This window comes from Klebsiella sp. MPUS7 (assembly GCF_009905335.1).
Classification (GTDB): domain Bacteria; phylum Pseudomonadota; class Gammaproteobacteria; order Enterobacterales; family Enterobacteriaceae; genus Klebsiella; species Klebsiella grimontii.
Genome location: NZ_CP047604.1, coordinates 3,330,149 through 3,442,623 on the forward strand (window position 1 = coordinate 3,330,149; position 112,475 = coordinate 3,442,623).

The following is a 112,475-nucleotide window of genomic DNA, read 5'->3' on the forward strand; positions in this document are numbered from 1 at the left end:
ATTCGGTAAAACCGGCGAATAAGGTGACCAGCAGCGCGCCTAATCCGACCCCCATGACAAAACGACTGGCGATAAGGAAGGTCATGTTCGGGGAAAATGCCCCGACGACCATAGCAACGATATGAATCGCTTCATACAGAATGAAGGCGTTTTTACGCCCAATTTTATCGCCGATGATGCCGCCGCCGAGCGCGCCAAGAAACATACCCGCCGTAGTAATGGCGGAGAACGTGGCGGTGGTCGAATTATCGGTCCAGCCGAGCACCTTCAACTGCGCGAGAATTAACCCGCCAACGGCATTGCTCCAGCAGACCAGTAACCCGAAAGCGACCATGGCAAACATTGCCGAGTGCCAGCGGCAGTCAGGCAGGCGATCCAGCCTGGCGCCGCAGTGCGGTTTTGCTATCTGTTCCATCGGATAACGTTCCTTTCATAAAGGGGTTATTCATCAAAGTCGTAAGTCATGATGACTTTGATCGCGGTTTTATCGACCATGGCGTCAAACCCTTCGCGCCATTGCGACAGGCCAATGCGGTGCGTGATCATCGGTTTGACTTTGATCGCGCCGCTGGCAAGCAGGCGAATGGCGTTACGCCAGGAAGTGGAGTCATAGGCCATATGCCCGATGATGCTTTTGTTCCACGCGGTGATATCGTTGATGGAGAAGTCCAGCGGTTGGAATCCCATGCCCACGCGCACCACTTCACCGTTGGGACGCAGCATTTCGATGGATTGTTTGAGGGCGATATTGGCGCCAGAACATTCGATAACCAGCCCCAGATTATCTTTGCCGCAAATCGCCTGGCAGCGGGCGACCACATCCTCAGTAGAAGCGTTGACTACCGCCGTTGCGCCGAGCGCTTTGGCAATAGGGAAACGTACCGCGACATCCTCTTCCAGCCCGACCATGACGATATTCACGGCCCCCATAATGCGCGCCATCTGTACGGAAAAGAGCCCAAGTGGACCGGTACCGAAAACCACGACGTCCTGACCGGGAAGAAATTTGGATTGTTGAGCGAGCGACTTATAGGCATTACAGATAGGATCCAGCACCGCCGCGTCTTCGTAATCAACGCCCGGCGGAATCTCCCACAGCGCATGACGATGGATTTTGAGGATCTCTCCCGGCACCAGGCAGTATTTTGAAAATCCGCCGCCCCAGGTATTGTTGTCCAGACCCAAATTCACTTTTTCTGCACAACACAGAAAATCGCCCTGTTCGCAGGCCGGACAAACGCCGCAGACGTGCCCGCTATTATCCGAGACTACCCGCTGGCCGACTTTCCAGTCCTTGACTTTGTCACCCACCCGAACAATGGCACCGGCAAATTCATGGCCGCGTATGGAGTTAAATTGATCGGAACCGCTGTCGACATTGTAGTGTTTCATATCCGCGCCGCAGATGGCGGCGGCTTTGATTTCAATCACCACGTCATCCGGGCCGCACACCGGTTCCGGTACGTCAATCATCTTATAGCCGCCAAAGGCCTTACCAAATCTTGCCAGTGCTTTCATTGCGTCTTCCTTTGTTTAATGGTTTTGCTTCAGTGGAGGCAATACTTAACCACAAAATCTTTGAGGTCAATAACAAATCTTTAAAACACAGATATTGATCTGTATTTCACAACTCAGATCACAAATACGGCAACATTCTTCGAGGGAGGTGATTGAAGTGAAGACATGGCGTGGTCACGCGACCGCTTCGCTAATGCAGCCGTGAACCGCTTCGCATTTTTGCGCGTCGGAAGATGCTAGCCTGCACGAGCTGTTTTTTCGCCACGCCATTTACGTGGCGTGTTTGCTTTTCGAGTCACTTTTAAGTCAAAGAGGATTTGCTATGAAAATTTTGCCTTTGCTGGCAGCTTTACCCCTGCTCTGCGCGAGCGTTGTTTCCGCTAACACGCTGATGTCCGTCGGCTACTTTAACGGCGGCGGCGACGTCACTGCCGGTCCCGGCGGCGATATTGATAAACTGGACGTACGCCAGATCACCCATCTCAACTACTCGTTTGGTCTGGTCTATAACGACGAGAAAGACGAAACCAACGCGGCCCTGAAAGACCCGAGCAAGCTGCATCAGATTTGGCTGTCGCCGAAAGTACAGGCGGATTTGCAGAAAATCCCCAGCTTGCGCCAGCAGAACCCAAGCCTGAAAGTGTTGCTTTCCGTCGGCGGCTGGGGGGCGCGCGGATTCTCCGGCGCAGCGGCGACGAAAGAGACCCGGGCGGTGTTTATCCAGTCGGCGCTGGCGATTATTGAAAAATATGGCCTCGATGGCATCGACCTCGACTGGGAGTATCCGGTCAACGGCGCGTGGGGGCTGGTCGCCAGCCAACCGGCCGATCGCGATAATTTTACCGCCCTGCTGAAAGAGCTGCGCGCGGCGGTAGGGAACAAAAAACTGGTGACCATCGCCGTAGGCGCAAACGCGGAGAGCCCAAAAAGCTGGGTTGACGTCAAAGCGATAGCGCCATCGCTCGACTACATCAACCTGATGACCTATGACCTGGCCTACGGCACCCAGTACTTCAATTCCAACCTGTATGATTCAACCCGCTGGCCGACGGTCGCTGAAGCAGATAAGTACAGCGCGGACTTTGTGGTGAACAACTACCTTGCCGCCGGTCTAAAGCCGAGCCAGATGAACCTGGGGATTGGTTTCTATGGCCGGATACCAAAACGCGCCGTCGAACCGGGTATTGACTGGAGCCAGCCGGACGCGCAGAAAAACCCGGCCACCCGTCCCTACTTTGCGGCTCAACAGATTGAGCTGTTCGAATCTCTGGGCGTCGATCTGACCAAAGACACCTATGTGAAATATAACGATATCGTGGCGAAGTTAATCAACGATCCGCAGAAGCGCTTTACTCAGCATTGGGATGATGAAGCGAAGGTGCCGTGGCTATCGGTGCAGTCCGCCGACGGTCAAGCCCTCTTTGCGCTTTCCTATGAGAACCCGCGCTCGGTGGCCATCAAGGCTGACTATATCAAGAGCAAGGGTCTGGCAGGCGCGATGTTCTGGGAGTACGGCGCGGATGACCAGAACCAGTTGGCGAAACAGCTGGCCGAGTCATTAGGGATCAAACGCTGAACTGCGCGGTGTCAGCGCATGCACAATAGGTTATGATAACTGCATTCCGCTGCGCCAGCTCAGGCGCAGCTTTTCATTTGCAACAGAAGGCATGGGTATTATGGCTTATATCCCGAAAAACTACGCCCGTCTGGAAGTCGGTTACCGCGAAAAAGCGCTGAAGCTCTTCCCCTGGGTCTGCGGACGCTGCTCGCGTGAGTTTGTCTATTCAAACCTGCGTGAGCTGACGGTGCACCATATCGATCACGACCACTCCAATAACCCGGAAGATGGTAGCAACTGGGAGATGCTGTGCCTGTACTGTCACGATCATGAGCACTCAAAATACACCGAAGCCGATCTGTACGGCTCGACGGTGGTCGCCGGCGAAGATGCGCAGAAAAGCGTCGGCGAAGCGAAATATAACCCCTTCGCCGATCTTAAGGCGATGATGAACAAGAAATAACGCTGTGACGCATCAAAGCCCGGCGCACACCTGGCCGGGCTGACGCAGGCCTTTTCAGGCTCAGGATTTAAAGGTCGCGATAGGCTGCGGCGTAATGCCGAAGTCAACTTTCAGCTGCTGTTTACTTTTCATCACCATCTGCCCGTTGGTATCGATGGTCATATGCTGCGCGTCAACGTTGTAGCGCGCCTGCCAAAGCATCACCAGCTGCAGGCAGTTCTCTTTCTGTTCGTCAGTCAACGCCACGCCGTCCGGCCATTTACCCAACTCCACCGCCGTGGCCAGGCGCTGATAAACTTCCGGCGTCATACCGTCAATAATCCGATCGATTTCCATCTTCCGATATCCCCGTTTGGAATAATTTGCTGAATCGTTTTTTCAACCCTTAATTTGCTCACCGTTTTCGTCATTGGTGAAGCTTAACGAGGCCGAATTAACGCAAAAACGTTCTCCGGTGGGCTGAGGGCCATCCGGGAATACGTGCCCAAGGTGAGCATCGCAGTTTCCGCAGCGAATTTCCGTGCGCTGCATACCGTGGGAGTAATCATTAAGGTAGCGAATTGCGTCATCGCTGACGGGCTCATAAAAGCTCGGCCAGCCGCAGCCGGAATCATACTTGGTTTGCGAGTGAAACAGCGCGGCATCGCACACCAGGCAGTGGTAGACGCCATCGCGTTTGTTGTGCAGCAACCGCCCGGTGAACGGCGGCTCAGTACCGTGATTCTGCGTCACGTAAAACTGCATCTCGCTCAAATTTTTTTTGAGCTCGTCCGAAGAGGGTTTATTCGACATTGACTTGCTTCTCGCTGTGAAAGGACAACTTTTCACGTCAATTCTAACAAAATATTAACAATGAAGCGTGCACTTTTGTTCTAAACTTAGGCGACGCCAAAAGGCAGCCACACAATTGTGATGAATATCACATTTTTATCTTCAATGACCTTTAAAATTCCGGGCGCAGCCCCCATATGGAATTGGGCTCAAAGGGAAAGTGGGATAAATCGACCGCGCAAAGGCATGCTCTGGATTGATTTGTCGCAATGATTGACACGATTCCGCTTGACGCTGCGTAAGGTTTTTGTAATTTTACAGGCAACCTTTTATTCACTAACAAATAGCTGGTGGAATATATGACTATCAAAGTAGGTATCAACGGTTTTGGCCGTATCGGTCGCATTGTTTTCCGTGCTGCTCAGGAACGTTCTGACATCGAGATCGTTGCAATCAACGACCTGTTAGACGCTGACTACATGGCTTACATGCTGAAGTATGACTCCACTCACGGCCGTTTCAACGGTACCGTTGAAGTGAAAGACGGTCATCTGATCGTTAACGGTAAAAAAATCCGTGTTACCGCTGAGCGTGACCCGGCTAACCTGAAGTGGGACGAAGTGGGTGTTGACGTTGTTGCTGAAGCAACCGGTATCTTCCTGACCGACGAAACCGCTCGTAAACACATCACCGCTGGCGCGAAAAAAGTCGTACTGACTGGCCCGTCCAAAGACAACACCCCGATGTTTGTTAAAGGCGCTAACTTTGACAAATACGAAGGCCAGGACATCGTTTCCAACGCATCCTGCACCACCAACTGCCTGGCTCCGCTGGCAAAAGTTATCAACGACAACTTCGGCATCATCGAAGGTCTGATGACTACCGTTCACGCAACCACCGCAACTCAGAAAACCGTTGATGGCCCGTCTCACAAAGACTGGCGCGGCGGCCGCGGCGCAGCTCAGAACATCATCCCGTCTTCTACCGGCGCTGCTAAAGCAGTAGGTAAAGTCCTGCCAGAACTGAATGGCAAACTGACCGGTATGGCGTTCCGCGTTCCGACTCCGAACGTATCCGTTGTTGACCTGACCGTTCGTCTGGAAAAAGCTGCTTCTTATGAAGAAATTAAGAAAGCAATCAAAGCTGCTTCTGAAGGCGCAATGAAAGGCGTTCTGGGCTACACCGAAGACGACGTTGTATCCACCGATTTCAACGGTGAAATCTGCACTTCCGTATTCGACGCCAAAGCGGGTATCGCTCTGAACGACAACTTTGTGAAACTGGTTTCCTGGTACGATAACGAAACTGGTTACTCCAACAAGGTTCTGGACCTGATTGCTCACATCTCCAAATAAGTTGAGATGAGACAGTAATCTGTAAGAGCGACTTCGGTCGCTCTTTTTTTTGTCTGAAGATAAAGGATTGCGTAATGATTAATAAAATTTTTGCCCTCCCGGTTATCGAACAACTTACCCCTGTCCTTTCCCGCCGCCAGCTTGATGACCTTGAGCTGATCGTCGTTGACCATCCGCAGGTGAAAGCCTCCGTGGCTTTGCAGGGCGCTCACCTGCTCTCCTGGAAGCCCGCGGGCGAAGAAGAAGTCCTGTGGCTCAGCGGCAATACGCCGTTTAAAAACGGCGTTGCCCTGCGCGGCGGCGTGCCGATTTGCTGGCCGTGGTTCGGCCCTTCTGCGCAGCCGGGTCTGCCCTCCCACGGCTTCGCCCGCAATCTGCCCTGGGCTCTGAAAGGGCACGATGAAGATGACAAAGGCGCGGTGCTGACCTTTGAACTGAAAAGCAGCGAGGCTACCCGCCAGTACTGGCCGCACGAGTTCACCCTGCTGGCGCGTTTCAAGCTGGGCAAAACCTGCGAAATTGAGCTGGAAGCGCACGGCGAATTTGAAACCACTTCCGCCCTGCACACCTATTTCAACGTCGGCGACATTGCGGCTGTAAAGGTCAGCGGTCTGGGGGAGCGTTATATTGATAAAGTGAAAAACGCGGAAGAAGGCGTTTTGAGCAATGGCACAGAGACCTTTCCCGATCGTACCGACCGCGTGTATCTGAATGCCGAAACCTGCAGCGTGATTCACGACGATGCGCTGAACCGCAATATCGACGTTACGCATCATCACAACAGCAACGTGGTGGCCTGGAACCCGGGTCCGGCGCTTTCCGTCAGCATGGGCGACATGCCGGATGATGGCTACAAAACCTTCGTCTGCGTAGAAACCTGCTGCGTGACCGAAACCCAGAAGGCCAGCGAAGAGAAACCTTCGCGCCTGGCGCAAACCCTCCGCGTGGTGAAACGCTAACGCAAAGCAGGATGGCGCGCGGGTTAACATCGTTCTGCCGGGCGGCGGCTGACGCCTTGCCCGGCCTACTCGACTGATTGTACGCGTATTTTGCCGATCGCAGAGTTAGGCTTTGCTTTACACCATATCCAGCGGCGTTTTTCTGGCCGGCGCCGGGTAAGCTTTATCGAGAAGCGCAAGCTCCTCATCGTTCAGCACAATATCCAGCGCCGCGGCATTCTGCGCGACATGCTCAATGCTCGACGCTTTCGGGATCGCCAGTACCTCCCGGCGGCTAATCACCCACGCCAGCAGAATCTGCGCCGCGGCCACGCCCCGCTCCTGCGCAATATTTTTCACAACGGTATGATTTAAAAGTCCATTGCGCAGGCGACCGGCCTGAGCCAGCGGACAATAGGCCATTACCGGCAGCCGCCGCTGCTGGCACCACGGCAGCAGGTCATACTCAATGCCGCGGGAAGCCAGATGATAGAGCACCTGATTGGTCGCGCACCGTTCGCCGCCCTCCACCTGCCAGAGCTGTTGCATATCATCCTCATCGAGATTCGACACGCCCCAGCGGCGAATTTTACCCTGCGCAACCAGCGCTTCCATGCCGGCAACCGTCTCCTGTAGAGAATAATCTCCGCGCCAGTGCAGCAGATAAAGATCCAGATAGTCGGTATTGAGGCGGCGCAGGCTGGCCTCGCAGGCGCGGGCTATTTTGCGTCCACCGGCATTCCATGGATAGACTTTAGACACCAGCACCACCCGATCGCGTTGCCCGCGAATCGCCTCGCCGACGACCTCTTCAGCGCCGCCGTCAGCATACATTTCCGCCGTATCGATAACCGTCAGGCCAAGATCGATGCCCGCGCGCAGTGCAGCCGCCTCCTGCGCGCGCAGCGCCGGGTTTTCACCCATATACCAGGTCCCCTGCCCGATAACGGGAACCGCCGGATGCTCGCCAAAACGAATGGTCCTTTCTACCATCGCTACCTCCTGCAAATGATTGCACCACCATAATGCAAAACAGGGCGAGACGCCCTGTTTTGATGCACAAAATGCCCTGTAATAAAGCACTATCAGAAGGAGTAAGTGACCCCGGTAGAAATCAGGCCGCTCCAGGATTTGTCCACCATCGGGCTATCGGTGATTTCATCGGACAGACGGGTATAGCGCGCAACGCCGTATACGCTCCAGTCGCCGAGGAAACGATAGTTTGCCGACAGCTCGAGGTACGGGTTCCAGCTGCTGTCCGGATCGTAGCTGCGCATGCCGCTGCGATTCGACTCATGTTTCGAAACACCATAGTAGTACTCGTTCTGGTTGTCGCTGTTCCACTCCACGCCAATACCCGGCGTAAGCGTCAGGTTGCCGTTGGTATAGCGATACAGCCAGGCCAGATCCCATACGATACCGTTGCTGTTATCCAGGGTGTCCCCTGACAGCGCGGTGCGCAGGAAACCGTACTGCGTATAATGTTCGTAGGAGAGCCCCGCCATCACCGTGGACTTACGTTTATCCAGGCGACGCATCTGCTGGCTATCGCTGTCGCCAGGCTTAAAGTACATCGGCGACCAGTACGCGGTCACAGAGAGCTTATCGTTGGTATCATTCCACAGGTAGTAACCACCACCCAAGCCGCGAAACCAGAAGTTATCGCTCTCATAATTAATAACGGGCACCGGGTAAACATCAGCATCATATTGCTTGTAGGGATGTTCGACCACACCCACACCCGCCCCTAAAGTGAACTTCCCTTCAGCGTGTACGGCGGATGCTGAACTCGCAATCAACACACCAAGTGCCAGAAGTTTGATTTTAGTCACGATCCATATTCCTGTTGTCAAATAATCAGCGCAGGCAGTTTAACGTTGTATACGTCATGCCTCAAATTCTTTACCAGTCATTACACTGAACTCATCATTTTCTCATCGTCAGATGACCACAAGCTGACACCTGAATGACAGCGCCATGACGCCGCAGGACAAGAGGTGCAAAAAAGAGACCGTTTTCCGGATGAGTTATTGATATGTCATTGAAATTGATTTTCTACGCCATGCAAGTTTTCCAAATGCATCTACGCTTAAATTTAGAAGAAGTAAATGCGGGGCACGTTATCCCGATACTTCGCCAACCTGGCATAAGGGTTGCTGGAGTATCAGAGAGCGCTATGCAGCTTACCTCTTCCGGGGGCTCCCACTATTCATATGAACGGCTCTCAACCTGTGCTAAAAACGAAAGGACGGCATGCCATGAATATATTCGATCACTATCGCCAGCGCTATGAAGCTGCCAAGGACGAAGAGTTCACACTGCAGGAGTTTCTTACCATCTGTCGGCAAGATCGCAGTGCTTATGCTAACGCAGCAGAAAGATTGCTGATGGCCATCGGTGAGCCGGTCATGGTCGATACGGCCCTCGAACCCAGGCTATCCCGTCTCTTTTCAAACCGGGTTGTCGCACGCTATCCGGCCTTTGAAGAGTTTTACGGGATGGAAGATGCCATTGAGCAAATTGTTTCTTACCTGAAGCACGCCGCTCAAGGGCTGGAAGAGAAGAAACAGATTCTGTATCTGCTGGGGCCCGTGGGCGGCGGTAAATCATCGCTTGCCGAACGCCTGAAGTCCTTAATGCAGCGCGTCCCTATCTATGTGCTCAGCGCAAACGGAGAGCGCAGCCCGGTCAACGACCATCCGCTGTGTCTGTTCAACCCGCAGGAGGATGCGCAAATCCTCGAAAAAGAGTACGGCATTCCAAACCGCTATCTGGGGACGATTATGTCGCCGTGGGCGGCCAAGCGTCTGCATGAATTCGGCGGCGACATCACTAAGTTCCGCGTGGTGAAAGTGTGGCCATCAATTCTGGCGCAGATCGCCATCGCCAAAACCGAGCCCGGCGACGAGAACAACCAGGACATCTCCGCGCTGGTCGGTAAAGTGGATATTCGTAAACTGGAGCACTACGCGCAGAATGACCCGGATGCCTACGGCTACTCCGGCGCCCTGTGCCGCGCCAACCAGGGGCTGATGGAATTCGTCGAGATGTTTAAAGCGCCTATCAAGGTGCTGCACCCGCTGCTGACCGCCACGCAGGAAGGCAACTATAACGGTACCGAAGGGATCTCCGCCCTGCCGTTCAACGGGATCATCCTCGCCCACTCCAACGAATCGGAATGGGTGACCTTCCGGAATAACAAAAACAATGAGGCCTTCCTCGACCGCGTGTATATCGTCAAGGTGCCTTATTGCCTGCGTATCTCGGAAGAGATCCGCATCTATGAAAAACTGCTTAATAACAGCGAACTGACCCATGCGCCGTGCGCGCCGGGCACGCTGGAAACGCTGTCGCGCTTCTCGATTCTGTCGCGGCTGAAAGAGCCGGAAAACTCGAGCATTTACTCAAAAATGCGCGTCTATGACGGCGAAAGCCTGAAAGACACCGACCCGAAAGCGAAATCCTATCAGGAGTATCGCGATTATGCCGGCGTTGATGAAGGGATGAACGGCCTGTCTACCCGCTTCGCGTTCAAAATCCTGTCGCGGGTATTTAACTTTGACCATGCCGAAGTCGCCGCCAACCCGGTGCATCTGTTCTACGTCCTCGAGCAGCAGATCGAGCGCGAGCAGTTCCCGCAGGAGCAGTCAGAGCGTTATCTTGAGTTCCTCAAAGGCTATTTGATCCCGAAATACGCCGAGTTTATCGGCAAAGAGATCCAGACCGCCTACCTTGAATCCTACTCTGAGTACGGGCAGAACATTTTTGACCGTTATGTCACCTACGCCGACTTCTGGATTCAGGATCAGGAATACCGCGACCCGGATACCGGCCAGCTGTTTGACCGCGAGTCGCTGAATGCGGAACTGGAGAAAATCGAGAAGCCCGCCGGGATCAGTAACCCGAAAGACTTCCGCAACGAGATAGTCAACTTCGTGCTGCGCGCCAGAGCGCACAACAGCGGGCGTAATCCAAACTGGACCAGCTACGAGAAACTGCGCACGGTTATCGAGAAGAAAATGTTCTCCAATACCGAAGAGCTGTTGCCGGTGATTTCCTTCAACACCAAAACGTCAACCGATGAGCAGAAAAAACACGATGACTTTGTCGACCGCATGATGGAGAAAGGCTATACCCGTAAGCAGGTTCGTCTGCTGTGCGAATGGTATCTGCGGGTACGTAAATCATCCTGATAGACCGGCCCGGCAGCTCACCGCTGTCGGGTTAATAATAACTGCGAAGACCCAATAACATTCAGCGATGGGCTGTTTTCCGCGCCTGAATGGCCGGGGCATAGTTGGCAAATGCAGTACAGGAGGGCATATGACCTGGTTCATAGACCGACGCCTGAACGGGAAAAATAAAAGCGCCGTCAACCGGCAGCGCTTTCTGCGCCGCTATAAAGCGCAGATAAAGCAGTCGATCTCCGAGGCCATCAACAAGCGCTCGGTGACCGATATTCAGAGCGGAGAGTCCGTCTCCATCCCAACGGACGATATTAACGAACCGATGTTTCATCAGGGACGCGGCGGCCTGCGCAATCGCGTACACCCCGGTAACGATCACTTTGTACAAAATGACCGTATCGAACGCCCTCAGGGCGGCGGTGGCGGTGGAGGCAGCGGTCAGGGGCAAGCCAGCGCCGACGGCGAAGGCCAGGACGAGTTTGTCTTTCAGATTTCGAAAGACGAATATCTCGATCTATTGTTCGAGGATCTCGCCCTGCCAAATTTGAAGAAAAACCAGCAGCGCCAGCTGACGGAGTATAAAACCCATCGCGCGGGCTATACCGCTAACGGCGTTCCCGCCAATATCAGCGTCGTTCGCTCGTTGCAAAACTCGCTGGCGCGGCGCACGGCGATGACCGCCGGTAAACGCCGGGAACTGCACGCGCTGGAAGAAGACCTTGATACCATTAGCAAAAGCGAACCGGCACAGCTGCTGGAAGAGGAGCGGCTGCGCAAAGAGATAGCCGAACTGCGGGCGAAAATCGACCGCGTCCCGTTTATTGATACTTTCGATCTACGTTACAAGAACTACGAAAAACGGCCAGAACCGTCAAGCCAGGCAGTCATGTTCTGCCTGATGGACGTCTCGGGCTCCATGGACCAGGCGACCAAGGACATGGCAAAACGCTTTTACATCCTGCTGTATCTGTTCCTCAGCCGGACCTATAAAAACGTCGATGTCGTTTATATCCGCCACCATACGCAGGCTAAAGAGGTCGACGAACACGAATTCTTTTATTCGCAGGAAACCGGCGGCACGATTGTCTCCAGCGCCCTGAAGCTGATGGATGAAGTGGTCAAAGAGCGCTACGACCCGGCGCAGTGGAATATCTACGCCGCGCAGGCCTCGGATGGGGATAACTGGGCGGACGACTCACCGCTGTGTCATGAACTGCTGGCGAAGAAGATCCTGCCCGTGGTGCGCTACTATAGCTATATTGAGATAACCCGTCGGGCGCACCAGACGCTGTGGCGGGAGTATGAACACCTGCAGTCGACCTTCGAAAACTTTGCTATGCAGCATATTCGCGACCCGGAAGATATTTATCCGGTATTTCGCGAACTGTTTCACAAGCAGACCTCAAAAGCGGACGGTTAAACTTTTCCCGACAGCCAGCACAGACGCTGGCTGTTTTTTATCCCGCCTTACCCGGCCCGCCCCCGTTGCAAAGTACCGGGATCAATCTCCGACATAATCAGGTCGGGCAAGCTCTCCAGCTGGTGCACCTTGCCGCACTTAACGATGATCTGCCGCGCCTTGTCGTATCCCGGCGCCCAGAGTCGATTATTCATCCGCACATCTTTGTAGACCGCGATAAGCGGTTTTTTCCACGCCGCCGCCATATGGACCACCGAAGTATCCGGTGAGATAACTAAATCGGCCTGGGCAATAAGCGCCATGCAGTGATGCAGCGTTTTAAACGGATTCACGCAGACCTTTTCCGCCAGGGGAATGCGGATTTCATCGCGGTGATCGAGCAGGATGATGTTGACGTCGGGATAATCCTGACACAGCCTGGCGATAAGCGCAGCCAGCTGCGTCTGCGACATACTACGGTCCTGATGCCCGGCAAAAATATTAATCACCACGTTACGCCCGTTCAGCGCCGCCAGATATTCACGAACCTGATGATTAACATCCTGCGGGATATGCAGGTCATAAGAGTGCAGATATTTCTTATCCAGCTGCAGATAATCAGCGATGATCGAAAATGTCTTGCTGACGTGCCAGTTTTCACAGTCAAAATCAAAAGACCGGGTATAGTGATTGATGGAAGGCCATTTATTAAATCCCAGTACCGACCTGGGTTTTATCTGCCGTAAAAGCAGCATGCGGTGAACCGGAATATCAAACAGCGACGGGTCAATTACAATATCGTACTTATTATTCGCAAGCTCATTAATAACGGAGCGAGGAACGTTATGGGTAAACTTACGCAGATAAGCCGCCGAGTCGACATTCTCAGCTTCATAAATATGGCGAATATGTGGATTATCACGCATGACCTGACTGTTTGATTTCGTTAACAGAAAATCAACGGTCATACCTGCCTTATGGAGGCATTTAACCAGCGCTGAATCTACTACCACGTCGCCGATCGCCCCTTCATTACGCATTAGCAACACCGTTTTAACAGAGGTTAAATCAGCTTCGCGGCGCACGCGACTATCCCAGAACGCTTTAGCGATATAGACTCGAATGACATTGCGTATTTTCTTAAATAAATAATTACGACGCCTGTTTAGCTCCCTTATTTTTTTAAACTTTCGGGGGGATGCCTGCACCGCTGCGTTTTCCATCATCATAACCTCATTACCGCTATCAATAGTACCGCCTGTTACCCTGCTAAGGACTGGTGAAAATAAGAAAAGTTCGCTTGATAATTAACATTATTTCATTTTTAGCGGCGGCAGGATAGCCGCAGCGCGGTTATTGCAGCATATTTTATTGAGAACAAAATGAGTGAAAAATGAATTTAGTCGAATATTTATGATAGCCACATAACTTAGCATCCTTATATTTAATCAGCTATTTATTTTCATTGCCGTTCGGTGATGACGCATGACGATGCTGGACAGACGACCAGTATGCTTATCATCGGTCGTGGCGCCACCGGGCCGCCCATGGTAGAATCATCTTAATCGTGCTGGCGAAATTATCATCATGAAATTACAGAATAAATTACTCCGTTATTTCATTTCTGCGGGGGTAGTTGTCCTGACATCTTCGTTTCTGGTGTATGAATTAGTCGCCAGCCATCGGGATATGTCAGAATACATGCGATATATCATCGAAAAGGGCGAATCCGCCTTCCTGTACGATAAATATCAAAATCAGCTCGTGATCTCCCAGGTCGCGCGAAAGCTGGATACGCATCCGACTGCCGAAAAAGCCCAACAGGCCTGCGCCAGCGTCGAGAACAAGGGTAAAGTCTTCGGCCTGAATATCGCCGGGCATACCTTCCCCGGGCTTCACGGTACGCTCAGTACCACGCAGGCGTCGTGCGGGCCATGGATCAACGCTCTCCCGGCGCTGCAGGCATTTGATGCCGCTATCGCCCAAAGCGATATGAACTCAGCGCTGAATGCGACAACATTCAAATCAGACAAACGTTTCCGCTACTATCTTGATTTAGATAATAAGTATGCCTATTTCTATTCACCAATTGAGATAAAAAGCAATCCAGTCGCCAACTGGGACTTTCTTCACGACAGCAAACTGGGCATCACTCAGAACAGCCTCAACGGTTTACTTCGTGGCCGCACGCTGATTTCCAGCATCTATGCTGACGCGTTAACCGGGCAGAATATTTTGTCATTTTTAACCCCGGTCTATCATCGGGATCGGCTGAAGGGCATCGTGATGGTGGATGTCACTCGCCATGATATTGAGAAACTTCTTTACACCGCCGACCGCCCTTTGGTCTGGCGCTATCTCGACATCACGTTAACGGACTCCGACTCAACATCTGAAATCCGTGTACACCGCAGCAACACGCATTTTTTCAGCTATGCCCACCATAGCCAGAAGGTAGCGGAAAACCTGCATATTGCGCTGTCGCTGGATATGACCTATTTTCTGCTTAGCTCCTGGAAGCTATTCCTGTTTTACCTGATATCTACCGGCGTTTTACTGCATCTGGTACGCATGCACTTTCGTCTGTATATCGACGTTTTCAAAGAGAATATTAGTGATTCTTTAACCGGTCTTTACAACCGTAAAATTCTCTCCTCGCTGCTGGAATCCCGCATGCAAAAGCTTACCGAGCAGGGGGTGAATATCGTGTTTATGGCGCTGGACTGCGACCGGCTTAAATACCTTAATGACACCTGGGGGCACGACGAAGGCGACCGCGCGATTGTGCTGCTCGCGCAATCCATTTCCGCCGCCATCCGTAAAAGCGATTACGGCATCCGTCTGGGCGGCGATGAGTTCTTCCTGATCCTGATCGATTATGAGGAACAAGAGGCGCAAAATATCCCCGAGCGTATTCGCCAGCACCTGAGGGCAATTGACATTAACCGGCGCGTTAATTTCTCATGGGGCGCCTACAGCATGGCGCCGGGGGATAGCCTGGCCGATGTAATGAAAATCGCCGATGCCCGGCTGTACGAAAATAAAAAGCAAAAAAAGTATCCTTACCCGGGGCGAGAAGAAGAATCTTGAGGTTTTATTGTGAAGGAAAAAATCGACATGAACGCGCCTGTAAGAATCAGTATTCATCAGCAGCTGCTAGCGCTGCTTAACCGCTCCCACGCCCGCTATCGGGTCGTTGAACATGAGGCCGTCGGGAAATGTGAAGCCGTGTCGAAGATTCGCGGCACCGCGCTGGGCCAGGGAGCCAAGGCGCTGGTGTGTAAAGTGAAAGGGCATGGCGTTAATCAGCACGTTCTGGCTATCCTCGCCGCCGATCTTCAGGCGGATTTAGCCCGGCTGGCCGAATACATCGGCGGCAGTAAAGCCTCGCTGGCCAGCCCGGCGGAAGTGGACGCCCTGACCGCCTGCGCGTTTGGCGCCATTCCCCCCTTCACTTTCCATCCGGACCTGCGGCTGGTCGCCGATCCGCTGCTGTTTGCGCGTTTCCCGGAAATCGCCTTCAACGCCGGGCAGCTTGATAAGTCCATCATCCTTGATACCGCCGACTATCTGCGCATTGCCCGTCCGGAACTGACCGCGTTTCATCGCCTGGCCTGATTGCCCCCCTGCTACGCTAAGGCCGCGGGTAGCAATCGATCGTGCAGATGCCTCAAATCGCGAGTCTGCGATAAAAAACCTGTTTACTTACGCGATTATGCGTAGAGTAAACGGGTTTTTCTTTTTTTATTTTTTGGCAAGGACCTCTGCACATGCTCGACACCACCCTGTTAATACTGCTGGGCCTGGCGGCGCTCGGCTTTATTAGCCACAACACCACCGTTGCTATTTCAATCCTGGTTTTAATTATCGTCCGCGTCACCCCACTCAACGCTTTCTTTCCATGGATTGAAAAGCAGGGGCTGACCATCGGTATTATTATCCTCACCATCGGCGTGATGGCCCCCATTGCCAGCGGTACGCTGCCGCCCTCAACGCTGCTGCACTCCTTTGTGAACTGGAAGTCGCTGCTGGCGATTGCCGTGGGGGTATTTGTTTCCTGGCTTGGCGGACGCGGCGTGGCGCTGATGGGCTCGCAGCCGCAGCTGGTGGCCGGACTGCTGGTCGGCACCGTCCTCGGCGTCGCCCTCTTCCGCGGCGTTCCGGTTGGCCCGCTGATCGCCGCCGGGATCATTTCGCTGTTTATTGGGAAGTCGTAGCCAGGCTGGCAAGATAGCGGCCCGGCGTTTGCCCGAGGCCCTTTTTAAACATGGTAATAAAGGCGGTGGTAGAGTCATAGCCCAGGCTCTGCGCCGTCTGCTGTACCGTCTGCCCGCGGACCAGCATCTGCAGGGCGAGGATCAGCTGCAGCTGATGTCGCCAGCGGCGAAAGCTTAAGCCCGTCTCACGCACCACCAGCCGCGCCAGATTGCGTTCGCTCATGGCGAATTCCGCCGCCCACTGCGCCAACATTTGCCAGCGGGCCGGGTCGACGGCCATCGTGTCCACCATCTGACGAATTTTTGGATGCCCGGAGACCGGCAGCTGCAGGTGCTCCTGCGGCTGCTGCGGGAGTTCATCGAACAGCACCTGCACCAGGCGGTTCATTGCCGGTTTAGCGAGTTCTGCCCTGCCGCGCTCGGCCATGACGAGGATAAGCTCGCGCACCAGCGGTGAAATTTTTAACGTACAGCAGAAAGCCGGCATCGCCGCCGCGTCGGGTTCAATAAACAAAAAGCAGACCTGCGCCTCCGGCGTCGCCCGATTGCTGTGCGGCACCTGTCCCGGCACCCACACCGCGTACTGCGGCGGCACCATCCACATCGCGTTCTCCACTTCGCAGGTCAGCGCCCCGTGAAGCGCGAGAATAAGCTGCCCTTTGCGGTGCTGATGGCGCGGAATGTACTGCTCGTCCGCGACAACCTGAATACGAAAAGCCGCCGCCGCTTCGTGACCGCTGTCCGGGTCGTAGCCGTCAAGGCCCAGTCCGATCATAAAAATGTCCGATTTTAGCGATAATCTGTCATTTTAGCTTGATTTAAACAGAGGACAAACAGGCTATTGTAACCGCCTCGTATTCTAGTTTGAGATAGCCATGAATTCTGCTTCACCTTCTGCCGATCGCCGTCATCTTGTATTGATTGCCGGTATTCTGCTTATCGCCACCACCTTACGCGTGGCTTTTACCGGCGCCGCGCCGCTGCTTGATGCCATTCGCAGCGAATATGGCCTCACCACCGCGCAAACCGGTCTGTTAACCACTCTGCCGCTGCTGGCCTTTGGCCTGGTCTCGCCGCTGGCGGCGGCTGTCGCCCGCCGCTTCGGCATTGAACGCAGCCTGCTGCTGGCGCTGATCCTGATTTGCCTCGGTATTGCTCTGCGCTCCCTGCCCGTGGTCACGCTGCTGTTTATCGGCACCGCGATTATCGGCTGCGGCATCGCGCTGGGGAACGTTCTGCTACCAGGACTCATTAAGCGTGACTTCCCGCAGCACGTCGCCAAAATGACCGGCGCTTACTCTCTCACCATGGGGGGCGCGGCGGCGCTGGGTTCGGCAATGGTCGTTCCCTTGGCCTTCGCCGGGCTGGGCTGGCGCGGCGCGCTGTTGATGCTGATGGTATTTCCGCTGCTGGCGCTGTTTGTCTGGCTGCCGCAGTCGCGCAGGCAAGCCGCCGCGCCGCTGACCGGGTCCGGCGCCATCCACAACCGCGGGATCTGGCGATCGGCGCTGGCCTGGCAGGTGACGCTGTTTCTCGGGATTAACTCGCTGGTCTACTACGTCATCATCGGCTGGCTGCCCGCCATTCTGCAAAGCATTGGCTACAGCGAAGCGCAGGCGGGCTCCCTGCACGGGCTGCTCCAGCTGGCAACCGCCGCGCCGGGGCTGGCGATACCGTTAATACTTCATCGGCTGAAAGATCAGCGCGGTATCGCAGTTCTGGTCGCCCTGATGTGCGCAGTCAGCGCGCTCGGATTATGGTTTTTACCCGGTCAGGCGGTGCTATGGACGCTTATCTTCGGCTTCGGGTCCGGCGCGACCATGATTCTCGGCTTGACCTTTATCGGTCTGCGGGCCAGCTCAGCGCACCAGGCCGCCGCGCTGTCCGGCATGGCGCAGACGGTGGGCTATCTGCTGGCCGCCTGCGGGCCGCCGGTGATGGGGAAAATTCATGATGCCAACGGCGACTGGCATATCCCGCTGATCGCCGTGGCGTTGATCTCAATTGCGATGGCGGTATTTGGCGCGCTGGCCGGGCGCGATCGGGAGATTAACGGCTAGCGCTAGCGATGCCCGGCGACCGCCGCCGGGCGTTCGCTCACTGACTTGCCGCGCGTAAAAACGCGTGAACCAGCGGCGCAGGTCTGCCTTCCAGCGCGTTGCGCTCGTGCTGGAATAACGTGGCGACAAAGAACGGATGGGTCACCAGTTCTACCGCCCGAATCTCGCCGTCATCATCCCAGCCCGTGACCCGCAGGTCGCCCTGCTCCAGTTCGCGGGCAAAATCGTCGGCAATCCCGTAGCTGCAGTGATAACCCTCTTCAATGCTGTCGCGGCCATAGGCGCGGGAGATAAGCGTATGGGCGCGCAGTTCAATATTGTCCGACTTTTCCACCAGCGAGCAGCTTAACGGCGCAATCACCATCCGCCCTTCGGTATCGGTTTCGGCATGCGCGGCATCCTGCCAGCCCATAACGTTGCGCGCGTATTCAATAATCGCGTGCTGGAAGCCGCCGCAGGTGCCAAGGAACGGAATACCGTTTTCCCGGGCGTGGCGAATGGCGATAAAGGCGCCTTCGGCATTTTTATAGGGGCTGGCGGGAACCACCCAGATAGCATCGTAATCGGCGAGGTCATCAGCGGATTTTATCTCACTGGTGGACAGCCAGTCATAGCGCAGCGGCAGTTCCAGTACGGCAGCGGCATCATCAATCGCCAGCGGAATCGCTTTATGGGCAACGACGTCGGGGTTGTAATCACCGACCAGAGCAATACGCAGGGGGGAGTTCATAGCAGGATCCTTATGTCATAGCGATTATCAGGCAACACAAGGAGCCTCAGGTTAGCGATCTCCACGGCAGAACACAATCCTTATTTTGTCTGCCCTTGAACGCGGGTAATTTACTCTAACTGGCGTTATGGTATTGGGCAAACAAACGGCTATGGATGCACGATGAAGGACAAAATTCTGGTTAGCGCCTGCCTGATGGGCTTTCAGGTTCGCTATAACGGCAGTCACAAAGCCCAACTGGCTAACGCGCTGTCTCGCTGGCAGAGCGAGGGGCGGCTGGTCACCCACTGCCCGGAGCTGGCTGCGGGGTTGCCCATCCCCAGACTACCGGCGGAGATCCTGGACGCACAGGGAGCGGACGTTATGCGAAATCGTGCTCAAATTGTCGAAAGCGACGGCCAGGACGTCACCGCGCACTATCAGCTGGCCGCCTGGCTGGCACTAAAAGCCGCGCAGGAGGAAGGCTGTACCGCGGCGCTGCTCACCGACGGCAGCCCAACCTGCGGCAGTCAGTTTATCTATGATGGTACCTTTAACGGACGGCGCAAACCCGGAGCCGGCGTTGCCGCCGCCCTGCTTCGCGAGAACGGGATTACGGTATTTTCCGAACAGCAACTGCCGCAGCTGCTTGCCTGGATGAAACAAAGGGAGAGTGACGATGATTCAATGTAAACGCGTTTATGACCCGCAGGAAGAGAGCGACGGCTACCGTATACTGGTAGACCGCCTGTGGCCGCGAGGAATAAAAAAAGAGGCGCTCAATTACGCTGAGTGGTGCAAAACCCTGGCGCCATCGACAGATTTACGCAAGGCTTTTCACGGCGAGACGCTCGATTTTGCCCACTTTAGCCAGCGCTATCGCCAGGAGCTTGAGGCCCATCGTGATGAAGGCGAGCGCCTGGCCGCGCTGGCCCACCGGCAGACGCTGACGCTGCTCTACGCGGCGAAAAACACCCGGCATAACCATGCCCAGGTGCTGGCTGACTGGCTGAAAGCGCTATGACTTAGCCGGATGATCGCGGCGCCAGAGCTCCCATTCATCTAACGTTTCACCACCGGGTAGCTTGCACTCGCTGCGCACGCCCTGCGGGCTTTGAATGGGAACCTGTTTCCCGCCCAGCTGCTGACAGTAAACCGAAGCCGGGTTAGCCATCCCTACCGGATGTGCTTGCTGTGTCGGCTGAGTCTGCGCGCATCCGGCAAGCGCCAGTGGCAGCATCAGTATCATCCCCTTCATTTCTGCTCCTTAATTGATGAAAACGGTCTTTGGTCCCGAATCTCCACGGTTTCTCCATTTTAGCTGCATTTTTGCGTCGTAGAGTAGCCCTGTTCTCGAACTGACCAGAGAACAGATCATTCCATAATCAATGAGTTTTTCCCCGTCGCCCCCGACGGGGCTTTTTTTTGGAATTTAATAAATTGAAATAAAAGGATTTATTTCAAAAATGTCCACATATCGACCACATTGACAAGAATAGCCCCCTTTCCAGGGGGCTATTTTTATACTGCAAGACTAAGTTGACTGTTCCCGTAATGAGAAGCCGGGAAAGCATCGCCGGGGATAAATCCTGGCGGCAAAGGATCTGCGCTGGTTGAGCGCTTCGTTACTCTGCGCTCTACGGTGTTAAGTGTCGTGAATGACTCGCTGCATTCAAGATTCTGGCATTGATGATATTGCCGGATGGTGAACTCGCTTAACCGGCGGCTGGTGCGGGTGCGGGCGTTTGCGCCGCAGTAGGGACAAACAAACATGATGATCTCCCATAGGGAGTTGAACTCACGCCTATTATGGCCGCTACTGTTCAGTTTCTGCAATCCAGTCGCTTATTTTCGCCTCAAGCTCCATTTTCGTGGTAAATCCGTTATCACCGATCACATGTTCCGCTCTGGCAATTATCCAATCCTGAGTATCGATTTCAGGCTTAAAGCCCGACACGGTCAGATGCATACCCGGATATAAATCGGCGCGGCCGCGCGCCAGGGTTATCGAAAACTGTGCCGCGCCTTTCTGGAGCTGTATCCATTTTGCCGCAGCTGCGCGCCTGGCCGCCGTTTCGTTCTGATAGGTTTTACGCAAAACATACACGTTACCTTCAGCGCCTTCCATGTAATCCCCCTCCGGCCTGCTGCTTTTCTCCCCAGCCTTTTTTCTGGCAGTATTTGTTTTGCGCTTAGTGACCTTGACCGGTTTTTTCTTACCGAAATTAAGATCCAGCCAGTACGCCCGCACGCCGGTGTAAGCATCGCGATCGGCAATGCGGAACCTGTGGCGATCTCCACTGGCACGGGTTATCTCAGCCGATGGCAGCGCCCTACCAGATGCACTGACGCCGCCCCCAGGCAGGATAAACAGCAGACAGCCATTTTTCACGGTGGCAATGGCCCCCAACATCTCCGCCATGCGCGTTAAAAACGACATGTCACTCTCTTCGGTCTGATCCGCATGGTCGATCTCAATGTCGATCAGGGCCTCGCTAATCATCGGCTTCAGGTCATAGCGCCGGGCTATGGCCGATACCACCCGCTCTACCGTCACATCATGCCAGGACACCTCCCGCCTGACGTTCATCTCTTCGCGAAAATCAGCGCTGTGCGCGGTGATGTCGATAACATCCGGCGGCCCGCTATGCCCCACCTCGTCAACGGTGTAGAGACCTTTGTAGATCAACGCCTCACCCAGCCAGCCGATGGACACCGCCAGCTCCGCACCACGTGGGGGTAAATCTGTTACCCCGTCAGAATCATCTACTGACAGGGTTAGCTGGTCAGCATCAAAACCGTTGTTATCTGTAACAGATAGCGAGGTGATGCGGTCGGCCAGTTCGGTCAGGGCAACCCCACCCAGCGTGATACTAAAATCCGGTGTCTTCACGACCTCACTTAATTTTTCTACATACGCTTCGGCTGCTGTTGTCAGCGTGTCTGCTATCGACATAACTCCCCCCGTTTTTTGCTGATGATTCCATGCCCGCGCGCGGGGCTGAATCCCTTTTTGTTGTCAGCGAACGGGCAGACCGGCAACCAGGCGACGCCAACAGACTTAACGTTGAATATTGCCCTGAACTCAAAGAGCAACATGATGGTGAACTTATGTCTGAAACTCGTTTTCACGGCGTCCGCTCTCGCGAAAATACCGACCTACAGCAAGTAATCAATGACATTGATTCCAGCGTGATCGGTATTGTTGCGGTTGCTGATGACGCCGATCCGGAAACCTTCCCGCTCAATACGCCGGTTCTGCTGACACGGGTGCGTAACGTCCTCGGCAAGGCAGGTAAAACCGGGTCACTTTACAGAGCCCTCAAAGCCATTTCCGATCAGTGCAGCCCGCGCGTTGTGATTGTCCGGGTGAAAGAGGCTTCCGGTAACGGCGCCAGCCAGTCCCAGGCCGTTATTGGCGGAACAGATGGCGACAGCTATACGGGAATGTATGCCCTGCTGACGGCGGAAGCCAAAACCGGCTATCGTCCGCGCATCCTGGCGGTACCGGACTACGACACCGAGGAGGTAACGTCACAGCTTTGCGTGATTGCCCAGAATCTTCGGGCTTTTGTTTATGCCGGTTGTAACGGCTGCGCGACCATGGCGGAGGCTATTGCTTATCGCAAAACCTTCGCTTACCGCGAGCTGATGCTGATCTGGCCTGACTTTATCGCTTACAACCCCCTGACGGATGATAACGAAACGTTTCCCGCCCCGGCTTACGCCTGCGGCCTGCGCGCCGCTATTGATAACAGCCAGGGCTGGCACAAATCACTGTCCAACGTTGTAGTGAATAATGTTCTGGGTATTTCGAAGGATGTTTTCTGGGCGCTACAGGCAGAAGACAGCGACGCCAACGAGCTGAACAACAACGAAATCACGACGCTTATCAAGCGTGACGGTTTCCGCTTCTGGGGTAACCGCACCACGGACACCAAAACCTATACTTTCGAGGTGTTCACCCGTACCGCGCAGATCCTGGCGGATAGCATTGCGGAGGCGCAATTTACCTCTGTTGACAGCCCGCTCACTCCGGCCAACGTGAAAGATGTGGTAAGCGGCATCCGCTCTGCTCTCAGCAAAAAAGTCACTGCCGGCCAGCTTATCGGTGCTGACTGCTGGTTTGATACGCTGGACAACGGCACCACGGATTTGCGCCAGGGAAAACTGATTGTGCGCTATAGCTACAGCCCGGTCCCACCGCTTGAAGATCTGACGCTTTACCAGACCTTTACTGATGATTTTTACGAACCGGCGTTCGCGTCGCTCGGGGGTGAATAATGGCTATTCCTCACAAACTGCGGCTTTTTAGCTGCTTTGTTAACGGCGACAACTATCTGGGAAAAGTGACCTCTTTCACTCGCCCCAAACTGTCACGAAAGGTAGAGGACTATCAGGGCGGTGGCATGCTGGGTGCGGTCGGTGTTGATCTCGGCCTTGAGGCTGGCGCGCTGGATTCCACCATTGTTTTTGGCGGCGTCATTAAGGCTCTGTTTCTCGAATACGGAGCAGAAATTGACGGCACGCGTCTGCGCTTTGCGGGTGAATATTTCACTGATGGCGAAAGCCAGCTTGTCGAGGTGGAGCTGCGCGGGCGATTTACTGAACTCGACGGTGGAGACTCAAAACAGGGGGAAGACACGGAGGAAAGCTACACCTTTAAATCCATCTACTACAAATTCTCCATTGATGATCAGCCCCTTATCGAAATCGATCTGCTGAATTTCATCTACAAAAAGAACGGTCAGAACATGTTCCCGGACCGCATCACCTCCGCCCTTGGCATGGGCAATTGATAACCTTTCATAGGGTGGCAAAGATGCCGCCCGGAGATTTTAAACATGGCTAAAAAAACTAAAAACCTGTTCACGCTGATGCAGCCGGTAGTTCGTAAAGACAGTGAGATCGGTCAGGTGGAAATCACCGGCGCCATCAGTCAGGCCGGATCGTTACGCGGCCTGAATCTTATCCGCGTTGCCAATATGGATGCAGACTCAATTGCCACGCTGTTGACGCGAGTCACCGCGCCTGTGCTGACACAAAAAGAAATCAACGAGATGCACACTCTGGACTTTATCGGCCTGGCAGAGCTTCTGGTCCCTTTCTTGAATCCGCCGGAGCCTGGAGCGTCGAACGTGGCGGAGACGGAGAGCGAGTAATCACCGTTGCGTTTGACCAGATCGACGATCTGGTTGCTGATATTGCCGTTATTTTTAACTGGCCGCCCTCTGAAGTTTTCGGCATGGATCTTGGCGAGGTGATAGCCTGGCGCAAGCGGGCGGCGCTTCGAAGTGGTGCCAGTGATGAAGAATCTTGATATCCGCGTTGCTTTCAGCGCTATCGACAGATTTACCCGCCCCGTTAATGCTGCCCGCCAGAGTGCGGGCGGCCTTTCCGACTCCCTCAGAAAAACACAATCCACCCTGAAAGGGCTCGATAAGAGCAGTGCCACTTTTCAGCGAATGACCGCGGTCGTCGGCAAAACCGATCGTTCCATCTCACGTGCCCGTGCCCGCTTTGATGGCTTGTCAGAAGCGCAACGTAAAAACGGGACGCTGACAGAAAAACAGCAAATACTGATGTCGCGACTGGGTGAGCGGCTTGATCGGTTGACCGCAAAACGCGTGACGGAAGTGGCCCGCCTTCGTGAAAGTGCATCAGCCCTGCGCCAGCATGGCGTCATGCTTTCCGGTAGTAGTGCCACCATCGGTAACGCGATACGCCGCACAGAACAATACAACCAATCCCTTGAACGAGAAAAACGGCAACTTGCTGCGGTCACTCAAGCTCGTAAACGTTACGAGGGGGCACAGCAGATGGCCGGAAAGTTGCGCTCTGGCGGTGCCATAGCATTAGGTACAGCAACCGCTGCCGGGTACGGCGCCGGACGCTTCCTGTCGCCTGCGGTTGGTTTTGATGAGGAAATGTCAAACGTTCAGGCGCTGACGCGGCTCGATAAAAGCGATTCACAGCTAGCCGCCCTGCGTGCTCAGGCAAAAAAACTCGGTGCTGAAACCGCCTTCACCACACGTGACGCCGCCAGCGGCCAGGCCTTTCTGGCAATGGCGGGCTTCACGCCAGATGCTATCCGTGCCGCACTGCCCGGCGTGCTCAATATGGCGCTGGCAGGCAGTATGGAACTGGGTGAAACAGCAGATATCGGCTCAAATATTCTTTCACAGTTCGCCCTCGACGCCGGAGAAATGGACCGAGTCAGCGATGTGCTGACAGGTACATTTACCCGTACCAACACCACGCTAAGCAGCCTGGGCGAGACAATGAAAGTTGTCGGGCCGGTAGCAGCGGGACTTGGGATTAGCCTGGAAGAAGCCGCAGCCATGACCGGCACGCTGGCGCGCGTGGGTATTCGCGGTAGTGAGGCCGGTACGGCAATGCGTCGCTCACTCTCCCGCCTGGCCTCCCCTACTACGGCAGCCAAAAAGGCACTCAAAGAGCTGGGAGTGGAAACTGCCGACGCGAGCGGAAAAATGCGACGTCCGTTCGATATTCTTCTCGATCTACAAAAACGCGTTTCCCGCTTTGGCGAGGTGGATCAGGTTTCATTTTTCAAAGATATCGCCGGAGAAGAGGGTTTTACGAGCCTCCAGTCTTTGGTCAACGGCGCAGGTGATGGCTACCTCCAGTCACTCTATGAACAAATTGCAGAAGCACATAAAAATCAGGAGGCCTTCGCCGTCGCTAACAAGAAGAAAGACAACCTAGGCGGCGATTTGAAGGAGCTTGACAGCGCGTGGGAGGCGTTCCGCATTTCTGTGGCTGAGACAGTAGACGGCCCATTGCGCAGAGTGACACAGGGGCTTAGCCGGGTTATTGGCACTATTCAAAGTTGGGTAGAAGAAAACCCCAGACTTTCACAAACGTTGTTACTCGCCGGTGGTACTGCACTGGCATTAACCGCAGTAATTGGCGGTATGTCATTAGCTGCTGGTCTACTTTTAGGGCCGCTTGCAAAGCTCAGGCTGGGGTTTGCGCTGCTGTCCGGCGGGAGCGGCATCGGAGGTACGGTATCAGCGTTCCGCATGTTGAGTGCTGTGGGCGGCAGTGCACTGGCAAAAATCAGCGGATGGCGTGCCTTACTCGGCGGTCTGGCTGGACGCGCCAGCGTATTAACCAGGTTGATGGTACCCCTGCGCGGTGCGTTACTTGGCGCCTTTAGCGCTCCGGGAACGGCTATCAGCGCCCTGTCAAAAAGCATTGGCGGACTAACGCTGCGGTTAACCGGGATCCCTGCTTTCTTCAGCATTGTGAAAGGCGGTATTGCGGCACTGGGCGGCGGATTATCAATGCTCTTGAGCCCAATCGGTTTAGTGGGTGCTGCGTTTGTAGCTGCGGGAGTACTGATCTGGAAATACTGGGGACCAATTAAAGCCTTCTTTAGCGGTTTTTTTACAGGCGTCATCCAGGGGTTAGCGCCAGTTCATAACGCATTTTCCCGGCTGGCGCCCGTTTTCGGTGCCATTGGGGATGGCGTTAAAAACGTCTGGAACTGGTTTAAAAAAGTATTAACCCCCGTCGAGGAGAGTCGCGAGGCGCTAAACAAATGCGCTAGCGCCGGGCAGACATTTGGAGAGGTCCTAGGGACCGCGCTTAGCGTACTACTTTGGCCGCTTCAGAAGTTAATAGAAGGCGTCGGCTGGTTACTGGAGAAGCTCGATCTCATCCCAGACGGCATTGAAAGAGCCAGGCTGGAAGCGGCCAGGCTCAGGGCCATTCCGGTTATGTGGGAATGGGATGAAAAATCCGGGCGCATGGTTAAAAGGGAGTGGCAATGGTCATCCGAAAAGCCAGCTAGCAAAGGCAGCGCACCGCCGCCCAGCGTGCTCGGGGGTAGCTCTGGAACAGAACGGAGGCTGGGGCAAATCGCGGATAACACTAAAGGTCTTTTAGATGAGGAAAAGCGCAAGCGCGTCGGGCCGGGAGATATCGTATTTAAGAACCTGCCGCCCGCGCTGGCGGTGCGGGGTGAATGGCAGGAGTCGCGGCTTGTCCGCCAGTCCGTCAGCGCCCGCCCGATCATTGCGGCCGGTGAGCCGGTGGTGTTGCAAGCGCCTGCCCTGAAACCAGTGCGCAGGGATGAGGTTAAGCGCGCAGCAGCTGCGGCGCAGGGCGGAGTTTTTTCTGGAGAGATCCACGTCCATTTGCATGACGTGCGGAATGATAACCCGCACGAGCTGGCGCGGCTGGTTGGTGAAGCTGTCCGCGCGGAAATGGATAAACGGCGGCGCGCTGTTCGGGGTTCGTTCCGGGATAACGATTAATGGGGAGTCATAACTATGATGATGGTATTCGGGCTTTTTGTCTTTGAACTCAGGACTCTGCCCTATCAGCAGTTGCAGCTGTCCCGTAACTGGCGGCACGTCAAAAATGATCGTGTTGGCCGTAGCGCAAAATGGCAGTACGTGGGTGCGGGTGAAAATCAGCTTACTCTGGGTGGGCTGCTCTATCCAGAAATTACCGGCGGCAACCTGTCGCTGGGTGCCGTCTCGACGATGGCGTATACCGGGCTGGCCTGGCCTTTAATTGATGGGGTTGGCTCGATTTACGGAATGTATGTCATTACGGGGTTGCAGGAAACGCACCAGGAGTTTGATCGCTATGGTAAGGCGAAAAAAATTGCGTTCACACTCTCACTACAAAGGATTGATGGGGACATCAGGGAGGGGCTGCAAAGCGCCTCTGTCAGCGACCTGATGGCAACACTGAAAGAAGGTGCAGAGACTGCATTAAATACAGCTCAGGAGACGCTCGGCAGTCTGACCTCCTGAGCTACAGCACTTTCATTAATGACGAAACTTCTATTACCTTAAATTTATCCTGAAACATCTACTGCACAGAGCCAAACCTAGTCTGACAAGCGGCTCTGTGCCAATAGCGGAAGTTGTTTGCATAGTGTTATGTTGATAACCAAGAGAAGTTCATAAGGTATGCGGTTCGCGCAATTAGGGCGCTGTCTGACACTGAATAATGATGGAGAAGATGAATGGCAAGTGATTTGATCGCGGTTTCTGCTATTGGCGTAGCTATCCTGTTTGGCGCAATGAGCCCGGGAGTTAGCTTTCTTCTCGTCGCCCGAATGGCCATGTCGAGTTCGAGACGCGCAGCTTTATCTGTTGCTGCAGGCATGGGTTTTGGTGCAGCTGTTTTTGCTGTAATAGCATTAGCAGGTCTTCACACCCTTCTGACGCTGGTCCCATCACTTTACACAGGACTTAAGATTGCAGGCGGTTGCTATCTTTTGTGGCTGGCATTAAAAATGTTTCGTCGTCCTTCAAATCGTTTTAATGATTCTTCCGGTACGGAGGACGTAAGCTTCTCAAAAGCCTTTATGACTGGCGTTTTTACTCAAATCAGCAATCCCCATACTGCGCTGGTATTTGCCAGTATTTTTTCCGCAGTGCTTAGCAAAAATATTCAGCCTGTTATGTATATCATTCTGCCCATAATGGCATTCGTTATTGATGTGATCTGGTATGCAGTCGTTGCATGCTTATTATCGACTGACGGGCCGCGTCAGGCCTACATTAAATACCGTAAGTTTATAGATAAACTAAGCGGAGGTGTTATGGCTCTTTTGGGATTACGCCTGCTGTTGAAGTGAGTTCGACGAGTACGATATACAAAGTGTTCATGTTTTTTTCGCTCACAGCGGACCTGAAGAGCAGGCAGAATGTCCGCCCTGTGCCAGGAGCGGATATTTTCGTCTGTATAGTAGTGAGTTTGTCAGCACTGTAATGGAACCACAAAGATGATTAACCAACAGTAATCTCAATGCCAGTACAACGCCCCCCATTCGTCGGATGGAAGTCAACAGAGCAGGCAGTAACGACCACATAGAGATTTGTCTCTGCGCGTAGTAAGACATTACCGCCGGGAGGGTTATCCGACGCCAACACCTCAAGTCTGCCGTCCGACTGAGGTTCTGAACGCTGGAAGAAATTGACCGGATCAGGAACAACGGGAAGCGCTATGTCGGCCTTCTTTATCTCAAAGAGTAGATTGTCGCGACAATTAGGATGATTAGGCAGGCCAGCCCGCTCGTACAATCCTGGGTTACACGCAGGGAAAAGCATGTCATGTGGGCTGGGTGAGTTATCCTGCACTAAGGTGAGGAACGGTATAGCTTTTTCACTGTAAAATGACTCACCAACGGAGGGAAATAACCGCTCGGTAATATCACGTGTTTGCGATGTGCTGAGCCAATCGTTTTCATTGCTGTCAGTAGCTATAGCCCATAAATCCGCTACTTGCTGACCTTCAGTGTCTATAACACGGAACGTTTGACCTTTTTTGACCCAGAACCCGCGCCCTTGCTGCGGAGGAATAATAATCTTTACTTGCTCACTCACGGCTTAACACCCAACTTAAAATTAATTGTTATATTGTAACAATAAACTTTCTTCATGTTCAATTCTTGTTTATGCAAGCAAATGGCCACGCCTTATTGAGACAGCAAACTATATTCGTTGATATAAGCAAAAGGTCCGCTTCTCGCTCTAAGCTGACTCTCAAATTTGATTATGTGTTACAGATGAAAACTGTCAGGTCAAGCTTGAGCTAATGCATTTGACGATACTCAAGACCGGCAAACACGGTCATTCTTGACCGTGTCTTTTTATGCTATACGTTTCCACAGGCAGAGGGTGACATATTCGTTTGTCACATCGATCGCATCGTTTGCGGTTTCTCGTTCGCCCGCCGCGTCGCTATAGGTTCCTGCTGTCATATTGAGCGGCCCGCTCTTCTGGTTGTCCGTGCCATGTGTCGTGGTCGGATCCCAGGTCTCACCGGGTGATCTGTCACCCGATTTGTGCCAGTGTGGCGGGAGGTTGCTGGCTGCAATATTTACCTTATTGCTGCCACCTGTCGCACCGTGCCCGGAACCAATGCGCACTACCCTGTCGGCAAAGGTATCGCTTAAACTCTCCCACGTCTGCCACGGGAAGCGCTCAGCCGGGCTTTTTTCACCAGGGATAATGATTCCAGGATAAAGAATGGCATCGACGATATCCTTAAACCCCTCACCGTCACAGTTCATCCCCAGATTCTCGCGCGCATTTTCAACGTCGGTTAAATCAGATAGGTTACTCTCTTTTTGCAGTGCGCCGGTAATGCGTGAGTCATCCCCCGCAGCTACCGTTCCCGCCTCGGTGCCCACGTCCCGCGTGGCTGAGTTACCCAGTTCAAGATTATCCCGGGCCTCTTCGGTATCGTTTAAATCATAAAGATTTTTTGCTCGCCGCAGATAGCGTTTATCACCCGTTTCCTGCGTGAGTGTGGCAAGCGCCGGATCGATAATGAGCTGCACACTTGAGCTGTGCGTCAGTGTCAGCACCAGCGTCAAAATGATCTCTTTGATGATTGAATCCGATTGCGCCGGGAGGTATGTCGCCGGATAAGCGCCGTAAGCAATGAGCGTTCCCTTAGCACTGACCAGCCCCGCCTCTCTGAGCGTCTTACCCGGATAATCCCGGCAGTTGATAACAATCTGACCGCTGATAAACCCCTCATAGCTTGAATCAGAATCAAAGGTTTCACGGCCAAACTGACCAAAAAGCGCCGTCACCGCCGCCAGGTCGTCGGGATCGTTTGGTAAAGTCACGCCGCCACCATCACCGATCAGCACGGCGGTAATATCCACGACTTCTCCCGCCTGATATGCAGCTTCAATTTCGGCGGCGCCTGCCGTGGTTAGTGTCAGTCCTGTTGCCATAGTGTTTCCTCTGCTTCAATGCCATACACGCTAGCAAGACGATCATAAAAATCTTCACTGACAGTTTTGCTGTCGGCATCAATATCGCTTTCAACGGGATGAATAACTCCAGCAGCCTGGAGCATTTGCAGGTATTCCAAGAAAAACTCATCGGTCTGGCAAAATCCGATCAGGCTTTTAATTTGATTGAATGTTTTCATAATTTATTCGTTATCCAGTTACCGGGTAAATCTGCGAAATCGTCCAGGCTGGTACAGCTATAGAACGCGTAATAATGCGCAGTGACGTTTGGCACTTTGCCCATAAATACCAGGCCCTTACCCGTGAGGGCAGAGCATCCTCTGAATGTGGCCGTCGTGGTGACAATGGTCGAATAACTGCTGAGGTTGAATATCGTGCTGACGTTGGTTCTCAGCTGCACGCAGCCGTCAAACAGATAGCCGATTGTCGTCGCGGGTACGGTATTCAGCAGACCGGCCCCGACCTCTTCCAGTGCGACGCACTCGGCAAACACATTGGTAAAAGTCGTGGCGTTGATACTGGCGACAAAAAGACCGGCAGGCACTGAACGCAGGTTTTTACATCCTCTGAAGGTCTGGCCGTAGGCCGTCACCAGCGGGTTACCACTGAACAGATTTTCCGGTATTTCCACCACGCCGGTATTCTGGAACGTTGCGCCGAATGCGGTGATAAGCGGGCTCGATGCAAACAGCGACGGCGGAATGTTCACCAGTGCCGCGCAGCCGTAGAACGTAGAACCGGCACTGATCAGCAGGGTGTTATGTTTCAGTAAATCAGCAGGCAATACCGCCAGCGCAGTACAGCCGGAGAAGGTCAGCGTCATGGAAGTCAGGTTGACACAACCCGCAAACAGATCGGACGGCAGCGCGGCCAGCGCGGTGCAGTCCTGGAAGGTGCTACCCATTGCCGTCAGAGAGGTCAGATCGCTGAACAGTTTTTCAGGCAGTACGGCAAGGCCTGAGCACTGGTTAAACAGACCGGTGACATTCGTCACTTTGCTGCATCCTGCAAACATATCCCCGGCCAGCGATACCAGCGCCGTGCAGCCCATAAATGTATAAGTCAGGTTAGTCAGTGAGCCACAGCCACGGAACGCCCCGGCCCCAATGCTTTTCAAAGATGTACATTGGGTGAATGCATAATAGAACGTCGTGACCAGTGATTTACCTGCAAACGCCTCTGCTCTGACGGCTGTCAGAGAAGAACAGGCATAGAAAGCCCGGTCAAAGCTCGTTGCCTTGTTACAGTCAACAAACGACGGTAGCGCCATTAATACTGTGCAACTATTGAAGACGCTGGCAAAGGTAGTTGCACTGACACACCCCTCAAAAATATCATCGCCCACTTCTTCCAGTACACGGCAATAGTAAAAAGCGGAGGAAAATGTTTGCGCAAGCGCACAGCCAGAAAACACAGCTTTTCCCGCTTTTACCAGTGAAGAACAGCCGGAAAAAACGGTTCCAAAATGGTTAACCAGGGGTAAATCCTTAAAGAATTCATCAGGCACAGAAAGCAGTTGCGTGCATCCACTGAATGCCCCGCCGAAATGCGTAGCTTCCAGGCAGTTGCGGAACAGGCGCGGCGGTAGCTGCGTCAGCGCCGTGCAGCTCCTGAAAATCGCTGTAAAGACGCCACCAGGCACATCGCTGAATAAATCTGCTGACAATGTTGTCAGCGCGCGGCATCCATCGAAGGTATAACCGAAGTTATTTCCACTGACACACCCGTCAAAAATGTCCGTCCCGGTATCGATAAGGGACGCACATCCCGAAAACGCACTGGTGAAATGCGTCGCAGCAGCACAGCCCCGGAATGTGTTTTTGCCAGCACTCAGCAGGCGCGTGCAGTTCTCAAACACCGAGGTGAATAGCGTCACCTGAGATAATTCGCTAAACAGCCCATCAGGAACAGCAGCCAGTGCCGTGCAGCCATAAAACGCCGCGGAGAAATCTGTGGCATCAGTAAACCGCGCAAATAACCCCTCTGGTAGTTCAGTCAGCGACGAGCAGCCCCGGAAAATGGAGGTACATTTCTGGATATTTGGCAGATCGTCAAAAGCCCCTGCATGGACCTTGTGAAGGCCAGTTGAGCCACTCGCGAAAGAAACAAGATTGTCCCTGTCTCCCGTCAAAAGAATGATTTCCTGCACAGGGTTCAACGTCACTGAAACGTTACCCGACGTGCGCTGGAAACTGGCGCTTTCAGTGTTTTTAACCGTTATGGTGTATTCCTGGCCCTCCTCCAGTGAGCGCGTGGGGATCACCCATCCCCAGGTTGCACTCGCGTGGTCGAAGGTGTATTCCCGGCTGTCTGTCCCGTCGCCGTAATCAATTGTGAAATCCTCATCCATGCGCACGTAGAACAACGGACGGCTCGCATTGTCGATGCGGGTGATGAACTTCATCACCGCGACCACTTTCACACTGATCACCGCGCTGACGCCGTTAGTCGTCGTGACGGTGACCGAACAGGTGCCCCGCTTCACGCCCGTAACCAGAATAGCGCCGTTGACTATTCTGGCGGTCGCAATTGTTTTATCCGACGTTGTTACCGTAAAGGTTTTATCTTCCGCGTATTCAGGGAGGATGGTCACCGTGACCGTTTCCGCGTCACCAGGGGCCAGATTCAGCTCGTAGCGGGATAAAACCACCTGCAACGGGACAAAGCGCGGCGTGATTTTCTCCGTGGCGTACATGTAACCGGCCGCATATGAGGTTCCCTGAAGTCGGCCAAATACATGAACGGAAAACCAGCTGCGCAGGTTCCTGGCGCGCAGTACCGCAAGTTTCAGATCCTGCTGGTCGAATTCCGTCACCGGCAAATCGTTCTGATACACGTTCAGGCGAAAGGTATATGGATCCCCTTTCGGGTTCTGATTGAACCATTCAACAATATCCGTCCCAAAAGGACTGTCCACCAGGGCATGACGGACGGCGGCGACCGTCCCGCGATGCCGGTGGATGTAGTGGGCGCGCTTGATCGCATCGCGTTTCTTTTGCTCTGACCAGTTAATATTCCAGGTATCAACCTGATATTCCCACGCCAGCCACGGCAGGAGCGCCAGCGGGCAGCTGTCGGGATCTTTAACCCAACGGATAAGATACACAGGTATGCGCGCCAGTGCGGCGGCGCTGGCCCTGTCAATGGCCCGCTCCACGGCGGTAGCGTTGGGCGGCAGAATGCTGGCGGGATAATTAGCGGTCATAGTCCATCACCACAAGATTGATTTTCACAGAGGTGCAATGAGGCGCTTCGCCCATCGTCGCAACGACGTCGGCGGCCGGTGAATGCAAATCGACAGTGACAACGCCGTCCTGATGCAGCGCCCCGTCGATGCCCGACCGTGCAGCGGTGGCGTTGATAAGATGCACAGAGGCGGTGTATTCATTCAGTGCGGCAGTGGCTTTTTCCAGCACCGTGGCAGTGTCCACGCCGTAAGGGACGTAAATGTCAGCAACCACCTGATAATTCACAATCACAGCGGAACGGACATAATCAGCCACATAATCCGTAATCGGGCGCACGTCTTCCGGGTTTACCGCCGCTAGGACTTTATCGAGCAGCGCCTGCGGGGCGGTCCCATCTCCGGTACGTGACAGAACGTAGAGGAAAACGCGGCCCTCCTGATCATGCGTCTCCGGGCCATAGGCGCGCACGTCGAGCACATCCGCATCAGCTCCCAGTGCAAAATAGTGATAGGCATTACGGGCACCTGCCGTGCTCAGGCGCGCCCATGAGAGCAGCGTGCGGGCGCGCAGCTCTTCATCGCTTTCGTATACGGCGTCCGCCTCGTCGGTGGCTTCGGTAATCAGCAGGCGTTCAGTGTCAAAATTTCCCGAGACCTGATCGAGATCCGCCCCCAAGGCGCTGGAAAGCAGCACCGCGCGCACGGCTTCATTGATGCGTTGCAGCAGATGGATCTCGCGATAGGTGAATGCCTGAGCCAGCGCGGCCATCGGTTCAGATTCCAGTAACAACGCAGCAGACACAGAAGCCTGGAGTTCCACAGGCATGGCCGCTACGATAAGCGCCCGGATATCAGTCAGCACCGTTTCAAAATCGGGCACCTCGACGATATCAGGCTGCGGGATCTGAGATAAATCGACGGACGTTTGCACACTAGCTCCTTAACCTGATTGTGTTGCTGGTTTCTGTCATGGTTTCCGTGATGGTGCCGCTCAGCTCGGCGGTCACTGCGCCTGTTTCTGAAAACACCACGTTGACGGTAGTCAGGCTGATCCGCGGCTCCCACTGCGCCAGCGCGATAGCGGCGGCGCCCATCAGCTGCATGCGGGTGACGGCGTTCTGCGGCGCATCGAGCAAATCAGGGATCGCGCTGCCAAAGTCCCGGCGCATCACACGCGAGCCGGTTGGCGTGGTGAGGATTTTTGTCACGGACTGCCAGAGCTGATCGTGATCGGTCAATGCGCCGGTGCCTTCCGGGTTCATCCCGGTATAACTGGCTGTCATTGCGGGCCTCCCGTGGTACTCCCGCCAGACTGCACGCCACCGTGTTTATGTTCGTGCACGGTGATCCCGTTTGACTGCAACACGCCGCCGGAGTGGATCACATCACCGGCCATCGTACCGCCGTGGGTCAGTTCGAAAGTGCGCGCTTTAAGTTTTTCTGTGCATTCCACCTCGGGTGCGTCCAACGTGACGCGGGTTTCTGCCTGGATATGCGCGGTTTTAATGCCGGTCACGGACAGCGCTCCGGCATCGTCGGCAGCGTCGTAATGCAGGCGCGCGCCATCCGGTGCGGTGATGCTGATTTCCAGCAGGCTGCTGCCCGTTGGCGGGTTATCTGCGCTGTATGCTGAACCAATCACAAACGCGTTTTCAGGGTTGCCGCCCGGGCAACCGATCCAGACCTGCTCCCCTATGGAGGGTGGCAGCCAGATGCTGAACGCCCCGGCGCGGGTCACGTTCCAGCGGATCCAAGTGGTCAGCAGCCTGCCGGAGCGAACGCGCACCGCTTGCTTGTCGGCGCTGATTTGCTCCACGACGCCCTGGCGCAGAATGTTTTCCAGCAGGCGCATCAGCTCGGCATTCATGACGCACCGCCCAGACTGCTGATAACGGCGTTTTCCGTCGCGATAAGGTCTCCCGGGGTCATGCCCAGCAGTTCACGCGCCGGGTACTGTGCGTAGGCGCCCGGGCCAACTTCATCCTGGAGGCCGTACTGGTGAATACGGGCAATGCGCGCGGCGATACCATCAAACCCCACGGAGACGCCCCCCGCGTCCGGTCTGACCTTCATAAAACGCAGGGTGCGCAGGCGGATAAACATCGGCGCTTTTTTTGTCTCCGTCTGCGTCGCGGATTGCGTTTTGATTTCCAGATAGCGTTCGATATCGGCCCGGTAAAATGTGCGGATATCCCGGCGCTTCTCGTCAAAGCCCATGATTGTCCGGCCGTATTTCCCGCGCCCGCCGCGCCAGTTTTTCAGCGCCCGCACCTCGTTATTCCAGACGAACTTGATCCCCTGCTGGGTGCGGTAAACCTTGCGGCGGCGCACGGCATAGCCGCTGCCGTCCGGGTTTTTCTGTGACGCGATGCGGCGCTGCTGACTGCGGCGCACTGCCAGGCCAATTTTGCGCGCGGTACGGGTGCGCCCCGCCGGGCTGACGCCGTCGAGAATGTCCTGAAAGACCTGATCCAGCTCGCTGAACATGCGATCGCTCACGCTCCGGCCTCCTGAAGCATGCCTTCAAATACCAGCCCCCAGCCAGAGGCGTGAGGGACCAGCACGCGCGGGCGCGGCTCCGGCAAATGCTCGGCATACGGCACGCCGTTTTCATCCAGCTGCACCATTACCCGCTGACGCACCGGCAGCTCAAACATCAGATCGGCGGTGTCGTCGTTGTTAATCAGCGTGGTGAATTTAATCTGCTGGTTTTTATCGGGATTCAGCAGCAGATCGGGCTGATTAAACCAGAGCCAGGCCATCAGCGGCAGCGTGAAGTCGTCAATACTCCCGGCGTAGTTCATGACGAACAGAACCAGAGAATAGCGGTACATGAATGACGGCGTTTCACCGGTGGTTTCAATGCCACCCTCTTCAACAAACACCGTCCAGGCCTCCGGGTTCGCCCGGCACCAGGTGTTTGCTTTCTCAATGGCGGCGCGGAGTGTGTTTATCTTCAGCATTTATGGCTCCTTTCGGGTGTTCTGGCGCAGGCTGTCCCACTGGCGGATCGCCGCTTTGTCAGCATTGCAGGCATCAAGTGCATCCATCAGCCTGTCGCTGAATATCGCCACCGCGCCCCAGGTCACTGGCTTATCCAGCGCCGGGCGCGGCGTCTCTTCGGTCAGGCTCTCCGGGACGGGTTCACGGTTCAGCTGAATGACCGTCGCGGGCGGTGCGTTTTTGCAGGCTGCGGCTGATAACGTCAGGCACAGGAGCAGCAGCGCACGTATCACCATTGATCGCGGCCTGCATGGCTTCACGTCGGCGCTCCCCTTCTGCATTACGCTGTTGCTCACGGACTTTTACCTCTGCCAGTAACTTATGGGTTTGTATGGCGGTCGCCTTCACTTCCTGGATAACTTGGTCGTAGCCGGTCGCCGTTTCGGTCAGCAGCTTGTTGCGGGTCCGGGCCTCGCTCAGCTGGTCGGTCTGCCACCAGACAGCAGCCAGAAGGACAAGCATCACAATCACACTGCCCACCCTCATGACGGCGTACTCAGGCCCAGCAGACACCAGGCTTTAAAATCGTTGCGCCGGTTAACCAGCCCGGGGGAGCGCTTACCGCCCGCATTGACAAAATCAGTCAGCCTGTTGCACATCTGCGGCCATTGTCTGGCCTGGGCATGCTTCCAGATCGTGGTCCTCTGCTTGCGTCCGTTTTTATCGGTGAACCACATCAGCCCGGTGCAGCCCAGATTCAGGGCGGCATCCGTCATGGCCTCAAAGGTGAGCTGCGGCATGTCGGCGCCGTGGAAATTGTTGTTGATGCAGTTTTCTGCCCGTTGCAGATCGTTAACCCAGCGCCGCGCTATTTCCTGGTTGCTGTATTCTCGGTTTTCCACGCCACCCGTGGAGCCGATGCCAACCGTCAACACCCCCGCCGTGCAGTAATAAGGCGTGCTGCGGCAGTCTTCCCAACCGGCAATTTTCTGCTGCCCTTCTTTCGACGTTCTGACGCTCCCGGGCGCCAGCGAAATGCCCAGGGCCACAATCGCCGCGATCGAACATTTTTTGATGATGTTCTTCATGTCGGGTTATCCCCGTGCAGTTGCTCCAGCAGCTGCCGCTCGCGGTCCGACAGGTTGCGGGTTTCCGCCTGGCGGAGAATCTGCTCTATCAAGTCGTTACGGCGCTGGCTGGCCTGCTCAATGCGGCGGCGGTGGATCGCCAGCCGGACGGCGGAAACAATACCCAGAAGAAGGCCAGCCAGCGCTAGCTTTTCACTGACGGTCATGACGCCCACGCCGGTCACCAGGGCGGATGTTGCAAACGCAAAATATTCGTTAATACGATCCAGAGTCATTCCCATAACTGGACGGTTACCCGTTCCACCTCGCTGGTTATCACGGGCATTTCGATCTCCTGCCCGGCATTCAAAAATATCTGGTTGCTCAGTCCAGGATTGGCTTCGAGCACCTTCTCCGTGACACCTGCGGTTTTGCCGTAATGACGCCAGCAGAGCTGATCAACCGTGTCGTTTTGCAGCGCCCTGACTTTCATCAGAAAAGCTCCGAGTAAATACGGGGTTCTTCCCTGATATCTGAAATACTCCAGCGCCCGTCCCGCCAGAGGTCGTCTATTTGCCTGTCCAGAGCCTCCGCGTCCTTGTCGCCCTTTGGCGTGGTGCCGACGTCCCTGTAACCTTCCAGTACGCTGGCGCGCGTGAAGGAGTAGACCGCACGCCGGAAGCGGTAAACTTTTGCGCTTTCGCCGTTAATCAGCTCGACGGGTTCACCGGCGGAAGTCAGCAGTACAGAAGCCAGCGATTCCGCGCCTTCCGCCTCCCTTTGCTTCCGCCAGTCCTTCAGTTGATCCGCGACGTGCAGCGCGGCCTCCGTAGCCATATGCATCAATCGGGAAGTCGTAATATCACCAGCGATGCGGGCCGCGAGGCGCAGATCGTGGAGTTTTACCGTAGGCCAGAAAGTACCGACGGCAATCTGTGCGCCGCCGTCGTCCACGTCCGTCACATCACTCTCAGCAGGTCTGACGGGGCGCTGCGCGATAAAACTCATCGTCGTTTCTCCGGTAGGTCAGGCGGTGGGCTCCCGGTAAAAAGACCGCATAACGGGCAGATCGCCGGGCGCGCCGCCTGTGGCGCGGGGCCAGTTCATTACGCTCAAGCGTTTACTTTGACGGCGGTTTTCGTTGTCTTTTTTGCCGCCGTTTTGCGGGTAGCTTTTTGGGTGCCGGCCGCCGTTTTCGTCTGCTTGCGCGTTCGTGTTGTTTTTTCTGCTGCGGGTGTTTCGGTTGCCGCTGTATCGCTGGATGAAGGCTCATCTTCCGCATCACCACTCGCCGTGCTGGTCTGCGGCGCCTTCTTCAGCGCGCTGACCAGAGAGGCGATCTCCCGTTTCACGCCTGCGCCCGGGTTCAAGCTCATGGCTTCCCGGAAGAGTTTCAGCGCTTCGCCTTTTGTTTCCGCGTCTTCCGTGTCGCGACGACAAAACGCCCTCACCTTGCACAGCTTCGCGCGGACCTCATCCGGCATATCACTGTCAGCCACAATTTCGGCCAACTCGTCCAGCATGGAGATATAGCCTGACAAATCGGCTCCGGCGTCCGTGGTGGCGAGGTTCAGAATGGGATTGCAGATTTCTTCGGTCAGCACCGTGGGAGCCGGGCGGTGATAGTTGTCATCCGGCATGCTCAGACCATGTTTGACGACATAGCGCCCGATACGCAGCGCCAGCGCATAGTCGGAGCAGTCGACCGCCCACACCATCAGCGTGGTGATAACCGGATCGGCGCGCCCGCTGTCGCCCTCGATCGTTCCGTCAATCCATCCCTGAAACTCAGGAAGGATGCTGGCCTTTACAGCGGCCTTCGCCTGGCGGGACTGGATTTGGCTTAGCGAGGATTTATGCATATGCAGGCGAAAGAGGATCTGCTCATGCGCGGTGCGTGTCTCCGCGTCACGCTCATCACTGGAGCCTCGCCTCTCTGCCATGACCTTCTGAAAGTGTCTTTGTGCCGGTGTCAGCATGCGTTAATTCTCCTGGGCGGGCTTGCTGCCCGCCATGTGATGGGGATTATCAGGCGAATGTCACGCCGTCGATCATGGCAACCATGCCGTACTCTTCAATGACATAGTCGTCATTGCTTGACTGGTAAGTCGCCACGCGGTTGTAATGCGGCTCTTCGCGGATAGAGCGACGCAGGGAGCCTTTCTGGTAGTACACAGAGAGGTTTTTCAGGTTGGTGATGAGCACGACATCTTCAGGAATACCCGGGACAAAGACCGTCGGCAGGCCGCCGATCTTTTCCTGGCTGACAATGAGCTGTGCGGCCAGCAGTTCGGTATTCGGATTGGTCTGGCTGAGCGCGTTCACTTTCGGCAGGTTCACTTTCAGCAGCAGATCGGAAGAGAGCACAGTGACCAGACCGGGAGCGCGCCGGAACCAGGGATCCATAAGGCTGTGACGCGCATCAAGCACGGCGGCATCAATATTGCCGTAGGTGCCTGACGCAATTACCGCGTTATTCTCATCACGGGAGGTCAGCGTGATACCCGGCATAATGCGCTGCGGCGCTTCATTGCGGATTTTTTGCAGCCAGCCAACGCCGCAATCCTGCAATAACGGGTAGGTCGTGCGGTCGGAGTTTTCAGAGTAATGCGTGCCATTAAAGCCAATCATCTGGCGATCCAGCCCCAACTGACGAGCCATCGCATTACTGATTAATGACTGAAATTCAGGGTGACCGGCCCACGCATCCAGCTCCGCATACGAAAGCGCATAGTCATAGTTGGTTTTGCGGCAGTGGTAGTTCTGCGGCTCTTTGTTATGGTTCGGTGCCGGGTTGCGGCGGTTGGTACCGTCCGAGCTGTTATTGGTGCTTGCCATCGGCCCCTTACTGCCGATCTTTATTTTCTGGCCTTCCTGCTCTTTCACAGGGAAGTGATTGACCTGCTTCATGAAGTCATCCGACTCCATGGCGGCCTGTTCCAGTTTTTGCTGAATAGTCGGATCGACGTTAAAACGTTTGGTCACAGCAGAAGGTGAAACGCCGTTCAGCTGCGCCTGTCGCACAATGTAATTATCAAATAGTTCGCGGGTCTGGTTTTCCATGGTTACCTCTTAGAAGTCTGCAAGCTGCGCGCTTCCGTTGCCGGTTGCCGCCGGTCGTGCGCTGTAATTTTCTGCGGGCTGGAGCTGGAGCTGACCGCGCAGCTCGTTAAGTTCGCTGGTCAGTTGCTGAATGGTGGTTTTGTCCTGCTGGCGTTCCTGCTCCAGCGCGCTGAACCGGTCGATCTGGTCGGCCTGAGATTGAGCAACGGCTTCAACAACCTGATGCAGCTGACTGAAGCGCTGATCGTCCGTTTTCTGGCCTTTACCAAGGATGCCCATCACGCGGTTGAACCAGTTAACGCCCTCCTCGCCGCGCTGGGCTGCCAGTTCGATCACTTCAGCTTCAAGCGCATCTGAGAACAGCGGCGCCTCAATCTGCTGGTTATTGAAGGCCATCACCTGCGCGCGCTGCTGGGCGGCGAATTTAAGGCGCTCAGTTCCCAGGCTCGCCGGTGTGTCCGTCATCGCCAGTCCGACCACATACGCCTTGCCGTTGAGTGCAAACTGCGGATGCAGCTCAATACTGGAATAGATTTTTTTGCCTTCATCGGTGAGCTGCTTCATTCGTGCCGACGCGTCGATCTCGGCATAAAGCGCCGTACGACCGGCCAGCGGCCCCTCGGTGATATCCTCCGCGCTCAGTGCAGCAACATCCCCCATGGCACCGAAATTGCTGTCAGGGAGCATAGAGAGATAGTGCTCCACGTTGACGCGGGCACCGTAAACGTCCGGGTTGTAGCTCGCCGCTGCATCGCGGAGGTGCTGCGGCTGGATCTCGCGCCCGTCAACGGTGGCGCCGGAAACCGCAACGCGAAACTTTTTGCGGGCGGGTTTAGTCGTGCTGGCCATGTCGTTTTATCCTGTTGATTTATGTCAGTCGCTGCATCATCGCAGAGCCTAAAAGCCCGGCGCCACGGGGTTTTGTTGTCGGAGAACGGTCAGACCTGAAAGCCCGAGCCGCGGGGATCGCGCGCAGGTAATCTCCCTGCTCAAAAGGGGGAAGTGATGATTCAGGATGCATTTATTCGATTAAGGGCAAAGCAGCTCTACTGGCAGGGTTACCCGCCCGCCGAAATTTCGCGACTAATGGGTATCAACTCAAACACGGTTTATTCGTGGAAAAAGCGCGACGCATGGGATGACACAACGCCCATCAAACGGGTGACGCAATCCATTGATACCCGTCTCTGCCAGCTGAGCGCGAAAGACAATAAAACCAGTGGCGATTTCAAAGAGATTGATCTGTTAACCCGGCAGTTGAAAAAGCTAGATACCGGGCAGGCCTCCACTACCACCGGCGTTAAAAAAACCAGTCGTCGCAAGAAGAAAAATCACTTCTCCGAGGAGCAGATCGAGGCATTGCGCTCAAAAATTCTCGACTCTCTCGCATGGCACCAGCGCGGCTGGTACGAACAGCGCGATCAGCGTAACCGGATGATCCTCAAATCGCGGCAGATTGGGGCTACCTGGTACTTTGCCCGCGAGGCATTGCTGGGCGCACTGAGAACGGACGTTAAGCACGACTACCAGCGCAACCAAATTTTTCTGTCGGCGTCCCGCAAGCAGGCGCTTCAGTTCCGAAACTTCATCCGTAAAGCAGCCGAAGAGGTGGACGTCGAACTCAAAGGCGGCGAGCAAATCACGCTGTCAAACGGCGCTGAGCTGCATTTTCTCGGGACGTCGGCAGCGACGGCGCAGTCGTACACCGGGCACCTGCGATTTGATGAGTTTTTCTGGACAGGAAACTTTATCAACCTGCGCAAGGTCGCCGGGGCCATGGCAACGCTCAAAGGCTTAACCCGCACGTACTTCTCGACGCCATCGAGCGAAAGCCATGAAGCCTATCAGTTCTGGACCGGGGATCGGTGGAATGCGAAACGGCCTAAAGCGCAGCGCGTTGATTTCGATGTGTCCTGGAAGAAAACGCATGGCGGCGTGCTTTACCCGGACAAAACGTGGCGGCAGATCGTCACTATTCAGGACGCTATCAACAACGGCTGGGACTACACCGACATTGATGAAATCAGGGACGAAAACAGTCCCGATGAATTTGAAAACCTGTACATGTGCGAGTTCGTCAAAGACGGCGAAAGCGCGTTCAATCTTAGCCAGTTACTGGGGTGCGGGGCTGACGGGTATGACGACTGGCCCGACTGGAAACCGTTCGCCAGTCGCCCTATGGGCCAACGTGAGGTGTGGCTGGGCTACGACGCCAACGGCAGCAGCGGCAATGGTGATGCCGGTGCTCTGTCCGTGACGGTCCCTCCCCTTGTGGCTGGCGGCCGGTTTCGCACGGTTGAATTGAAGCAACTGCGAGGGCTTGAGTTTGAGCAGCAGGCGGCGGTCATCAAAGAGGCAGCCGAGCGCTACAACGTCACTCACATCGCCATCGATGGACAAGGTGTCGGGGAAGCGGTCTGGCAGATTGTTAAAAACTGGTTCCCCGCGGCTATTTGCTACCAGATGAGCCTCTCTTCCAAGCGCGCCCTTGTCCTCAAAATGTTGCAGGTCATACGCGCTGGCCGCTGGGAATATGACCGCAGCGAGCAGGGTCTGGTCAGAGCCTTTAATGCTGTTCGCAAAGTCGTTACGCCCGGCGGCTTCATCACTTACGAAACTGACCGATCACGCGGCGTAAGCCATGGTGATATGGCGTGGGCAACCATGCTTTCGATTATTAATGAACCGCTGGGCCAGGAAAGTGGCGGCGGTGGTTTCGCAATGGGATGGTAACTTTGAAAAAGAAATTCGGTAAAAAGCCGATAGCCAGCACCGCCGGCCCTGACATTGTGGAGTCACTGAAGGCCGATCCCGCGTTGACAGCGTTCAGCTTTGACGGCCCTTATCCCGTACGCGATATGGCCGATTTGCTGGACAATCTCTATTGCATGGATAACGGGCGATACTATGAGACGCCGGTGGATTTTTACGGACTAGCTAAAGCCCCGCGCCAGAGCGCCTGGCATGAGTCGGCGTTGTATTTCAAACGTAATGTGCTCACCGGCTGTTTTATCCCGCACAAGCTGCTCAACCGTCAGACCTTCTCGGCCTTCGCGCTGGACTGGTTCACGTTTGGCAATGCCTACCTTGAACTCCCGCGCAATCGCCTGGGCGGGCCACTTCCCTTCCGGCATTCACTGGCGAAATATACCCGGCGCGGGAGTATGGACCTCGATCAATACTGGTTCATCCGGCGCTGGAAAGAAGAGCACACGTTCAAATCAGGAACGGTTTGTCACGTTCTGAATCCTGATATTAATCAGGAGGTCTACGGTATGCCGGAATATATGGCGGCACTGCTGGCCGCCAGCCTGGCCCATTCCGCTGACATGTTCCGTAAGCTTTACTACGACAACGGATCGCATGCTGGATGTATTGTCTATATTGGAGCTGGACAGGTTGACGATAAAAGCATGAAGGCAGTCAAAGAGACGTTGACCGGTGCGCGCGGTAAAGGTGCATTTAAAAACCTGCTACTGCATGCACCAGGCGGCGGCAAGGATGGTGTCCAGATCCTACCGTTTCAGCAGATCACGGCGAAAGATGAGTTTATCAACATTAAGAACGCCACACGTGACGACATACTCGCGGCGCACCGTATCCCGCCGCAGCTGATGGGCGCCATGCCGGAGGGAAACGGATCTTTCGGGGATATCGAGAAGGCTGCGCGGGTCTACGCCATCAATGAACTGACGCCCGTCATGGAAGCGCTGAAGGTTGTCAATGAGTGGATCGGAGAAGAAGTGATCCGCTTTAACCCTTACGCGTTGCTTACCCCTGAGAAGTAACCGCCAGAAAATTCAGTTTCTTTAAACAACATCAGCCATTTATAACAGGCCAGCGTTTTCGCTGGCCTCATCTTTTCTGCTTAAAGAATCCCGCATCAGCGCCCCTCTGCGCATCGCTGCTTCTTGCCTGCGCGAGGCATGCCTCTACCTAAAATCACCGCTCACCGTGACGCAGAACCCGTGAAATTGCGTATTCTGCCGCCTTCCCTATCCTGACCCGCTTGCGGGGGCTTGCCCCCCGTCACCTGCACGAACGAATGACATGTATTTTTGTGCAATCGTCAAACATATCAGAACCATTACACTGCCGCCTCTGCATTAAGTTATGCTATCTTGATGAAATCGTGCATTTTTGTTCATAATCTTGCATTTTCCACAGTCATTCACCAGAACAATAAAAGGAACATCAATCAATGACTAAATCCAATTTTTTATCTTTAGATACAAAAATTCAACAGTTAAAGAAAACCACTAACGGATTGAAACTCCGAAATATATGCAACATTTTATTTATGTTGTTAATTAGATTTGGCCGTTTTAACAAAACAGTAGAGTTACACTCACCATCAAGACAAACATTATATCTTTTAGGGATTTTAGCATCTCACAAACAAACGAAAGAAGATAAAAACTGCAGTGATGATTGCATGAAAAAAATAAACTCACTATTAAATGAAATCTTCGGAAAATATCTAAATGCATACTTGCCAACCACAAAAGAAATGGTAGGCGAATTAGAATGGTTGAAAAATAGAGATATCTCAGCACTCAGTTTCTTAAGTTATTTTTTTGAATCTCCAAAAATAGCGACCGCACAAATTCGTTTAGAAAACTTGAGGTCATTTGAAAAATTCAACACAGAACTTAAAGACATTACCGGATTAAATATTGAGGAAGCTGTAGAAATCGCAGATGCAATAGGTGATTTGCTTCAAAAGAATATTAATAAAATATCAAACTTAATCAAAGAAGCCGAAGAGTTACAAGTTAAAACCCTCAGCACCCCAAACATAGAGCATAGTTCCATAGATGCAGAGGTAATTAATAAATTTAAAGCTATTATGGCCGAAGCATTTGAAAAAATGAATTATATTTCTTGCTTCAAATTCGATTTATTAGAGGAAAAATTTACACCTGATGTGATTCAATCCTTTAAGAATTTATTTGTTATAAAAAAAGGCGAATCTGAAGAGATTCATTATATTACTGATGAAAATCCAGTTTTATCCAGCCCAATCCTTACTGAAGATAATGAATCATTTTATCTATGCTCAATTAATTTTTTATATTTAGCTATACAAACTAATTTCGAGAATTTATTAAAACAAACTTCAATTGCAGAAAAATTCAGAAAGCATAGAGACATGCTTTTAGAAAAAGACTCTGCAGAAATATTCAGGGAGTTCCTCCCCAAAAATTCTTTAATATTTGAAAGTGTATTTGAAAATAACAAATCAACTCATGAGCATGATTTACTAATCGTACATGAAAGAGTGGCAATTATTGTTGAAGCTAAAGCATCACCACGAAGAGAACCACTAAGGGATCCAGAAAGAGCATTTAAACGTATTAGCGATGATTTTAAGAAAAAATCTGGTATCCAGAGTGGGTATGATCAAGCACGGAAGCTTGAAAAATTACTTGAGCGCAAAGATATCACGCCATTATATACAAAGAAAGGCGAACTGCTTGTAGAAATAGATGGAAGGGATATAGACGAGATTTATAGTATTTGCATAACTAAAGATGATTTTGGAGCGCTAGCCACAAATCTTACTTTATTGCTAGACAAAGAAGATGAGGCTAAATACCCATTGGTAATTAATATAAATGACCTAAAGTATTTATTAGGCTGTCTTAAATACGTAGAAAAAGACTGGTCATTTTTCATAACTTATCTTCGCGAAAGGCAATTAGTTCACGGGAGAATTTTATCAGCAGATGAACTCGAATTTGCTGGAGCATTTCTTAAATATAGTACATTGTTTTTTACAGATAAAATCCATGACAGACATACAAAAATAGCCCTAGATATAAATGAATCGGATATATTTGACGAAATTCACTTTGCTCAATTGGAAGGAGTGAAATTCGAGGTACCCTCTATCTCTCCACCATATGAAATCTTTAACAAAAACAAACTCTTTAATAAGTTTAAGTATTCCCAAAAGGATAAAGAACACAAAAAAGAAAATAGGAGGAGCTCTAAACACGCCAGAAGAAAAAACAGAAAATGACCATTTAAAAAAATATCCTGAGATAATTAGTGAATTAGACAAGCTCATTATACCCCCGAGACAGCCGCATATTTAGCGGCTGTCCGAAAAAATCTAAAATCATGTAACTTTATTCTATTGACTCAGACTTGACCTGACAGTATTCATTGGTATCACATAATCAAATCTGGCAGCCCTCTACAAACGAGGGCCGAACTTGACATTATAAATGTCGAGAATCAATCATAAAACTTTTTTAATGGTACATCTCTTGGCAGGTAAATACCATTTCTTGGACGTCTGCGCTCTTCAAAATAGATAGCTAATGATAAATAGATAATTGAATTTCTCGCTAATCCAATGAGTTGCATAAGTCTTTTTTCAAATTGACTTATTGGTATTAAAAGAGAGTGAGAAGATAGCTTTTCTTTTTCATAAATTTTAGATTTTAATTCTACAAGTCTTGATTTCTTATTACTAATTTTCTCTTCAAGTTGTTTGGTTGAATAACAATCATTTTCTTTTTTGGCTAGATCATTTTTTAATTCAACCTCTCTAATTTCTTCTGAAAGTGCACTAGCTTCTTCCTGCATTTTTCTAAATTCTTCATCATTGTAATTATTATTCGATGTTGCAAGTTCATAGCCAAAATCATCAACTATTTTTAATGACCGGTGTTCCATAGCATTTCTAATGTCTGCAAACGCCACTGCGTCGGGATCTAACCACTTTGTTACTGAATCAGAGTCACCAACCTTGCGTATATCTTTTAATATATAGAATAAAGCATGAATGAAATGATTGTCACTATCCTTAAGTTTTTTATGTGGCTTCCATTTTTTATTATTACCAGTGAAGTCACGAAACAAATTATCTATGCTAATTTTTTTATCATATTTCAGATCATTCAAATCAAAGAACCTACTAATTAAATACGCCATTTTGTCAAACAGTGAATATATTATTCTGAATGCTGACTTATACTGAGCAACCTTTAAATTATTAATTGAGTAAGTCATATCTTCAACATGTTGATATGTTGAGTTAAACATATGCGGAGTATCGTCTGGTATATCTTTTGAAGAAAAAAACAAGTATCGGGCATAGCAGTAATCATTTTTTAACTCATCATAATTACCATGATAAGATAATTCTTCACTCATAGTGAGAGAAGCATTTAGCGATTGAACAAATGAGGGTAATTCGAAAACGTCCTGATAAGTGATCGGATATTCACAAGAATCATTCAAATCATTGAGAAATAACCGCTTACCAGCACACCACTCTAAATACTCACCCTGTTTTTTACACTTGTATACTTCAGTATAATCTTTAAAGTAATCAAAATCCGATAATTCAAATGAATCCTCAAACCATTTTATGAAATTGAATAATTCGCCGCCTTCTTCCAGCTGCCCTCTTTGTTCAGGATATAGTTGATTGATATTCTCAATTGCTTTTTTTAAAAGTTTATAGGCTACAAGAAAATGATATTCTGCATGTCCGTTATCATAAAGTGAATGTCCAAGAAAAATTTCATTATTGGCTTTTGCTATAATAGCAACAAGATTATTATCAATAGAAATAGCTTTATCATAGTGTGGAATGCTACATAGAGTCCTGCCTTGTGATGAAAGATGATTAGCTAAATTTGTCTCAATCATAGATCTAAGATTGTTATATGCAAAAATATTATTTTCGTGTTCTCTCCAATCTGCTTTAAGTAGTGCATATAAAGCTTTCCTATAGAATAGGACAGATTTCATCAAATCATCTGAATACCACTCCGTTTTACGTATTTCATACAGTTTAGAGTAACAATTTCCTAAGCAGTAAAGATAATGTGCCTCGTATAAATGATGAGTAAAGGTAAAATCCCGTTCTGTAAAACTTTCGACTAAAGCAGATAATGAAACGTGATCACCAGTGATGATGTATTCATCCGCACGTGTACTAAACTCGTCGAGTTCATCTTTTTGCAATAACAAATTACCCCTCCCCTTACTGTCCATAAGAAACTGAATTATAAACTCGCAACATTGTCCTCCCGCTCATCATAATCTTCATCCATGCCCCCCCCTGTTCTTAACTTACCAGGAAGAGAAGAGAACAGCCTAGGCCCGGTAATCCATCTTCCTTAGCATGTCAGAATAATGCCCAACTGGATTATCAATAATGTGACCTACATCAACTTTATTGCGTTTTTTCAACACGCTCCACATATTCCGAATCTTAACATCTGAATTTTCGGGTTCCGTACTGCGCAGCCCCCCATCGTGAGTCGCGTAGTAAATGCGATCACCATAACGTATGCGTTTACCATTAAGTAAATGATTAACCTGGGATTCACTAAGTTCGATGCCAATAGATGAAGCAAAATCGCTCAACAGGACCTCAAGCGGAGAGTAATTGCGTGATTCTACGTGGCCCAGCGCTTTCTTCTTGTTATAGATCTCCTCTGTAATCCTTCTCAGTATAGCCCGGCGCTCTTTTGCGGGTAGTTTACTCACATCAAGCGCTCCCGTTCCTTCACCAAGGGTCATTATCTCGGGTATAGCAACGTCAGTTACCATCTCTTTTTTGCGGATTTTTTGGTTTGGGGGACAGTTATTGCCACGAGTCCAAGGGGCGACGGGGTCGCCCTGGGCGGCGCTTTCAGCGCCTGGGTTAGCGGGAGCCTTCTTCACCATCTTCCAGGTATGGACATGCGTGCATATTTTGTTTTCCTTACCGGTGATTGGCGACCAAATGCCATAAATACGAATCCCGTGATCGCCATAGGTTCCTGGTTCCACTGTCGGCTCGTAGGCGGTATGAATGAGGTAATTTTTGCGGGGAACAAGTACACCGCCCTGCTTCATTATGTAAGTGGCAAAACAGCCAACATCAGCAGCAGCGAGCACAGCGTCCAGTTTTGGATCCATAAGTACCGGAGCACCCGGTTTGCTGATTTTCATAGCACGAGTTGCCTGCGATGCGAACAATCGTAACTCGCGGTACGCCTGGCGGCCTGGAATCCCAAAAAAACGAAATTGTTGAACACGGTGCAACGATGCCCACGCAGTGACGTGCTCGGCACTATCACGGAGTGATTTACCCGTCTCCTTGCTGACGGTGTCACCCAGCCCACGCCCATCGATGTTTTTACTGACGTACTTTGCAATATAACTGGCCGGAGTCCCCTTTCGCGGGTCTATCAGCTTTGGCTTGAAACGAGCGCCAGTGTTACTACCAAGTTCGGCGCGTTCTTCTCGGATAGCGAAACGACGCAGCAGCTCTGTGATTGCACGTCGATGTTTTTTGCGCATAAAACACAATAAATGCCAGTGCACAGTGCCATCGTGATGTGGTTCGGCTACGCGGACGCCGTACCAGCGCAGCTCTTTTTTGTGCATTGCCTTACGGAATGCCGCAAACGTATCAACCAGATAGTCGCTGCTTTTCCTAACTGTCGAGTGATCCCATGTAGGGTTAGGCTTCCCGTTCATCAGTGTGGCGTGGTACTTAGAAGGACAGGTGATGGTATAGAACATGGCGCAGTCGCCACGCATTTCAGCTATCAATTCCAGGCCTTTGACACAGGCCATCATCTCATTACGACGGTGCGCTGGATTGCTGGCACTTGCAAGCACCACATCCTCCATGCTGAGCGTGTCGCCATCTTCGTTTATCAGATCATGGTTGCGGAAAAAATCCATCGCCTTACGGCGTTGTTCCCGCTTCTGCAACAGAATGTCATGGCTGACATAAGGTGATGCGTGCCGATGAACAAGGCACGCAGCCCGAAGCAACTCTTCCCGCCATTCGTTGCGGAGTTGCCACAGCTTACGTTGCCACCAGTCAGCACAACGCATACGGGCAAGCGCGCCCGGTATCAGCTCGTAATTAATCGGGTTGCGGCGATTATGTTTGCTGCGGAGCGCTTCATAACCCGGCGGGATAACATCAAGGCGTGACACTTCGGCCGCCACACGACGATAGAGCTCCAGTATTACGATGGGAGAAGCTAATTCATCGGTCAGCATCTCACCGCAAAGCTGGATGAAAATCTTATCAATGTGCGCTGCGACCAGCGTTGAAAGCCGCTTAACCTCCCGCTGATTCAGTTCAGCAAGTCGAAGGAGTTGATCAAGGCTATCCCTGCCAGCCATGGACTGGAATGACAGCGACGCCTGGTTAGCACGGACAGCATCAATCCTCGCCAGTGAGGGGGTGACGACCTCATTCAGGTAGGCGGGTAAATAGCGTGGGTCTTCTGATTTTTCTAAATACTTAATCCTTGATTCCAGCGGTTTACGCAGGAAATCTGGCAGGCTGGCGACGTTATCACGAATCAGAGTGAGAGGATCTGCTCGATGGAGTTCTGCGTGTCGCTTCGCCTTCTCAATCAGCGCATTATGCATCTCGTCGCGGAGCCAGGGATCGCAACGCGCGACAGAAAAGAGGTACTCTTCTGCTGCGCGACTCAATGCCTCTGCCTTCTCGCGTTGCCCGCTTTCGTCCTGTGCGTAAAGCGCAAGCCAGACGGCCAGCGCAGAGGATTTTCGTGCTGGTTCGTTAGTTGTCTTGGGATTGACAGCCTGCCGAGTGGTGCTCCATGAGTAAGCAATCTCTGTCATATCCCCTCCAGAGTAAATTGCTTAGGCATGGCGGGCCTTGCTGCCCATTCCTGCACTGACGGAGGGATGACTTTCTCTATTGCTCCCTTAAGTACCGCGCAACGGCTTTGCTTTATCAGGAGGTTTAAAGCCTCCTCGCTTAAGCCTTTTGAATAATCAGCCTCAATAACGTTTTTCGTTAAGTCTGGGTATTTGGCGTTGAATTTAGGAATGTTGCAGGCAAGGTTTGTGCTATCCGCAGAGGACAGGGGATAGTTACCCAAGACTCTACCGTCAAGCATTCTTAAACCGTGAATTTTCGTTTTAAAGCTATGCCGGCTATAGATAGCCTCAAATGCTTCCTGCATTCTTCCATGCCATGCTTCGGTTCTTATTGAAGCGTACTGACCTGATGAGCCGAAACAAACGCGCGGCCAACTGCGACAAAGTTCAACAAGCCGATCGATTGATTCATGCAGATGCCAAACCGGCGCGGCCTTTTCCTTCAGATTTTTTGGTAATTGTTTAATCAACTGATCGTTATCATGCTCCCCGCCTTCAACAACATCAGGGATAACGAAAAACTTAACTTTCGGATGGTGATAATGGGGAAGCAACCATTGATAGAAATCATTCCAATTGACAACCAGCCCTCTTCTCCACGCAGAAAAAGCAGCATTATCAATTCCTACATGCATGGCATAGCGAATAGACTCACGGAGCTGGTCTGGTCTCGCGTAAGAAACAAATGCACCAGCCCCAGAAACAGCAATCCTGTGCACGCTGCCGCGCCCCCCCCAAATGGGGGTTCCGTGGTAATGGATATCAGCCATAGGCCACTATTGTCCAAAGATAAAAGGCTATGCTTCCCCTAGGCAGCCAGAACAGCAGCAGGCAAATTACGCAGCAGATCATGAAATTTCGCCAGAAATAGTCATGTTCATTTTCTTCGTTCATCTGCGGGCCTCAGATCGTCACTGTGTCGCAGGGTTGAACCTGGCGAGCATCTTTTTCGCTATCGCGGTTAATTGTCGTATTGCTGTATCGGCCCCAGTTCAACATCTTCACCTCAACGATCCAGAAATGGCGATATGGCCAGACGTCAAGAATGCGGGTTATAACGGCATCAATGGTATTCATCAGAACCCCTCCGCCTCGTCGAATGCACCCGTCGCCGCAATTGCGCCGTAAGTTGAAAGCCTCTTTACTGGTCTGCAATACGGGCAATTGCCGCCGCCAGAGCGACCACAGCGACCGCATACGCGAAGCACGCCAATCACTTCACCGGCCATATCGCGGGTTTTGGCGCTAACGGAACGTCGAACTCTGAAGGCGTGGAGATTGAAAGCGGAGTAGATCTGGCGTGTTTCTGGTGTGTCGCTATTCGAGATGACCGAGCGCGTTCCATGCTGGCGATTAACGTCTAGTAACGCCGTAACCAAAGCGCGGTGATCATCCAGGGTAAATGGCTTGCCGTAAGCGGTAAAGTTAGCTGTTTTGCTAGTCGGGATGTACGGCGGATCGCAGTAAATCACGGAGTCCAGGCGATTCCTGGCGACGTACGGAATGGAAGTACGAAAATCATTACAAAGAAAGAGCGCGTGAGTATCCCGCGCCTTTTCGGCAAATAGGCGCATTTCTGCTTCTGGAAAATAAGGCGCCTTATAGCTGCCAAATGGAACATTGAAACCGCCATCCCTGTTGGTGCGATAAAGCCCGTTAAAGCAGTGGCGGTTCAGGTATAAAAATGAGGCCGCCCACCGTACAACGTAATCATCTGCACACTCGTCATCCCACGACAGGTGGTTGAACAACTTGCGCTCTTCGTAATAGCTATCTTCGTTATTGCCATTTCTGAATACGTTCCTGGCGATCAGTATCAATCTTTCTGGGTCTTCCCTGAGCGCGAGGAAGAAATTGATCAATGCGCGATTGCTGTCACAAAGCACATAGCGGCGGTATTCCGTATTCATAAAGACTGTGCCACTGCCTACAAAGGGCTCAATCAAGCAATCGGCTTTAGGTAAGTGCTTCAGCAGCTCCGGCAACACGCGGGTTTTACCGCCAGCCCACTTAAGAGGTGACTTAATCATTTGCGGCATTCCTGGTTATAGGTTTCATGGGTCATCAGTCGCCACTGCTTACCACCGTTTTTGCTGAGCAAACGCCAACGGAGGCCAATGCGGATCACGAGATAGGCGTGTGGCTTGACGCGGGTGTAATTACGCTGTCCACGAGCAAAGCAATTCAGGGCGGCAAGCGCCCTCTTACAAACCGGCAACGGCGCGTTACAAACAACAGATAAATGCGAATGCATGGCGGCCCTCACAGCGATCCAATGTGTGGGGAGGTTAAGCGCTGCCAGATTTCGCAGACTTGTTCCGCTTGATATCGCGCGTCAGTGAGCGTGTAACATGCCAGGGCGCTTCTCGCATGAGGCGCATAGTCTGTGGCAGCAGCAAGGTCGAGAAGTGAACGAATGCAGCGGTATTTTGTGCCTTCAGGTAAAATGCCTGACACCTCTAAGCGATCCACGGCATAACGAAGTGAAACCAGTTTTTCCGGGGCATCTTTGAACCATACGAATAACGCCGCGTTCCGGGGACAGGTGTTGTCGGCGATGAAAGCAGCAAGGCTGCAAAGTGCATCTTCTTCAGCTTCGGTTGCGCTCATTACTTCGGCGCGCCAGTGAGAGTCTTTTTTCATCCAATCGAATGCCGTACTAATGCTGATACGGCCCTTCAAGCTTTCAGATTTACGAATGTCTATCGAAGAATAAAAAACCTTTCCGATCTGCCCTGTTGAGGGTTCAAAAAACACAGCTTCAATGGCACACAGAGGTGATGACGGTTTCTTACTAACGTTAATCAAATCGATCATTACGTGATTCATGGTCTACTGCCCTCGCTGGTGATTGTTTCGTGGTTGGCTATCCACTGCTCAAGTGCTGAATAAATCTCTTCGGGGGTAAGGCCTTGCTCTTTCAGCAGGCCCATACGGATGCGCAGCAATCCTAGTAAGTGGGCGCGCTCGCCTTTGCGCGCATTGGTGCTGATACCCATAAACTCTGGATCGCTTATTCCGCCTTCCGGCTTTATTGACGTAACCGACATGCAACCTCCTAAAAAAGGCAAACGAATCCCCGGCAAAGTGAATGCCGTTATTTCTAAATCGGGTTAATTAATTGTTTGGACGCGGTTTTCTTTTAATCTGCTTAAATATCCTTTCATGCCAGTAATACATGAAATCAATAAAGGTCATTCGCGCGCGATCGTGATTACCGCGAATGGCTTTTTCGAGCCCGTAAATTATTAAATCTTTAGACGGGCTTTTTGAACTAATGGTGATACGAGCACCATTTTTTAGATGTACAGTGAACCCCTGCTCGGCACTTTCCACTGCTTCTCGAATCAGCATTTCCTCTTCCCAAGATGTTTTTTCTTCGGTGAACATGGCGTACTCCGATGATCAGTTAAAGCGAGGGGGCTCCAGCCGCCAGGAGGCTTCAGCTCCCAGTTTCAGGTGTTCCAGGATCTCCGGTGTAACCTCTACGGTTACAGCCTGGGGCTGAACAAACTTCATAGCCCTCTTCAGTTGCTCAGCGCCCAGAGATAGCAGGTTATATGGTTTAGGGATATCACCATCGGTGACGGAAATAATGATGTTGCGGAGTTCTTCAAGAGTGCATTCATCATTCTCGCCTTGAAGCATTGCGAAATGATAAAGGTGGGATACGCCATGGCGTAAAAGCTGGAGAGAGTAATCATGATTCCATTCCAGAAACTCTTTATTGAAATGGAAGCATTGTAAAAGCGAGTTAATTTTGTCTGCATATTCGAGTTTCATTTTCGCCCCCAGAGATTAAAAAGCAATAAACCGCTTTTTACTCATGATTCTGTCAATCGTTCGGCATGCTTCTGATAAAGCAAAGTCAATGCCGTAATAATGGCCTGTGTGCGTAATTTGATAGCGCTGGCGGTTGTACGGTTTTTTGCGTGGGAGTTTCAGAATAGTAAAACCACAGTAGAGGCTGGTTTTGCTATTGAGTTGTGATACTGATCCGCGGCTACCGTTCTTCATGTTTCCTCCCCTGAAACCGGCTATCGACCTGACTCACCGAGACCAAGCCACATCAACCACCCTTCCCTGATCTCCTTTGGACGACTTTCGTAGGCCAGTTTCATGCCGTTGTTCCAGGCTGGAAGGTAAACCCAGTACTCGCCCGCACGGCCAGATGTAGACAGGGGATCGGTCATCTCGATTACAGGAAGCTTCCCTTTCTCGATCATTCCTCTTACCGCAGCCGGCGTTTTCCCGATGAGTCTGGCAAATTCCTGATAAGGAACCGCATCGGTCGTGCTTGTGATTTGCTTTACCATTAACATTTCCTCGTTATTCGGTTCATGGATTGCTCTTAATGGCTTATAGTTGGCTTTAGTGTTCAATACTAAACACTTAACTGTTTACATCTAAACACCATACTATTGAGATCTAAACACCATGTCAAACGCGTTAAACGAGAAAATCGTCTTAATAAGAAAGTCTGAGTATCTAAGTAGACAGCAACTATCTGATCTAACAGGAATTCCTTATGGGACTTTAAGTTATTACGAAAGCGGACGCTCAACCCCACCAACCGACGTAATGATGAAGATTCTGCAAATACCTCAATTTACTAAATACACACTGTGGTTCATGACCGATCAGGTTTCGCCTGAAGCCGGTCAAATCGCACCGGCACTCGCACACTTTGGGCAAGACTTAACAACCTCGCAGCACTCAGACCAAAAGACTGGTTAACAATTAACCAGTCCTACATACATTTCAAATGTCTATTATTGGTCGAAAAGTATTCATCACATAATTGCAACGCGTTGAGGCCTAAAGGCAAACGCACCCATCGGAGGGTTTTCTTATGACTATTAAGAAACTCGATGATGGTCGATATGAAGTGGACATCAGGCCTGCTGGTCGCAATGGAAAGCGTATCCGCAGGAAGTTTGATAAGAAAAGTGAAGCGGTAGCTTTCGAGAAGCATACTCAGTTCAACCATCACACCAAAGAATGGTTATCAAAACCGACGGATAAGCGGCATCTGTCTGAACTGATACAGCTTTGGTGGAATTTGAAAGGCAAGCATGAGGAGCACGGTAGGATAAACCGCAACAAGTTAGATATTTTTTGCAGGATTACCGACGATCCTTGTGCTTTTCAGATTACGAAAGCGCTGATTAGTCAGTATTACGCGGCAAGAAGAAGTCAGGGCATTAAAGCTTCTACCATTAACCGTGACCTAAACAGCATCAGTGGCATGTTCACAGCGCTTATCGAGGCCGAGTTGTTTTCGGGTGAACATCCGATCAGGGGCAGGAAGAAGTTGAAAGAAGAAGTCCCCGAAACTGGCTATCTGACAGAGGACGAAATCAAGCACTTGCTCTTTAGACTGGATGGCGACAACAAGAAGATAGCCGTTCTCTGTTTGAGTACAGGTGCTCGTTGGGGTGAAGCGGCTCGACTCAAGGCAGAAAACATCATACAGAACCGTGTGACGTTCGTTAAAACCAAGAGTAACAAGCAGCGGACTGTTCCAGTTTCAGCGGAAGTGGCAAAACTCATAGCGGATGGTAAGCGAGGGTTGTTATTTGGTAAGGCGTCTTATTCTGACTTCAGACAGATACTCAGGGAAGTAAAACCTGATCTTCCGACCGGCCAGGCGACGCATGCACTACGCCACAGTTTCGCGACGCACTTTATGATTAATGGGGGAAGCATTATTACGTTACAGAGGATCCTTGGGCATGCACGAATTGAGCAAACTATGGCCTACGCTCACTTTGCGCCCGAATACCTCCAGGACGCGATCTCGCTTAACCCGCTGAGAGGTAGCGCTGATGTGTGAAACGTCCACATAATGTCCACAGATGGGTAATTAGTTATGGCTTTCAATGGTCTTGCGTGCCGCGCAACCCCGCATTGTACCGTTGAAAGCCCCTTGTTCCGGGTGTTTCCAACGCACCCGACGGGGCTTTTTTTCCCGCCGCGGATGCAGGTATTCTCCTAACAGATGTGTTAAATTTTATGTATCTATGTTAATTCTGCGCTGATTGTTGTTTAGCATAACTTGCTGGTAGTTATGATTAGCGTTCGGGAGCCGTATTCCTCATGTCCGATTTTATTCTCGCGCGCGTGACGCAAACGCTAGCCAATGAACACTCCCTCGAAACATTGGTGCGACAGCTGCTTGAGATGCTGGAGCTTGTTACCCGAATGGAATCCACCTACCTGACGCGTATTGACTTCGACGCGCAGCGACAGCTGATTATGTATGCGCATAACAGCAGCGAAATGCAGATCCCAGAAGGGTTCTCCGTCCCATGGAACGACTCGCTATGTAAACGTGCGCTCGACGAGCGTTGCCTTTTCAGTAACGATGTCGCCGAACGCTGGCGTTCGTGTATCGCCGCGCAGGATTTGGGTATCGCCACCTTTTTTAGCATTCCTGTGCGCCTGACCGACGGCTCATTATTCGGCACGCTGTGCGCCACCAGCCGGGTAAGACAACCCTATAACCTTGAGGGTGAGCAGGTCATGAATTTGTTCGCGAACCTCATCGCCCACTACGTTGAAAAAGAGACGCTAGTGCAGCAGCTTCGCTCGGCCAACGTCGCGCTTGAAATGCACTCATACACTGATGAGCTTACCGGTTTACCGAATCGCCGCTCGCTGTTTAAGTATCTTGCCGCGCAGTTTCCGCGGGCCCGCGAGCAGCGGCGCAGCATGCTGCTGATTTTTATCGATCTCGACGATTTTAAAGCAATCAACGATCGATTCGGCCATCCGTGCGGCGATAACTTTCTGATTCAGGTTGGCGAACGTCTGGCGGCTCACGTACGCAGCGGTGATATTGTCGGCCGTCTCGGCGGCGATGAATTTTTAATTGTCGGACCGGGCCCCGAATTAGCCGACCAGCAGGAGTATATCGCCGCGTTACGTCAAGCGCTGACGGGGATCTATTTCCTTGGCGAGCACCGGATTAACTACCCGGGGGCCAGCTTTGGCGTTATTGAGGCCGACCCGCAGCAGATTGACGTAGAACAGGCGCTACGCGCCGCCGACGACGCGATGTATCTGGATAAGCAGTCTCGTCGTCAGGGAAGATTTTTTCATATTGACTAATCTACGGTGAAATCCCGTATGATATTCGCCACGACTTGCACTTACAGGGGCTCAATAATGAGGCTGGGTATTCTATTTCCGGTGGCTATTTTCATCGTCGCCGTTGTTTTTCTGGGCTGGTTTTTTGTCGGCGGCTATGCGGCGCCAGGCGGAGCGTAATGAAAAAAAGCACCATTATTATGCTTATTGTCGCCATCGTCGCCCTGGCGGGAACGCAATTGGGTTGGTGGTAAATCCAGGAATATTCGCGCCGCTCTTCGGCAAAGATTGCAGAATTATCTCATCTACTCAATAACTTAAAAGAATACACTCACATCATCAGCCGATACCGCATGGCCGTTTCTGCGGACGGATTTAACTGGAGAAGTGAGAAATGAAAAAACCGATCGTGTTGCCGTTGATTCTCGCGCTTTGCACGCTGTTATCGGGATGTATTGTCGACCCAGGCTATCACCACCATCGCCACCATCATCATCATGACGACAGAGACTGGCGATAAAGCGGACAACATCATAAGGCGAACTTCGGTTCGCCTTATTGCATGGGATCAGTCCCGACGGTCGGAACCTAAAAAGAGGAAACCCAGCGGGATAGAGAACAGCAGCGTAAAGACAATGCTATAAACCGTCACCATCGCCCCCTGCAGGAAGAACATTGACGTCGTCCACTCTGAGTAAGGCATATTGTATTCGCTCACCACGCCGCCGAAGGTCGCACGCCCAACCACGATAAGCGCGATGGCGAATATCGCCGCTATCGACAAAAAGAACTTCTTGCTATTTTTATTGCTGGTGAGTTTCTGCAGAATCATCCGGGTTCCCTTTTTTCTGAACGATAATCGGCTGTATATGTAACACCAATGCAATCAAAATTGAAGGAGTTTTGTTACAAGAAAGAGCCAATCGCTATCGGGCCGGTCGCACGTCCCGGCCGCAACGATTACTACTGCAGCGTCGCCAGACGGGCGGCAAAACCAACAAATACAAGGCCTATCAGACTGTTGCCGATTTTCGCCAGTTTCTTTTTCGTCTTCACGTAACGCGTAACGAACGAGCCGGAGAGGATCAGAAAGCTCATATAGATGAAGCTAATAATCTCCAGGGTCAACGCCAGGATAAAGAACGCCAGCCCGGGCGTTTTGGCGCTGACGTCAATAAACTGCACGAAGAATGAGACATAAAAAAGAATGGCCTTTGGATTCGTCAGGCTGAGGGTCAGCGAACGTTTAAGAATCGCGCTCCCCGGCTCGGAATCAGCAGACGAATGACCGTCACGCTGGGTTAACACCGCGTAGAGCATCTTACCGCCCATCCACAGCAGATAAATCGCCCCCAGGTATCGAACGATATTGAACAGTACCGGCGTGGTCTTGATAAGCGTCGCAACCCCGGCAAAAGCCAGGAACATCAGCACCGCATCACCGATAAATACGCCAGCGGCCGCCAGATACCCTTTCCTGACGCCGTGGGCGACGCCGGTCTTGAGGACAAAAAAGGTATTCGGGCCGGGAACCAGGATGATAAAGATAGCCCCAACCAGGTAGGTCAGGTAATTCAGTACACCAAACTCAGCGAACACAACGCACTCCTTCGCTTACAACAAAATATGATCCCGCGCACGTTAACGCAACCGGGACCATTTTGAAAGCGCCGCGAGTGCGGATGCCTTAATAGAGCGAAGTTTCACCCAGCGGACGGGTTTTAAAGCGGCGGTGAACCCATAGATACTGCTCCGGCGCGCGCAGGATTTCTTTCTCAATAACCTTATTGATATAGCTTGCCGCATCCTGTTTATCTTCGCCAGGATAGTCGCTCATTACGTCGCTGATGTGCAGGCTATAACCTCGGCGATCCGCTTTACGCACCATGCTGATGGTGAGCATTTTCGCGCCCGATAAACGAGAGAGCACGTAGGTGCCGTTGGTCGTTGCGGCCTGCTGTACCGAGAAGAACGGGGCAAATACGCTCCCCTTCGGACCGTAGTCCTGATCCGGCGCAAACCACACCGCTTCACCCGACTTTAGGGCATGCACCAGACCGGATAAATTCCGACGGTCGATCATCGCCTTGTTCGAGCGCAAACGACCGCGCGTCTGCACCCACTCCATTAACGGGCTATTGTGCGGACGGTAGGTCGCCATCATCGGACGACACAGCCCCATCGTACGGCCGCCCAGCTCAAGAGACATAAAGTGGACGCCGACAACCATCACGCCTTTTTGTTCGCTCAGGGCATTGTTGAGATTAACCATGCCTTCGACGTCAAACCATTTCTTGACGCGTTCATCGCTCCAGAACCATGCCATTCCCGTTTCGATCAGGCCCATCCCTAGTGACATGAAGTTCTGCTCAATAAGCTTTTCGCGCGCCGCGGGCGACATCGTGGGGAAGCAAAGTTCGAGATTACGTCTGGCGATATGCTCACGACGCTTAAGGAAGCGCCGGGATGCGCGACCGGCGCTGGTACCGATAAGGTGCAATACGGGATAAGGGAGCTGGACGATAAGCCAGAGCACACCCAGGCCAAACCAGGTCCCCCAATTACGGGGATGAAGCAGTTTTTTATTAAAAGCGTAAGACATGTTTTTTCCTGTAAACATTAGAACATGAGGTAACGCTTAAGGAAAAAACGAGTCCCTTCATCTGTCATTAGGCGGTACGTGTAGCAGTTCAGACAATAATAATCCTGGTAAATTCACTCCGGCAAGTAAAAAAAGAGCCCAGTAGCAAAAAACACAATACCAGCACACTTGTAACAAAATGTAAAATAAAAAATGAAGAATAGTCAACAAATATCCATCACAAGAATGATTAACACGCTAATCATTCAACATGAAGCGGCGTGCCAGCAGACCAGAACGCGGCGGCTTCAGCCCCGCTAAGCGCCGCTGAAACCGTACCGCGCGGCACCTGGGACCCGGCGAGATCGGGGTAGGCTTTCCTCTCCGTTATCCATTTAACAACGTTTGCCGATACGCTATTCCTTTATGTTCTATAAGCCTCACTGACATAAAAGAGAAATATTTAAAAGGAATCCAAGGGTAAAGCCTAAAATAAGAATCAGCTTATTTTAGTTTCCTGACAATAATTAATATTTATCGACAATTATCCATATTGCCGCAGCTTATTTCAGACTTTTTACCTCCGTTGCTTTAACAGAACAGCAGGCAATAAAGTTAAGGTGCCTTTTCTGGCGTTGAAAAAAGCGCATCATACTTAAAAATCCCGGACGTTTCTCGCTCTTCAACACCCCGCCCGTTGCAGACAATTTTAAGCGCCTGTGTGCATTCAGCTGATTTGAAGCCAATTCCGCGATCGGCATAAAAATCTATTCAATATTTAACAATAACTTATCGTTACTATTGTGCGGTATCGCGCCGTGACGATCGCGCTTCAATTGAAATGATAACCATTCTCATATTAATATATGCCGTATTGATCAACTTTTCTGAACCTGGCTATGTCCCCTTCTTCCGCCATCGCCTCTCCGCTGACGCTTGCCTCGCTGTATAGCGACCATCACGGCTGGCTGAAAAAATGGCTTACCCATAAGCTGCAATCCGTTTATGACGCCGACGACGTAGCACAGGATACCTTTGTCCGAATTATGGCCGGCGGGTCGCTGTCGACCATTCGCGACCCAAAATCTTTTCTTTGCACAATTGCCAATCGGGTGATGATCGATCTGTTCCGCCGAAATGCGCTGGAGCGCGCATGGCTCGAGATGCTCTCTCAGCTACCGGAAGAACTCTCCCCTTCCCCGGAACAGCGACAAAGCCAGCTTGAATTGTTACAGCAGATTGACGCCATGCTGGACGGGCTTAACGTCAAAGCCCGGGAGGCCTTTTTACTCTCGCAGCTTGAAGGATTGACCTACGCCGACATCGCCAGCCGCCTGGCGGTTTCCGTCAGTTCGGTTAAGAAATATATCGCGAAAGCCACCGAGCACTGCCTGCTGTTTCGTCTGGAGAATGGCCTGTGAAACCAATGCTAAGCGACTCCCGCCGTCAGGCGCTGCGTTCCGCTTCGCACTGGTACGCGGTCCTCAGCGACGGGCGCGTGAGCCCGCAGCAGGAGGCCCGCTGGCAGCAGTGGTATGAACAAAACAACGAAAATCAGTGGGCGTGGCAGCAGGTAGAAAACCTGCGCCAGCAGATGGGGCAGTTGCCGGGCGGGCTGGCCAGCCGTGCCCTTCACGATAGCCGCCTGGCGCGTCGTCACGTGCTGAAAGGGCTGCTGCTTTTACTGGTCGCTGGCGGCGGCTGGCGGCTCTGGGAGTCCGAGCTGGCGGAGGGGCTGCGCGCCGACTACCGAACGGCGAAGGGTATGCCGCGCCAGCAGCGGCTTGCCGACGGTACGCTGTTAACCCTGAATAGCGAAAGTGCCGCCGATGTCCGTTTTGACGCCCGGCAGCGGATGGTGCATTTACGCTATGGCGAAATCGCCATCACCACCGCTCAAGACAGCCGGCGGCGGCCATTCCGGGTGCAAACCCGCGAAGGCACCCTCACCGCGCTCGGCACCGAATTCACCGTCCGTCAGTTTGCCGGCGGCACCCGGCTGGCGGTACAGCAGCATGCCGTAGAAGCCGTTTTACCGTCCGGCGGCGCCCAAATCGTTAACGCCGGGGAAAGCCTGTGGTTTACCCGCGATCGTTTCGCCGCTCTGGTGAAGCTCAACGGCGGCGAGGATAGCTGGACCCGAGGCGTGCTGACCTTTCGCGATACCGCGCTGAGCGAGGTGGTCGCCACCCTCGCCCGCTATCGCACCGGAGTGCTGCGCTGCGATCCCGCCGTGGCTGATTTACGCCTGAGCGGCACCTTTACGCTGGGCGATCCGGACGCCATCCTGCAGGTCATCGCGCAAACGCTGCCGATTAAATTGCGGTTTGTCACCCGCTACTGGGTCACGCTCGCCGCGGCCTGAGAAAAAAACGAAAAAATTCTCATTCTCCTTTGTCCCTTTTCCCCTGCTCGTTCGACTTATTAGGTGAATACAACCAAAAACGATCGTGGAGAAAACATGACGCCCTTACGCGTTTTACGCAAACCGATGCCTCTGGTGATGGTCATCCGTTTAAGCCTGCTGCCGTTCGCGGCGCTGGCTGCCGCGCCGGCATTTGCCGCCGCGCAGTTTGATATTGCCGCCGGAGATTTAGATACCGTACTGAACCAGTACGCCGCCCGCAGCGGTATCACGCTCTCTGCCGACGCCAGCCTGACGCGCGGCAAGCATAGCCCGGGCCTGCACGGCAGCTTTGAAACCGAAGAGGGCCTGCATACGTTGCTGAACGGCAGCGGATTACGGCTAAAGCCGCTGGGCAAGAATGTCTGGACCCTGGAGCCCGCGCCCGTTAGTTCAGAATCCACCCTCACCGTCGTCGGGGACTGGCTCGGCGACGCGCGCGAAAACGATGTCTTTGAACACGCCGGCGCCCGCGACGTTATCCGTCGGGGGGATTTCGGCAAAACCGGCGCCGCCACGATGCGCGAAGTGCTGAACCGGATCCCCGGCGTTAACGCGCCGGAAAATACCGGTACCGGCAGTCACGATCTGGCGATGAACTTTGGTATTCGCGGCCTCAATCCGCGCCTTGCCAGCCGTTCCACGGTGCTGATGGACGGTATTCCGGTTCCCTTCGCCCCCTACGGCCAGCCGCAGCTTTCTTTGGCGCCGGTCTCGCTCGGCAATATGGACGCCATCGATGTCGTGCGCGGCGGCGGCGCGGTGCGCTACGGGCCGCAGAGCGTCGGCGGCGTGGTGAACTTCGTCACCCGCGCAATCCCCGAGAATTTTGGCATTGAGGGCGGCGTTGAAGGACAGCTCAGCCCCACCTCGTCGCAAAACAATCCGAAAGAGACGCATAACTTCGCGATCGGCGGCACGGCGGAAAACGGTTTCGGCTCCGCTCTGCTCTATTCTGGCACCCGCGGCAGCGACTGGCGCGAACGCAGCGCGACGCGGATTGATGATGTGATGCTGAAAAGCAAATACGCGCCCAACGAAGTGCATACTTTTAACAGCCTGCTGCAATACTACGACGGCGAAGCCGATATGCCCGGCGGCCTCTCTCGCGCCGACTATAACGCCGACCGCTGGCAGTCGACCCGACCTTACGACCGCTTCTGGGGGCGTCGTCAGCTCGCCAGCCTCGGCTACCAGTTTCAGCCGGATGCGCAGCATAAGTTTAATATTCAGGGGTTCTATACGCACACCCTGCGCAGCGGCTACCTGGAACAGGGCAAGCGCATTACCCTCTCCCCGCGCGAATACTGGGTCCGCGGCATCGAACCGCGCTACAGCCAAAGCTTTATGATCGGCCCATCCGCCCACGAAGTCGGCGTCGGCTATCGCTACGTCAACGAATCGACCCACGAAATGCGTTACTACACCGCGACCACCAGCGGCGAGCTGCCCAGCGCCGCCAGCCCGTACGATCGCGATACCCGCTCCGGCACCGAAGCGCACGCCTGGTATATCGACGATCGTGTGGATATCGGCAACTGGACGATTACGCCAGGGATGCGCTTCGAGCACATTGCGTCTTATCAGGACAACGCTCTGCTGGGCACCCGCGAACGGGTCAGCTATAACGCCCCGCTCCCGGCGCTGAACGTTCTCTATCACCTCACCGACAGCTGGAATCTTTATGCCAATACAGAAGGTTCATTCGGCACCGTACAGTACAGCCAGATTGGCAAGGCTGTGCAAAGCGGCAATGTGGAACCGGAAAAAGCGCGCACCTGGGAAGTCGGCACCCGCTACGACGACGGCGCGCTGACCGCCGAAATGGGGCTGTTCCTGATCAACTTCAATAATCAGTACGACTCCAACCAGACCAATGACACGGTGACCGCCCGGGGTAAAACGCGTCATAGCGGCCTGGAAGCGCAAACCCGTTACTCTCTCGGCGAGCTTTCACCCGCCCTTGATAATCTCTCGCTCTACGCCAGCTATGCGTACGTCAACGCTGAAATCCGCGAAAAGGGCGATACCTACGGCAATCAGGTTCCCTTCTCGCCGAAACACAAAGGCAGCTTTGGCGTCGATTACAAGCCCGGCAGCTGGACGTTTAACCTCAACAGCGACTTCCAGTCCAGCCAGTTTGCCGATAACGCCAATACCGTTGCCGAAAGCGCCGATGGCAGCACCGGCCGTATTCCCGGCTATATGCTGTGGGGCGCTCGGGTGGCCTACGACTTTGGCCCGCAGATGGCCAATCTCAATCTCGCGCTGGGGGTGAAAAACATCTTCGATCATGAGTACTACACCCGCTCATACGACGATAACAACAAAGGGCTTTACGCCGGCCAGCCGCGCACGCTGTACCTGCAAGGGTCGATGAAGTTCTGATGAGAATGGATTGCCGGACAGCGGTATTAGCGCCCTGTCCGGAAAACGGGAGTTGATTATGTTTAGCCTTGTTCGCCTGTGTATTTTCAGCCTGCTGTTTCTGGCAGGCCCGGTATTCGCCGTCACCGTGCAGGATGAGCACGGTCGCTTTACGCTTGATAAAACGCCGCAGCGCATCGTCGTGCTTGAGCTCTCCTTCGTCGACGCGCTGGCGGCGGTCAACGTCAGCCCGATTGGCGTGGCCGATGACAACGACCCGTCGCGTATTCTGTCGGACGTACGCGCGCGCCTGAAGCCCTGGCAGTCGGTGGGCACCCGCGCTCAGCCTTCGCTGGAAGCAATCAGCGCGCTGCATCCCGACCTGATCGTTGCCGATAGCAGCCGCCATGCCGGGATCTACGCCGCCCTGCGGCAGATTGCCCCGGTACTGCTATTGAAATCGCGCAATGAAACCTGGGAAGAGAACCTGCAGTCCGCGGCGATTATCGGCAAAGTCGTGGGTCAGGACGAGGAGATGCAGCGGCGTCTGGCGCAGCACCGGCAAAAAATGGCGGCGTTTTCCCGTCAACTGCCGGCTGGCGCCAGCGTGCTGTTTGGCACCTCGCGCGAACAGCAGTTTAATCTTCATTCATCGCAAACCTATACCGGCAGCGTGCTGGCGGCCCTTGGCCTGAAGGTTCCGCTGCCGAACGGCGGCGCGCCGATGGCGGCGATAAATCTCGAACAGCTGCTGGCGCTAAATCCGCAATGGCTGCTGGTCGCCCACTACCGCGCTGAAAGCATCGTCACAAAATGGCAGCAGGACGCGCTGTGGCCAATGCTGCAGGCCGAGCAAAAACAGCAGGTCGCCGCCGTCGATAGCGACAGCTGGGCGCGGATGCGCGGGATCGTTGCCGCCGAGCGTATCGCCAGCGATATGGTGAAAATCGTCCACCACCAGGCCGTCGATATCGCACCATGAAACTCTTCCATCGCGCGCGCTTTATCTGGGGATTGCCGCTGCTGGCGCTCACCGGCCTGTTCTGGTTGAGCCTGTTCTGCTATTCGCCGATCCCGATTTCGCCGTTAAACGCGCTTCACGCCCTGCTGGCGCCAGATACGCCTGCGCTTGCGGAGGCGCTGGTGCTTAACCTGCGCCTGCCCCGCAGCCTGGTGGCGATAATGCTCGGCGCCTCGCTGGCAATGTCCGGGGCCTTATTGCAAACGCTCACCCATAACCCGCTGGCGTCGCCTTCGCTGCTGGGCATTAATAGCGGCGCGGCGCTGGCGATGGCGCTGACCAGCGCCTTCAGTCCGGCGCCGCTGGCAGGCTTTTCGCTGGCGTTGATAGCCGCCTGCGGCGGCGGACTAAGCTGGTTGCTGGTGATGACCGCCGGCGGCGGCTGGCGCCAGCAGCTGGATCGCCATCGGCTGATCCTCGCCGGTATTGCTCTTTCGGCGCTATGCATGGCTCTGAGCAGAATGACCCTGCTGCTGGCGGAAGATCGCGCCTGGGGCATTCTGACCTGGCTTGCGGGCGGCGTTTCTCACGTGCGCTGGGCCGAGTTCTGGCAGCTTTTCCCTTTTTTCGCGCTCATTGCTCCCGGCGTATTCCTGCTGGCCAACGCGCTTAATCTGCTCAACGTCGGCGATACCGCGGCCCATTCGCTGGGAGTGAATTTGCCGCGCCTGCGCCTGCTTATCAACGCGGCCGTGTTGCTGCTTACCGGCGCCAGCGTCAGCGTCGCCGGGCCGGTGGCCTTTATTGGCCTACTGGTTCCGCATCTGGCGCGCTTTTGCGCAGGTCACGATCATCGTTTTCTTCTACCCATGAGCGCGGTGTTGGGCGCCCTGCTTATGCTGCTGGCCGATATTCTCGCCAGAGCGCTGGCCTGGCCAGGTGAACTGCCGGCGGGCGCGGTGCTGGCGCTGGTCGGGGCGCCTTGTTTTGTCTGGCTGGTCAGGAGGCGGGGATGAGACGACGCATCGTTTTTTTACTGCTCGCGCTGACGCTGTTAACCCTCTTCTCGCTGCGGATGGGCGCGATCCCGCTGCCGTGGCAAGTGCTGCTCGGCGGGTGGCATGCGGGCAGCGAGTATCACTATGTCCTTATGCAATATCGCCTGCCGCGCGTCGTGCTGGCGCTGATTATTGGCGCCGCGCTGGCCGTTTCCGGGGCGCTGGTTCAGGGTGTGGTGCATAATCCGCTGGCCTCGCCGGACATTCTGGGAATTAATCACGGGGCGAGCCTGGCCTCGGTGGCCGCATTGTGGTTTTTGCCGTCCCTGCCCCTGCCGTGGTTGCCGCTGCTGGCCTTTATCGGCGGGATGGCGGCGATGACGATCGCGATCGCGCTTGCCGGGTTTTCCCGTCCAATGCGCCTGGCGCTCACCGGCATCGCGCTGTCGGCCTGCTGGGCCAGCGTGACCGATTACCTCTTACTTTCCCGGCCGCAGGAGATCAACAACGCGCTGCTGTGGCTGACCGGCAGCCTGTGGGGCAGGGACGGTTCGTTCGTCGTCATCGCCCTACCCCTGCTGGCGATTTTGCTGCCCTTAAGCTTCGCCCTCAGCCGCGATCTTGACCTACTGGCGTTAGGCCGCGACCGCGCGGGAACCCTCGGCGTCAACGTGCGCCGGCTTAACGGCTACGCGTTGACGCTGGCGGTCGCCCTCGCGTCGATCGGCGTGGCGGTTTGCGGCCCCATCGCCTTTATCAGCCTCGTGGTGCCGCATCTTGTGCGTCGCCTGTTCGGCGGTCGCCACCGCTATTTATTGCCCCTGTCCGCGCTGACGGGCGGGCTGGTTCTGCTACTCGCCGATCTGCTGGCGCGAACGCTGCATCCGCCGCTTGAGCTGCCGGCAGGCGTATTGACGGCGATTATCGGCGCGCCCTGGTTTATCTGGCTGCTTGTGAGAATGCGTTAAATGGAACTGCGAACCCAAAAGCTCACCGCCGGCTATGGCGGCAAACACGTTATCAATCATCTCGACCTGACGCTGCCCGGCGGCAAAATCACCGCGCTGCTGGGGCCAAACGGCTGCGGTAAATCAACGCTGCTGAAGTGTTTCTCCCGCCTGCTAACGCCGCTCGCCGGCGAGATCTGGCTCGGTGATGTCGCCTTAACGCGCCTCTCCGTGCGTCAGCTGGCGCGCCGACTGGCGCTGTTGCCGCAGCAGCATCACGTTCCGGAAGGCGTCAGCGTACGCGAGCTGGTCGGCTATGGCCGCAGTCCGTGGCTACCGCTATGGGGTCGGCTTACAGAGCACGATCGACAGCTGGTCGACAGCGCGCTACAGCGCACCGGCATCGCTGCGCTGGCGGAACAGCCGCTGACCGCCCTTTCCGGCGGCCAGCGGCAGCGGGCTTTTCTGGCGCTGCTGCTGGCGCAGGATACGCCGCTGGTGCTGCTCGATGAGCCAACGACCTGGCTGGATATTAATCATCAGGTGGAACTGATGACGCTGATGCGCGAGCTGCAGCGGATGGGAAAAACCGTGGTTACCGTGCTGCACGATCTCAACCAGGCCAGCCGCTACTGCGATCATCTGGTGGTGCTTGAAGGGGGGCAGGTGCGGGCTCAAGGTTCAGCGGAAACGGTGCTGACGCCGGAGATGCTGCGGGAGATCTTTCATCTGGAAGCGGAAATTCACCCGGAGCCGATGTCGCAGCGCCCGATGTGCGTGGTGAAATAACCCGGGTAAGGCGCCCTGCGCCCTACCCGAAGTTAATCAGTAGGTGTGGAAGTACTGCTGGATCACCTGCGGATTTTTCGTTTGCGTTAGCGCCGTCATCAGCAGGATGCGCGCTTTTGCCGGGTTGAGCGAATCGGATACCAGCCCCGGCTGGCCATCATCAACCGGCACGACGCCGCTGCCGGTGCGCGAGGCGCGAACCACCACGATACCGGCTTTTTCCGCTTTTTCGATCCCCGCCGCGCTGCGTACGGAGACCGATCCCGCGCCGGTGCCCGCATAGATAATGCCGTCTGCATGGTGCGCGATCGCCGCGTCATACATATATTCTGGGTCATCCTGATAGCCATAAATAATGACTACCTTCGGCAGCGCGTTAAGCTGGCGGACGTCAAAAACCGAGCGCACGGTATGAATTTTATCCACGCGCGTTTCGAACTGCGGTTTGCCGCTCACGATAACGCCCAGATAGCCCTCTTCCGGCGCCTTGAAGGTATCCAGCGTTGTGGCATTGGTCTTCGTAACGAAACGCGCGGCGCCAATGCGATCATTGAGGACCACCATCACGCCGCGGCCTTTCGCTTGCGGATCGGCCGCCACGGTCACCGCTTCCAGCAGGTTCATCGGGCCGTCGGCGCTGATGGCCGTGGCCGGACGCATCGCCGCCGTGAAGACCACCGGTTTATTGCTTTTTACCGTCAGGTTGAGGAAGTAAGGCGTCTCGTCCAGAGTATCGGTGCCGTGGGTAATCACCACGCCGTCGACATCATCGCGGGCCAGCAGCTCATTGACGCGTTTTGACAGCTTGAGAATAATGTCGCTGGTCATATTTTCGCTGCCGATATTGGCAACCTGTTCGCCGTCAACGCGGGCGACTTTGCTCATCTCAGGCACGGCATTAATCAGCGTCTGGACGCCAATCGCGCCGGCTTTGTACCCGGTAGTCTGGGTATTGCTGGCTGCCGAACCGGCAATCGTTCCTCCGGTCGCCAGGATAACGATATGCGGCAGACGCGTATCACTAAATGCAAAAGCGCTTATCGTCAGTAACGTAATTGCCAGTAATGCTCTAAAATTCATCATGACTCATCCCAAAATAGATATTAAATATATTCGCGCAGAGAGAATGCAAACGGCTTGCCAGGATTTAATATATTTTACCTGTTAAAAGTGATTAACTATCAGACAAAAAAGGATTTTTACTTCGTTCTGAGCGCTACTTTGGTGCAGGAACGCGCTAAAAACGGGCATGACATAAAAGCGAAATCAGAATCAACTTATTCAATCTATTTTGTCGTGTCGGCATCGCTATCAACGAAATAGACCAACACGATGCGGGTAATGCGATGGAGAAAACGATGCGTATCGCCTTAAAATCAGCATTGATGCTTACCTCCCGCGTCATACAAGTAATTAATCCCGAATTACACCTGCATATGCAACGCACGGCGCTGATTGCGCTGGAGCTTGCGCAGGCATCGGGCCTATCGCGCCGGCAGCAGCAAACTATCTTTTGCGCCGCGCTGCTGCACGACATTGGCGTGCTGGGGGATAAAAGGGCGTTTTCGTCGCTGAACGCCATCGATAACCTCAATGACCCACATCAGCACCGGGGAGCCGAAATGCTGGCCGGGTTAGCCACCCTGGCCCCCATCCTGCCGATTATCCGCGATCACCATTTTAGCCCAAACCACAGAGGCAGCCTCGAACAGCATATTGTCTATTTTGCCGACGTTTTTGAACGCCAGCTCCCTGGCGATAAGAGCGCGACCACCTATCAAACCGATATGAGTATTGATAACTTCCGCGCGCTTTACCAGGCGATCGACCCGCCGCTGTGTCAGACCTTGTGCCAGCTCGCAGAAAAAGAGCATTTTTGGCTGCATCTTAATCCCGGACATATTCAGCGAATGCTGGAAATCATCGGCCCCATCAACGATGTGTATATCGATATCGACGGTCTGAAAGATATCTGTCTACTTATTGCCAAAATTGTCGATACCTACAGCAGCTTTACCGCCAGCCACAGTCTGAAGGTTGGTCAAATTTCGCGCGCCCTCGCCGCTTATATGAGTCTGCCGGATCTGGAGTGCAGGAAGATTGAGATTGCCGGTTATTTGCACGATATCGGCAAAGTGTATATTCCGCTGGCAATCCTCGAGAAACAGGGTGAGCTGAACGACGAAGAGTTGCTTCAGGTTCGCGAGCATAGCTATATGACCGGCGAAATTCTTAGCACCTTCAGCGAACTCGGCGAGATAATTAACTGGGCCGCAAACCATCATGAAAAACTGGATGGCAGCGGTTATCCGCTTCATCTCAATGAGGATTACCTGCAACTACCGGATCGGATTATCGCCATCGCGGATATATTCACCGCGCTGACCGAAGACCGCCCCTATCGCCCAGGAATGCGCCGTCAGCAAGCGTTACAGCTGATAGAGAGTGATGTTATAAATGGCGCGTTGGATAAAGATGTGTATCGCATATTGCATCAGCATGCCGAAGCGCTGCACGCTATTATTACTCACACGCTGCCCCCTTAATCACCGGCTTTTTCTGGTGAAGCCGGTGCGCAACGATAAAAACAAAATAATTCATCTGCACGCAAGGAATATTCGGTGAGAATCGCCACCATGACCAACTGGGCCTACGGGATCACCGTCGCCCTGACCCTCGCCTCAGGCATCGCAATGCTGATGGCTTCAAGTGCGGATAATGCCGAACGCCGCGCCGTCGAACAACGCCAGGTGTTCGACCAGCTAAGCGAAGAAGTGGAAAGCGGCGCCTGGGAGCTTTCCGATCTCGCGCGACTTTACATCATCAAAAAAAATCAGGATGTGCTGCAGGAGTACCGGCAGCAAACTCAGGCCATCACCGCCATTGAACGCCGGCTAGTAAAGCTGAAAGACAATGGCGCAACCGCTGAAGAGCTGGCGCTGCTGCGCGAGGGGTTACAGATGGCCGATGAACTCCAGGACGAGCAGCGGACGGCGCTGGCGCAGGTTGCCAGGGGCGAGGAAAAAGAGGCGGTCAACCTGCTTTACGGCACCACCTATGAGCAGGAGCTCGAGCGGGTCCAGACGCAGCTTGACCACTTTCGCCTGATGCTCGAAGGCCGGGTGAATAAAACCATTGCCGAGGCGACGGAGAAATCGCGGATCTGGCGTACGCTCTCTGAGGTCATGGTTGGGCTCACGGCGCTGATGTTCCTGTTTGTGCTGGGCTTTATTCTTAAGCGGCGGGTGCTGTATCCCGTCGTCCGTCTGAGCGATGTCGTGCAGCGGCTGGCCTCGCAGGATTACGCGGTTGAAACGCCGCAGTTTACCCAGATTGATGAAATTGGCGATATGGCCCAAGCCATTCGCATCTTTCGCGAGAACGGGCTGGCGCGCCAGCGGCTGGAACAAGAGCGCGACGCCGATTGGGCGGTCCGCGAGCTGCTGGCGCGGATGACCCAGCGTTTACAGGGCTGCGAATCCTTCGAGGACGTGATCAAGGTTGCCGAACTGTTCGCGCCGAATATCGCCCCGGCGATCCCGGGGCGACTGTATATTCTTGATACCGATCCCTGGCAGATGCGCTGCGTGGCGCAGTGGCTTTCTCCGCCGCTTGAAGCGGACGTCTTTCATCCGGATAACTGCTGGGCCGTGCGGCGCGGGCTGAGCCATCCGCCGGTCAACGGTGAGCCGGATATCGCCTGTTATCACCTGTCGGAATCGCAGGCTAATCAGTCGCTATGCGTGCCGCTGATTGCGCAGGGAGAAGCGATTGGCCTGCTATCCTTCAGCAACGTTACTTCCGCGACTGCCCCTTCCCGCGCCTATCTTGAACTGATGGCCGAAGCGCTGGGTCTGGCGCTGGCGAATCAGCGTTTGCGCAACGCGCTGCTGGAAAAGGCGCTGTTTGATTCCTTAACCGGCCTGCGTAACCGCCACCACCTGGATGACGCTCTGCATACCCAAATGAATCTGGCGGTTCGCAACGGCACGCCGCTGAGCTGCCTGATGATCGATATAGATCACTTTAAGGCGATTAATGATAGTTACGGTCACGAGGCGGGCGACCTGGTGATCAAAAGCGTCGCCGCGATTATTCAACGCGCGGTGCGCGATATCGGCATGGCCTTCCGCTATGGCGGCGAAGAGTTCCTGGTGCTGCTGGGTGGAACCGATGAACAGTCCGCGATGGTCTGCGCGAACGATATCTATAACAGCGTGCACCTGTTGACCCTACGCTACGGCCTCGCTGAGATTGGCCAGATCGATGTCTCCATCGGCATCGCCAGCTACCCCCAGCATACGCAAAGCGACAGCCTGCTGCGCGCGGCCGATGCAGCGCTCTACCGGGCCAAAGAGCTGGGGCGGTCGAGAATTGTGAGTTTTGGGATGTTAAAGGCGGATTGAGCCTCGTTCCAGAAGGCGAAGATGCCCTATTCACCCGTGCTCATGAAAGCCGACGCGCGGGTGAATAACGCTCACATCGCGCTTAATAGCGCGTCTTCCATCAGTTGCCCCAACAGCGCCCGCGCTCCGTGAACCCCGTCGTTCCCCTGGCCGTGCGTCAGCGTAATACCGAGATTCCCCGGCGATGGCAGCAGGCTTCCCGCCACGCGCAGGTTGCCGGGCATGCCGATGCGCGTACGTACGGTAATGCCCAGTCCGGCCTGCACCGCCGCCCAGATGCCGCTCAGACTATGGCTGATAAACACCACCTGCCAGGCGATGTTGGCCCGGTCCAGACAGTCGATGGCGCGGGAACGCATCAGGCACGGGCTGTCCAGCATCACCAACGGCAACGGCTTGCCCTCCGCCAGCAGCGTGCCGATGTCCAGTTTCGGGTGCGTTATCCACTCCAGCGGACACTGAGCAATCAACTTGCCATCACGTTGTGCGCTTTCCGGCTGCCAGAGCAATGCCATATCAAGCGCGTTGTTATTAAGCGCCTCGAGCAGCGCCCGGTTGCGATCAACGCGGGCAATCATTCGCATCCCCGGATGGTGGCGCTTGAACTCGCCAAGTATTCCGGGCATAAGCGATTCGCCAAAATCTTCCTGCATACCAATACGTATTTCACCCTGTAACAGTTCGCCATTCAGGGCTCGCAGCGCTTCATCGTTCAGCGCCAGCAGACGCCGGGCATAGCCCATAATTATCTCGCCATTCTGCGTCAGCGCCAGGTGGCGGCCTCTCTTCTCCACCAGAGCGGTGCCGCACTGCTGCTCCAGCTTTTTCAGCTGAGCGCTCACCGCCGAGGTTGAACGGCAGAGGCGACCTACCGCCTGCGCAAAGCTGCCGCATTCAATACCGGTGACAAAACTGCGCAGCGCGTCGAGATCGAACGTGAGTGGGAGCTTGTTCATGATTGTCCTGATAAACGGGATGAACGGTCTAATATAATTCAATTTTCAGGATTGAAACAGCGCGCCAGAATGACGTTATTGTCAATACGGAGAGATAACGATGGCCAACCCCCTCGATCGTGAAACCCTGGCTCGCATCGCGCCGAAGCTAGCCGAGCTGAGTCAGAATGTACTTTTTAATGATATCTGGACGCGTGAACCGCTTTCTCCCCGCGAGCGCAGCCTGGTGACGCTCGGCGCGCTGACGGCGCTGGGCCGCGTTCAGCAGCTCCCCTGGCATATCCGCTTCGCCCAGCAAAATGGCCTGACCCGTGAAGAAATCGTTGAGGTTTTCACCCATCTGGCATTCTACGCCGGCTGGCCCGCGGCGGTTTCCGCCCTCGAATGCCTGCAAGAGGAGTAACGCCGATGCCTTTCACTCGTATCACTCTGCATCAGGGTTATAGCGACGCGCAAATAACGCAGATTTCCGACATTCTGCAACAGAGCCTTGAAGCAGAATTTGCCGTCCCGCCCCACGATCGCTTTCAGGTTTTCGAACGGCTGCCGGCGAACCAGCATGTGTTCGACCGCCGCTATAAAAGCGCTGGCCGCAGCGACAGTTTTATTCAGTTCCATCTTCTGGCAGGTAAGCCTCGTTCAGTGGAGCAGAAGAGGAACTTCTGCCGTACCCTGTGCCAGCGGCTGCAGACGAAACTGCATATTAGTCCGGATGATGTGATGGTGATGATGCAGTTCAATACCGCCGATGAGTGGAGTTTCAGCCACGGGCTGCTGCTCTCTGAGGAGGCGTGATGATGGTGATGCCGTATCGTTTTACCTGGCCGGGCCGACTCCCCAGGACTCTCACTGACCAACGCATTGTGCAAAACGGCGCCAGGCTTATCATTCAGGTGTAATAAAAAAACGGGAGCCGATGGGCTCCCGTTTTTGTCTAACCCAGAGACGGGATTACATGTTTGCGATGATTGCGTCGCCAAACTCTGAACATTTCAGCAGCTTAGCGCCTTCCATCAGACGTTCAAAGTCATAGGTCACGGTCTTGGCGGCGATAGCGCCTTCGGTGCCTTTAACGATCAGGTCTGCCGCTTCGAACCACTGCATGTGGCGCAGCAGTAGTTAACCAATAACATCATTACTTGTTGATTTAAATAGAAAAATAGGTATTTTTGATACGTTATTAATGTGTTTAACCTAAGCCCTAACCTATTGAAATTCATTAGTATATTTTCAGTTTTGATAACTGGCTTTGAGTTTTTCAGCTCATCTGGATAGTGAATTATTAGCCAATAATACTTACTCCCTGTGAGTCGGGTTAAATATCTCCGGTGTTATAACTCATGATTTGAAAAGAAAATAAAAAAGCCTCGGAATCCGAGGCTTGCATTGGAACAAGCAGCGCCATTATATTATTTAATTACTACCTACCATGTAATGATTGCTCTTTTCCAAACCATCTTCCCTTTTTGTTCTTCTTTTATATGCAGAATCCTTTTCATAATAAAATATAAAATAAGAGAAAACGCAATGATAGCAATATATGTCCCGATACCGAAAGATACCAGAAACACAACCAAGATCCCAAAGAGCGCTACCAGTAAAGATGTGCAGATAGATATCAAATTAATTGTCTTGCGTGCGTCTCTTGATACATAGCCTTTAATCTTAAATGCATGGCAGCTGTGGCAGTGGTCCTCATTAATTAAAACTGCACCACAAAATGGACATTTATCATCTTTTGTTGTCATTTATTTTAAATCTCAACATAATAGTAATCACTCATCCACAACCTTCCCTGGCAAGCGCAATCAACAACAGAATGTACTTTATTTTTTTGTTCTATTGTCTCAACTCCCTCAACAATCACGAAATTGCAGTATGATTTTATTTTATTTATTCTTTTAAAGAATTCGCTCTCACTCTGTATTTCCCAGAAATAATCTTTATCAATTTTTATACATTCAAAATTAAACATATCAATAATTGTTAAACTTGTTAAGCCCCTTCCAAAATCATCCAGCCATACTGGACACAATTTTGAAAGACACTTTAAGTCAACCATACAGCATTTAGTATTGAATTCATGAAAATACTCGTTAATCTCAAAAGCAATGTTTTTTTGGTTTTTTAAGTAATCACCAATATATTTATCGTTCAAAATACAATCGCTAATAAGACTGTCAACATTCAACGAAACTGGCTTGAACTTCAATTTTGATGCATCAAGCTTTTCAATTGTCAATATCTGTCTCTTAAACACATCGATTTTTTCTTTATCGCTTAGCGAACTGAAGCAAAAAAGACCTTCATTAGCATGATAATCATTAGCGTTCTTTTTTTTAACACTTTTCGTGAGAATTTCCCAAGAATGAATAGAACCATCTTTTTTGTAAGATGGTTCTAAAACAAACCTGCAGGATTCTATTTCCACACTGTTCTTTAACATAAAAAAACACCGGAACTAAGAATATTCCTAATCGTGTCATAATTATAAATGAAAGAGAAATAGTTTAAAATGATCGATCATGATCGAACAATAGGCAAAACCTATCACACGACACAAATTGATCGGTAATTCAAATCAAATGAAGTGAAAGGTAAAAATAGAAACATGATTTCATTATAAATCACAATAAAATCAATGTGTTATTAAATACTAATAATTTAGTGCCAGATATCAAACGTTAGTTGAGAAGGTGTCTGAGGTTCCGAAGAAATTTATCTGCGATGATAATGCCGATAATAAACCATCTTAAACATTTATAGGTATAACATCATAAGAAAATAAATCATTTCATCTTCAATTATTCGGCATGCAATATCCATTCTTCCCATTACGTTTAACTTCATATAGCATTTGATCAGCCTCTTTGATCCACTCGATAATTGATTCTTTATTTTCTGCACAAGAAATACCGATACTGACAGTACAGTACATATCTTTATGAGAAGGCAATGAAAGATCTTTAATTTTTTCCTGAATTATATCAACCATGGCTATAACAAGCTTGCTATTACTGTTGTTAACAATAATAGCCAACTCATCGCCACCAAATCTTGCTGGCACATCCTTCTCGCCAGCGCACTCTCGTAATATTGTTGATATACGAGATAACACCGCATCACCTACTTCATGACCATATGTATCATTAATTTTTTTAAAATTATCAACATCAATGAGCATAAGATAAGAATGAATTCTCTTTTTACGCGTCGCACGAAAAGCACTTTCCATTTTTTGCTCAAAAAATCGGCGATTTGGCAGATCTAAGCCAGGATCCATCAGCGCCTGTTTTTCCAGTAACTCCCTTCTTTTCCTCAACTTTATAGATAAGTGCCTTGAAACAACACTCAACACTATGGGATAACAGGTTGCCAACGGTAAAGAAAGCAATACCGTTCGGGTGCTGAATTCTATAGTATATCTGAAATCATTTGCTAACCAAACTATCACGAAACTAATCATCATCCACGTTAATGCTGGTTTTAAAATTTTCCATCCACCAGCAGCATAGCGATCAGCTATTTGAACGGAGATTATGAATAATGATGGAATTGGGCTAGCTTGCATTACGGCTATCCAGATACCAGCCCAGAATGAATCGAGTACCATATTCTTTTTTTCAGTACTCAGCATATCCTTCGACATCATGCTTGCCAGATAAGCAACCGATGGCCAGATGAGTGCATTCAAAATTAACAGGGCTATCGTTATTTTTTGATGTGACTGTTCCTGGAGGACTGAATATATAGGAAGAAAGCAAAGAACGACACCTATCTGACGTAAGAAATATACTCTTTTAATAAACGATGAATTTCTGTCAGATATGTATTTTTCATCTGGGAATTTTGTTAACATAGAAAGCCTATTATAAATCACTAAGAGCCGCTATCACTTTAAACCACTAAATTACAAGATAAAACCGCCCTGCATTACAAAGTTATAACATGGATGTGAAAATTACAAGATTGCACTTCAATTATTGATAAACGTATCAATAATAACATTTTGCATCCATTTTCTTGAATCTATCTGTACGTTTTAAATCTAATGAAAGGCAATACTTTAGGGTTATATCCTTAAACATGAAAACCCAACAGGATTTATCACTATTGCATTATTAATTTTGGTAGATTATTAAACAACGACACAACATCTGACCAGTAAAAATTTACTTGAACTTACTTATCGTTTACTCCAAATTATTCTGTGATGTACACAGCAATTAATGTCGTTACAGTTGCCCCCGGCAAGTGCCTCCGGGGGATTTTTTATGCTCCTCAACTTTCTAGTGCGTCAACTCGCCTAATCAAATCCTGCACCACTGTTACCAAATCGGCGATGATGGCCGTGTAATCAACATTCATCACCCTGAATTTTTCGCCATCGATCTCCTGCTCGATGCCGAGGAAAGTATACAGATCATCAGCTTTTTCAGCCTGCTGAGCGATAAAACCACGCCTCCGGCGCGTTTCGCCTTTCATATTGAACTCGCATACCCCCAGCGCATTAATGCGCCTGGAGGCCCCTTCCTGAGGTTCTGTAAACCCGTCTTTCAGACGAACGTCAGAACCGGTAGTCATGACGTCACCTTTGCCGGTGGTGATTGTGCCGCCAGGCCGAAATAGCCAGGCATCGGTTCTTCCGAAACCGTCAGAGTACAGCACGATCCGGTGCTCAGTGCCGACCTTCTCCTCCATGTACATTTGCACGTATGCGCCGTCCGGGTCGCCGTAAGCGCCTCTTCCCAACATCTGAGACCGCACAGGTGCGGCGGTGACCTGCTGGCCGACTGCGATATTGCCGGGCATTGTTGAGCCAGCGGTTAAATTGCCATCGGTAACTAACAAGCTGGCATTGCCCTGAATATTTAGTCTGTTTTGCCGGTCCTGGATAATGCGGGCGGTAAAGTCGGCGATGCTGCCGTTGAAATGAAAGTCGATGTATGGCGTGCTCATCGATAGCTCTAACGCCTGGGAATACAGCTTGCCCTTTGCCGTATTATCGAAACCACCACCGACAACCAAATCTCCGGGCAACGTCGTCTGGTTATTGGTGCCAATAACGAGGATGTCATCAAAGGTGTCTGCCGGTGATACAGTGGTCGCTCTTGAACGCTGAACCCTAAACGGTGTTCCCGAGCCAACGGCAATTGTCCCGCCTTGCCCCTGTTTTTTGAGCAGAGCCAGATCTGAGTTCTTACCGAGTATAAAACCGGCATTATCGCTGGTTATAACCTGCGAGCCGTCGAGTTTGTTTCCTCCGGTGAGTTTTGCCAGCGCGTTAAGATCCGAGGCCTTCGCCATCCCGGCTATCGCCGGCACGGTCACCTGCTTTCCTGTGATCGGGTCAGTCAGGGTGATATTGCCGCTGCCGGTCAGGGCCATCGACCAGCCCTCCACTACACTACGCCAGAATGCAAACGCGCTGGCCAGCTGGTTAGCAAACGACGAGGTGCTGGCGGTTTCAGCGGTAATAATGCCGTAACTGGCACCGGAAAATGCGGTGGTGATATTCCGGGTCAGCGTCAGTTGCGTGTCGCTGTCCACGGATTTGATCGCATACAGGTCAGCACTACCGCTGCGGTAGACCACTAGAATCGACCCGGGCAGTATCCCCAGCGCCTCCTGTGACCATTTTGTTGTCGCACCTGTCACCCGTGCCTGCGACGCGGCACCCGTGACGGTACCGACTTCATACATCGCCATAATAAAGTTCCTCCTGGATGGTTTTCCCTGGAAAAAGAAAAGGCCCCTTGCGGGGCCATATATTGTTATCAGGTTGATGAACCGCGAATTACGTTGTTATTGCGCGCGGCGAAGGCGTCGAATCTTGAGAGGATGGTTAATACCATCTGTCCGTTACGGTCCAGGTAACAGCCATATCGCAGAACAGCGTCGCCAGTACCGGCAGGGACGACAAATGACATGTTGTCTACGTTCATTGACTCTTGCGCCGTTAACAGGCGTGTTGCTCCACCTGTTTCATACATAAGCTCAATGCCTAGCTCCATACTGCCGCCACCAGACGTAGCGCCTGTGCCACGAAGAAGCATTGCATACGACAGATAGCCAGGATTCAGTCCGCCGTCAGCCCCTGGGCGTAGGACATCCCCGCTCTGAGTTTCGCGCCGCCGTCGATAGTGATGCTATCCGTCTGGAGGAGTCCACCGCGAATATTGATCACCTGGTCGAAATTCTGCCGCCGGAACCGGGCCAGCTCAAACCACTGCCATGTAGCCTTCGGCACCTTGCGCGTGCGGTGCTGAGCGATGTTGATCGCAAATGACCCGATGTCGCCCTCGATGTGGTTCGCATATACCGTCCCCTGGAACCAGCCGTCAGTCGCATAAACCGCACCGCGAACGATCACGTTGTTGAACTGCGAAGAGCCATCCTTGGCGATACGCCAGCCGCGTGACCCGTCAACAAAGTCATTCGAGCGGATCTCGTTGCCGATCTTCGCGTTCGTGATGGAACCGTCCGCGATTTTGGTTGAGGTCAGGGAACTGTTTTTGATACGTGCCGTATCGATATACAGCTCATTGCCTTCGGCAACCATCACCGGAACAGCCGTCGCATTATTACGGTTAAACAGCGAGAAGCGGTCAGCGTAGAGGATCATGTCGCTCGTTTCACCATTGCTGCCCAGCGTAATCCCCGCGCCAACATTCTTCCCGTTAACCGTCTCAACCTTCATCGACCACAGCGAACTCACCGTACCATTCACATCCGCCACGGTTTTGGCGGTGTTCTGAACGGAAGCGCTGAGATCCCCGACACTGGATGTCAGGGTCGTCTGCTGCGTTGCCAGCGCCTCCAGTGCCGTTGCATGCGTCTGCTGGGTACTGGTGATACTGGCCACCGATTTAATCGTGTTGTCCAGCGTCGTCTGGTTTTTGATGTTGGCGGCCGCCTGCGCGTCAATCTGCGACTGAAGCGAGGTATTCAGGCTGGCCTGTGTGCTCTGGCTGTCGCTTAGCCATAGTAACAGGACAGCGACTAGGTGATATATCCCGTATGAAATTCTCGGACATCTGGGACGATCATCTACACGTTGAGCAAGAGAAAACCGGAAGCAAAATCGCTATACCATTAGCTCTGCGTTGCAACGCAATCAACTGGAGCCTCCGAGATGTAATCAGTCGTTGCCGGGATTATGCAGTAAGCCCTTATTTGGTTCATTTCTTTAGAACCACCTCACAGGCTGAGCGAGGAGCACAGGTGAAACCCAGAACACTGACCATGAATTTCAGCAAGGCAAGAGACAGTGCAGATATTGACTGGGGACAAGGTACACCGGCAACTTTCCATGAACAAAGATCGCTTTCCGAGCGGTTATATAAAGCCCAAGGTATAAACACGAAAGATTTACTTGGACATAAAACTCAACAACAAACGGATAGGTACCATGATGATCGTGGGAAGGGGTGGACAACGGTGGCCTTATGAGGTTTTTCGGGAGGGGTTTTGATAACTTGTTTTGATAAAATTTTGATAACCGTTCGAAAACTAATAATAAAAACGGGAACCACCAGGTTCCCGTTCTGACATAATCTGGGGGCCAGATTACATGTTCGCGATAATCGCGTCGCCAAACTCTGAACATTTCAGCAGTTTAGCGCCTTCCATCAGACGTTCAAAGTCATAGGTCACGGTCTTGGCGGCGATAGCACCTTCCATGCCTTTGACGATCAGGTCTGCGGCTTCGAACCACTGCATGTGGCGCAGCATCATCTCAGCGGACAGGATGATGGAACCTGGGTTCACTTTATCCTGGCCGGCATATTTCGGCGCAGTACCGTGGGTCGCTTCGAACAGCGCGCACTCGTCGCCGATGTTCGCACCCGGGGCAATACCGATACCGCCAACCTGCGCCGCCAGGGCGTCAGAGATATAGTCGCCGTTCAGGTTCATACAGGCGATAACATCGTATTCCGCCGGACGCAGCAGGATCTGCTGCAGGAAGGCGTCGGCGATAACGTCTTTCACGACGATCTCTTTCCCGGTGTTCGGGTTTTTGATCTTCAGCCACGGGCCGCCGTCAATCAGCTCACCGCCGAACTCTTCGCGTGCCAGCTGGTAGCCCCAGTCTTTGAACGCGCCTTCGGTGAATTTCATGATGTTGCCTTTGTGCACCAGGGTTAGTGAATCGCGATCGTTGGTGATGGCGTATTCAATGGCGGCGCGAACCAGGCGTTTGGTACCTTCTTCAGAGCACGGCTTGATGCCGATACCGCAATGTTCCGGGAAGCGAATTTTCTTCACGCCCATTTCATCGCGCAGGAATTTGATCACTTTATCCGCTTCGGCAGAATCGGCTTTCCACTCGATACCGGCGTAGATGTCTTCGGAGTTTTCGCGGAAGATAACCATATCGGTCAGTTCAGGATGTTTAACCGGGCTCGGAGTACCCTGATAATAACGAACCGGGCGCAGGCAAACGTAGAGGTCCAGTTCCTGACGCAGGGCAACGTTCAGAGAACGGATACCGCCGCCGACTGGCGTGGTCAGAGGGCCTTTGATAGCAACACGATATTCACGAATCAGATCAAGAGTTTCGGCAGGCAGCCAGACATCCTGGCCATAAACCTGGGTCGATTTTTCACCGGTGTAAACTTCCATCCAGGAAATTTTACGCTCGCCCTTATAGGCTTTCTCGACGGCAGCATCAACCACTTTCAGCATCGCCGGAGTCACGTCAACGCCGATACCATCGCCTTCGATGAACGGGATAATCGGGTTATTAGGGACGTTCAGCTTGCCGTTTTGCAGGGTGATTTTTTGACCTTCCGCCGGAACTACTACTTTGCTTTCCATTAACCTCTCCTTCGAGCGCTTCTGGTTCTGCTCTTCCCTCTTCACGCTAGCCGGGCGTTGGCTTTATTCGCCCACTCCCGTCATCGGAATATCCCGCTAACCGGAGATTTCGCGTCCGTGTCGCCTTCCTGTAATGCGAATCGGTTTGAGCAACCTTTTTGTTAATAAGTTGTAATGAGCATGTCAATACTACCTGAATGTTTGCGTCCATGAAAGGCATTCGTAATTAGGCTATAATGCGGCAATTGATTGAGTCTGAAAATACCATGCAAAAAACTTCTTTTAGAAAACATCGCGTTGAGCGATTCAGCACGCAACAAGTCACCAGACAACGCAAAGAACGCCAGCCAAAAACTGTGATCTTGTTCAATAAACCATATGATGTATTGCCGCAATTTACCGATGAAGCCGGACGCAGCACGCTTAAAGATTTTATTCCGGTTGCCGGCGTCTACGCTGCTGGTCGGCTGGACCGCGATAGCGAAGGCCTGCTGGTGCTGACTAACGACGGCGCGCTGCAGGCGGCCCTCACCCAGCCGGGCAAGCGCACCGGAAAGATTTATTATGTCCAGGTGGAAGGCGAACCCACGGCGGACGCGCTGGCCGCCCTTCGCGACGGCGTCACGCTGAATGACGGCCCCACCCTGCCTGCGGGAGTCGAGCGGGTGGCGGAGCCAGAGTGGCTATGGCCGCGAAATCCGCCCATTCGCGAGCGCAAATCCATCCCTACCAGCTGGCTTAAAATCACCCTCTATGAAGGGCGCAACCGCCAGGTGCGGCGGATGACCGCCCACGTCGGCTTTCCGACGCTACGTCTGATTCGCTACGCGATGGGCGGCTATACGCTGGATGGCCTGGCCAACGGCGAATGGCGCAAAATTGATTAACAGTAGCCTAAGGAAAATCAATGTTTAAACCGCACGTCACCGTCGCCTGCGTGGTTCACGCGAAAGGCAAATTCCTCGTTGTTGAAGAGACGATCAACGGAAAAGCGCTGTGGAACCAGCCTGCGGGCCACCTCGAAGCCGATGAAACGCTGGTTCAGGCCGCAGAGCGCGAGCTCTGGGAAGAGACCGGCATTCGCGCCACGCCGCAGCACTTTCTTCGCCTGCATCAGTGGATAGCCCCGGATCGCACCCCATTTTTGCGCTTCCTCTTTACTATCGAGCTTAACGATACGTGCGCCACCGAGCCCCATGATAGCGATATCGATCGCTGCCTGTGGCTTAGCGCTGAGGAAATTCTTAACGCGACAAACCTGCGTTCTCAACTGGTTGCTGAGAGCATTCGCAGCTATCAGCAGGATCCGCGCTACCCGCTGTCGCTCATCGGTGAATTTAACTGGCCGTTTACAGGGGGTGCCTCAACCGAGGACGCGTGCTAGAATACGCCGCCTCGAAGTTCAATGTAGTGAGTATTCCAATGTCAGAAAGCCAGAAAAAAGTGATCGTCGGCATGTCCGGCGGGGTTGATTCCTCAGTTTCCGCCTACCTGCTGCTCCAGCAAGGGTATAAGGTGGAAGGCCTGTTCATGAAGAACTGGGAAGAAGACGACGGCGAGGAATACTGCACCGCAGCGGCGGATCTTGCCGACGCGCAGGCCGTTTGCGATAAGCTGGGAATTGAACTTCATACCGTTAACTTTGCCGCAGAATACTGGGACAACGTATTCGAACTGTTCCTTGAAGAATACAAAGCCGGACGCACGCCGAACCCGGATATTCTGTGTAACAAAGAAATTAAATTTAAAGCTTTCCTCGAATTTGCCGCAGAAGACCTCGGCGCCGACTACATCGCTACCGGACACTACGTGCGCCGCGCCGACGTTAACGGCAAGAGCCAGCTGCTGCGCGGCCTCGACGGTAACAAAGACCAGAGCTACTTCCTTTATACCCTAAGCCACGAACAGATCGCGCAAAGCCTGTTCCCGGTGGGGGAGCTGGAAAAGCCGCAGGTGCGTAAAATCGCCGAAGAGCTGGATCTCATTACCGCGAAGAAAAAAGACTCGACCGGTATCTGTTTTATCGGCGAACGCAAATTCCGTGAGTTCCTTGGCCGCTACCTGCCCGCTCAGCCGGGAAAAATTATCAGCGTTGACGGCGACGAAGTTGGCGAGCATCAGGGCCTGATGTACCACACCCTTGGGCAGCGTAAAGGCCTCGGCATCGGCGGTATCAAAGACGGCGGCGAAGACCCGTGGTACGTGGTCGACAAAGACGTCGAAAACAATATTCTGGTTGTCGCCCAGGGCCACGACCATCCGCGTCTGATGTCCGTTGGGCTGATTGCCCAACAGCTGCACTGGGTCGATCGCGAGCCGGTTACGGGCACGCTGCGCTGCACGGTGAAAACCCGCTACCGTCAGACCGATATCCCCTGCAGCGTTAAAGCGCTGGATGACGACCGCATTGAAGTCATCTTTGATGAGCCGGTTGCCGCCGTGACGCCGGGCCAGTCTGCGGTCTTCTACCGCGGCGAAGTCTGCCTCGGCGGCGGGATTATCGAACAGCGCTTGCCGCTGCCGGCTTGACAGACATTTCAGCCGCTGAATGCGCCGCTCGGGCATTTGGCGGTTTATAAGGAGAATGTGTGGCGAAGAATTATTATGACATTACGCTGGCGCTGGCCGGCGTTTGCCAGGCCGCGCGTCTGGTTCAGGAACTGGCGCACCAGGGGCACTGCGATAGCGATGCTCTGCATGTGTCGCTGAACAGCATCATCGACCTCGATCCGGATTCAACGCTGGCGGTGTTCGGTGGTAGCGAAGCCAATCTTCGCCTCGGGCTGGAGACCCTTATTGGCGTGCTGAATACCAGCAGCCGCCAGGGGCTGAACGCCGAACTTACCCGCTATACTTTAAGCCTGATGGTGCTGGAGCGTAAGCTTGCCGCCAGCAAGGGAGCCATGGATACACTCGGCAACCGTATCGGTGGCCTGCGCCGTCAGCTTGAACATTTCGATCTGCAATCCGAGACGCTGCTCAGCGCGATGGCCGGCATCTATGTTGATGTCATTAGCCCGCTGGGCCCGCGGATTCAGGTGACCGGCTCTCCCGCCGTGCTGCAAAGCCCTCAGGTTCAGGCGAAGGTTCGCTCTGCCCTGCTGGCCGGAATTCGCTCCGCGGTGCTCTGGCACCAGGTCGGCGGCGGGCGCCTGCAGCTGATGTTTTCTCGTCATCGTCTGGTTAACCAGGCAAAACAAATTCTTGCTCATTTAACCCCGGAGTTGTGATCTATGGAATTATCCTCACTGACCGCCGTTTCCCCAGTCGACGGCCGCTACGGCGACAAAGTCAGCGCGCTGCGCGGTATCTTCAGCGAATTCGGTTTGCTGAAATTCCGCGTTCAGGTAGAAGTGCGTTGGTTGCAAAAACTGGCCGCGCACGCAGCGATCAAGGAAGTTCCTGCTTTTGCTGCCGACGCAAACGGTTACCTTGATAAAATCGTCGCTGATTTCAGCGTGGAAGATGCAGAGCGCATCAAAACCATCGAGCGCACCACCAACCACGACGTCAAAGCGGTTGAGTATTTCCTTAAGGAAAAAGTCGCCGATGTCGCTGAACTGCACGCGGTCTCCGAGTTTATCCACTTTGCCTGCACCTCCGAGGACATCAACAATCTGTCCCACGCGCTGATGCTGAAAACCGCTCGCGACGAAGTGATCCTGCCCTACTGGCGCAAGCTGATCGACGCGGTGAAAGACCTGGCGGTGCAATATCGCGATATCCCGCTGCTTTCCCGCACTCACGGCCAGCCGGCCACGCCGTCGACCATGGGGAAAGAGATGGCGAACGTCGCTTACCGTATGGAGCGCCAGTATCGTCAGCTGAATCAGATTGAAATCCTTGGCAAAATCAACGGCGCGGTGGGTAACTATAACGCCCACATCGCCGCCTACCCGGAAGTCGACTGGCACCAGTTCAGCGAAGAGTTCGTCACCTCGCTGGGTATCCAGTGGAACCCGTACACTACCCAGATTGAACCCCACGACTATATTGCCGAATTGTTCGACTGCGTCGCGCGCTTTAACACCATCCTGATTGATTTCGATCGTGACGTCTGGGGCTATATCGCGCTCAACCATTTCAAGCAGAAGACGATTGCCGGCGAAATCGGCTCTTCCACCATGCCGCATAAAGTGAACCCGATCGACTTCGAGAACTCCGAAGGCAACCTCGGTCTGGCCAACGCGGTGATGCAGCATCTGGCGAGCAAACTGCCGGTTTCCCGCTGGCAGCGCGACCTGACCGACTCCACCGTCCTGCGTAACCTCGGCGTCGGCATTGGCTATGCGCTGATCGCGTATCAATCCACTCTGAAAGGCGTGAGCAAGCTGGAGCTGAATCAGGACCGTCTGCTGGATGAACTGGACCACAACTGGGAAGTACTGGCCGAGCCGATCCAGACCGTTATGCGCCGCTACGGCATCGAGAAGCCTTACGAGAAGCTGAAAGAGCTGACCCGCGGCAAGCGCGTGGACGCCGAAGGCATGCAGCAGTTCATCGACAGCCTGGCGCTGCCGGAAGCGGAAAAAGTTCGCCTGAAGGCCATGACGCCGGCCAACTATATCGGCCGCGCGACCACCATGGTTGACGAACTGAAGTAAACCTTTCCACCCTCTTTCCGCTCTGGGAAGAGGGTTTCCCTGCCCCCGCGATCGTTAAATCCAGACGTCGTTCACCGCGGTCCGATCTCCGCCCTCATGCCCGGTATTCAGGACGCCGCGCGGCTCGATCAGCATAAGTTTGGTTTCGGTTTCCGCCGAGGTTTTATGCTCAACGCCCCGAGGCACCACGATCATTTCGCCGGCCTGGAGCAACAGATGCTTATCGCGAAAATCCAGACGCAGCACGCCCTCCAGCACAATCAGAGTTTCATCCGTTTCCGGATGGCTATGCCAGATAAAGTCGCCGAAGATCCTGACCACCTTGAACTGATAATCATTCATTTCGGCCACCACCTTCGGCTGCCATTGCTCGGTAAAGAGAGTGAATTTCTGCGCAATATTAATCGATTGATACATGAGCTGACTCCTTGTGATAAAGGCTGTCAGCATAGATAACTCCCCACCGCAGAGATTGAACGATTGTGCAACTCGCGGCGCGTCAGGGGCGGACAAACTTCAGCCAGCGGCCGGGAGAGAGGCCAAAGCGGCTGATGAACTGGCGCGTCATATGGCTTTGATCGGCAAAGCCCGCGTGGGCTGCGATATCCGCCAGATTATCCCCTGCCAGCATCCGCTGGCGGCAAAATTCGAGGCGCCTCATCATCACATAACGCCAGGGGCTGGCGCCAAACAGCGCCCTGAAATCGCGGCTCAGGCTCCAGCGGTCTCTGCCGCTGACGTTCGCCAGAGTGTCGAGGGTGATGTTCTGCGCAAAACAGGCGTGGATATACTCCCGGGCCCTTTCCGCCGCGGGGTAATCGAAGGCCCGGCGTCGAAAGCGCTGGCCGCCGACGGCGGCCAGGGTCTGCGCCAGATCGTACAGCGCGTCCTCCTCCTCCAGAGGCGCGAAGTGGGCATTGACGTCTTTCAGCAACGGCAGCGCGGCGTGCAGCAAGCGCGGATCGCTGGATATTCCCCCGGGGATAAAGGGCAACGGCCTACCGCCAAGGATCTTTTGAATCAGCGCGGGCTCAATGTACACCATCCGGTAGCGAAACCCCTCCTCGGTCCCTGCCTCGCCGTCATGGACTTCATCGGGGTGCAAAACCATCGTCCCACCGGGGAGGCTGTGCTGGAGGCCGCCGCGATAGTGAAAGCGCTGCACGCCGGAGAGCGTCTGGCCAATGGCGTAAGTATCATGCCGGTGAGGCTCATAACCGTGGCCGCCGAAAAAGGCTTCGATACGCTCAATATGCGCGGGCGACTGGGCCAGGCGGACCCAATCCGCACGTTTCTGTTGTGGCATGTGATTTACGCTCCCGCGCGCCATTAAAAACAACATCCGCTATATTACACAAAAAATTAACATCGCCGCTCGTTCTCCGCTACCCTTCACCACCGTTATGGTTGGTCATCACGCCCCGAGTCATCAACCAGAACAGCAGCGCCAGCAGACTGACCGATGCCCCCAGCAGGCAAACGCCCTGCCATCCCGCGCGCGCATATACCGCGGTCGTACTGACCGCCCCCAAACCGCTGCCAAGCGCATAAAACAGCATATACAGACCGACCAGCCTGCTGTGCGCTTCGGGTCGGGTACGGAAAATCATGCTTTGACTGGTGACATGCAGCGCCTGACCGCCGAGATCCAGCAGCACAATGCCAGCCAACAGCGCCGCTGGCGACCATGCCATCAGCGATAATGGCCACCAGGCCACCAGCAACATGACCAGGGCCACGGCGCTGGTGCGCTGCCCGTATCCGCGATCGGCCCATTTACCGGCTCGCCCCGCCGCCAGGGCGCCGATAGCCCCCACCAGGCCCAGGGCGCCGATCTCCGTATGCGAAAAGCCGAAGGGCGGAGCGCTCAAGGGCAAAACCAGCGCGCTCCAGAAGATATTGAAGGCGGCAAACATCAGTAACGCCAGCACGCCGCGCACCTGAAGCACTTTTTCCTGACGCAGCAGAGTCAGCATCGATGCCAACAGGCGCGGGTAGCACAGGGGGGTCGACGCTACCGCTAACACCGGCAGCCGACGCCACAGCGGCAGCGCAATGCCCAGCATCAGTAAAGCGGCAAAGATGTATACCCCGCGCCAGCCGAAGAGATCGCTTACGCCCCCTGAAAATACCCGCGCCAGCAGCAGCCCGATAAAGACTCCGCTCTGCGCGGCGCCCACCACGCGTCCCTGTTCATGGGGCGAAGCGGCGCTGGCGGCATAGACGATCAACCCCTGGGTCATCGCGGTACCCAGCAGGCCAACGGCAAGCATGCCGCCCAACAGCATCACGGTGGTGGACGCCAGACTCACCGCCGTCAGCGCAGCGATCAACAGAAAAACCTGCGTCGCTATCAGGCGGCGGCGATTGACTCTGTCGCCCAGCGGTACCAGCAAGAGCAACGCCATCGCGCAGCCAATCTGAGTCGCCGCAATCACCCCGCCAATCGCGGCGTCGCTGATGGCGAAATCTCGCGCCAGCGCGTCGAGCAGCGGTTGTGCGTAATAAACGTTCGCCACACTCAACCCGCTGGCGAGAGCAAACAGCCACACCAGGCTACGCGGCATAACCGTTTCCGGGTCTATTAGCGATGGGGATAACATTGACGCTTTCATGATTCCAGCCTTAATAATCTAGTTTCTAAATAAAACCAGTTGTAGGCTAGAACAGGGAGTTTTAAAATGCAACTAGTTTACCCAACCGTTTGGAGAGCCCATGCCTGCGCGTGAAAAAATGAAAAACGAAACCTGCCCCGTCGCCCGAAGCGTGGATATTATCGGCGATCGCTGGTCCTTGTTGATTGTGCGCGACGCCTTCGATGGTATGCGCCGCTTTAGCGATTTCCAGCGAAGCCTCGGTATGGCGCGTAATATTCTCTCTGACCGTCTGCACAAACTGGTAAATTCAGGTATCCTCACGACGCAAGCCGCCTCGGACGGCACGGCTTATCAGGAATACGTACTGACGGCAAAGGGGGAGCGTTTGTTCCCTGTGGTGGTTGCGCTACGCCAGTGGGGAGAGCAGCATCTTTTTGCCCCTGACGAACCCCATTCCGTCCTGATCGATAAACGTACGCTGCGCCCGGTTCCCATGATGTCGCCCGCGGCCGAAGACGGACTCGTCCTGACGCCTCACGAGACTGAGGTACAAAAAATCAAATAAAATTCTTTATTTAACAGCTGTTTATGTTAAAGGTGTATAATAAGCGCTAAACTATTCAAATCATAAATAAAATGGAGAACGGGCATGCGCGTACTCGTGGTTGAGGATAACGCTCTCCTGCGCCATCACCTGAAAGTTCAGTTGCAGGAGCTGGGACATCAGGTCGATGCGGCGGAAGACGCAAAGGAAGCGGATTACTATCTGGGTGAACATGTTCCGGACATCGCCATCGTCGACCTTGGCCTGCCGGATGAAGACGGCCTTTCGCTGATTCGTCGCTGGCGCAGCCACGACGTGTCGGTGCCGGTGCTGGTGCTGACCGCGCGCGAAGGCTGGCAGGATAAAGTCGAGGTGCTGAGCGCCGGCGCGGATGATTACGTCACTAAGCCGTTCCATATCGAAGAGGTCGCGGCCCGCATGCAGGCGCTGCTGCGGCGTAACAGCGGCCTGGCGTCACAGGTCATCTCCATACCGCCTTTCCAGGTGGATTTATCACGTCGCGAGCTGTCGGTCAACGACCAGCCCATCAAGCTGACGGCATTTGAATACACCATTATGGAAACCCTGATCCGCAACCGGGGCAAAGTGGTCAGCAAAGATTCGCTGATGCTGCAGCTCTATCCCGACGCCGAGCTGCGCGAAAGCCATACTATCGATGTGCTGATGGGACGACTGCGCAAAAAAATACAGGCTGAGTATCCGCAGGATGTGATTACCACCGTGCGCGGCCAGGGCTATCTGTTCGAACTGCGCGGATGAAAGGGCTACTGCGGCATATTCTGCCGCTGTCGTTGCGCGTCCGCTTTCTGCTGGCAACGGCCGCCGTGGTGCTGGTGCTATCGCTTTCCTATGGCATGGTCGCGCTGGTGGGATATAGCGTTAGCTTCGATAAAACCACCTTCCGCCTGCTGCGCGGCGAGAGCAACCTGTTCTATATGCTGGCGAAGTGGGAAAACAACACTATCGAAGTTGATATTCCCGATAACCTCAATATGCAGAGCCCCACGGTAACGCTGATTTACGACGCACACGGCCAGCTGTTGTGGGCGCAGCGCGATGTTCCGTGGCTCGTCAAGCGTATTCAACCTGACTGGCTCAAAAATAACGGCTTTCATGAGATTGAGGCCGACGTAGACAGCAGCAGTATGCTGCAGCACAACAATCATGAGATTCAGCAACAGCTGGACGCCATCCGGGAAGAGGACGACGGCTCCGAGATGACCCACTCGGTGGCGATCAACATCTATCCGGCCACCAGCACCATGCCGCAGCTCAGTATCGTGGTTGTCGACACCATTCCGGTGGAGCTGAAGCGCTCCTATATGGTGTGGAGCTGGTTTATTTACGTCCTGGCAGCCAACCTGCTGCTGGTGATCCCGCTATTGTGGGTCGCGGCGTGGTGGAGCCTGCGCCCTATCGAATCGCTGGCCAAAGAGGTGCGCGAACTGGAGGAGCATCACCGCGAGATGCTCAACCCGAACACCACCCGGGAGCTTACGCGGCTGGTCAGCAATCTCAACCGCCTGCTGAAAAGCGAACGCGAACGCTATGATAAATACCGCACGACGCTGACCGACCTCACCCACAGCCTGAAAACCCCTCTCGCGGTGATGCAGAGCACGCTGCGTTCCATGCGCGGCGAGAAGCTGAGCGTCAACGAAGCAGAACCGGTGATGCTGGAGCAGATTAGCCGCATCTCGCAGCAGATTGGCTACTATCTGCATCGCGCCAGCATGCGCAGCGGCGGTTCGCTGCTCAGCCGCGAACTGCACCCCATCGCTCCGCTGCTCGACAGCCTGACCTCGGCGCTGAACAAAGTCTATCAGCGCAAAGGCGTGAACATTACCCTGGATATCTCGCCGGAAATTAGCTTTGTCGGCGAAAAGAACGATTTTATGGAAGTCATGGGCAACGTTCTCGATAACGCCTGCAAATATTGCCTGGAGTTTGTGGAAGTCTCCGTTCGTCAGACCAACGACAATCATCTGCATATTCTGGTTGAAGATGATGGCCCGGGGATCCCGGCAACAATGCGCAGCGCGGTGTTCGATCGCGGCCAGCGCGCCGATACGCTGCGCCCCGGGCAGGGCGTGGGTCTCTCGGTTGCCCGCGATATCGTTGCCCAGTACGACGGCCGTATCCTGGCCGAGGACAGCCTTCTCGGCGGCGCCTGCATGGAAGTGATTTTTGGCCGTCAGACCCTCGAAGATAAAGAGAGCTAAAACAGTCGGTTTTTTAACGGCGCCTGCATCATGCTGGTGCCGCATCCGTTATAATCCCTATCAGACACCTGCTGTGGAATATAAATATGGATTATCAATTAACGCTTAACTGGCCCGACTTTATCGAACGCTACTGGCAAAAACGCCCTGTAGTGCTAAAACGGGGCTTTGCTAATTTCGTCGATCCGTTAAGCCCGGACGAGCTGGCCGGACTGGCGATGGAGAGCGAAGTCGATAGCCGCCTGGTCAGTCATCAGGACGGTAAATGGCAGGTTAGCCACGGCCCCTTCGAGAGCTACGATCACCTGAGCGAGAATAACTGGTCGCTGCTGGTACAGGCGGTTAATAACTGGCACCAGCCAACGGCGGCGCTGATGCATCCGTTCCGCGCTCTGCCCGACTGGCGCATCGACGATCTGATGATCTCGTTTTCCGTCCCGGGCGGCGGCGTCGGTCCGCATCTCGACCAGTACGATGTGTTCATCATTCAGGGGACCGGCCGCCGCCGCTGGCGCGTGGGCGAAAAAGTGCCGATGAAACAGCACTGTCCGCATCCTGACCTGCTGCAGGTCGATCCGTTTGAAGCCATTATTGATGAAGAGATGGAGCCGGGCGATATTCTGTATATTCCGCCGGGATTCCCGCATGAAGGCTACTCGCTGGAAAATTCGCTTAACTATTCGGTCGGCTATCGCGCGCCAAATGCCCGTGAGCTGTTCAGCGGCTTTGCCGATTACGTTTTGCAGCGCGAACTGGGCAGCCAGCGCTACGCCGATCCGGACGTACCGTCTCGCGACCATCCTGCCGACATTTTGCCGGTTGAACTGGATCGTCTGCGCGAGATGATGCTGGGGCTGATTAACCAGCCGGAGCACTTTAAGCAGTGGTTTGGCGAGTTTATCACCCAGTCCCGCCACGAACTGGATGTCGCGCCGCCGGAGCCGCCATATCAGCCGGATGAAATTTACGATGCGCTGCAGCAGGGGGACAAGCTGTCGCGGCTCGGCGGTCTGCGCGTGCTGCGGATTGATGGCGAGGTATTCGTCAACGGCGAGAAAATCAACTCACCGCACCGGCCGGCGCTGGATGCCCTGGCGACTCATCTGACGCTAAACGCAGAGCATCTCGGCGATGCGCTGGAAGATCCCTCCTTCCTCGCCCTGCTGGCCGCGCTAGTCAACAGCGGCTACTGGTTCTTTGAGGACTGAGCCATCTGTTTGCCCGGTGGCGGCTGGCGCCTCACCGGGCCTACGGGATGTGCCGTGGATTAACCTTCCGCGCCATCTGTTTCGCCCGGTGGCGGCTGACGCCTTACCGGGCCTACGGGGTTGTGCCGTGGATTAACCTTCCGCGCCGTCTGTTTCGCCCGGTGGCGGCTGACGCCTTACCGGGCCTACGGGGTTGTGCCGTGGATTAACCTTCCGCGCCGTCTGTTTCGCCCGGTGGCGGCTGATGATTTAACGAACTGGTGGGATAGATGACCGGGTCGGTAGGCCGGGTAAGGCGCCAGCCGCCACCCGGCGTTTTATCTACGCTCGCCGGCGTCAAAATCGGCAACATTCCCAGCCCAATCCGGGGGATACAACCCCGCGCGAACATCGCGGTGAAACGTTGAATACGGCCAGTCAATAACGTTCTTCACGTAGCCATGTTTCACCGGGTTAATATAAACGTAATCCACATGCCGACGATAATCATCTTCGTTACGGATCGCATGTTCCCAAAAACGCGGCTGCCAGACCTGGCGTATCGCCAAATCGCGGGAGAACGTTTTTTTAATATCCCGCCAGCGTCCCGAATAATCGCTATCCCCCTCCGGCAACGTCCAGATACAGTGCATATGTTCGGGTAAAATAACCCACGCCTGAATCAGAAAAGGCTTTTTGCGTTTAGTGAAGATCGTCGCAGCGCGGAGTCGCTCAATATGACGAATAAGAAGATCGCTTTGTCTATTTTGTAGATTAACAGTGAAGAACCAGGTGCCGCCGGGAATAACGCTGCGGCGATAATTCGACATCAGAGGCTCCCTCCTCTTCGCCTAATACGGACCTTTTAGAACACAACCCCGACTATTTCGCCCGGTGGCGGCTGGCGCCTCACCGGGCCTATGGGATGGCATTCTACATTTGCCTACCGCACCGTCAGTTTCACCACCTCACCGGGCCGTAGCTTATAGAACCTTTATGCGCCGCGTTTCGCCGTCAGCTCGGCAATGCGTACAATCACCTGCACCGCCTTCTCCATGCCTTCAAGCGTCACAAACTCATGCTTCCCGTGGTAGTTATAGCCGCCGGTAAACAGGTTCGGGCACGGCAGGCCCATAAACGAGAGCTGCGCGCCGTCGGTACCGCCGCGAATCGGCTTTAACTGCGGTTCAATATCGCAATCTACCATCGCCTGGCGGGCGATATCGACCACGTGCGGGTGCGCCATCACCTTCTCATGCATATTGTAATAGCTGTCCTCAATGACCAGCTCGATATAGCAATCCGGATGAAGCCCCTTGCCGACCTTTTTGGCGATCTCCATCATCTTGCGCTTGCGGGCCTCAAACTGCTTCCGGTCAAAATCGCGGATGATGTAGTGCATATCTGCCCGATCGACGGTGCCTTTGATGCTGGCCAGATGGTAGAAACCCTCGTAGCCTTCGGTGGTCTCGGGCGCTTCGTCCGCTGGCACCTCGGCATGAATGCGCGCCGCCAGCGATAGGGCGTTCACCATCACCCCTTTCGCCGTGCCGGGATGAACGTTATTACCCACGATCTTAATCGTCACCGAGGCGGCGTTAAAGTTCTCGAACTCCAGTTCACCCACGCCGCCGCCGTCGACGGTGTAAGCCCAGCGCGCATCGAATGCCGCGACATCAAAATGCTTCGCCCCTTTACCCACCTCTTCATCCGGCGTAAAGGCGACGCGGATATCGCCGTGGGGAATATTCTTCGCTTTTAGCGTCGCCAGCGCGGTCATGATCTCCGCGATGCCCGCTTTGTCATCCGCGCCGAGCAGCGTTTTGCCATCGGTGGTAATCAGCGTCTGCCCGAGCAGCTGGTGCAGTACCGGGAACATCACCGGGGAGAGAACCTCGTCGCCAATACCGAGAGCGATATCACCGCCGCGGTAGTTTTCGACGATCTGCGGATTAACATTCTTACCGCTGAAGTCAGGCGACGTATCGACATGGGAAATAAAACCAACGGCCGGAATATCACCCTCAACGTTAGCCGGCAGGGTGCCCATGACCGTCCCTTTCTCACTCAGCGTCACGTTCACCAGTCCCATTTCTTGCAGCTGCGCCTGAAGCAGACGTAACAGCTTCCACTGACCTTCCGTGCTCGGTACCTGACGCACGCCAGGCTTCGACTGCGTGTCTAAAGAAACGTACTGCAAAAAACGCTCAAGCAATTTATCCATGTAGCCACCCTCTTCTTTTGTGACAACATTATTGATAAGCCGGAAAAGACAAATATTGCGTCAGGTCATTTTTAGCCCGGCAAATGAGAATTTAATCCATTTCGCACGATAATGTTGTAAAGGTAGCTCATCATGGCGCATCAATCATTGGCGATTACAATCGTTTGCCGTAGAATGCTCGGCCTTATTATTTTATGTGTCAAACCAAAGGTGGTTAACCACAAACCCCGCATCGGTAAGCTTTCCGCTGCGCCTACATGGGACAGAGTCAAAAATTGAATACACAACCGCGTTCGCGTTCTCCGCTGGTTCAGCTGGCGGGAATTCGCAAAAGCTTTGATGGTAAAACGGTAATATCCGACCTCAATCTGACCATCAACAACGGTGAGTTTCTCACCCTGCTTGGCCCCTCCGGCTGCGGTAAAACAACCGTTCTTCGTCTTATCGCCGGCCTGGAAAGCGTCGATAGCGGCCGAATCCATCTCGAAGATCACGATATCACCCATATCCCGGCGGAAAACCGCCACGTTAACACCGTCTTTCAAAGCTATGCGCTGTTTCCGCACATGACGGTGTTTGAAAACGTCGCCTTTGGCCTGCGTATGCAGAAAACCCCGGCCGCGGAAATTACCCCCCGCGTCCACGACGCCCTGCGTATGGTGCAGCTTGACGCGTTTGCCCAGCGTAAACCGCATCAGCTCTCCGGCGGCCAGCAGCAGCGCGTCGCCATCGCCCGCGCGGTAGTCAACAAACCGCGCCTGCTGCTGCTTGATGAATCTCTCTCCGCACTTGATTATAAACTGCGCAAGCAGATGCAGAATGAGCTGAAGGCGCTTCAGCGTAAGCTCGGCATCACCTTCGTCTTCGTGACCCACGATCAGGAGGAGGCGCTGACCATGTCCGACCGCATCGTGGTCATGCGCGAGGGTAAAATTGAGCAGGACGGCACGCCGCGCGAGATCTACGAAGAGCCAAAAAACCTGTTTGTCGCCAGCTTTATCGGCGAAATCAACATCTTCGATGCCACAGTCATCGAGCGGATCGACGAGCAGCGGGTGCGCGCCAGCGTCGAAGGCCGCGAATGCAATATTTACGTCAGCTTCGCCGTTGAAAAAGGCCAGCGGCTTAACGTTCTGCTGCGTCCGGAAGATCTGCGCGTAGATGAGATCCACCACAGTAACGATGCCGATGGCTTGATAGGCTATATCCGCGAACGCAACTATAAAGGCATGACGCTGGAATCGGTGGTTGAACTGGAAAACGGCAAAATGGTCATGGTCAGCGAATTCTTTAATGAAGACGATCCTGATTTTGACCACTCTCTCGACCAGAAAATGGCCATTAACTGGGTAGAAAGCTGGGAGGTTGTGCTGGCCGATGAAGAACACAAGTAAATTCCAGAATGTGGTGATCGCCACCATCGTGGGCTGGCTTGTGCTGTTCGTCTTTTTGCCCAACCTGATGATCATCGCTACCAGCTTCCTGACCCGCGACGATACCAACTTCGTTAAGCTGGTCTTTACGCTGGATAACTACGCGCGCCTGCTCGACCCGCTCTACTACGACGTGCTGTTGCATTCGTTGAATATGGCGCTGCTGGCGACGCTGGCCTGCCTGGCGCTCGGCTACCCTTTCGCCTGGTTCCTGGCAAGGCTGCCGGAAAAGGTGCGCCCGCTGATGCTGTTTCTGCTGATCGTGCCGTTCTGGACCAACTCGCTGATTCGTATCTACGGGCTGAAGATTTTCCTCAGCACCAAGGGCTACCTCAACGAATTTTTGCTGTGGCTGGGGGTCATCGATACGCCGCTGCGCATCATGTACACCCCCTCGGCGGTCATTATCGGCCTGGTCTATATTCTGCTGCCGTTTATGGTGATGCCGCTCTACTCCAGCATCGAGAAGCTCGACCGCCCGCTGCTGGAAGCGGCGAGAGATCTTGGCGCCAGTAAGCTGCAAACCTTTATCCGCATCATCATTCCACTGACCATGCCGGGCATTATCGCCGGCTGCCTGCTGGTGATGCTTCCGGCGATGGGGCTGTTCTACGTTTCCGACCTGATGGGCGGCGCGAAGAACCTGCTGATCGGCAACGTGATAAAGAGCCAGTTCCTCAACATTCGCGACTGGCCGTTCGGCGCGGCGACCAGCATCACGCTGACGCTGGTGATGGGCCTGATGCTGCTGATTTACTGGCGCGCGGCGCGCTTACTGAATAAAAAGGTGGAGCTGGAATGATTGGTCGACTGCTGCGCGGCGGCTTTATGACCGCCATTTACGCGTATCTCTACATCCCCATTATTATTCTGATCGTGAATTCGTTTAACAGTTCGCGCTTTGGCATCAACTGGCAGGGTTTCACCACCAACTGGTATAGCCTGCTGATGAATAACGACAGCCTGCTGCAGGCGGCGCAGCACTCGCTGACCATGGCGGTGCTGTCGGCCACCTTCGCCACCCTTATCGGCTCGTTGACCGCCGTAGCGCTCTACCGCTATCGCTTTCGCGGCAAGCCATTCGTCAGCGGGATGCTGTTCGTGGTGATGATGTCGCCGGATATCGTGATGGCGATTTCGCTGCTGGTGCTGTTTATGCTGATCGGCATTCAGCTGGGATTCTGGTCGCTGCTGTTTTCGCATATCACTTTCTGCCTCCCCTTCGTGGTGGTCACGGTGTTTTCGCGCCTGAAAGGCTTCGATGTACGCATGCTGGAAGCCGCAAAAGATCTCGGCGCCAGCGAACTGACCATTCTGCGAAAAATCATTTTGCCGCTGGCGCTGCCCGCGGTGGCCGCGGGGTGGCTGCTGAGCTTTACCCTGTCGATGGATGATGTGGTGGTTTCTTCGTTCGTCACCGGGCCGGGTTATGAGATCCTGCCGCTGAAGATTTATTCGATGGTTAAAGTGGGGGTATCGCCAGAGGTTAACGCGCTGGCGACCATTCTGTTGGTTCTGTCGCTGGTGATGGTTATTGCCAGCCAGTTAATTGCACGTGATAAAACTCAGGGGACGTTAAAATGAAAAAATGGTCACGCCACCTGCTCGCTGCGGGCGCTCTGGCAGTCGGGATGAGCGCCGCACATGCGGACGATAGCAAAACGCTCTATTTCTACAACTGGACCGAGTATGTCCCGCCGGGACTGCTGGAGCAGTTCACCAAAGAGACCGGCATCAAGGTTATCTATTCGACCTACGAATCGAATGAAACCATGTACGCCAAGCTCAAAACCTATAAAGACGGCGCCTACGACCTGGTGGTGCCGTCCACCTACTTCGTCGACAAAATGCGCAAAGAGGGCATGCTGCAGAAGATCGATAAGAGCAAGCTGAGCAACTTCGGCAACCTCGATCCTGAAATGCTCAACAAACCCTTCGACCCGAACAACGACTACTCGATTCCGTACATCTGGGGCGCGACGGCCATTGGCATCAACAGCGACGAGATCGATCCCAAAACCGTCACCAGCTGGGCGGATCTGTGGAAGCCAGAGTATAAGAGCAGCCTGCTGCTCACCGACGACGCGCGCGAAGTGTTCCAGGTAGCGCTGCGTAAGCTGGGTTACTCCGGCAATACCACCGATCCCAAAGAGATCGAGGCGGCCTATAACGAGCTGAAAAAGCTAATGCCGAACGTGGCGGCGTTCAACTCGGATAACCCGGCGAACCCGTATATGGAAGGCGAAGTAAACCTCGGCATGGTATGGAACGGCTCCGCGTGGGTCGCGCGTCAGGCCGGTACGCCGCTGGAAGTGGTGTGGCCGAAAGAAGGCGGCATCTTCTGGATGGATAGCCTGTCGATTCCGGCAAACGCCAAAAACGTCGACGGCGCGCTGAAGCTGATCAACTTCCTGCTGCGCCCGGAAATCGCCAAACAGGTAGCGGAAACCATCGGCTACCCGACGCCAAACCTGGCCGCGCGTAAGATGCTGAGCCCGGAAGTCGCCAATGATAAATCGCTCTACCCGGACGCCGCAACGATTCAGAAAGGCGAATGGCAGAACGATGTCGGCAGCGCCAGCACCCTGTATGAAGAGTATTATCAGAAACTGAAAGCGGGTCGTTAATTTCGCCATACTGCCGGGCTTCGGCCCGGCAGTATGCGCTTATCCCGGTAGGCGTTATTGGCGCACGAACAACGCACAGAAACCGGACGTACACGCAGCACGTGAGGATTGTCTCGCTACGCTCGCCCTCCGGGCCGCCCTGAAGGGCGTTCAAAGTACTTCCGTATTGTGTCAAGCACTGCCCAGGTCCAAAATGGCCAGTGAAAGAGTCCTGATGGGATAGGCTCTAAGATATGTTACAAGGGTTAGTTATCCTGTTGTTCTGTCTTTCAATCTGTCACCAGGCTTTCGCCAGCCTGGGTGAGAGTGAATTACGGCGGCGGCTTTTTTACGACCCGCCAGAGGCCTACTCTTTGCGCTTTCCCTTACGTTTATTTGCGGCGTCGGTGACATAGTTCAGCGGCTTCCAGAGCGCTGCTATCGTAATAAGCGTACCGAACGCGGCGATATCGCCCTGTGCGCTCTGGCCGACCAACAGCAGATAGAGCAGATGAAACAAACATGAAGCGGCGGATCCGATACCGAGAAAAAAACAAATAATAAACAGGATATTTCGGCTATCGGAAAGACGGGGCAGGCAATACTGACTCCACAGCCCAACCCCAACTGCGGCAATAAAAATAATGAAAGATATCACTAACGGGCTATCCATAGCCGCTCCTGTTTTCCATTGCGATTTATCAAAGACGTGGCGTCGACCTGGCGACCTCATGCAGCAATTTTTCCACAAACCTCGGTACTTCTTCGCTTGCCAGGCCATAGTGCTTTTCAGCAAATTCGCTGCCCACCTGGCTTGGTTCGAGGTTTAGCTCAACCGTATGGGCGCCCTGCAGCCGCGCTTCGTGGACAAAGCCGGCCGCCGGATAAACGTGCCCGGAAGTGCCGATGGCGATAAAGATATCGCACTCGGCCAGCGCCAGGTAGATTTCATCCATATCCAGCGGCATCTCGCCGAACCACACCACGTGCGGGCGCAGCGGCGCGGGAAACTGGCAGCAGTGGCATTTATCCTCCGTGGTCACATCGCCGGTCCACTCCAGCACCTGCCCACTCCACGAGCAGCGCACCTTCAGCAGTTCGCCGTGCATGTGTATTATCCGCCGGTTACCCGCGCGTTCGTGTAGATTATCGATATTCTGGGTCACCAGCAGGAAATGGTCGCCCAGCGCCTCTTCCAGCCGCGCCAGCGCCTGATGCGCCGCATTGGGCGCGATGTCAGGGCTTTGCAGCTGGCGGCGGCGGTCGTTGTAAAACGCCTGTACCAGCGCCGGGTCGCGGGCGAAACCTTCCGGCGTCGCCACGTCTTCCACCCGATGCTCTTCCCACAGACCATCTGCGGCGCGGAAGGTTTTAATTCCCGACTCCGCCGAAATGCCCGCGCCGGTTAGCACCACGACTCTTGGTTTTTCCATCGTTTCAGGTGTCTCCTTATCTTCGCCGAAGAAAATCCGCTGGCGCAAACGGTCTCGTAACCGGCGCTTGTTGCGGCGAAATCGGCTTAATCGGTGTAAGCGGCGCGACTGCATAGCTACCTCTGTCGTTATTGAGTCAGATGAAGGAAGGCCGCACCGCGCATACCTCCGGCATCGCCATGACGCGCGCGCTCAATACGCGGCACGCTGGCAACGGGAAGCAGATGTCGCGGCAGGCGCTGCGCCAGCCCTTCGGTTATTGCAGTAAAGTTAGACAATCCTCCGCCAAGCACCAGCAGATCGGGGTCGACAATCGTTAAAATATTGCCCAGACACACCGCCAGCAGATCGAGATAGCGCTCAACGTGCTCGCGCGCCTTCGCGTCTCCCTGTTGCCAGAGCGCGACGATCTCGGGTGAGGTTAAGGATTGTTGATAAAAGTGTTGGTATAACCAGGCGAAACCGCGCCCGGAAAGATAGTTTTCAATACAGCCCAGCTGACCGCAGCCGCAGCGGGTCAGAGGAAAATCACGCCCTACCACTTCCAGCGCATCCACCGGCAGGCGGATATGGCCGAATTCGCCGGTAATATAGCGATGCCCGGTAATCGATTTACCGTTAAGCACCAGACCGCCGCCAACCCCGGTGCCGAGGATCAGCCCCATCACCAGCGGATATTGCGTAAATTCATCGTCCCACGCTTCGGAGAGGGCAAAACAGTTGGCATCGTTATCAAGGCGCACGTCGCGCCCCAGACGCTCGCTCAGATCGGCCCGCAGCCGTCTGCCGCTGGCGGCGGGAACGTTGGCGGCGTACAGCGTGCCGTCTTCAGTTTCCGGCATGCCCGGAATACCAATGCCCACCGAGCCCTGGCAACCAAAGCGCTGGTCAGCTTCCTGTACCAGCGCTTCTACCGCCTGCAAAAATGCTTCGTAGCTCTCTTTCGGCGTGGCGACGCGTTTTTCCCACTGCAGCCGCCGCGCTTTATCAAATATGCCCAGCGCTATCTTGCTGCCGCCAATGTCAAATCCATAGTACATTTCAGCAATTCCTCTTTACTGGTCAGCAAAGCCGACCATGACGATAAATTACTGGCCACTCAGCACCCTCGCCGGGTCAATGCGGCTGGCGCGGCGGGCGGGATACCAGCTGGCCAGCAAACTCAGCAACAGTGCTGTCACCAGCACGTAAACGACGTCCAGCCAGTGCAGTTCAGACGGCAGGAAGTCAATAAAATAGATGTCGCCGGAGAGGAATTTATGCCCGATCAGGTTCTCAATACCGTTAATGATTGCGGTCAGCTTGAAGGCGCAGATAACGCCAATCGCCACCCCAATCAGGCTCCCTACCGAACCGGCAAGTAAACCATACCATACGAAAATCGCGCGGATCAGCCCGTCTTTTGCGCCAAGCGTGCGCAGCACCGCAATATCGCCGCTTTTATCCTTCACCGCCATCACCAGGGTCGAGACGATGTTAAAGCAGGCCACGCCGATCACCAGCACCATCGCGAGGTACATAATGGCGCGGATCATCTGGATGTCGCGGTACATATAGCCATAGGTGCCTATCCAACTCTTAATGTATACGTAGCTGTTGGTCACTTCGCCGGCATCGCGCACCAGGGTGTTCGCGTGGAACACATCGGTGACTTTAATGGCGATACCGGTCACGCTGCTGCCCATTTCAAGGTACTGCTGCGCATCCTGCATGGGGATCATGGCAAAACTATGATCGAGCTGGCCGCTGAGCTGCAAAATACCGGTAACGTGGAGCCTGACGCGCTTTGGCTGCAGCAGCTGGTGGTCGGCATCCGAGTTGGGGATCATGATTGACACCCAGTCGCCCTGCTTAACGTGCAGCGCATCGGCGACGCCTTTACCGAGGATCACCTGCTGCTCTCCGGCTTTAAAGCTGGCCCACGCGTTGTTCTGCACAAAGTTGGGTAGCGAACTGAGGCGGCTCTCCTGCTGCGGATCGACGCCCTTTACCTGGATAGCGCGCATGTTGCTGCCGCTCTCCACCAGCCCGGTGAAGTTAATGTAAGGCGCCGCGGCAACGATGCCTTTGACCTTTTCAACCTTCGCCAGCGCTTCGTTCCAGTTGTTCCACGGCTGGTTCACCGGCTCAATTTCACCGTGCGGCACCACCGCCAGAATGCGGTTGTTGAGCTCGCGCTCGAAGCCGTTCATGGCGCTCAGGCCAACGATCAGCACCGCCACGCCTAGCGCAATACCGATGGTCGAGATAACTGAAATCAGCGAAACCATTCCTCCGCGCCGCCGTCCGCGGCTAAAGCGCAGGGCAATCAATAACGATAACGGAGAAGCCATTACTCAGCCCCCATCAGGGAGAGTTCGGCGGTCAGGCGCCCGTCGCGCATCTCCAGCTGGCGGCTCATCCGTTTTGCCAGCTGCAGGTCGTGGGTCACCACCAGAAAGGCGGTGCGCTGCGCCACGTTCAGTTCGCCAAGCAGCTGAAAAATGCTGTCGGCGTTGCGGGCATCAAGGTTACCGGTAGGTTCATCCGCCAGCACCAGCCGCGGTTTATTGACCAGCGCGCGGGCAATCGCTACGCGCTGACGCTCGCCGCCGGAGAGCTCCGACGGGCGGTGGTCGCTGCGGTGTTCAAGCCCGACGGCGCGCAGCATCGCTTTCGCCTGACGCTCAATATCCGCCGCCTTCTGTTTACCGATTAACAGCGGCATCGCCACGTTTTCCAGCGCGGTGAAATCCGGCAGCAGGTGGTGAAACTGATAAATAAAGCCCAGCTCGCGGTTGCGCAGATCGGCGCGCGCGGCGGCTGAGAGTCGGCTCATCGACTGACCGGAAAAGATAACGTCGCCGGAGGTCGGCGTATCCAGCCCGCCAAGCAGATGCAGCAGCGTACTTTTGCCGGAACCGGAGGTGCCGACAATCGCCATCATCTCGCCCTCTTCAATGCTGAAGCTGACATCATGCAACACGTCGGTTTGCACGCTGCCTTCCTGATAGCGTTTGCACAGGTTGTCGCATTGCAGCAGGATCTTATTCATAACGTAAAGCCTCAGCGGGTTGAGTGGCGGCAGCGCGCCATGAAGGATACAACGTAGAGAGTAATGCCAGCGCCATTGCCACCAGGGCAATCACGATCACCTGTAGCGGCTCAATGGCTACCGGCAGCGCGGCGCCGTCGAGGAACGCGCCGATAATCGGCATCAAATTATTCAGCTGGCTGGCAAGCAGCGCGCCCAGTCCGGCGCCAAGCAGCGCGCCGACGATCCCGGCGCTCGCGCCCTGGACCATAAAGACCAGCATGATCTGCCGCGGCGTCAGGCCGAGAGTCTGGAGGATCGCCACCTCGCCCTGCTTTTCCATGACCATCATACCCAGCGAGGTAATGATGTTAAAAGCGGCGACGGCGACGATCAGGCTCAACAGCAGGCCCATCATATTTTTTTCCATCCGCACGGCCTGGAACAGCTCGCCTTTACGTTCGCGCCAGTCCTGCCATTTGGTCCCTTCCGGTAGCGTCTGCTGGCTGAGGGTATCCACCTGTAAAGGCTGATTCAGCCATAGCCGCCAGCCGGTAATATTCCCCTGCGGATAGCGCATCAGGCGCGAAGCGTCGTCGATGTTGGTCAACATCTGATAGCCATCGACTTCGCTGTTGGCGGCAAAGGTGCCGATCACGTTAAACAGACGCTGGCTGGGAACCCGCCCCATCGGGGTGAACTGGCTGGCGGAGGGCACCATCACGCGGATCTGGTCGCCGCGATTGACGCCCAACTGCCCTGCCAGCTGCTCGCCCAGGATGACGTTATACTTTCCGGCCTGCAGATCGCTCTGCTTGACGTTAACCAGGTAAGGCGTCAGGGGATCTTTTTGCGCCGGGTCGATGCCGAGCATTACGCCAACCGCCACGCTGCGGGCGCTTTGCAGCACCACATCGCCGGTGGTCAGCGGCGCCACGCGGGTGACGCCCTGTAATCTGGCCGCGCTTTCCGGCAGCTGTTGCGGGTTTATGGACCCCTGCTTGGCGCTAAGGATGGCCTGCGGCATCAGCCCCAGGATGTTATTTTGCAGCTCGCGCTCAAAGCCGTTCATCACCGACAGAACGGTAACCAGCGCCATGACGCCAAGCGTAATGCCAATGGTCGAGAGCCAGGAGACGAAACGACCGAAGCGGTCGGCTGCGCGCCCACGCATATAGCGAAGGCCGATAAAGAGTGCGGCAGGTTGATACATGTCATCCATCTAATTGCTGATAGCCGATGCCCGAGTATATAAGCGATTATGAGCAGCGTAAATGACTGATACCTGTAGATTTTATTGGCAATAATAACAAAAATTCAATATAAACAACAAGATAGATGAGCAAGTCGTTATTTAACTTTACGCTTATCGGAGTTCGTTACATTTCTGGCCAAAACATGACCTTTGCGATACGGGTTGGCGAATCCGGGTCAATCGCGGATAATCTCACTATTGAATATCAGCGAGTTGCCCTCCATATCGGCAGAGCGAATACCCAAGAGATCATGATACCGTCTATGCCTGAACAATACCGATACTCTCTGCCGGTTAAAGCCGGCGATCAGCGCCAGCTTGGCGAACTTACCGGCGCGGCCTGCGCCACTCTGGTGGCGGAAATGGCCGAGCGCCACGGCGGCCCGGTGGTACTGATTGCCCCCGATATGCAAAACGCCCTGCGTCTGAACGATGAAATCAGGCAGTTTACCGATAGCATGGTGGCGGGCCTCGCGGACTGGGAAACGCTCCCCTACGATAGCTTCTCCCCGCACCAGGACATTATCTCTTCGCGTCTCGCTACCTTATACCAGCTCCCGACGATGGAACGCGGCGTATTAATCATTCCGGTCAGCACCCTGATGCAGCGCGTCTGTCCGCATAATTTCCTCCACGGCCACGCGCTGGTGATGAAAAAAGGCCAGCGGCTGTCGCGGGATGCGCTGCGCGCCCAGCTGGATAGCGCCGGCTATCGTCACGTCGACCAGGTGATGGAGCACGGCGAGTACGCCACACGCGGCGCATTGCTTGACCTGTTCCCTATGGGCAGCGAGCAGCCCTATCGTCTCGATTTTTTTGATGATGAGATAGATAGCCTGCGTCTGTTCGACGTCGACAGCCAGCGTACGCTGGAGGAAGTCGCCAGCATCAACCTGCTTCCGGCGCACGAATTCCCGACGGATCAGGCCGCCATCGAGCTGTTCCGCAGCCAGTGGCGCGACCGCTTTGAGGTCAAACGCGACGCCGAGCATATTTATCAGCAGGTCAGTAAAGGCACGCTGCCTGCGGGGATCGAATACTGGCAGCCGCTGTTCTTTAACGAGCCGCTGCCGCCGCTGTTCAGCTATTTCCCGGCGAAAACGCTGATCGTTAACACCGGCGATCTGGAAGCCAGCGCCGAACGTTTCCAGAACGAAACGCGCGCCCGCTTTGAAAACCGCGGCGTCGATCCGATGCGCCCGCTTTTGCCGCCGGAGCAGCTGTGGCTACGCAGTGATGAACTGTTTAGCGAGCTGAAAAAATGGCCGCGCGTACAGCTCAAAACCGAGCGTCTGGCGGAAAAAGCCGCCAATACCAACCTCGGCTACCAGAAACTACCCGAGCTGGCGATCCAGGCGCAGAACAAAGCGCCGCTGGATAATCTGCGTCGCTTCCTCGAGTCCTTCAGCGGGCCGGTGATTTTCTCGGTCGAGAGCGAGGGGCGTCGCGAGGCGCTCGGCGAAATGCTGGCGCGCATTAAAATCGCGCCAAAGCATATCCTGCGTCTTGAAGAGGCGACGGCTAACGGCCGCTATCTGATGATTGGCTCGGCAGAGCATGGCTTTATCGATAGCCAGCGGAATCTGGCGCTGATTTGCGAAAGCGATCTGCTGGGCGAGCGCGTCGCCCGCCGTCGTCAGGATTCACGCCGCACCATCAATCCGGACACCTTAATCCGTAACCTGGCGGAGCTGCATATCGGCCAACCGGTGGTGCATCTTGAGCATGGGGTTGGGCGCTACGCCGGCATGACCACGCTTGAGGCGGGCGGGATTAACGGCGAATACCTGATGCTGACCTACGCGAACGACGCCAAACTGTACGTGCCGGTATCGTCGCTGCATCTGATTAGCCGCTACGCCGGCGGCGCGGAAGAGAATGCGCCGCTGCACAAGCTGGGCGGCGATGCGTGGGCGCGAGCGCGGCAAAAAGCCGCCGAAAAGGTGCGCGACGTGGCCGCCGAGCTGCTGGATATCTACGCCCAGCGCGCGGCGAAAGCGGGCTACGCATTTAAACATGATAAAGAGCAGTATCAGCTGTTCTGCGACGGCTTCCCGTTCGAAACCACGCCCGATCAGGCGCAGGCCATCAACGCCGTACTGAGCGATATGTGCCAGCCGCTGGCGATGGACCGCCTGGTGTGCGGCGACGTTGGCTTCGGCAAGACGGAAGTGGCGATGCGCGCCGCGTTTCTGGCGGTGGAAAACCATAAGCAGGTGGCGGTGCTGGTGCCTACCACCCTCCTCGCCCAGCAGCACTTCGATAACTTCCGCGATCGCTTCGCCAACTGGCCGGTGCGAATTGAGATGCTCTCGCGCTTTCGGAGCGCTAAAGAGCAGGCGCAGATCCTTGAGCAGGTCGCGGAGGGGAAAATCGATATTCTTATCGGCACCCATAAGCTGCTGCAGCCGGACGTTAAGCTGCGCGATCTCGGCCTGCTGATTGTCGATGAAGAGCACCGCTTTGGCGTACGCCACAAAGAGCGCATTAAGGCAATGCGCGCCGACGTCGATATCCTGACCCTGACCGCGACGCCGATTCCGCGAACGCTGAATATGGCAATGAGCGGTATGCGCGACCTCTCGATCATCGCCACGCCCCCCGCACGGCGTCTGGCAGTCAAAACCTTCGTTCGCGAATATGACGCGCTGGTGGTACGCGAGGCGATCCTGCGTGAGGTGCTGCGCGGCGGCCAGGTCTACTATCTCTATAATGACGTCGAGAATATTCAAAAAGCGGCGGAAAGACTCGCGGAGCTGGTGCCGGAAGCGCGTATCGCCATTGGCCACGGGCAGATGCGCGAACGCGAACTCGAACGGGTGATGAACGATTTCCACCACCAGCGTTTTAACGTGCTGGTATGTACCACCATTATCGAGACCGGGATCGACATTCCGACGGCGAACACCATTATTATCGAGCGCGCCGATCACTTCGGGCTGGCTCAGCTGCACCAGCTGCGCGGCCGCGTCGGGCGTTCGCATCATCAGGCCTACGCATGGCTGTTGACGCCGCATCCAAAAGCGATGACCACCGATGCGCAAAAACGCCTTGAGGCTATCGCGTCGCTGGAAGATCTCGGCGCCGGATTCGCGCTGGCCACCCACGACCTCGAAATTCGCGGCGCGGGTGAACTGCTGGGCGAAGATCAGAGCGGCTCCATGGAAACCATCGGCTTCTCTCTCTACATGGAGCTGCTGGAAAATGCCGTTGACGCGCTAAAAGCCGGACGCGAGCCCTCGCTGGAGGATCTCACCAGCCAGCAGACCGAAGTTGAGCTACGGATGCCGTCGCTGCTGCCGGACGACTTCATCCCCGACGTCAATACGCGCCTGTCGTTCTACAAACGCGTTGCCAGCGCGAAGAACGAGAATGAGCTGGAGGAGATCAAAGTCGAGCTTATCGATCGCTTTGGCCTGCTGCCGGATCCGGCAAGAAACCTGCTCGACATCGCCCGACTGCGCCAGCAGGCGCAGAAGCTGGGGATCCGTAAGCTGGAGAGCAACGAAAAAGGCGGCACCATTGAGTTTAACGAGAAGAATAACGTTAACCCGGTGTGGCTGATTAGTCTGTTGCAGAAGCAGCCCCAGCACTATCGCCTGGACGGCCCGACGCGTCTGAAGTTTATGCAGGATCTCGCCGAGCGTAAAACGCGGATGGAGTGGGTGCGCCAGTTTATGCGCCAGCTGGAAGAGAACGCCACCGCCTGATAGCATTCGGGATACGGTCCGCGCGCCGTATCCCGCCCCTCACCGCCTGTGCGGCAAAATTTACAAACATTTTGCAATCCCTCTGAACTTCCAGACACTCGTTTCACCATAATCTCAGGGACTTTTCGTATAAAAATAACCACTTACTTATTATGGAAATTAGAGTGATGAAAAGCTTTTCGCGAATTTCTCTCTGGCTGGGGATGATAGCTATCGCCACCGCGCTGGCGCTGCCCGCTCGCGCCAATACCTGGCCCCTGCCGCCGCCGGGCAGCCGTCTGGTCGGGCAAAACCAGTTCCACGTGGTCGAGAATAACGGCGGCTCGCTCGAAGCGATCGCTAAAAAGTATAACGTCGGTTTTCTGGCCCTGCTCCAGGCGAACCCCGGCGTGGACCCTTATGTTCCGCGAGCCGGTAGCGTGCTGACGATTCCGCTGCAAACTCTGCTGCCTGACGCGCCGCGAGAAGGGTTAGTCCTTAACCTCGCCGAACTTCGCCTCTATTACTATCCGCCAGGAAGAAGTGAAGTGACCGTGTATCCTATCGGCATCGGTCAGCTCGGCGGTGATACCATCACGCCGACAATGGTCACCACCGTCTCCGACAAACGCGCCAACCCGACCTGGACGCCAACGGCCAATATTCGCGCCCGCTATAAAGCCATGGGCATCGATCTGCCCGCCGTGATGCCCGCCGGCCCGGATAACCCGATGGGGCACCACGCCATTCGCCTGGCGGCGTACGGCGGCGTGTACCTGCTGCACGGTACTAATGCCGATTTCGGCATCGGCATGCGCGTCAGCTCCGGCTGTATTCGCCTGCGCGATGACGACATCAAAGCGTTGTACAACGAAATAACCCCGGGAACGAAGGTGACGATTATCAATACGCCAATCAAGGTTTCCGTTGAGCCGAACGGCGCCCGCCTGGTGGAGGTGCATCAGCCGCTGTCGAAGCATATCGATGACGATCCGCAGACGCTACCGATCGTCCTCAATGACATCATGCAAGCGTTCAAACAGGCGCAGCTGACCGATACCGAGGTAATGGAACGCGCAATGACGCTGCGTTCGGGTATGCCAATTGATGTCACCCGCCACCATCGCGTCACGGAGCAGTCGCTATAGTTTCCTGAATCGTTGACGAAAAAAACCGCCTACAGTTCACTGGGGCGGTTTTTTTATGGCAATAATCAAACAGGGTACTGCTTTTTTGCGGGTTGCGGCGCCAGATAAGGGGTGGGCGCCGCTTCGCGTCAGAGACAACGCTTTCTTACTTCACGCGGACTGCTGAAGGGGGTCAGATCCGCGCGTGGTCAGTGGCATAACAGGAGTAGCGTGACAATTATTTGTAAATAACCGCAGTCCCGTGAAGGGTGTTAGGACCTGTGACTGACGTAATACGGTAAGAGGTTGCGCCCATCTCTTCCGCCTTTTGCGCCAGCTGATCT

At 54.0% G+C, this 112,475-nt stretch carries 115 protein-coding genes and 3 pseudogenes (2 of these 118 running past the window's edge); 55 read left to right on the forward strand and 63 right to left on the reverse strand.

Going from position 1 to position 112,475, the window contains the following annotated elements:
* Nucleotides 1–415, reverse strand: the start of a protein-coding gene (locus tag GUC22_RS15510) for an MFS transporter (RefSeq protein WP_004138283.1). It extends 965 nt beyond the left edge of the window; 415 of the gene's 1,380 nt are visible here — the first part of the coding sequence; it begins with the start codon at nucleotides 413–415; its stop codon lies beyond the left edge, outside the window.
* Nucleotides 416–441: 26 nt separating this feature from the next.
* Nucleotides 442–1,518, reverse strand: a complete 1,077-nt coding sequence (locus GUC22_RS15515; protein WP_024359462.1) for a zinc-binding dehydrogenase — start codon at nucleotides 1,516–1,518, stop codon at nucleotides 442–444.
* Nucleotides 1,519–1,840: 322 nt separating this feature from the next.
* Between GUC22_RS15515 and GUC22_RS15520 the strand changes: the two genes are divergently transcribed.
* Nucleotides 1,841–3,094, forward strand: coding sequence for a glycoside hydrolase family 18 protein (locus tag GUC22_RS15520; RefSeq protein ID WP_024359463.1), 1,254 nt, complete (start codon nucleotides 1,841–1,843; stop codon nucleotides 3,092–3,094).
* A 100-nt stretch (nucleotides 3,095–3,194) separates the two neighbouring features.
* Nucleotides 3,195–3,539, forward strand: coding sequence for an HNH nuclease YajD (yajD, locus tag GUC22_RS15525; protein ID WP_004138290.1), 345 nt, complete (start codon nucleotides 3,195–3,197; stop codon nucleotides 3,537–3,539).
* Between the two features lie 60 nt (nucleotides 3,540–3,599).
* Here the strand turns inward: yajD and GUC22_RS15530 are convergent, their stop codons facing one another.
* Together GUC22_RS15530 and msrB are read right to left on the reverse strand one after the other, a co-directional pair.
* Nucleotides 3,600–3,875, reverse strand: coding sequence for a YeaC family protein (locus tag GUC22_RS15530; RefSeq protein ID WP_004138292.1), 276 nt, complete (start codon nucleotides 3,873–3,875; stop codon nucleotides 3,600–3,602).
* A 42-nt stretch (nucleotides 3,876–3,917) separates the two neighbouring features.
* Nucleotides 3,918–4,331 carry a peptide-methionine (R)-S-oxide reductase MsrB gene (gene msrB / locus GUC22_RS15535; protein ID WP_004121465.1) on the reverse strand — a complete coding sequence of 138 codons (414 nt, stop codon included), beginning with the start codon at nucleotides 4,329–4,331 and terminating at the stop codon, nucleotides 3,918–3,920.
* Nucleotides 4,332–4,669: 338 nt separating this feature from the next.
* On the opposite strand from msrB, the gene gapA reads away from it, so the two are divergent.
* Nucleotides 4,670–5,665: a glyceraldehyde-3-phosphate dehydrogenase gene (gapA, locus tag GUC22_RS15540; RefSeq protein ID WP_004138295.1), complete on the forward strand. Its 996-nt coding sequence runs from the start codon at nucleotides 4,670–4,672 to the stop codon at nucleotides 5,663–5,665.
* Between the two features lie 74 nt (nucleotides 5,666–5,739).
* On the forward strand, nucleotides 5,740–6,624 hold the full coding sequence (locus GUC22_RS15545; protein ID WP_004138297.1) for a D-hexose-6-phosphate mutarotase: 885 nt from the start codon (nucleotides 5,740–5,742) through the stop codon (nucleotides 6,622–6,624).
* A gap of 117 nt (nucleotides 6,625–6,741) precedes the next feature.
* Here GUC22_RS15545 and GUC22_RS15550 read toward each other — a convergent pair whose 3' ends face one another.
* Nucleotides 6,742–7,596 carry an aldo/keto reductase gene (locus tag GUC22_RS15550; RefSeq protein WP_160183619.1) on the reverse strand — a complete coding sequence of 285 codons (855 nt, stop codon included), beginning with the start codon at nucleotides 7,594–7,596 and terminating at the stop codon, nucleotides 6,742–6,744.
* Nucleotides 7,597–7,688: 92 nt separating this feature from the next.
* Nucleotides 7,689–8,435 carry a MipA/OmpV family protein gene (locus GUC22_RS15555; protein WP_004138300.1) on the reverse strand — a complete coding sequence of 249 codons (747 nt, stop codon included), beginning with the start codon at nucleotides 8,433–8,435 and terminating at the stop codon, nucleotides 7,689–7,691.
* A 426-nt stretch (nucleotides 8,436–8,861) separates the two neighbouring features.
* Between GUC22_RS15555 and yeaG the strand changes: the two genes are divergently transcribed.
* Together yeaG and GUC22_RS15565 are read left to right on the forward strand one after the other, a co-directional pair.
* Nucleotides 8,862–10,796: a protein kinase YeaG gene (gene yeaG / locus GUC22_RS15560; RefSeq protein WP_004121478.1), complete on the forward strand. Its 1,935-nt coding sequence runs from the start codon at nucleotides 8,862–8,864 to the stop codon at nucleotides 10,794–10,796.
* A gap of 130 nt (nucleotides 10,797–10,926) precedes the next feature.
* Nucleotides 10,927–12,210: a YeaH/YhbH family protein gene (locus tag GUC22_RS15565; protein ID WP_004138302.1), complete on the forward strand. Its 1,284-nt coding sequence runs from the start codon at nucleotides 10,927–10,929 to the stop codon at nucleotides 12,208–12,210.
* Nucleotides 12,211–12,257: 47 nt separating this feature from the next.
* Here GUC22_RS15565 and GUC22_RS15570 read toward each other — a convergent pair whose 3' ends face one another.
* Nucleotides 12,258–13,415 carry a glycosyltransferase family 9 protein gene (locus GUC22_RS15570; protein ID WP_049090022.1) on the reverse strand — a complete coding sequence of 386 codons (1,158 nt, stop codon included), beginning with the start codon at nucleotides 13,413–13,415 and terminating at the stop codon, nucleotides 12,258–12,260.
* A gap of 361 nt (nucleotides 13,416–13,776) precedes the next feature.
* On the opposite strand from GUC22_RS15570, the gene dgcJ reads away from it, so the two are divergent.
* The 3 genes from dgcJ (at nucleotide 13,777) to GUC22_RS15585 (ending at nucleotide 16,406) form a co-directional block, all read left to right on the forward strand.
* Nucleotides 13,777–15,279 carry a diguanylate cyclase DgcJ gene (gene dgcJ, locus GUC22_RS15575; RefSeq protein WP_101868081.1) on the forward strand — a complete coding sequence of 501 codons (1,503 nt, stop codon included), beginning with the start codon at nucleotides 13,777–13,779 and terminating at the stop codon, nucleotides 15,277–15,279.
* Between the two features lie 27 nt (nucleotides 15,280–15,306).
* A complete protein-coding gene (locus tag GUC22_RS15580; protein WP_024359470.1) occupies nucleotides 15,307–15,807 on the forward strand; it encodes a YbaK/prolyl-tRNA synthetase associated domain-containing protein in 501 nt (166 codons plus the stop codon).
* A gap of 152 nt (nucleotides 15,808–15,959) precedes the next feature.
* Nucleotides 15,960–16,406, forward strand: a complete 447-nt coding sequence (locus GUC22_RS15585) for a DUF441 domain-containing protein (RefSeq protein ID WP_004138309.1) — start codon at nucleotides 15,960–15,962, stop codon at nucleotides 16,404–16,406.
* On the opposite strand, the gene GUC22_RS15590 is transcribed toward GUC22_RS15585, so the two are convergent.
* The gene (locus GUC22_RS15590; protein WP_160183620.1) at nucleotides 16,390–17,181 is read right to left on the reverse strand and encodes an AraC family transcriptional regulator; all 792 of its coding nucleotides are present in this window, start codon (nucleotides 17,179–17,181) and stop codon (nucleotides 16,390–16,392) included. The genes GUC22_RS15585 and GUC22_RS15590 overlap by 17 nt on opposite strands.
* 100 nt (nucleotides 17,182–17,281) lie before the next feature.
* Here GUC22_RS15590 and GUC22_RS15595 point away from each other — a divergent pair, with 100 nt between their 5' ends.
* Nucleotides 17,282–18,466: a CynX/NimT family MFS transporter gene (locus GUC22_RS15595; RefSeq protein WP_024359472.1), complete on the forward strand. Its 1,185-nt coding sequence runs from the start codon at nucleotides 17,282–17,284 to the stop codon at nucleotides 18,464–18,466.
* A gap of 37 nt (nucleotides 18,467–18,503) precedes the next feature.
* Here GUC22_RS15595 and GUC22_RS15600 read toward each other — a convergent pair whose 3' ends face one another.
* On the reverse strand, nucleotides 18,504–19,196 hold the full coding sequence (locus GUC22_RS15600) for a CTP synthase (protein ID WP_004138314.1): 693 nt from the start codon (nucleotides 19,194–19,196) through the stop codon (nucleotides 18,504–18,506).
* A 162-nt stretch (nucleotides 19,197–19,358) separates the two neighbouring features.
* Between GUC22_RS15600 and GUC22_RS15605 the strand changes: the two genes are divergently transcribed.
* Both GUC22_RS15605 and GUC22_RS15610 read left to right on the forward strand, forming a co-directional pair.
* Complete coding sequence (locus GUC22_RS15605) at nucleotides 19,359–19,868, forward strand: DUF523 domain-containing protein (RefSeq protein WP_004138316.1); 510 nt, start codon at nucleotides 19,359–19,361, stop codon at nucleotides 19,866–19,868.
* The gene (locus GUC22_RS15610; RefSeq protein ID WP_004138318.1) at nucleotides 19,855–20,199 is read left to right on the forward strand and encodes a DUF488 domain-containing protein; all 345 of its coding nucleotides are present in this window, start codon (nucleotides 19,855–19,857) and stop codon (nucleotides 20,197–20,199) included. Before GUC22_RS15605 ends, GUC22_RS15610 begins: the two co-directional genes overlap by 14 nt.
* Here the strand turns inward: GUC22_RS15610 and GUC22_RS15615 are convergent.
* From GUC22_RS15615 to GUC22_RS15625, 3 genes are all read right to left on the reverse strand, one after another.
* Nucleotides 20,194–20,433 (reverse strand): DUF333 domain-containing protein, encoded by a 240-nt coding sequence (locus tag GUC22_RS15615; RefSeq protein WP_101868083.1) that lies wholly within the window; start codon nucleotides 20,431–20,433, stop codon nucleotides 20,194–20,196. The two genes, GUC22_RS15610 and GUC22_RS15615, sit on opposite strands and share 6 nt — an antisense overlap.
* 263 nt (nucleotides 20,434–20,696) lie before the next feature.
* Nucleotides 20,697–20,948 (reverse strand): ogr/Delta-like zinc finger family protein, encoded by a 252-nt coding sequence (locus tag GUC22_RS15620; RefSeq protein WP_004213128.1) that lies wholly within the window; start codon nucleotides 20,946–20,948, stop codon nucleotides 20,697–20,699.
* A gap of 43 nt (nucleotides 20,949–20,991) precedes the next feature.
* The gene (locus GUC22_RS15625) at nucleotides 20,992–22,131 is read right to left on the reverse strand and encodes a phage late control D family protein (protein ID WP_160183621.1); all 1,140 of its coding nucleotides are present in this window, start codon (nucleotides 22,129–22,131) and stop codon (nucleotides 20,992–20,994) included.
* A 155-nt stretch (nucleotides 22,132–22,286) separates the two neighbouring features.
* On the opposite strand from GUC22_RS15625, the gene GUC22_RS15630 reads away from it, so the two are divergent.
* The 7 genes from GUC22_RS15630 (at nucleotide 22,287) to GUC22_RS15660 (ending at nucleotide 28,797) form a co-directional block, all read left to right on the forward strand.
* A complete protein-coding gene (locus tag GUC22_RS15630) occupies nucleotides 22,287–23,459 on the forward strand; it encodes a phage tail sheath family protein (RefSeq protein ID WP_160183622.1) in 1,173 nt (390 codons plus the stop codon).
* Nucleotides 23,459–23,974: a phage major tail tube protein gene (locus GUC22_RS15635; protein WP_160183623.1), complete on the forward strand. Its 516-nt coding sequence runs from the start codon at nucleotides 23,459–23,461 to the stop codon at nucleotides 23,972–23,974. The genes GUC22_RS15630 and GUC22_RS15635 overlap by 1 nt, the downstream gene beginning before the upstream one ends.
* Before the next feature lie 45 nt (nucleotides 23,975–24,019).
* On the forward strand, nucleotides 24,020–24,337 hold the full coding sequence (locus GUC22_RS15640; protein WP_047724049.1) for a hypothetical protein: 318 nt from the start codon (nucleotides 24,020–24,022) through the stop codon (nucleotides 24,335–24,337).
* Nucleotides 24,337–24,495 carry a GpE family phage tail protein gene (locus GUC22_RS15645; RefSeq protein ID WP_032440702.1) on the forward strand — a complete coding sequence of 53 codons (159 nt, stop codon included), beginning with the start codon at nucleotides 24,337–24,339 and terminating at the stop codon, nucleotides 24,493–24,495. Before GUC22_RS15640 ends, GUC22_RS15645 begins: the two co-directional genes overlap by 1 nt.
* Nucleotides 24,482–27,457, forward strand: coding sequence for a phage tail tape measure protein (locus tag GUC22_RS15650; protein ID WP_160183624.1), 2,976 nt, complete (start codon nucleotides 24,482–24,484; stop codon nucleotides 27,455–27,457). Before GUC22_RS15645 ends, GUC22_RS15650 begins: the two co-directional genes overlap by 14 nt.
* 15 nt (nucleotides 27,458–27,472) lie before the next feature.
* A complete protein-coding gene (locus GUC22_RS15655) occupies nucleotides 27,473–27,964 on the forward strand; it encodes a phage tail protein (protein WP_160183625.1) in 492 nt (163 codons plus the stop codon).
* Nucleotides 27,965–28,179: 215 nt separating this feature from the next.
* The gene (locus GUC22_RS15660) at nucleotides 28,180–28,797 is read left to right on the forward strand and encodes a LysE family translocator (protein WP_160183626.1); all 618 of its coding nucleotides are present in this window, start codon (nucleotides 28,180–28,182) and stop codon (nucleotides 28,795–28,797) included.
* Nucleotides 28,798–28,948: 151 nt separating this feature from the next.
* On the opposite strand, the gene GUC22_RS15665 is transcribed toward GUC22_RS15660, so the two are convergent.
* From GUC22_RS15665 to GUC22_RS15745, 17 genes are all read right to left on the reverse strand, one after another.
* Nucleotides 28,949–29,545 (reverse strand): DUF1989 domain-containing protein, encoded by a 597-nt coding sequence (locus GUC22_RS15665; RefSeq protein WP_201746396.1) that lies wholly within the window; start codon nucleotides 29,543–29,545, stop codon nucleotides 28,949–28,951.
* A gap of 266 nt (nucleotides 29,546–29,811) precedes the next feature.
* Nucleotides 29,812–30,909 (reverse strand): phage tail protein, encoded by a 1,098-nt coding sequence (locus tag GUC22_RS15670; RefSeq protein WP_160183627.1) that lies wholly within the window; start codon nucleotides 30,907–30,909, stop codon nucleotides 29,812–29,814.
* Nucleotides 30,894–31,109, reverse strand: coding sequence for a hypothetical protein (locus GUC22_RS15675; protein ID WP_114261157.1), 216 nt, complete (start codon nucleotides 31,107–31,109; stop codon nucleotides 30,894–30,896). The genes GUC22_RS15670 and GUC22_RS15675 overlap by 16 nt, the downstream gene beginning before the upstream one ends.
* Nucleotides 31,106–34,135 (reverse strand): phage tail protein I, encoded by a 3,030-nt coding sequence (locus GUC22_RS15680; RefSeq protein WP_160183628.1) that lies wholly within the window; start codon nucleotides 34,133–34,135, stop codon nucleotides 31,106–31,108. Before GUC22_RS15680 ends, GUC22_RS15675 begins: the two co-directional genes overlap by 4 nt.
* On the reverse strand, nucleotides 34,125–35,048 hold the full coding sequence (locus GUC22_RS15685) for a baseplate J/gp47 family protein (protein WP_064392356.1): 924 nt from the start codon (nucleotides 35,046–35,048) through the stop codon (nucleotides 34,125–34,127). The genes GUC22_RS15680 and GUC22_RS15685 overlap by 11 nt, the downstream gene beginning before the upstream one ends.
* Nucleotide 35,049: 1 nt before the next feature.
* On the reverse strand, nucleotides 35,050–35,400 hold the full coding sequence (locus GUC22_RS15690; protein ID WP_024359484.1) for a GPW/gp25 family protein: 351 nt from the start codon (nucleotides 35,398–35,400) through the stop codon (nucleotides 35,050–35,052).
* The gene (locus GUC22_RS15695; protein WP_032437020.1) at nucleotides 35,397–35,984 is read right to left on the reverse strand and encodes a phage baseplate assembly protein V; all 588 of its coding nucleotides are present in this window, start codon (nucleotides 35,982–35,984) and stop codon (nucleotides 35,397–35,399) included. Before GUC22_RS15695 ends, GUC22_RS15690 begins: the two co-directional genes overlap by 4 nt.
* Nucleotides 35,981–36,616: a phage virion morphogenesis protein gene (locus GUC22_RS15700; RefSeq protein ID WP_160183629.1), complete on the reverse strand. Its 636-nt coding sequence runs from the start codon at nucleotides 36,614–36,616 to the stop codon at nucleotides 35,981–35,983. The genes GUC22_RS15695 and GUC22_RS15700 overlap by 4 nt, the downstream gene beginning before the upstream one ends.
* Complete coding sequence (locus tag GUC22_RS15705) at nucleotides 36,613–37,080, reverse strand: phage tail protein (protein WP_160183630.1); 468 nt, start codon at nucleotides 37,078–37,080, stop codon at nucleotides 36,613–36,615. Before GUC22_RS15705 ends, GUC22_RS15700 begins: the two co-directional genes overlap by 4 nt.
* Nucleotides 37,081–37,356, reverse strand: a complete 276-nt coding sequence (locus GUC22_RS15710) for a peptidase (RefSeq protein WP_160183631.1) — start codon at nucleotides 37,354–37,356, stop codon at nucleotides 37,081–37,083. It lies immediately after the preceding gene.
* 246 nt (nucleotides 37,357–37,602) lie between these two features.
* Nucleotides 37,603–38,148: a lysozyme gene (locus GUC22_RS15715; protein ID WP_160183632.1), complete on the reverse strand. Its 546-nt coding sequence runs from the start codon at nucleotides 38,146–38,148 to the stop codon at nucleotides 37,603–37,605.
* Nucleotides 38,145–38,429: a hypothetical protein gene (locus GUC22_RS15720; RefSeq protein WP_032432781.1), complete on the reverse strand. Its 285-nt coding sequence runs from the start codon at nucleotides 38,427–38,429 to the stop codon at nucleotides 38,145–38,147. Before GUC22_RS15720 ends, GUC22_RS15715 begins: the two co-directional genes overlap by 4 nt.
* A complete protein-coding gene (locus GUC22_RS15725; RefSeq protein ID WP_004131559.1) occupies nucleotides 38,420–38,620 on the reverse strand; it encodes a tail protein X in 201 nt (66 codons plus the stop codon). The genes GUC22_RS15720 and GUC22_RS15725 overlap by 10 nt, the downstream gene beginning before the upstream one ends.
* Complete coding sequence (locus tag GUC22_RS15730; RefSeq protein WP_032708341.1) at nucleotides 38,620–39,135, reverse strand: head completion/stabilization protein; 516 nt, start codon at nucleotides 39,133–39,135, stop codon at nucleotides 38,620–38,622. The genes GUC22_RS15725 and GUC22_RS15730 overlap by 1 nt, the downstream gene beginning before the upstream one ends.
* Before the next feature lie 104 nt (nucleotides 39,136–39,239).
* Entirely contained in the window at nucleotides 39,240–40,106 is an 867-nt protein-coding gene (gene gpM / locus GUC22_RS15735) for a phage terminase small subunit (RefSeq protein WP_160183633.1), read from the reverse strand.
* A 49-nt stretch (nucleotides 40,107–40,155) separates the two neighbouring features.
* Entirely contained in the window at nucleotides 40,156–41,190 is a 1,035-nt protein-coding gene (locus GUC22_RS15740; RefSeq protein ID WP_117258390.1) for a phage major capsid protein, P2 family, read from the reverse strand.
* A 9-nt stretch (nucleotides 41,191–41,199) separates the two neighbouring features.
* Nucleotides 41,200–42,039, reverse strand: a complete 840-nt coding sequence (locus tag GUC22_RS15745) for a GPO family capsid scaffolding protein (RefSeq protein ID WP_032720051.1) — start codon at nucleotides 42,037–42,039, stop codon at nucleotides 41,200–41,202.
* 156 nt (nucleotides 42,040–42,195) lie between these two features.
* Between GUC22_RS15745 and GUC22_RS15750 the strand changes: the two genes are divergently transcribed.
* The 3 genes from GUC22_RS15750 (at nucleotide 42,196) to GUC22_RS15760 (ending at nucleotide 47,215) form a co-directional block, all read left to right on the forward strand.
* On the forward strand, nucleotides 42,196–43,923 hold the full coding sequence (locus GUC22_RS15750; RefSeq protein WP_115656064.1) for a terminase large subunit domain-containing protein: 1,728 nt from the start codon (nucleotides 42,196–42,198) through the stop codon (nucleotides 43,921–43,923).
* Nucleotides 43,917–44,978: a phage portal protein gene (locus GUC22_RS15755; protein ID WP_004131546.1), complete on the forward strand. Its 1,062-nt coding sequence runs from the start codon at nucleotides 43,917–43,919 to the stop codon at nucleotides 44,976–44,978. The genes GUC22_RS15750 and GUC22_RS15755 overlap by 7 nt, the downstream gene beginning before the upstream one ends.
* Before the next feature lie 413 nt (nucleotides 44,979–45,391).
* Nucleotides 45,392–47,215: a hypothetical protein gene (locus tag GUC22_RS15760; protein ID WP_160183634.1), complete on the forward strand. Its 1,824-nt coding sequence runs from the start codon at nucleotides 45,392–45,394 to the stop codon at nucleotides 47,213–47,215.
* 218 nt (nucleotides 47,216–47,433) lie between these two features.
* Here GUC22_RS15760 and GUC22_RS15765 read toward each other — a convergent pair whose 3' ends face one another.
* From GUC22_RS15765 to GUC22_RS15810, 11 genes are all read right to left on the reverse strand, one after another.
* A complete protein-coding gene (locus tag GUC22_RS15765) occupies nucleotides 47,434–49,176 on the reverse strand; it encodes an LA2681 family HEPN domain-containing protein (RefSeq protein ID WP_227673659.1) in 1,743 nt (580 codons plus the stop codon).
* A gap of 132 nt (nucleotides 49,177–49,308) precedes the next feature.
* Nucleotides 49,309–51,813: a replication endonuclease gene (locus GUC22_RS15770; protein ID WP_160183636.1), complete on the reverse strand. Its 2,505-nt coding sequence runs from the start codon at nucleotides 51,811–51,813 to the stop codon at nucleotides 49,309–49,311.
* On the reverse strand, nucleotides 51,810–52,625 hold the full coding sequence (locus GUC22_RS15775; RefSeq protein ID WP_160183637.1) for a hypothetical protein: 816 nt from the start codon (nucleotides 52,623–52,625) through the stop codon (nucleotides 51,810–51,812). Before GUC22_RS15775 ends, GUC22_RS15770 begins: the two co-directional genes overlap by 4 nt.
* Before the next feature lie 133 nt (nucleotides 52,626–52,758).
* On the reverse strand, nucleotides 52,759–52,932 hold the full coding sequence (locus tag GUC22_RS27295) for a hypothetical protein (RefSeq protein ID WP_201746397.1): 174 nt from the start codon (nucleotides 52,930–52,932) through the stop codon (nucleotides 52,759–52,761).
* Entirely contained in the window at nucleotides 52,932–53,885 is a 954-nt protein-coding gene (locus GUC22_RS15780) for a DNA adenine methylase (RefSeq protein ID WP_160183638.1), read from the reverse strand. The genes GUC22_RS27295 and GUC22_RS15780 overlap by 1 nt, the downstream gene beginning before the upstream one ends.
* Nucleotides 53,886–54,117: 232 nt before the next feature.
* On the reverse strand, nucleotides 54,118–54,672 hold the full coding sequence (locus GUC22_RS15785; RefSeq protein ID WP_264673098.1) for a 3'-5' exonuclease: 555 nt from the start codon (nucleotides 54,670–54,672) through the stop codon (nucleotides 54,118–54,120).
* A gap of 8 nt (nucleotides 54,673–54,680) precedes the next feature.
* Nucleotides 54,681–54,905: a hypothetical protein gene (locus GUC22_RS15790; RefSeq protein WP_004213098.1), complete on the reverse strand. Its 225-nt coding sequence runs from the start codon at nucleotides 54,903–54,905 to the stop codon at nucleotides 54,681–54,683.
* 67 nt (nucleotides 54,906–54,972) lie between these two features.
* Nucleotides 54,973–55,245, reverse strand: coding sequence for a hypothetical protein (locus GUC22_RS15795; RefSeq protein ID WP_024359504.1), 273 nt, complete (start codon nucleotides 55,243–55,245; stop codon nucleotides 54,973–54,975).
* 15 nt (nucleotides 55,246–55,260) lie between these two features.
* Nucleotides 55,261–55,638, reverse strand: a complete 378-nt coding sequence (locus GUC22_RS15800; RefSeq protein ID WP_024359505.1) for a hypothetical protein — start codon at nucleotides 55,636–55,638, stop codon at nucleotides 55,261–55,263.
* A gap of 15 nt (nucleotides 55,639–55,653) precedes the next feature.
* The gene (locus GUC22_RS15805) at nucleotides 55,654–55,872 is read right to left on the reverse strand and encodes a hypothetical protein (protein ID WP_004131515.1); all 219 of its coding nucleotides are present in this window, start codon (nucleotides 55,870–55,872) and stop codon (nucleotides 55,654–55,656) included.
* Between the two features lie 20 nt (nucleotides 55,873–55,892).
* Nucleotides 55,893–56,171, reverse strand: a complete 279-nt coding sequence (locus GUC22_RS15810; RefSeq protein WP_160183639.1) for a regulatory phage cox family protein — start codon at nucleotides 56,169–56,171, stop codon at nucleotides 55,893–55,895.
* Nucleotides 56,172–56,292: 121 nt separating this feature from the next.
* On the opposite strand from GUC22_RS15810, the gene GUC22_RS15815 reads away from it, so the two are divergent.
* From GUC22_RS15815 to GUC22_RS15840, 6 genes are all read left to right on the forward strand, one after another.
* Nucleotides 56,293–56,592: a helix-turn-helix domain-containing protein gene (locus tag GUC22_RS15815; protein WP_071991927.1), complete on the forward strand. Its 300-nt coding sequence runs from the start codon at nucleotides 56,293–56,295 to the stop codon at nucleotides 56,590–56,592.
* A gap of 115 nt (nucleotides 56,593–56,707) precedes the next feature.
* Nucleotides 56,708–57,691: a tyrosine-type recombinase/integrase gene (locus GUC22_RS15820; protein ID WP_024359508.1), complete on the forward strand. Its 984-nt coding sequence runs from the start codon at nucleotides 56,708–56,710 to the stop codon at nucleotides 57,689–57,691.
* 263 nt (nucleotides 57,692–57,954) lie between these two features.
* Nucleotides 57,955–58,968 (forward strand): sensor domain-containing diguanylate cyclase, encoded by a 1,014-nt coding sequence (locus GUC22_RS15825; protein ID WP_082237268.1) that lies wholly within the window; start codon nucleotides 57,955–57,957, stop codon nucleotides 58,966–58,968.
* A gap of 57 nt (nucleotides 58,969–59,025) precedes the next feature.
* On the forward strand, nucleotides 59,026–59,127 hold the full coding sequence (locus GUC22_RS15830) for a YoaK family small membrane protein (RefSeq protein ID WP_004101234.1): 102 nt from the start codon (nucleotides 59,026–59,028) through the stop codon (nucleotides 59,125–59,127).
* A gap of 20 nt (nucleotides 59,128–59,147) precedes the next feature.
* Nucleotides 59,148–59,201: a hypothetical protein gene (locus tag GUC22_RS27620; protein ID WP_367400250.1), complete on the forward strand. Its 54-nt coding sequence runs from the start codon at nucleotides 59,148–59,150 to the stop codon at nucleotides 59,199–59,201.
* 140 nt (nucleotides 59,202–59,341) lie between these two features.
* Nucleotides 59,342–59,467: a hypothetical protein gene (locus GUC22_RS15840; RefSeq protein WP_004138323.1), complete on the forward strand. Its 126-nt coding sequence runs from the start codon at nucleotides 59,342–59,344 to the stop codon at nucleotides 59,465–59,467.
* A 48-nt stretch (nucleotides 59,468–59,515) separates the two neighbouring features.
* Here GUC22_RS15840 and GUC22_RS15845 read toward each other — a convergent pair whose 3' ends face one another.
* The 3 genes from GUC22_RS15845 to lpxP form a co-directional block, all read right to left on the reverse strand.
* Nucleotides 59,516–59,779: a DUF2534 family protein gene (locus GUC22_RS15845; protein ID WP_004131510.1), complete on the reverse strand. Its 264-nt coding sequence runs from the start codon at nucleotides 59,777–59,779 to the stop codon at nucleotides 59,516–59,518.
* 131 nt (nucleotides 59,780–59,910) lie between these two features.
* The gene (gene leuE, locus GUC22_RS15850; RefSeq protein ID WP_160183640.1) at nucleotides 59,911–60,546 is read right to left on the reverse strand and encodes a leucine efflux protein LeuE; all 636 of its coding nucleotides are present in this window, start codon (nucleotides 60,544–60,546) and stop codon (nucleotides 59,911–59,913) included.
* Between the two features lie 88 nt (nucleotides 60,547–60,634).
* Entirely contained in the window at nucleotides 60,635–61,549 is a 915-nt protein-coding gene (gene lpxP / locus GUC22_RS15855; RefSeq protein ID WP_004138325.1) for a kdo(2)-lipid IV(A) palmitoleoyltransferase, read from the reverse strand.
* A gap of 878 nt (nucleotides 61,550–62,427) precedes the next feature.
* Between lpxP and fecI the strand changes: the two genes are divergently transcribed.
* From fecI to fecE, 7 genes are all read left to right on the forward strand, one after another.
* The gene (gene fecI / locus GUC22_RS15860) at nucleotides 62,428–62,949 is read left to right on the forward strand and encodes a ferric citrate uptake sigma factor FecI (protein ID WP_024359511.1); all 522 of its coding nucleotides are present in this window, start codon (nucleotides 62,428–62,430) and stop codon (nucleotides 62,947–62,949) included.
* On the forward strand, nucleotides 62,946–63,893 hold the full coding sequence (gene fecR / locus GUC22_RS15865; RefSeq protein WP_049103372.1) for a ferric citrate uptake sigma factor regulator FecR: 948 nt from the start codon (nucleotides 62,946–62,948) through the stop codon (nucleotides 63,891–63,893). Before fecI ends, fecR begins: the two co-directional genes overlap by 4 nt.
* A gap of 96 nt (nucleotides 63,894–63,989) precedes the next feature.
* On the forward strand, nucleotides 63,990–66,320 hold the full coding sequence (fecA, locus tag GUC22_RS15870; protein WP_049086654.1) for a TonB-dependent Fe(3+) dicitrate receptor FecA: 2,331 nt from the start codon (nucleotides 63,990–63,992) through the stop codon (nucleotides 66,318–66,320).
* A gap of 58 nt (nucleotides 66,321–66,378) precedes the next feature.
* Nucleotides 66,379–67,281, forward strand: coding sequence for a Fe(3+) dicitrate ABC transporter substrate-binding protein FecB (locus GUC22_RS15875; RefSeq protein ID WP_024359514.1), 903 nt, complete (start codon nucleotides 66,379–66,381; stop codon nucleotides 67,279–67,281).
* Entirely contained in the window at nucleotides 67,278–68,276 is a 999-nt protein-coding gene (gene fecC, locus GUC22_RS15880; RefSeq protein WP_064411092.1) for an iron-dicitrate ABC transporter permease FecC, read from the forward strand. Before GUC22_RS15875 ends, fecC begins: the two co-directional genes overlap by 4 nt.
* Nucleotides 68,273–69,226 (forward strand): Fe(3+) dicitrate ABC transporter permease subunit FecD, encoded by a 954-nt coding sequence (gene fecD / locus GUC22_RS15885; RefSeq protein ID WP_102650263.1) that lies wholly within the window; start codon nucleotides 68,273–68,275, stop codon nucleotides 69,224–69,226. The genes fecC and fecD overlap by 4 nt, the downstream gene beginning before the upstream one ends.
* Nucleotides 69,227–69,994 (forward strand): Fe(3+) dicitrate ABC transporter ATP-binding protein FecE, encoded by a 768-nt coding sequence (gene fecE / locus GUC22_RS15890; RefSeq protein WP_102650264.1) that lies wholly within the window; start codon nucleotides 69,227–69,229, stop codon nucleotides 69,992–69,994. It abuts the gene before it with no gap.
* Between the two features lie 36 nt (nucleotides 69,995–70,030).
* On the opposite strand, the gene fraE is transcribed toward fecE, so the two are convergent.
* Nucleotides 70,031–71,074 carry a fructose-asparagine asparaginase gene (gene fraE / locus GUC22_RS15895; RefSeq protein WP_024359518.1) on the reverse strand — a complete coding sequence of 348 codons (1,044 nt, stop codon included), beginning with the start codon at nucleotides 71,072–71,074 and terminating at the stop codon, nucleotides 70,031–70,033.
* Between the two features lie 278 nt (nucleotides 71,075–71,352).
* Here fraE and GUC22_RS15900 point away from each other — a divergent pair, with 278 nt between their 5' ends.
* Nucleotides 71,353–72,540, forward strand: coding sequence for an HD-GYP domain-containing protein (locus GUC22_RS15900; protein ID WP_024359519.1), 1,188 nt, complete (start codon nucleotides 71,353–71,355; stop codon nucleotides 72,538–72,540).
* A 75-nt stretch (nucleotides 72,541–72,615) separates the two neighbouring features.
* Complete coding sequence (locus tag GUC22_RS15905; protein WP_102650265.1) at nucleotides 72,616–74,400, forward strand: sensor domain-containing diguanylate cyclase; 1,785 nt, start codon at nucleotides 72,616–72,618, stop codon at nucleotides 74,398–74,400.
* Between the two features lie 71 nt (nucleotides 74,401–74,471).
* On the opposite strand, the gene GUC22_RS15910 is transcribed toward GUC22_RS15905, so the two are convergent.
* Entirely contained in the window at nucleotides 74,472–75,356 is an 885-nt protein-coding gene (locus GUC22_RS15910) for a LysR substrate-binding domain-containing protein (RefSeq protein WP_160183641.1), read from the reverse strand.
* A 100-nt stretch (nucleotides 75,357–75,456) separates the two neighbouring features.
* Here GUC22_RS15910 and GUC22_RS15915 point away from each other — a divergent pair, with 100 nt between their 5' ends.
* Nucleotides 75,457–75,759: a carboxymuconolactone decarboxylase family protein gene (locus tag GUC22_RS15915; protein WP_024359522.1), complete on the forward strand. Its 303-nt coding sequence runs from the start codon at nucleotides 75,457–75,459 to the stop codon at nucleotides 75,757–75,759.
* Nucleotides 75,760–75,764: 5 nt separating this feature from the next.
* On the forward strand, nucleotides 75,765–76,151 hold the full coding sequence (locus tag GUC22_RS15920) for a tautomerase family protein (protein WP_102650268.1): 387 nt from the start codon (nucleotides 75,765–75,767) through the stop codon (nucleotides 76,149–76,151).
* 156 nt (nucleotides 76,152–76,307) lie between these two features.
* On the opposite strand, the pseudogene GUC22_RS15925 reads toward GUC22_RS15920, so the two are convergent.
* From GUC22_RS15925 to GUC22_RS15945, 5 genes and pseudogenes are all read right to left on the reverse strand, one after another.
* Nucleotides 76,308–76,475 (reverse strand): annotated as a pseudogene (locus GUC22_RS15925) (isocitrate/isopropylmalate family dehydrogenase); the annotation flags it as partial.
* A gap of 634 nt (nucleotides 76,476–77,109) precedes the next feature.
* Nucleotides 77,110–77,802, reverse strand: a complete 693-nt coding sequence (locus tag GUC22_RS15930; RefSeq protein ID WP_014228923.1) for an EAL domain-containing protein — start codon at nucleotides 77,800–77,802, stop codon at nucleotides 77,110–77,112.
* A gap of 354 nt (nucleotides 77,803–78,156) precedes the next feature.
* Entirely contained in the window at nucleotides 78,157–79,215 is a 1,059-nt protein-coding gene (locus GUC22_RS15935; protein WP_004224164.1) for a diguanylate cyclase, read from the reverse strand.
* 422 nt (nucleotides 79,216–79,637) lie between these two features.
* Complete coding sequence (locus GUC22_RS15940; RefSeq protein WP_014907806.1) at nucleotides 79,638–81,065, reverse strand: tail fiber domain-containing protein; 1,428 nt, start codon at nucleotides 81,063–81,065, stop codon at nucleotides 79,638–79,640.
* A 68-nt stretch (nucleotides 81,066–81,133) separates the two neighbouring features.
* Nucleotides 81,134–82,338 (reverse strand): annotated as a pseudogene (locus tag GUC22_RS15945) (DUF1983 domain-containing protein); the annotation flags it as partial.
* On the opposite strand from GUC22_RS15945, the pseudogene GUC22_RS15950 reads away from it, so the two are divergent.
* Nucleotides 82,335–82,808: pseudogene (locus GUC22_RS15950) on the forward strand (tyrosine-type recombinase/integrase); the annotation flags it as partial. The pseudogenes GUC22_RS15945 and GUC22_RS15950 sit on opposite strands and share 4 nt — an antisense overlap.
* 117 nt (nucleotides 82,809–82,925) lie before the next feature.
* On the opposite strand, the gene icd reads toward GUC22_RS15950, so the two are convergent.
* Entirely contained in the window at nucleotides 82,926–84,176 is a 1,251-nt protein-coding gene (gene icd, locus GUC22_RS15955) for an NADP-dependent isocitrate dehydrogenase (RefSeq protein WP_014228876.1), read from the reverse strand.
* A gap of 236 nt (nucleotides 84,177–84,412) precedes the next feature.
* Here icd and rluE point away from each other — a divergent pair, with 236 nt between their 5' ends.
* Genes rluE through purB form a run of 5 tightly spaced genes read left to right on the forward strand, consistent with a single transcriptional unit; the run spans nucleotide 84,413 to nucleotide 88,780 of the window.
* On the forward strand, nucleotides 84,413–85,063 hold the full coding sequence (rluE, locus tag GUC22_RS15960; protein ID WP_004138338.1) for a 23S rRNA pseudouridine(2457) synthase RluE: 651 nt from the start codon (nucleotides 84,413–84,415) through the stop codon (nucleotides 85,061–85,063).
* A gap of 20 nt (nucleotides 85,064–85,083) precedes the next feature.
* Nucleotides 85,084–85,560, forward strand: coding sequence for an NUDIX hydrolase (locus GUC22_RS15965; RefSeq protein ID WP_049085859.1), 477 nt, complete (start codon nucleotides 85,084–85,086; stop codon nucleotides 85,558–85,560).
* Nucleotides 85,561–85,598: 38 nt separating this feature from the next.
* Nucleotides 85,599–86,705, forward strand: a complete 1,107-nt coding sequence (mnmA, locus tag GUC22_RS15970; RefSeq protein WP_004138341.1) for a tRNA 2-thiouridine(34) synthase MnmA — start codon at nucleotides 85,599–85,601, stop codon at nucleotides 86,703–86,705.
* 59 nt (nucleotides 86,706–86,764) lie between these two features.
* A complete protein-coding gene (gene hflD / locus GUC22_RS15975; protein ID WP_004138343.1) occupies nucleotides 86,765–87,406 on the forward strand; it encodes a high frequency lysogenization protein HflD in 642 nt (213 codons plus the stop codon).
* A 3-nt stretch (nucleotides 87,407–87,409) separates the two neighbouring features.
* Entirely contained in the window at nucleotides 87,410–88,780 is a 1,371-nt protein-coding gene (purB, locus tag GUC22_RS15980) for an adenylosuccinate lyase (protein WP_004131470.1), read from the forward strand.
* 54 nt (nucleotides 88,781–88,834) lie between these two features.
* Here the strand turns inward: purB and GUC22_RS15985 are convergent, their stop codons facing one another.
* The 3 genes from GUC22_RS15985 to GUC22_RS15995 all read right to left on the reverse strand — a co-directional run bounded on the left by GUC22_RS15985 (nucleotide 88,835) and on the right by GUC22_RS15995 (nucleotide 91,395).
* Nucleotides 88,835–89,197: a cupin domain-containing protein gene (locus GUC22_RS15985; RefSeq protein ID WP_004138345.1), complete on the reverse strand. Its 363-nt coding sequence runs from the start codon at nucleotides 89,195–89,197 to the stop codon at nucleotides 88,835–88,837.
* An 82-nt stretch (nucleotides 89,198–89,279) separates the two neighbouring features.
* Complete coding sequence (locus tag GUC22_RS15990) at nucleotides 89,280–90,086, reverse strand: AraC family transcriptional regulator (protein WP_049130909.1); 807 nt, start codon at nucleotides 90,084–90,086, stop codon at nucleotides 89,280–89,282.
* 79 nt (nucleotides 90,087–90,165) lie between these two features.
* Entirely contained in the window at nucleotides 90,166–91,395 is a 1,230-nt protein-coding gene (locus GUC22_RS15995) for an MFS transporter (protein ID WP_160183642.1), read from the reverse strand.
* Nucleotides 91,396–91,495: 100 nt separating this feature from the next.
* On the opposite strand from GUC22_RS15995, the gene GUC22_RS16000 reads away from it, so the two are divergent.
* From GUC22_RS16000 to GUC22_RS16015, 4 genes are all read left to right on the forward strand, one after another.
* Nucleotides 91,496–91,942: a winged helix-turn-helix transcriptional regulator gene (locus tag GUC22_RS16000; RefSeq protein WP_004138352.1), complete on the forward strand. Its 447-nt coding sequence runs from the start codon at nucleotides 91,496–91,498 to the stop codon at nucleotides 91,940–91,942.
* A gap of 84 nt (nucleotides 91,943–92,026) precedes the next feature.
* On the forward strand, nucleotides 92,027–92,701 hold the full coding sequence (gene phoP, locus GUC22_RS16005) for a two-component system response regulator PhoP (RefSeq protein ID WP_004101181.1): 675 nt from the start codon (nucleotides 92,027–92,029) through the stop codon (nucleotides 92,699–92,701).
* The gene (gene phoQ / locus GUC22_RS16010; RefSeq protein ID WP_024359527.1) at nucleotides 92,698–94,164 is read left to right on the forward strand and encodes a two-component system sensor histidine kinase PhoQ; all 1,467 of its coding nucleotides are present in this window, start codon (nucleotides 92,698–92,700) and stop codon (nucleotides 94,162–94,164) included. Before phoP ends, phoQ begins: the two co-directional genes overlap by 4 nt.
* 86 nt (nucleotides 94,165–94,250) lie before the next feature.
* A complete protein-coding gene (locus GUC22_RS16015) occupies nucleotides 94,251–95,372 on the forward strand; it encodes a cupin domain-containing protein (RefSeq protein WP_004131462.1) in 1,122 nt (373 codons plus the stop codon).
* Between the two features lie 317 nt (nucleotides 95,373–95,689).
* Here the strand turns inward: GUC22_RS16015 and GUC22_RS16025 are convergent, their stop codons facing one another.
* Entirely contained in the window at nucleotides 95,690–96,181 is a 492-nt protein-coding gene (locus tag GUC22_RS16025) for an REP-associated tyrosine transposase (RefSeq protein WP_049132062.1), read from the reverse strand.
* Between the two features lie 164 nt (nucleotides 96,182–96,345).
* Nucleotides 96,346–97,575, reverse strand: a complete 1,230-nt coding sequence (gene pepT, locus GUC22_RS16030) for a peptidase T (RefSeq protein ID WP_004138356.1) — start codon at nucleotides 97,573–97,575, stop codon at nucleotides 96,346–96,348.
* Between the two features lie 257 nt (nucleotides 97,576–97,832).
* Here pepT and potA point away from each other — a divergent pair, with 257 nt between their 5' ends.
* From potA to potD, 4 genes are read left to right on the forward strand one after another with little or no spacing between them, the layout of a single operon-like run.
* The gene (gene potA / locus GUC22_RS16035; protein ID WP_004138358.1) at nucleotides 97,833–98,969 is read left to right on the forward strand and encodes a spermidine/putrescine ABC transporter ATP-binding protein PotA; all 1,137 of its coding nucleotides are present in this window, start codon (nucleotides 97,833–97,835) and stop codon (nucleotides 98,967–98,969) included.
* A complete protein-coding gene (gene potB, locus GUC22_RS16040) occupies nucleotides 98,953–99,810 on the forward strand; it encodes a spermidine/putrescine ABC transporter permease PotB (RefSeq protein ID WP_004131456.1) in 858 nt (285 codons plus the stop codon). Before potA ends, potB begins: the two co-directional genes overlap by 17 nt.
* Nucleotides 99,807–100,592, forward strand: a complete 786-nt coding sequence (gene potC, locus GUC22_RS16045) for a spermidine/putrescine ABC transporter permease PotC (protein WP_004138360.1) — start codon at nucleotides 99,807–99,809, stop codon at nucleotides 100,590–100,592. Before potB ends, potC begins: the two co-directional genes overlap by 4 nt.
* Nucleotides 100,589–101,635, forward strand: a complete 1,047-nt coding sequence (potD, locus tag GUC22_RS16050; protein WP_024359528.1) for a spermidine/putrescine ABC transporter substrate-binding protein PotD — start codon at nucleotides 100,589–100,591, stop codon at nucleotides 101,633–101,635. Before potC ends, potD begins: the two co-directional genes overlap by 4 nt.
* 346 nt (nucleotides 101,636–101,981) lie before the next feature.
* On the opposite strand, the gene GUC22_RS16055 is transcribed toward potD, so the two are convergent.
* The 6 genes from GUC22_RS16055 to lolC are packed head-to-tail and all read right to left on the reverse strand — an operon-like array spanning nucleotide 101,982 to nucleotide 107,273.
* Nucleotides 101,982–102,287 (reverse strand): hypothetical protein, encoded by a 306-nt coding sequence (locus GUC22_RS16055; RefSeq protein WP_004138364.1) that lies wholly within the window; start codon nucleotides 102,285–102,287, stop codon nucleotides 101,982–101,984.
* Between the two features lie 28 nt (nucleotides 102,288–102,315).
* Nucleotides 102,316–103,161, reverse strand: coding sequence for a Sir2 family NAD+-dependent deacetylase (gene cobB, locus GUC22_RS16060; RefSeq protein ID WP_024359530.1), 846 nt, complete (start codon nucleotides 103,159–103,161; stop codon nucleotides 102,316–102,318).
* Between the two features lie 14 nt (nucleotides 103,162–103,175).
* Nucleotides 103,176–104,087: an N-acetylglucosamine kinase gene (nagK, locus tag GUC22_RS16065; protein WP_024359531.1), complete on the reverse strand. Its 912-nt coding sequence runs from the start codon at nucleotides 104,085–104,087 to the stop codon at nucleotides 103,176–103,178.
* Nucleotides 104,088–104,135: 48 nt separating this feature from the next.
* Nucleotides 104,136–105,380 (reverse strand): lipoprotein-releasing ABC transporter permease subunit LolE, encoded by a 1,245-nt coding sequence (gene lolE / locus GUC22_RS16070; RefSeq protein WP_024359532.1) that lies wholly within the window; start codon nucleotides 105,378–105,380, stop codon nucleotides 104,136–104,138.
* On the reverse strand, nucleotides 105,380–106,081 hold the full coding sequence (gene lolD, locus GUC22_RS16075; protein ID WP_004138368.1) for a lipoprotein-releasing ABC transporter ATP-binding protein LolD: 702 nt from the start codon (nucleotides 106,079–106,081) through the stop codon (nucleotides 105,380–105,382). Before lolD ends, lolE begins: the two co-directional genes overlap by 1 nt.
* Nucleotides 106,074–107,273 (reverse strand): lipoprotein-releasing ABC transporter permease subunit LolC, encoded by a 1,200-nt coding sequence (gene lolC, locus GUC22_RS16080; RefSeq protein ID WP_004131430.1) that lies wholly within the window; start codon nucleotides 107,271–107,273, stop codon nucleotides 106,074–106,076. Before lolC ends, lolD begins: the two co-directional genes overlap by 8 nt.
* Before the next feature lie 305 nt (nucleotides 107,274–107,578).
* Here lolC and mfd point away from each other — a divergent pair, with 305 nt between their 5' ends.
* Nucleotides 107,579–111,025: a transcription-repair coupling factor gene (mfd, locus tag GUC22_RS16085; RefSeq protein WP_142476494.1), complete on the forward strand. Its 3,447-nt coding sequence runs from the start codon at nucleotides 107,579–107,581 to the stop codon at nucleotides 111,023–111,025.
* A 167-nt stretch (nucleotides 111,026–111,192) separates the two neighbouring features.
* Nucleotides 111,193–112,152: a L,D-transpeptidase LdtC gene (gene ldtC, locus GUC22_RS16090; RefSeq protein ID WP_004138369.1), complete on the forward strand. Its 960-nt coding sequence runs from the start codon at nucleotides 111,193–111,195 to the stop codon at nucleotides 112,150–112,152.
* A 217-nt stretch (nucleotides 112,153–112,369) separates the two neighbouring features.
* Here the strand turns inward: ldtC and bhsA are convergent, their stop codons facing one another.
* Nucleotides 112,370–112,475: the 3' end of a multiple stress resistance protein BhsA gene (gene bhsA / locus GUC22_RS16095; protein ID WP_004131427.1), read on the reverse strand. It continues 152 nt past the right edge of the window; the window shows 106 of its 258 coding nt (coding positions 153–258); its start codon lies beyond the right edge, outside the window; the stop codon is at nucleotides 112,370–112,372.

Excerpts from the sequence above, each read along its gene's own strand:
- fecI (WP_024359511.1), top strand. The coding sequence starts at position 62,428 with ATGTCCCCTTCTTCCGCCATCGCCTCTCCGCTGACGCTTGCCTCGCTG.
- GUC22_RS15545 (WP_004138297.1), top strand. The coding sequence starts at position 5,740 with ATGATTAATAAAATTTTTGCCCTCCCGGTTATCGAACAACTTACCCCT.
- GUC22_RS15810 (WP_160183639.1), bottom strand. The coding sequence starts at position 56,171 with ATGGTAAAGCAAATCACAAGCACGACCGATGCGGTTCCTTATCAGGAA.
- GUC22_RS15825 (WP_082237268.1), top strand. The coding sequence starts at position 57,955 with ATGTCCGATTTTATTCTCGCGCGCGTGACGCAAACGCTAGCCAATGAA.
- GUC22_RS15590 (WP_160183620.1), bottom strand. The coding sequence starts at position 17,181 with ATGATCGGACTGGGCCTTGACGGCTACGACCCGGACAGCGGTCACGAA.
- GUC22_RS16025 (WP_049132062.1), bottom strand. The coding sequence starts at position 96,181 with ATGTCGAATTATCGCCGCAGCGTTATTCCCGGCGGCACCTGGTTCTTC.
- mfd (WP_142476494.1), top strand. The coding sequence starts at position 107,579 with ATGCCTGAACAATACCGATACTCTCTGCCGGTTAAAGCCGGCGATCAG.
- gapA (WP_004138295.1), top strand. The coding sequence starts at position 4,670 with ATGACTATCAAAGTAGGTATCAACGGTTTTGGCCGTATCGGTCGCATT.
- GUC22_RS15920 (WP_102650268.1), top strand. The coding sequence starts at position 75,765 with ATGCCTTTCACTCGTATCACTCTGCATCAGGGTTATAGCGACGCGCAA.
- GUC22_RS15630 (WP_160183622.1), top strand. The coding sequence starts at position 22,287 with ATGTCTGAAACTCGTTTTCACGGCGTCCGCTCTCGCGAAAATACCGAC.
- fraE (WP_024359518.1), bottom strand. The coding sequence starts at position 71,074 with ATGAATTTTAGAGCATTACTGGCAATTACGTTACTGACGATAAGCGCT.
- GUC22_RS15550 (WP_160183619.1), bottom strand. The coding sequence starts at position 7,596 with ATGGTAGAAAGGACCATTCGTTTTGGCGAGCATCCGGCGGTTCCCGTT.
- GUC22_RS15805 (WP_004131515.1), bottom strand. The coding sequence starts at position 55,872 with ATGAAGAACGGTAGCCGCGGATCAGTATCACAACTCAATAGCAAAACC.
- yeaG (WP_004121478.1), top strand. The coding sequence starts at position 8,862 with ATGAATATATTCGATCACTATCGCCAGCGCTATGAAGCTGCCAAGGAC.
- GUC22_RS15750 (WP_115656064.1), top strand. The coding sequence starts at position 42,196 with ATGATTCAGGATGCATTTATTCGATTAAGGGCAAAGCAGCTCTACTGG.
- GUC22_RS15940 (WP_014907806.1), bottom strand. The coding sequence starts at position 81,065 with ATGGCGATGTATGAAGTCGGTACCGTCACGGGTGCCGCGTCGCAGGCA.
- GUC22_RS16000 (WP_004138352.1), top strand. The coding sequence starts at position 91,496 with ATGCCTGCGCGTGAAAAAATGAAAAACGAAACCTGCCCCGTCGCCCGA.
- GUC22_RS15840 (WP_004138323.1), top strand. The coding sequence starts at position 59,342 with ATGAAAAAACCGATCGTGTTGCCGTTGATTCTCGCGCTTTGCACGCTG.
- GUC22_RS15585 (WP_004138309.1), top strand. The coding sequence starts at position 15,960 with ATGCTCGACACCACCCTGTTAATACTGCTGGGCCTGGCGGCGCTCGGC.
- GUC22_RS15655 (WP_160183625.1), top strand. The coding sequence starts at position 27,473 with ATGATGATGGTATTCGGGCTTTTTGTCTTTGAACTCAGGACTCTGCCC.
- GUC22_RS15610 (WP_004138318.1), top strand. The coding sequence starts at position 19,855 with ATGATTCAATGTAAACGCGTTTATGACCCGCAGGAAGAGAGCGACGGC.
- GUC22_RS15570 (WP_049090022.1), bottom strand. The coding sequence starts at position 13,415 with ATGATGGAAAACGCAGCGGTGCAGGCATCCCCCCGAAAGTTTAAAAAA.
- GUC22_RS15990 (WP_049130909.1), bottom strand. The coding sequence starts at position 90,086 with ATGCCACAACAGAAACGTGCGGATTGGGTCCGCCTGGCCCAGTCGCCC.
- GUC22_RS15915 (WP_024359522.1), top strand. The coding sequence starts at position 75,457 with ATGGCCAACCCCCTCGATCGTGAAACCCTGGCTCGCATCGCGCCGAAG.
- GUC22_RS15745 (WP_032720051.1), bottom strand. The coding sequence starts at position 42,039 with ATGGCCAGCACGACTAAACCCGCCCGCAAAAAGTTTCGCGTTGCGGTT.
- GUC22_RS15690 (WP_024359484.1), bottom strand. The coding sequence starts at position 35,400 with ATGACAGCCAGTTATACCGGGATGAACCCGGAAGGCACCGGCGCATTG.
- GUC22_RS15565 (WP_004138302.1), top strand. The coding sequence starts at position 10,927 with ATGACCTGGTTCATAGACCGACGCCTGAACGGGAAAAATAAAAGCGCC.
- GUC22_RS15580 (WP_024359470.1), top strand. The coding sequence starts at position 15,307 with ATGAACGCGCCTGTAAGAATCAGTATTCATCAGCAGCTGCTAGCGCTG.
- GUC22_RS15650 (WP_160183624.1), top strand. The coding sequence starts at position 24,482 with ATGAAGAATCTTGATATCCGCGTTGCTTTCAGCGCTATCGACAGATTT.
- fecA (WP_049086654.1), top strand. The coding sequence starts at position 63,990 with ATGACGCCCTTACGCGTTTTACGCAAACCGATGCCTCTGGTGATGGTC.
- fecD (WP_102650263.1), top strand. The coding sequence starts at position 68,273 with ATGAGACGACGCATCGTTTTTTTACTGCTCGCGCTGACGCTGTTAACC.
- GUC22_RS15740 (WP_117258390.1), bottom strand. The coding sequence starts at position 41,190 with ATGGAAAACCAGACCCGCGAACTATTTGATAATTACATTGTGCGACAG.
- yajD (WP_004138290.1), top strand. The coding sequence starts at position 3,195 with ATGGCTTATATCCCGAAAAACTACGCCCGTCTGGAAGTCGGTTACCGC.
- mnmA (WP_004138341.1), top strand. The coding sequence starts at position 85,599 with ATGTCAGAAAGCCAGAAAAAAGTGATCGTCGGCATGTCCGGCGGGGTT.
- GUC22_RS15775 (WP_160183637.1), bottom strand. The coding sequence starts at position 52,625 with ATGGCTGATATCCATTACCACGGAACCCCCATTTGGGGGGGGCGCGGC.
- purB (WP_004131470.1), top strand. The coding sequence starts at position 87,410 with ATGGAATTATCCTCACTGACCGCCGTTTCCCCAGTCGACGGCCGCTAC.
- potC (WP_004138360.1), top strand. The coding sequence starts at position 99,807 with ATGATTGGTCGACTGCTGCGCGGCGGCTTTATGACCGCCATTTACGCG.
- potA (WP_004138358.1), top strand. The coding sequence starts at position 97,833 with ATGGGACAGAGTCAAAAATTGAATACACAACCGCGTTCGCGTTCTCCG.
- cobB (WP_024359530.1), bottom strand. The coding sequence starts at position 103,161 with ATGCAGTCGCGCCGCTTACACCGATTAAGCCGATTTCGCCGCAACAAG.
- phoQ (WP_024359527.1), top strand. The coding sequence starts at position 92,698 with ATGAAAGGGCTACTGCGGCATATTCTGCCGCTGTCGTTGCGCGTCCGC.
- GUC22_RS15720 (WP_032432781.1), bottom strand. The coding sequence starts at position 38,429 with ATGGGAATGACTCTGGATCGTATTAACGAATATTTTGCGTTTGCAACA.
- GUC22_RS15595 (WP_024359472.1), top strand. The coding sequence starts at position 17,282 with ATGAATTCTGCTTCACCTTCTGCCGATCGCCGTCATCTTGTATTGATT.
- GUC22_RS15910 (WP_160183641.1), bottom strand. The coding sequence starts at position 75,356 with ATGAACAAGCTCCCACTCACGTTCGATCTCGACGCGCTGCGCAGTTTT.
- GUC22_RS15600 (WP_004138314.1), bottom strand. The coding sequence starts at position 19,196 with ATGAACTCCCCCCTGCGTATTGCTCTGGTCGGTGATTACAACCCCGAC.
- GUC22_RS15785 (WP_264673098.1), bottom strand. The coding sequence starts at position 54,672 with ATGATCGATTTGATTAACGTTAGTAAGAAACCGTCATCACCTCTGTGT.
- GUC22_RS15605 (WP_004138316.1), top strand. The coding sequence starts at position 19,359 with ATGAAGGACAAAATTCTGGTTAGCGCCTGCCTGATGGGCTTTCAGGTT.
- GUC22_RS15900 (WP_024359519.1), top strand. The coding sequence starts at position 71,353 with ATGCGTATCGCCTTAAAATCAGCATTGATGCTTACCTCCCGCGTCATA.
- GUC22_RS15795 (WP_024359504.1), bottom strand. The coding sequence starts at position 55,245 with ATGTTCACCGAAGAAAAAACATCTTGGGAAGAGGAAATGCTGATTCGA.
- fecE (WP_102650264.1), top strand. The coding sequence starts at position 69,227 with ATGGAACTGCGAACCCAAAAGCTCACCGCCGGCTATGGCGGCAAACAC.
- icd (WP_014228876.1), bottom strand. The coding sequence starts at position 84,176 with ATGGAAAGCAAAGTAGTAGTTCCGGCGGAAGGTCAAAAAATCACCCTG.
- GUC22_RS15725 (WP_004131559.1), bottom strand. The coding sequence starts at position 38,620 with ATGAAAGTCAGGGCGCTGCAAAACGACACGGTTGATCAGCTCTGCTGG.
- GUC22_RS15820 (WP_024359508.1), top strand. The coding sequence starts at position 56,708 with ATGACTATTAAGAAACTCGATGATGGTCGATATGAAGTGGACATCAGG.
- GUC22_RS15640 (WP_047724049.1), top strand. The coding sequence starts at position 24,020 with ATGGCTAAAAAAACTAAAAACCTGTTCACGCTGATGCAGCCGGTAGTT.
- GUC22_RS15705 (WP_160183630.1), bottom strand. The coding sequence starts at position 37,080 with ATGCTGAAGATAAACACACTCCGCGCCGCCATTGAGAAAGCAAACACC.
- GUC22_RS15515 (WP_024359462.1), bottom strand. The coding sequence starts at position 1,518 with ATGAAAGCACTGGCAAGATTTGGTAAGGCCTTTGGCGGCTATAAGATG.
- GUC22_RS15710 (WP_160183631.1), bottom strand. The coding sequence starts at position 37,356 with ATGGTGATACGTGCGCTGCTGCTCCTGTGCCTGACGTTATCAGCCGCA.
- GUC22_RS15635 (WP_160183623.1), top strand. The coding sequence starts at position 23,459 with ATGGCTATTCCTCACAAACTGCGGCTTTTTAGCTGCTTTGTTAACGGC.
- phoP (WP_004101181.1), top strand. The coding sequence starts at position 92,027 with ATGCGCGTACTCGTGGTTGAGGATAACGCTCTCCTGCGCCATCACCTG.
- GUC22_RS15995 (WP_160183642.1), bottom strand. The coding sequence starts at position 91,395 with ATGAAAGCGTCAATGTTATCCCCATCGCTAATAGACCCGGAAACGGTT.
- dgcJ (WP_101868081.1), top strand. The coding sequence starts at position 13,777 with ATGAAATTACAGAATAAATTACTCCGTTATTTCATTTCTGCGGGGGTA.
- gpM (WP_160183633.1), bottom strand. The coding sequence starts at position 40,106 with ATGCTGACACCGGCACAAAGACACTTTCAGAAGGTCATGGCAGAGAGG.
- GUC22_RS15730 (WP_032708341.1), bottom strand. The coding sequence starts at position 39,135 with ATGAGTTTTATCGCGCAGCGCCCCGTCAGACCTGCTGAGAGTGATGTG.
- GUC22_RS15985 (WP_004138345.1), bottom strand. The coding sequence starts at position 89,197 with ATGTATCAATCGATTAATATTGCGCAGAAATTCACTCTCTTTACCGAG.
- GUC22_RS15770 (WP_160183636.1), bottom strand. The coding sequence starts at position 51,813 with ATGACAGAGATTGCTTACTCATGGAGCACCACTCGGCAGGCTGTCAAT.
- GUC22_RS15520 (WP_024359463.1), top strand. The coding sequence starts at position 1,841 with ATGAAAATTTTGCCTTTGCTGGCAGCTTTACCCCTGCTCTGCGCGAGC.
- lolD (WP_004138368.1), bottom strand. The coding sequence starts at position 106,081 with ATGAATAAGATCCTGCTGCAATGCGACAACCTGTGCAAACGCTATCAG.
- GUC22_RS15760 (WP_160183634.1), top strand. The coding sequence starts at position 45,392 with ATGACTAAATCCAATTTTTTATCTTTAGATACAAAAATTCAACAGTTA.
- GUC22_RS15625 (WP_160183621.1), bottom strand. The coding sequence starts at position 22,131 with ATGTCGATAGCAGACACGCTGACAACAGCAGCCGAAGCGTATGTAGAA.
- GUC22_RS15530 (WP_004138292.1), bottom strand. The coding sequence starts at position 3,875 with ATGGAAATCGATCGGATTATTGACGGTATGACGCCGGAAGTTTATCAG.
- GUC22_RS15790 (WP_004213098.1), bottom strand. The coding sequence starts at position 54,905 with ATGTCGGTTACGTCAATAAAGCCGGAAGGCGGAATAAGCGATCCAGAG.
- GUC22_RS27295 (WP_201746397.1), bottom strand. The coding sequence starts at position 52,932 with ATGAATACCATTGATGCCGTTATAACCCGCATTCTTGACGTCTGGCCA.
- GUC22_RS15660 (WP_160183626.1), top strand. The coding sequence starts at position 28,180 with ATGGCAAGTGATTTGATCGCGGTTTCTGCTATTGGCGTAGCTATCCTG.
- GUC22_RS15780 (WP_160183638.1), bottom strand. The coding sequence starts at position 53,885 with ATGATTAAGTCACCTCTTAAGTGGGCTGGCGGTAAAACCCGCGTGTTG.
- msrB (WP_004121465.1), bottom strand. The coding sequence starts at position 4,331 with ATGTCGAATAAACCCTCTTCGGACGAGCTCAAAAAAAATTTGAGCGAG.
- lolE (WP_024359532.1), bottom strand. The coding sequence starts at position 105,380 with ATGGCTTCTCCGTTATCGTTATTGATTGCCCTGCGCTTTAGCCGCGGA.
- GUC22_RS15680 (WP_160183628.1), bottom strand. The coding sequence starts at position 34,135 with ATGACCGCTAATTATCCCGCCAGCATTCTGCCGCCCAACGCTACCGCC.
- GUC22_RS15830 (WP_004101234.1), top strand. The coding sequence starts at position 59,026 with ATGAGGCTGGGTATTCTATTTCCGGTGGCTATTTTCATCGTCGCCGTT.
- GUC22_RS15845 (WP_004131510.1), bottom strand. The coding sequence starts at position 59,779 with ATGATTCTGCAGAAACTCACCAGCAATAAAAATAGCAAGAAGTTCTTT.
- lolC (WP_004131430.1), bottom strand. The coding sequence starts at position 107,273 with ATGTATCAACCTGCCGCACTCTTTATCGGCCTTCGCTATATGCGTGGG.
- nagK (WP_024359531.1), bottom strand. The coding sequence starts at position 104,087 with ATGTACTATGGATTTGACATTGGCGGCAGCAAGATAGCGCTGGGCATA.
- GUC22_RS16015 (WP_004131462.1), top strand. The coding sequence starts at position 94,251 with ATGGATTATCAATTAACGCTTAACTGGCCCGACTTTATCGAACGCTAC.
- GUC22_RS15670 (WP_160183627.1), bottom strand. The coding sequence starts at position 30,909 with ATGGCAACAGGACTGACACTAACCACGGCAGGCGCCGCCGAAATTGAA.
- GUC22_RS15935 (WP_004224164.1), bottom strand. The coding sequence starts at position 79,215 with ATGTTAACAAAATTCCCAGATGAAAAATACATATCTGACAGAAATTCA.
- GUC22_RS15815 (WP_071991927.1), top strand. The coding sequence starts at position 56,293 with ATGTCAAACGCGTTAAACGAGAAAATCGTCTTAATAAGAAAGTCTGAG.
- potB (WP_004131456.1), top strand. The coding sequence starts at position 98,953 with ATGAAGAACACAAGTAAATTCCAGAATGTGGTGATCGCCACCATCGTG.
- GUC22_RS15965 (WP_049085859.1), top strand. The coding sequence starts at position 85,084 with ATGTTTAAACCGCACGTCACCGTCGCCTGCGTGGTTCACGCGAAAGGC.
- lpxP (WP_004138325.1), bottom strand. The coding sequence starts at position 61,549 with ATGTCTTACGCTTTTAATAAAAAACTGCTTCATCCCCGTAATTGGGGG.
- GUC22_RS16055 (WP_004138364.1), bottom strand. The coding sequence starts at position 102,287 with ATGGATAGCCCGTTAGTGATATCTTTCATTATTTTTATTGCCGCAGTT.
- GUC22_RS15875 (WP_024359514.1), top strand. The coding sequence starts at position 66,379 with ATGTTTAGCCTTGTTCGCCTGTGTATTTTCAGCCTGCTGTTTCTGGCA.
- fecC (WP_064411092.1), top strand. The coding sequence starts at position 67,278 with ATGAAACTCTTCCATCGCGCGCGCTTTATCTGGGGATTGCCGCTGCTG.
- GUC22_RS15620 (WP_004213128.1), bottom strand. The coding sequence starts at position 20,948 with ATGTTTGTTTGTCCCTACTGCGGCGCAAACGCCCGCACCCGCACCAGC.
- GUC22_RS15615 (WP_101868083.1), bottom strand. The coding sequence starts at position 20,433 with ATGAAGGGGATGATACTGATGCTGCCACTGGCGCTTGCCGGATGCGCG.
- GUC22_RS15715 (WP_160183632.1), bottom strand. The coding sequence starts at position 38,148 with ATGAAGAACATCATCAAAAAATGTTCGATCGCGGCGATTGTGGCCCTG.
- GUC22_RS15755 (WP_004131546.1), top strand. The coding sequence starts at position 43,917 with ATGGTAACTTTGAAAAAGAAATTCGGTAAAAAGCCGATAGCCAGCACC.
- GUC22_RS15930 (WP_014228923.1), bottom strand. The coding sequence starts at position 77,802 with ATGTTAAAGAACAGTGTGGAAATAGAATCCTGCAGGTTTGTTTTAGAA.
- GUC22_RS15800 (WP_024359505.1), bottom strand. The coding sequence starts at position 55,638 with ATGAAACTCGAATATGCAGACAAAATTAACTCGCTTTTACAATGCTTC.
- GUC22_RS15695 (WP_032437020.1), bottom strand. The coding sequence starts at position 35,984 with ATGAATGCCGAGCTGATGCGCCTGCTGGAAAACATTCTGCGCCAGGGC.
- rluE (WP_004138338.1), top strand. The coding sequence starts at position 84,413 with ATGCGGCAATTGATTGAGTCTGAAAATACCATGCAAAAAACTTCTTTT.
- ldtC (WP_004138369.1), top strand. The coding sequence starts at position 111,193 with ATGAAAAGCTTTTCGCGAATTTCTCTCTGGCTGGGGATGATAGCTATC.
- potD (WP_024359528.1), top strand. The coding sequence starts at position 100,589 with ATGAAAAAATGGTCACGCCACCTGCTCGCTGCGGGCGCTCTGGCAGTC.
- pepT (WP_004138356.1), bottom strand. The coding sequence starts at position 97,575 with ATGGATAAATTGCTTGAGCGTTTTTTGCAGTACGTTTCTTTAGACACG.
- GUC22_RS15675 (WP_114261157.1), bottom strand. The coding sequence starts at position 31,109 with ATGAAAACATTCAATCAAATTAAAAGCCTGATCGGATTTTGCCAGACC.